The organism is Allonocardiopsis opalescens (assembly GCF_003002095.1).
Lineage (GTDB): Bacteria > Actinomycetota > Actinomycetes > Streptosporangiales > Streptosporangiaceae > Allonocardiopsis > Allonocardiopsis opalescens.
Map to the genome: position 1 here is coordinate 341,794 of NZ_PVZC01000008.1, position 102,628 is coordinate 444,421.

The 102,628-nt window shown below is 74.8% G+C and carries 94 protein-coding genes, 2 tRNA genes and 1 pseudogene (1 of these 97 cut by a window edge); 49 read left to right on the forward strand and 48 right to left on the reverse strand.

Features of this window, described 5'->3' with window-relative positions; translation table 11 throughout:
* On the reverse strand, positions 1-222 hold the start of the coding sequence (locus CLV72_RS25230) for a Gfo/Idh/MocA family protein (protein WP_106251105.1). The gene continues 777 nt to the left of window position 1, outside the view; the window shows 222 of its 999 coding nt (coding positions 1-222); its start codon is at positions 220-222; the stop codon falls past the left edge of the window.
* A 413-nt stretch (positions 223-635) separates the two neighbouring features.
* Between CLV72_RS25230 and CLV72_RS25235 the strand changes: the two genes are divergently transcribed.
* The 3 genes from CLV72_RS25235 to CLV72_RS25245 all read left to right on the forward strand — a co-directional run bounded on the left by CLV72_RS25235 (position 636) and on the right by CLV72_RS25245 (position 3,092).
* Positions 636-1,598, forward strand: a complete 963-nt coding sequence (locus CLV72_RS25235; RefSeq protein WP_170141105.1) for a 3'-5' exonuclease — start codon at positions 636-638, stop codon at positions 1,596-1,598.
* A 118-nt stretch (positions 1,599-1,716) separates the two neighbouring features.
* The gene (locus tag CLV72_RS25240) at positions 1,717-2,727 is read left to right on the forward strand and encodes a DUF559 domain-containing protein (protein WP_106251110.1); all 1,011 of its coding nucleotides are present in this window, start codon (positions 1,717-1,719) and stop codon (positions 2,725-2,727) included.
* Positions 2,728-2,783: 56 nt separating this feature from the next.
* Positions 2,784-3,092, forward strand: a complete 309-nt coding sequence (locus CLV72_RS25245) for a hypothetical protein (protein WP_106251112.1) — start codon at positions 2,784-2,786, stop codon at positions 3,090-3,092.
* Here the strand turns inward: CLV72_RS25245 and CLV72_RS25250 are convergent.
* On the reverse strand, positions 3,089-3,505 hold the full coding sequence (locus tag CLV72_RS25250) for an SRPBCC family protein (RefSeq protein WP_106251114.1): 417 nt from the start codon (positions 3,503-3,505) through the stop codon (positions 3,089-3,091). The genes CLV72_RS25245 and CLV72_RS25250 overlap by 4 nt on opposite strands.
* 133 nt (positions 3,506-3,638) lie before the next feature.
* Here CLV72_RS25250 and CLV72_RS25255 point away from each other — a divergent pair, with 133 nt between their 5' ends.
* The 3 genes from CLV72_RS25255 (at position 3,639) to CLV72_RS25265 (ending at position 6,850) form a co-directional block, all read left to right on the forward strand.
* Positions 3,639-4,244 carry a CGNR zinc finger domain-containing protein gene (locus CLV72_RS25255; RefSeq protein ID WP_106251116.1) on the forward strand — a complete coding sequence of 202 codons (606 nt, stop codon included), beginning with the start codon at positions 3,639-3,641 and terminating at the stop codon, positions 4,242-4,244.
* 139 nt (positions 4,245-4,383) lie between these two features.
* Positions 4,384-5,361, forward strand: a complete 978-nt coding sequence (locus tag CLV72_RS25260) for a type IV toxin-antitoxin system AbiEi family antitoxin domain-containing protein (protein WP_106251118.1) — start codon at positions 4,384-4,386, stop codon at positions 5,359-5,361.
* Between the two features lie 202 nt (positions 5,362-5,563).
* A complete protein-coding gene (locus CLV72_RS25265) occupies positions 5,564-6,850 on the forward strand; it encodes an endonuclease/exonuclease/phosphatase family protein (RefSeq protein ID WP_106251120.1) in 1,287 nt (428 codons plus the stop codon).
* Between the two features lie 24 nt (positions 6,851-6,874).
* Here the strand turns inward: CLV72_RS25265 and CLV72_RS25270 are convergent, their stop codons facing one another.
* On the reverse strand, positions 6,875-7,834 hold the full coding sequence (locus CLV72_RS25270) for a bile acid:sodium symporter family protein (RefSeq protein WP_106251122.1): 960 nt from the start codon (positions 7,832-7,834) through the stop codon (positions 6,875-6,877).
* A 206-nt stretch (positions 7,835-8,040) separates the two neighbouring features.
* On the opposite strand from CLV72_RS25270, the gene CLV72_RS25275 reads away from it, so the two are divergent.
* The 9 genes from CLV72_RS25275 (at position 8,041) to CLV72_RS25315 (ending at position 19,767) form a co-directional block, all read left to right on the forward strand.
* Positions 8,041-9,387 (forward strand): SWIM zinc finger family protein, encoded by a 1,347-nt coding sequence (locus CLV72_RS25275; protein ID WP_106251124.1) that lies wholly within the window; start codon positions 8,041-8,043, stop codon positions 9,385-9,387.
* 363 nt (positions 9,388-9,750) lie between these two features.
* Positions 9,751-11,319, forward strand: coding sequence for a DUF5691 domain-containing protein (locus CLV72_RS25280; RefSeq protein WP_106251127.1), 1,569 nt, complete (start codon positions 9,751-9,753; stop codon positions 11,317-11,319).
* Positions 11,316-12,446, forward strand: a complete 1,131-nt coding sequence (locus tag CLV72_RS25285) for an ATP-binding protein (protein WP_106251129.1) — start codon at positions 11,316-11,318, stop codon at positions 12,444-12,446. The genes CLV72_RS25280 and CLV72_RS25285 overlap by 4 nt, the downstream gene beginning before the upstream one ends.
* Positions 12,447-12,483: 37 nt before the next feature.
* A complete protein-coding gene (locus tag CLV72_RS25290; RefSeq protein WP_106251131.1) occupies positions 12,484-14,895 on the forward strand; it encodes a DUF5682 family protein in 2,412 nt (803 codons plus the stop codon).
* On the forward strand, positions 14,892-16,070 hold the full coding sequence (locus tag CLV72_RS25295; RefSeq protein WP_245930431.1) for a VWA domain-containing protein: 1,179 nt from the start codon (positions 14,892-14,894) through the stop codon (positions 16,068-16,070). Before CLV72_RS25290 ends, CLV72_RS25295 begins: the two co-directional genes overlap by 4 nt.
* A 194-nt stretch (positions 16,071-16,264) precedes the next feature.
* Positions 16,265-16,792, forward strand: coding sequence for a TrmH family RNA methyltransferase (locus CLV72_RS25300; RefSeq protein ID WP_106251133.1), 528 nt, complete (start codon positions 16,265-16,267; stop codon positions 16,790-16,792).
* Positions 16,785-17,264, forward strand: a complete 480-nt coding sequence (locus CLV72_RS25305) for a hypothetical protein (RefSeq protein WP_106251135.1) — start codon at positions 16,785-16,787, stop codon at positions 17,262-17,264. The genes CLV72_RS25300 and CLV72_RS25305 overlap by 8 nt, the downstream gene beginning before the upstream one ends.
* Positions 17,265-17,517: 253 nt before the next feature.
* Positions 17,518-18,474, forward strand: coding sequence for a DMT family transporter (locus tag CLV72_RS32410; protein WP_106251138.1), 957 nt, complete (start codon positions 17,518-17,520; stop codon positions 18,472-18,474).
* Positions 18,475-18,543: 69 nt separating this feature from the next.
* A complete protein-coding gene (locus CLV72_RS25315) occupies positions 18,544-19,767 on the forward strand; it encodes a glycosyltransferase (protein ID WP_106251140.1) in 1,224 nt (407 codons plus the stop codon).
* Positions 19,768-19,795: 28 nt separating this feature from the next.
* On the opposite strand, the gene CLV72_RS25320 is transcribed toward CLV72_RS25315, so the two are convergent.
* Positions 19,796-22,690 carry a helix-turn-helix transcriptional regulator gene (locus CLV72_RS25320; RefSeq protein WP_106251377.1) on the reverse strand — a complete coding sequence of 965 codons (2,895 nt, stop codon included), beginning with the start codon at positions 22,688-22,690 and terminating at the stop codon, positions 19,796-19,798.
* Between the two features lie 47 nt (positions 22,691-22,737).
* Positions 22,738-22,887 carry a hypothetical protein gene (locus CLV72_RS32415; RefSeq protein WP_170141106.1) on the reverse strand — a complete coding sequence of 50 codons (150 nt, stop codon included), beginning with the start codon at positions 22,885-22,887 and terminating at the stop codon, positions 22,738-22,740.
* Positions 22,888-23,207: 320 nt separating this feature from the next.
* Between CLV72_RS32415 and CLV72_RS34000 the strand changes: the two are divergent.
* Positions 23,208-23,630 (forward strand): annotated as a pseudogene (locus CLV72_RS34000) (LLM class flavin-dependent oxidoreductase); the annotation flags it as partial.
* A gap of 75 nt (positions 23,631-23,705) precedes the next feature.
* Here CLV72_RS34000 and CLV72_RS25330 read toward each other — a convergent pair.
* From CLV72_RS25330 to CLV72_RS25345, 4 genes are read right to left on the reverse strand one after another with little or no spacing between them, the layout of a single operon-like run.
* Positions 23,706-25,316 carry a PH domain-containing protein gene (locus CLV72_RS25330; protein WP_106251144.1) on the reverse strand — a complete coding sequence of 537 codons (1,611 nt, stop codon included), beginning with the start codon at positions 25,314-25,316 and terminating at the stop codon, positions 23,706-23,708.
* Positions 25,313-25,834 (reverse strand): PH domain-containing protein, encoded by a 522-nt coding sequence (locus tag CLV72_RS25335; RefSeq protein WP_245930432.1) that lies wholly within the window; start codon positions 25,832-25,834, stop codon positions 25,313-25,315. The genes CLV72_RS25330 and CLV72_RS25335 overlap by 4 nt, the downstream gene beginning before the upstream one ends.
* Entirely contained in the window at positions 25,827-26,060 is a 234-nt protein-coding gene (locus CLV72_RS25340) for a hypothetical protein (RefSeq protein ID WP_106251149.1), read from the reverse strand. Before CLV72_RS25340 ends, CLV72_RS25335 begins: the two co-directional genes overlap by 8 nt.
* Positions 26,057-27,313 carry a DUF418 domain-containing protein gene (locus tag CLV72_RS25345; protein WP_245930433.1) on the reverse strand — a complete coding sequence of 419 codons (1,257 nt, stop codon included), beginning with the start codon at positions 27,311-27,313 and terminating at the stop codon, positions 26,057-26,059. The genes CLV72_RS25340 and CLV72_RS25345 overlap by 4 nt, the downstream gene beginning before the upstream one ends.
* Positions 27,314-27,580: 267 nt before the next feature.
* Here CLV72_RS25345 and CLV72_RS25350 point away from each other — a divergent pair, with 267 nt between their 5' ends.
* From CLV72_RS25350 to CLV72_RS25365, 4 genes are all read left to right on the forward strand, one after another.
* Complete coding sequence (locus tag CLV72_RS25350) at positions 27,581-28,831, forward strand: sensor histidine kinase (RefSeq protein WP_211303110.1); 1,251 nt, start codon at positions 27,581-27,583, stop codon at positions 28,829-28,831.
* The gene (locus CLV72_RS25355) at positions 28,821-29,498 is read left to right on the forward strand and encodes a response regulator (protein ID WP_106251154.1); all 678 of its coding nucleotides are present in this window, start codon (positions 28,821-28,823) and stop codon (positions 29,496-29,498) included. Before CLV72_RS25350 ends, CLV72_RS25355 begins: the two co-directional genes overlap by 11 nt.
* Positions 29,495-30,988: an MFS transporter gene (locus CLV72_RS25360; RefSeq protein WP_245930434.1), complete on the forward strand. Its 1,494-nt coding sequence runs from the start codon at positions 29,495-29,497 to the stop codon at positions 30,986-30,988. The genes CLV72_RS25355 and CLV72_RS25360 overlap by 4 nt, the downstream gene beginning before the upstream one ends.
* A gap of 114 nt (positions 30,989-31,102) precedes the next feature.
* On the forward strand, positions 31,103-32,758 hold the full coding sequence (locus CLV72_RS25365) for a catalase (protein ID WP_106251157.1): 1,656 nt from the start codon (positions 31,103-31,105) through the stop codon (positions 32,756-32,758).
* A gap of 142 nt (positions 32,759-32,900) precedes the next feature.
* Here the strand turns inward: CLV72_RS25365 and CLV72_RS25370 are convergent, their stop codons facing one another.
* A complete protein-coding gene (locus CLV72_RS25370) occupies positions 32,901-33,980 on the reverse strand; it encodes a GNAT family N-acetyltransferase (protein ID WP_106251160.1) in 1,080 nt (359 codons plus the stop codon).
* A 461-nt stretch (positions 33,981-34,441) separates the two neighbouring features.
* Here CLV72_RS25370 and CLV72_RS25375 point away from each other — a divergent pair, with 461 nt between their 5' ends.
* The 4 genes from CLV72_RS25375 (at position 34,442) to CLV72_RS25390 (ending at position 37,640) form a co-directional block, all read left to right on the forward strand.
* The gene (locus tag CLV72_RS25375) at positions 34,442-35,437 is read left to right on the forward strand and encodes a universal stress protein (RefSeq protein WP_170141107.1); all 996 of its coding nucleotides are present in this window, start codon (positions 34,442-34,444) and stop codon (positions 35,435-35,437) included.
* A 99-nt stretch (positions 35,438-35,536) separates the two neighbouring features.
* Positions 35,537-36,460 (forward strand): proline dehydrogenase family protein, encoded by a 924-nt coding sequence (locus tag CLV72_RS25380; protein WP_106251165.1) that lies wholly within the window; start codon positions 35,537-35,539, stop codon positions 36,458-36,460.
* A 53-nt stretch (positions 36,461-36,513) separates the two neighbouring features.
* Positions 36,514-37,176: a TetR/AcrR family transcriptional regulator gene (locus CLV72_RS25385; RefSeq protein ID WP_106251167.1), complete on the forward strand. Its 663-nt coding sequence runs from the start codon at positions 36,514-36,516 to the stop codon at positions 37,174-37,176.
* On the forward strand, positions 37,173-37,640 hold the full coding sequence (locus CLV72_RS25390; RefSeq protein WP_106251170.1) for an acyl-CoA thioesterase: 468 nt from the start codon (positions 37,173-37,175) through the stop codon (positions 37,638-37,640). Before CLV72_RS25385 ends, CLV72_RS25390 begins: the two co-directional genes overlap by 4 nt.
* 13 nt (positions 37,641-37,653) lie before the next feature.
* Here the strand turns inward: CLV72_RS25390 and CLV72_RS25395 are convergent, their stop codons facing one another.
* Positions 37,654-38,814 (reverse strand): DUF1266 domain-containing protein, encoded by a 1,161-nt coding sequence (locus CLV72_RS25395; RefSeq protein WP_146159558.1) that lies wholly within the window; start codon positions 38,812-38,814, stop codon positions 37,654-37,656.
* A 194-nt stretch (positions 38,815-39,008) separates the two neighbouring features.
* Here CLV72_RS25395 and CLV72_RS25400 point away from each other — a divergent pair, with 194 nt between their 5' ends.
* Positions 39,009-39,371, forward strand: a complete 363-nt coding sequence (locus CLV72_RS25400) for a YciI family protein (RefSeq protein WP_106251175.1) — start codon at positions 39,009-39,011, stop codon at positions 39,369-39,371.
* Positions 39,368-40,588, forward strand: a complete 1,221-nt coding sequence (locus tag CLV72_RS25405; RefSeq protein ID WP_245930435.1) for an RNA polymerase sigma factor — start codon at positions 39,368-39,370, stop codon at positions 40,586-40,588. Before CLV72_RS25400 ends, CLV72_RS25405 begins: the two co-directional genes overlap by 4 nt.
* Positions 40,589-40,626: 38 nt before the next feature.
* Here CLV72_RS25405 and CLV72_RS25410 read toward each other — a convergent pair whose 3' ends face one another.
* From CLV72_RS25410 to CLV72_RS25420, 3 genes are all read right to left on the reverse strand, one after another.
* On the reverse strand, positions 40,627-41,139 hold the full coding sequence (locus tag CLV72_RS25410; protein WP_106251179.1) for a flavoprotein: 513 nt from the start codon (positions 41,137-41,139) through the stop codon (positions 40,627-40,629).
* Positions 41,140-41,164: 25 nt separating this feature from the next.
* Positions 41,165-42,319, reverse strand: coding sequence for a helix-turn-helix domain-containing protein (locus tag CLV72_RS25415; protein WP_245930436.1), 1,155 nt, complete (start codon positions 42,317-42,319; stop codon positions 41,165-41,167).
* 230 nt (positions 42,320-42,549) lie between these two features.
* Positions 42,550-43,113 carry a TetR/AcrR family transcriptional regulator gene (locus tag CLV72_RS25420; RefSeq protein WP_106251184.1) on the reverse strand — a complete coding sequence of 188 codons (564 nt, stop codon included), beginning with the start codon at positions 43,111-43,113 and terminating at the stop codon, positions 42,550-42,552.
* A gap of 49 nt (positions 43,114-43,162) precedes the next feature.
* Here CLV72_RS25420 and CLV72_RS25425 point away from each other — a divergent pair, with 49 nt between their 5' ends.
* Positions 43,163-44,413: a flavin monoamine oxidase family protein gene (locus CLV72_RS25425; protein ID WP_211303111.1), complete on the forward strand. Its 1,251-nt coding sequence runs from the start codon at positions 43,163-43,165 to the stop codon at positions 44,411-44,413.
* 42 nt (positions 44,414-44,455) lie between these two features.
* Here the strand turns inward: CLV72_RS25425 and CLV72_RS25430 are convergent, their stop codons facing one another.
* Positions 44,456-44,674, reverse strand: coding sequence for a hypervirulence associated TUDOR domain-containing protein (locus CLV72_RS25430; RefSeq protein WP_106251189.1), 219 nt, complete (start codon positions 44,672-44,674; stop codon positions 44,456-44,458).
* Between the two features lie 368 nt (positions 44,675-45,042).
* On the opposite strand from CLV72_RS25430, the gene CLV72_RS25435 reads away from it, so the two are divergent.
* Together CLV72_RS25435 and CLV72_RS25440 are read left to right on the forward strand one after the other, a co-directional pair.
* Positions 45,043-45,819 carry a DNA-formamidopyrimidine glycosylase family protein gene (locus CLV72_RS25435; RefSeq protein ID WP_106251192.1) on the forward strand — a complete coding sequence of 259 codons (777 nt, stop codon included), beginning with the start codon at positions 45,043-45,045 and terminating at the stop codon, positions 45,817-45,819.
* A 198-nt stretch (positions 45,820-46,017) separates the two neighbouring features.
* Positions 46,018-46,503, forward strand: a complete 486-nt coding sequence (locus CLV72_RS25440) for an MSMEG_6728 family protein (protein ID WP_106251194.1) — start codon at positions 46,018-46,020, stop codon at positions 46,501-46,503.
* Positions 46,504-46,694: 191 nt separating this feature from the next.
* On the opposite strand, the gene CLV72_RS25445 is transcribed toward CLV72_RS25440, so the two are convergent.
* The 4 genes from CLV72_RS25445 to CLV72_RS25460 form a co-directional block, all read right to left on the reverse strand.
* Complete coding sequence (locus tag CLV72_RS25445; RefSeq protein WP_342755691.1) at positions 46,695-48,272, reverse strand: ABC-F family ATP-binding cassette domain-containing protein; 1,578 nt, start codon at positions 48,270-48,272, stop codon at positions 46,695-46,697.
* A 757-nt stretch (positions 48,273-49,029) separates the two neighbouring features.
* A tRNA-Ala gene (locus CLV72_RS25450) sits at positions 49,030-49,102 on the reverse strand.
* Between the two features lie 83 nt (positions 49,103-49,185).
* A complete protein-coding gene (locus CLV72_RS25455) occupies positions 49,186-50,133 on the reverse strand; it encodes a S1 family peptidase (RefSeq protein ID WP_211303112.1) in 948 nt (315 codons plus the stop codon).
* A 221-nt stretch (positions 50,134-50,354) separates the two neighbouring features.
* Positions 50,355-51,062 carry an SDR family oxidoreductase gene (locus CLV72_RS25460; protein WP_106251202.1) on the reverse strand — a complete coding sequence of 236 codons (708 nt, stop codon included), beginning with the start codon at positions 51,060-51,062 and terminating at the stop codon, positions 50,355-50,357.
* 160 nt (positions 51,063-51,222) lie between these two features.
* On the opposite strand from CLV72_RS25460, the gene CLV72_RS25465 reads away from it, so the two are divergent.
* The gene (locus CLV72_RS25465; protein WP_106251204.1) at positions 51,223-51,450 is read left to right on the forward strand and encodes a cation:proton antiporter regulatory subunit; all 228 of its coding nucleotides are present in this window, start codon (positions 51,223-51,225) and stop codon (positions 51,448-51,450) included.
* 74 nt (positions 51,451-51,524) lie between these two features.
* On the forward strand, positions 51,525-53,018 hold the full coding sequence (locus tag CLV72_RS25470) for a cation:proton antiporter domain-containing protein (RefSeq protein WP_106251206.1): 1,494 nt from the start codon (positions 51,525-51,527) through the stop codon (positions 53,016-53,018).
* Positions 53,019-53,027: 9 nt separating this feature from the next.
* Here the strand turns inward: CLV72_RS25470 and CLV72_RS25475 are convergent, their stop codons facing one another.
* Positions 53,028-53,621, reverse strand: coding sequence for a TetR/AcrR family transcriptional regulator (locus tag CLV72_RS25475; protein ID WP_170141108.1), 594 nt, complete (start codon positions 53,619-53,621; stop codon positions 53,028-53,030).
* A gap of 42 nt (positions 53,622-53,663) precedes the next feature.
* Between CLV72_RS25475 and CLV72_RS25480 the strand changes: the two genes are divergently transcribed.
* Complete coding sequence (locus tag CLV72_RS25480; RefSeq protein WP_106251212.1) at positions 53,664-55,430, forward strand: MFS transporter; 1,767 nt, start codon at positions 53,664-53,666, stop codon at positions 55,428-55,430.
* Between the two features lie 255 nt (positions 55,431-55,685).
* Here CLV72_RS25480 and CLV72_RS25485 read toward each other — a convergent pair whose 3' ends face one another.
* The 7 genes from CLV72_RS25485 to nadD form a co-directional block, all read right to left on the reverse strand.
* On the reverse strand, positions 55,686-56,522 hold the full coding sequence (locus tag CLV72_RS25485) for an imine reductase family protein (RefSeq protein ID WP_106251215.1): 837 nt from the start codon (positions 56,520-56,522) through the stop codon (positions 55,686-55,688).
* A gap of 488 nt (positions 56,523-57,010) precedes the next feature.
* Positions 57,011-57,604, reverse strand: a complete 594-nt coding sequence (locus CLV72_RS25490) for a TetR/AcrR family transcriptional regulator (RefSeq protein ID WP_211303113.1) — start codon at positions 57,602-57,604, stop codon at positions 57,011-57,013.
* Between the two features lie 82 nt (positions 57,605-57,686).
* On the reverse strand, positions 57,687-58,292 hold the full coding sequence (locus tag CLV72_RS25495; protein WP_106251218.1) for a dihydrofolate reductase family protein: 606 nt from the start codon (positions 58,290-58,292) through the stop codon (positions 57,687-57,689).
* Between the two features lie 860 nt (positions 58,293-59,152).
* A tRNA-Ala gene (locus tag CLV72_RS25500) sits at positions 59,153-59,225 on the reverse strand.
* A gap of 104 nt (positions 59,226-59,329) precedes the next feature.
* On the reverse strand, positions 59,330-59,959 hold the full coding sequence (locus tag CLV72_RS25505) for a histidine phosphatase family protein (protein WP_106251220.1): 630 nt from the start codon (positions 59,957-59,959) through the stop codon (positions 59,330-59,332).
* On the reverse strand, positions 59,952-60,368 hold the full coding sequence (gene rsfS / locus CLV72_RS25510; protein ID WP_106251223.1) for a ribosome silencing factor: 417 nt from the start codon (positions 60,366-60,368) through the stop codon (positions 59,952-59,954). Before rsfS ends, CLV72_RS25505 begins: the two co-directional genes overlap by 8 nt.
* The gene (nadD, locus tag CLV72_RS25515; protein ID WP_106251226.1) at positions 60,365-61,018 is read right to left on the reverse strand and encodes a nicotinate-nucleotide adenylyltransferase; all 654 of its coding nucleotides are present in this window, start codon (positions 61,016-61,018) and stop codon (positions 60,365-60,367) included. Before nadD ends, rsfS begins: the two co-directional genes overlap by 4 nt.
* A 79-nt stretch (positions 61,019-61,097) precedes the next feature.
* Here nadD and CLV72_RS25520 point away from each other — a divergent pair, with 79 nt between their 5' ends.
* The 4 genes from CLV72_RS25520 (at position 61,098) to CLV72_RS25535 (ending at position 64,705) form a co-directional block, all read left to right on the forward strand.
* The gene (locus tag CLV72_RS25520) at positions 61,098-62,156 is read left to right on the forward strand and encodes a M48 family metallopeptidase (protein WP_106251387.1); all 1,059 of its coding nucleotides are present in this window, start codon (positions 61,098-61,100) and stop codon (positions 62,154-62,156) included.
* Between the two features lie 99 nt (positions 62,157-62,255).
* Entirely contained in the window at positions 62,256-62,933 is a 678-nt protein-coding gene (locus CLV72_RS25525) for a cyclase family protein (RefSeq protein ID WP_106251229.1), read from the forward strand.
* Positions 62,934-62,993: 60 nt separating this feature from the next.
* Positions 62,994-63,698, forward strand: a complete 705-nt coding sequence (locus CLV72_RS25530; protein ID WP_106251231.1) for a thiamine pyrophosphate-dependent enzyme — start codon at positions 62,994-62,996, stop codon at positions 63,696-63,698.
* Positions 63,699-63,808: 110 nt separating this feature from the next.
* Entirely contained in the window at positions 63,809-64,705 is an 897-nt protein-coding gene (locus CLV72_RS25535) for a transketolase family protein (RefSeq protein ID WP_106251389.1), read from the forward strand.
* A gap of 77 nt (positions 64,706-64,782) precedes the next feature.
* Here the strand turns inward: CLV72_RS25535 and CLV72_RS25540 are convergent, their stop codons facing one another.
* Entirely contained in the window at positions 64,783-65,394 is a 612-nt protein-coding gene (locus CLV72_RS25540) for a TetR/AcrR family transcriptional regulator (protein WP_106251233.1), read from the reverse strand.
* A gap of 117 nt (positions 65,395-65,511) precedes the next feature.
* Here CLV72_RS25540 and CLV72_RS25545 point away from each other — a divergent pair, with 117 nt between their 5' ends.
* Positions 65,512-66,087, forward strand: coding sequence for a GNAT family N-acetyltransferase (locus CLV72_RS25545; RefSeq protein ID WP_106251236.1), 576 nt, complete (start codon positions 65,512-65,514; stop codon positions 66,085-66,087).
* Here CLV72_RS25545 and CLV72_RS25550 read toward each other — a convergent pair.
* Positions 66,081-66,686: a TetR/AcrR family transcriptional regulator gene (locus CLV72_RS25550; protein WP_106251239.1), complete on the reverse strand. Its 606-nt coding sequence runs from the start codon at positions 66,684-66,686 to the stop codon at positions 66,081-66,083. The genes CLV72_RS25545 and CLV72_RS25550 overlap by 7 nt on opposite strands.
* 62 nt (positions 66,687-66,748) lie before the next feature.
* Here CLV72_RS25550 and CLV72_RS25555 point away from each other — a divergent pair, with 62 nt between their 5' ends.
* From CLV72_RS25555 to CLV72_RS25570, 4 genes are all read left to right on the forward strand, one after another.
* On the forward strand, positions 66,749-67,639 hold the full coding sequence (locus tag CLV72_RS25555; protein WP_106251242.1) for an SDR family oxidoreductase: 891 nt from the start codon (positions 66,749-66,751) through the stop codon (positions 67,637-67,639).
* A 45-nt stretch (positions 67,640-67,684) separates the two neighbouring features.
* A complete protein-coding gene (locus tag CLV72_RS25560; protein ID WP_106251245.1) occupies positions 67,685-68,611 on the forward strand; it encodes a ribonuclease Z in 927 nt (308 codons plus the stop codon).
* Between the two features lie 76 nt (positions 68,612-68,687).
* Entirely contained in the window at positions 68,688-69,260 is a 573-nt protein-coding gene (locus CLV72_RS25565; protein ID WP_106251248.1) for a TetR/AcrR family transcriptional regulator, read from the forward strand.
* Between the two features lie 78 nt (positions 69,261-69,338).
* A complete protein-coding gene (locus tag CLV72_RS25570; protein WP_106251250.1) occupies positions 69,339-70,556 on the forward strand; it encodes a Cmx/CmrA family chloramphenicol efflux MFS transporter in 1,218 nt (405 codons plus the stop codon).
* Positions 70,557-70,598: 42 nt separating this feature from the next.
* On the opposite strand, the gene CLV72_RS25575 is transcribed toward CLV72_RS25570, so the two are convergent.
* The 7 genes from CLV72_RS25575 to CLV72_RS25605 form a co-directional block, all read right to left on the reverse strand.
* The gene (locus tag CLV72_RS25575; protein ID WP_106251253.1) at positions 70,599-71,870 is read right to left on the reverse strand and encodes a glutamate-5-semialdehyde dehydrogenase; all 1,272 of its coding nucleotides are present in this window, start codon (positions 71,868-71,870) and stop codon (positions 70,599-70,601) included.
* Between the two features lie 59 nt (positions 71,871-71,929).
* Positions 71,930-73,060 carry a glutamate 5-kinase gene (gene proB, locus CLV72_RS25580; protein WP_245930437.1) on the reverse strand — a complete coding sequence of 377 codons (1,131 nt, stop codon included), beginning with the start codon at positions 73,058-73,060 and terminating at the stop codon, positions 71,930-71,932.
* A 98-nt stretch (positions 73,061-73,158) separates the two neighbouring features.
* Complete coding sequence (gene obgE, locus CLV72_RS25585; protein WP_106251255.1) at positions 73,159-74,523, reverse strand: GTPase ObgE; 1,365 nt, start codon at positions 74,521-74,523, stop codon at positions 73,159-73,161.
* Between the two features lie 89 nt (positions 74,524-74,612).
* Complete coding sequence (gene rpmA / locus CLV72_RS25590) at positions 74,613-74,870, reverse strand: 50S ribosomal protein L27 (RefSeq protein WP_106251258.1); 258 nt, start codon at positions 74,868-74,870, stop codon at positions 74,613-74,615.
* Positions 74,871-74,911: 41 nt separating this feature from the next.
* On the reverse strand, positions 74,912-75,232 hold the full coding sequence (gene rplU / locus CLV72_RS25595) for a 50S ribosomal protein L21 (protein ID WP_106251261.1): 321 nt from the start codon (positions 75,230-75,232) through the stop codon (positions 74,912-74,914).
* Between the two features lie 253 nt (positions 75,233-75,485).
* The gene (locus CLV72_RS25600; RefSeq protein WP_245930438.1) at positions 75,486-78,032 is read right to left on the reverse strand and encodes an Rne/Rng family ribonuclease; all 2,547 of its coding nucleotides are present in this window, start codon (positions 78,030-78,032) and stop codon (positions 75,486-75,488) included.
* Positions 78,033-78,290: 258 nt separating this feature from the next.
* Positions 78,291-78,965 carry a TIGR03936 family radical SAM-associated protein gene (locus tag CLV72_RS25605; protein ID WP_106251263.1) on the reverse strand — a complete coding sequence of 225 codons (675 nt, stop codon included), beginning with the start codon at positions 78,963-78,965 and terminating at the stop codon, positions 78,291-78,293.
* 624 nt (positions 78,966-79,589) lie between these two features.
* Between CLV72_RS25605 and CLV72_RS25610 the strand changes: the two genes are divergently transcribed.
* Positions 79,590-81,050, forward strand: a complete 1,461-nt coding sequence (locus tag CLV72_RS25610; RefSeq protein WP_146159560.1) for an RNA polymerase sigma factor — start codon at positions 79,590-79,592, stop codon at positions 81,048-81,050.
* Between the two features lie 97 nt (positions 81,051-81,147).
* Complete coding sequence (locus tag CLV72_RS25615) at positions 81,148-82,404, forward strand: RNA polymerase sigma factor (protein ID WP_106251268.1); 1,257 nt, start codon at positions 81,148-81,150, stop codon at positions 82,402-82,404.
* Positions 82,405-82,443: 39 nt separating this feature from the next.
* Here the strand turns inward: CLV72_RS25615 and CLV72_RS25620 are convergent, their stop codons facing one another.
* From CLV72_RS25620 to CLV72_RS25660, 9 genes are all read right to left on the reverse strand, one after another.
* Positions 82,444-84,384: a TIGR03960 family B12-binding radical SAM protein gene (locus tag CLV72_RS25620; RefSeq protein WP_106251270.1), complete on the reverse strand. Its 1,941-nt coding sequence runs from the start codon at positions 84,382-84,384 to the stop codon at positions 82,444-82,446.
* A gap of 101 nt (positions 84,385-84,485) precedes the next feature.
* Complete coding sequence (rodA, locus tag CLV72_RS25625; protein WP_106251273.1) at positions 84,486-85,619, reverse strand: rod shape-determining protein RodA; 1,134 nt, start codon at positions 85,617-85,619, stop codon at positions 84,486-84,488.
* Entirely contained in the window at positions 85,616-87,829 is a 2,214-nt protein-coding gene (gene mrdA, locus CLV72_RS25630) for a penicillin-binding protein 2 (protein WP_106251275.1), read from the reverse strand. Before mrdA ends, rodA begins: the two co-directional genes overlap by 4 nt.
* Before the next feature lie 2 nt (positions 87,830-87,831).
* Positions 87,832-88,353, reverse strand: a complete 522-nt coding sequence (gene mreD, locus CLV72_RS25635; protein WP_106251278.1) for a rod shape-determining protein MreD — start codon at positions 88,351-88,353, stop codon at positions 87,832-87,834.
* Positions 88,350-89,438, reverse strand: a complete 1,089-nt coding sequence (gene mreC, locus CLV72_RS25640; protein WP_106251280.1) for a rod shape-determining protein MreC — start codon at positions 89,436-89,438, stop codon at positions 88,350-88,352. Before mreC ends, mreD begins: the two co-directional genes overlap by 4 nt.
* Before the next feature lie 54 nt (positions 89,439-89,492).
* Entirely contained in the window at positions 89,493-90,524 is a 1,032-nt protein-coding gene (locus CLV72_RS25645; protein WP_106251283.1) for a rod shape-determining protein, read from the reverse strand.
* A gap of 294 nt (positions 90,525-90,818) precedes the next feature.
* Positions 90,819-91,229, reverse strand: coding sequence for a nucleoside-diphosphate kinase (gene ndk / locus CLV72_RS25650; protein WP_106251286.1), 411 nt, complete (start codon positions 91,227-91,229; stop codon positions 90,819-90,821).
* Between the two features lie 153 nt (positions 91,230-91,382).
* Positions 91,383-91,751, reverse strand: coding sequence for a DUF4233 domain-containing protein (locus tag CLV72_RS25655; RefSeq protein ID WP_106251393.1), 369 nt, complete (start codon positions 91,749-91,751; stop codon positions 91,383-91,385).
* A 5-nt stretch (positions 91,752-91,756) separates the two neighbouring features.
* Positions 91,757-93,103: a bifunctional folylpolyglutamate synthase/dihydrofolate synthase gene (locus CLV72_RS25660; RefSeq protein WP_106251289.1), complete on the reverse strand. Its 1,347-nt coding sequence runs from the start codon at positions 93,101-93,103 to the stop codon at positions 91,757-91,759.
* Positions 93,104-93,324: 221 nt separating this feature from the next.
* Between CLV72_RS25660 and CLV72_RS25665 the strand changes: the two genes are divergently transcribed.
* A complete protein-coding gene (locus CLV72_RS25665) occupies positions 93,325-94,566 on the forward strand; it encodes a folylpolyglutamate synthase/dihydrofolate synthase family protein (RefSeq protein WP_106251291.1) in 1,242 nt (413 codons plus the stop codon).
* Between the two features lie 122 nt (positions 94,567-94,688).
* Positions 94,689-95,420: a hypothetical protein gene (locus tag CLV72_RS25670; protein ID WP_106251293.1), complete on the forward strand. Its 732-nt coding sequence runs from the start codon at positions 94,689-94,691 to the stop codon at positions 95,418-95,420.
* 322 nt (positions 95,421-95,742) lie between these two features.
* On the opposite strand, the gene CLV72_RS25675 is transcribed toward CLV72_RS25670, so the two are convergent.
* Positions 95,743-96,258 carry a hypothetical protein gene (locus CLV72_RS25675; protein WP_106251295.1) on the reverse strand — a complete coding sequence of 172 codons (516 nt, stop codon included), beginning with the start codon at positions 96,256-96,258 and terminating at the stop codon, positions 95,743-95,745.
* Between the two features lie 394 nt (positions 96,259-96,652).
* Between CLV72_RS25675 and CLV72_RS25680 the strand changes: the two genes are divergently transcribed.
* The 4 genes from CLV72_RS25680 (at position 96,653) to CLV72_RS25695 (ending at position 101,103) form a co-directional block, all read left to right on the forward strand.
* Positions 96,653-97,336: a response regulator transcription factor gene (locus CLV72_RS25680; protein WP_106251396.1), complete on the forward strand. Its 684-nt coding sequence runs from the start codon at positions 96,653-96,655 to the stop codon at positions 97,334-97,336.
* Between the two features lie 265 nt (positions 97,337-97,601).
* Complete coding sequence (locus CLV72_RS25685) at positions 97,602-98,879, forward strand: sensor histidine kinase (protein WP_106251298.1); 1,278 nt, start codon at positions 97,602-97,604, stop codon at positions 98,877-98,879.
* 88 nt (positions 98,880-98,967) lie between these two features.
* A complete protein-coding gene (locus CLV72_RS25690; RefSeq protein ID WP_245930439.1) occupies positions 98,968-99,777 on the forward strand; it encodes an ArsR/SmtB family transcription factor in 810 nt (269 codons plus the stop codon).
* Positions 99,778-99,906: 129 nt separating this feature from the next.
* Positions 99,907-101,103, forward strand: a complete 1,197-nt coding sequence (locus CLV72_RS25695; protein ID WP_106251301.1) for an MFS transporter — start codon at positions 99,907-99,909, stop codon at positions 101,101-101,103.
* 16 nt (positions 101,104-101,119) lie between these two features.
* On the opposite strand, the gene CLV72_RS25700 is transcribed toward CLV72_RS25695, so the two are convergent.
* The gene (locus CLV72_RS25700) at positions 101,120-101,836 is read right to left on the reverse strand and encodes a hypothetical protein (protein ID WP_146159561.1); all 717 of its coding nucleotides are present in this window, start codon (positions 101,834-101,836) and stop codon (positions 101,120-101,122) included.
* A 183-nt stretch (positions 101,837-102,019) separates the two neighbouring features.
* A partial coding sequence (locus CLV72_RS25705; protein WP_170141109.1) for an AAA family ATPase occupies positions 102,020-102,628 on the reverse strand: 609 nt, incomplete at its 5' end.

Below are 102,628 nucleotides of genomic sequence, written 5' to 3' on the forward strand. Positions count from 1 at the left end.
GGGCAGCGGGTTGTAGACGGCGGTGACGGCGGGGTCCTCGAGGAGTTCGGCGTAGGTGTCGTGCACGACGGGGATGCCGTGCCGCGCCGCGAAGGCCTCGGCCCTGGAGCGGTCGCGGGCGGCCACCGCGTGCACCTCCACCCGCTCGGTACGGGCGGCGGGCCGCAGCACCGCGAGGGGGGTGATCCTGGCGGCGCCCAGGACACCGATCCGAACGACCATGTGGCTTCCTTCCTCGTCACGCGATTCGTGCTCTCGCCCGTCCGACGCGGAGGGGGCGCGGGCCGCTCCCGTCCGGCGCCGGCGGCGCACGGCGCGGCCCGGGCCGGTCGGCCGGGACGGCGCCCGGCCCCGGGCGCCAGCATCTCACGCACCCCTGGCGCCCGCCGGGGCAGGCCGGGGCCGTTTCGCGAAGCCCGATTCGCACGAGTCCGTTCCCATGCCAACGAAAACCGAATCGGGTGCCGAATTGGCTCGTCTTTCACATAATGGATACTTTTCTCCTTTTCCGTCCGCCGCTCGTGCGCTAAGATCCACTTCTGGTGATCAGTGCTTCTCGCGGGCAAGGGGCGGGCCCGGTCGGTACTGATGTGCACAGGGGTGGGATGCCGATGTCGGGATATGCCGTCGTTGCCGTGGAGACCACGGGGATATCGCCGGCAGGTGAGCACGGCGTCACCGAGATCGCCGTGATCCACGTGAACGCGTACGGACAGCCCGGCGACGAGTGGTCCACCCTCGTCGAACCGGCCGGCCCCTCCGCCCGGATGCCCGTCGCGTCCCCGGCCGGGCCGCACCGGACGCCTCCCCCGTTCGCCGCGATCGCCGGCGACCTCGCCGGACTGCTGGCCGACCGCGTGGTCGTCGCGCACAACCTCGACTTCTGCGTGCGCTTCCTGGTCGCCGAGTACGACCGGCTCGGGATCGACGTACCGCTGGAGACCGGTACGGGCCTGTGCACGCTGCGGATGGCGCGCGAGTTCCTGCCCGAGGCCGGGCGCTCGCTGCGCGCGTGCTGCGCCGCGGCGGGCATCGAGCACCACGGCGTGCACCACGCCCTGGCCACCGCCAGGGCCACCTCGGGCCTGCTCAGGCACTACCTGGAGCTGGCGCCCGCGCCGCCGCCGTGGGCGCAGCTGCTGCGCACCAGCAGGCTGCTGCGCTGGCCGCGGCTGCGGCGCAACGGCACCCCGCCGGTGCACCGCGGGGAGGTCCGCGCCGAGGCGGCGCACGCGCTGAGCCGACTCGTGGACCGCCTGCCGCGCGGCGAGGAGCCGCCGGACCTGGACCCCTACCTCGACCTGGTCGACCACGCGCTCGTCGACCCGCACATCAGCGCGGACGCCGACGCCCTGGACGACACGGCGCGCTACCTGCGGGTGAGCGGCACGGCGCTGGCGACCGCGCACCGCCACTACCTGTCCGCGCTGGTCAGGCAGGCGTCGGCCGACGGAGTGCTCGCCGACGCCGGGCGCGAGGACCTGGTGCGCGTCACCGAGCTGCTGCGGATCGACCGCGCCGCGCTCACCGACGCCGTGGCGCGGGCCCGGTCCGGCGCCGGCGGCGAGCCCGTCGGACCGGGCGGCACCCGCCCGTAGCCCTCGCTCCGGCACCGCGCAAGCCCCACCGGGCGCTTGTGGACGGAGGCGCACCGCCGCCCGCCGCCTGTGGACGGCCGGTGTCGGTGCGCGCCGTGGTGGCGGCACGCTGGTCCGCATGCGATCGCAGCCGCCCGGTGTCCCGGGCTCCCTTGCCGCCCTCCCGCCCGGCGTCCCCGCGCAGCTGGCCGCCGGCCCGTTCCGGGGCACCGACGCCGTGCGCGCCGGGCTGCTCACCCGCGCCCGGCTGAACGGGCGCACCTGGCGCCGCCTGCACCGCGACGTGTACGTGCTCGCGTCGATCCCCGACGACCTCCGGCTGCGCTTACGAGCGCTCGCGCTGGTCCTGCCGCCCGACGCCGTCTTCGGCGGGCGCACCGCCGCGGCGCTGCACGGCGTCGACCTCGGCGGCCCCGCGGAGCCCGTCGACGTCCTCGCGCCGCACCGCCGCGGCCGCGACGGCCCGGGCTACCGGCTGCGCCGCGCCGAACTCGGCGACGTCGACGTGGTGGAGGTCCACGGTGTGCGGGCCACCTCGCCGCTGCGCACGGCCTTCGACCTCGGCCGGCGCGCGGGCGCCGGGCGGCGCGAGCTGATCGAGGCGGTCGTCGCCCTCGACGGCCTCGCCCGCCGGGGCGTCACCCCCGGCCGCCTGCTCGCCTACGGCGAGCGGCCCGCCCACCGGGGCCGCCGGGGCCTGCGCGGGCTGCGCGCGGTCGCCGGATACGGCGAACCGAGAAGCGAGTCGGCGGGCGAGACCCGGCTGCGCATGGTCCTCGTGCTGGCCGGGCTGCCACGGCCGCACGCCCAGGTGCCCGTGTACGGGCCCGACGACCGCATCGTCGCCCGCGTCGACCTCGCCTACCCCGACGAGCGGCTGGCGGTGGAGTACGACGGGCGCCAGCACCGCGACACCTGGGTCAGCGACGCGCGCCGGCGCAATCTGCTCATCACCGCCGGCTGGCGGCTGCTCACCTACACCGCGAGCGACGTGTTCGACGCCCCCGACCGGATCGCCCGCCAGGTGCGGGCCGCGCTGGCGAGCGTTTCCGGTTCCGGGACCGCGCACCCGCTACCGGGCGTAACCTGGACAGTCGGTGGGCTCGATCGCGGCGGTGTCCGTGCGTGACGGGCCCCGCGCGCTGTCCCTGTCGGCGCGTCCGTACCCGAAAGAGGCGTTGCTCCATGGACCTGATGCCGATCCTGACGATTGCCATCCCGGTGGCCGCCGTGCTGCTGGTGATCGGCGGCGTGATCGCCTTCGTGCTCGACCGGAGGCAGCGCGCCGAGTTCGACAGCGAGGGCTGGGGCGAGGAGCGCTACAACGACGAGCACGAAGACGAGCCGGAGCCGCACGAGGGCATGACCCACATCCGCAGCCAGATGGAGGCGTCGCGGCAGGGCGGCCGGCGGCGTCGCGGCTCCCGTCGGCGCGACCGCGCCGAGGAGGAGTACGACGACGAGTACGACGACGAGGAGGACCCCCGCCGCTAGGCGCGATCGGCCTCCAGAGCCGCGGCCAGCCGGTCCACGACGCCCTTCCAGTGCTCGCGCTGGCGGGTGCGCTCGGCCGCGTCGGCGAGCCATTCCTGGTGGAAGTGCACCGCCGTCCGCTCGCCTGCGCCGCTCAGCGCCACTTGCAGGGTGGTGTCGTGCGACCAGCCGGGCGGCCGCCAGGTGAGGCGGATGCGGTCGTTCTCCCGGTAGCTGCGCACCTCTCCCCGGGTGCCGTCCGCGGTGGTGTAGGGCGCGCCGCGTTCGGGGGTCAGCCGGGCGCCGTCGCCCAGCCAGAGGGCCAGTCCGCCGGGGCTGGTGAGCAGCCGCCACACTCGCTCGGCCGGGTGCGGCACCGTACGCGAGACCCCGATCTGGTAGCCCACGTCCCTGGTGCGGCCTACTTCTCTCATCGCCGTCCTCCTCGGTCGTGCCGTCCCACTGCCCGTGCGGCCGTCCACCGCACGCCTGATGCTCCGCGCTCTTCTTGCTTCCGCCGCATCCCGGGCGTCGGCCCGGGTTCATGTAACCGTTTATACTAGTTACATGATCGGCTCCGCGAACTCCCTGCTGATGCACAAGCCGGAAGAGGGCGTCACCTGGCGCTTCGACCCCGGTGCGCTGCCGCTGGAGCTGATGGTCACCGGCGGCCCCGGCGCCCTGGAGCGCTTCGAGATGCTGCACGAGCCCGCCGACCTCGCGTCGTGGGCCGCGCTGTCGCGGCTGCGGCTCGACCCGGCGGGTGTCGAGGTCACCGCCGGCCAGCTCGACGCCGTCCGCGCGCTGCGCGCCGCGCTGTGGCGGCTGGCCCCCGACCTCGCGCACGGAAGGCCGGCCGACCCGGAGGCGACGGCCGTGCTGAACCGCGCCGCCGAGGGGGCGCCGCTGGTACCTCAGATCGGACCCGACGGCGGCGCGCGGTGGGCGCGTCCGGCCGACGGCGGGCAGATCCTGTCGACCATGGCCCGCGACGCCGTGGAGCTCTTCACCGGTCCGCTGGCCGGGCGGGTCAGGGAGTGCGCGGCGCACGACTGCCCGCTCGTGTTCGTCGACGCCTCCCGGCCGGGCCGGCGGCGCTGGTGCGCGATGGAGCGGTGCGGCAACCGCGCGAAGGTCCGCGCGTTGCGCGCGCGCCGCGGCGACCAGGACTGACCTCCGCCCGCCGGTACACGGGGAGCACCGGCGCACTCTGTCAAGTCGCAGCCGCGGCTCCCTGTGGACGGAGGCCGCTTATCCACAGACGGCGCCGCGGCCGTGGCGGCGCGGCGGGGCGCTGAGCAGAGTGGACGCCATGAGCGAGCACACCGTTCCCCCTCTCCGTCCTGTTCCCGATCTCAGCCCGGCGGCCCGCGGGCAGGCCTCACCGCTGGACCGGGCCCGCGCCCACGCGCAGCAGCAGCACGGCGTCCTCAGCCACCAGCAGGCGCGCGCCGACGGCGTACCGGCCGCACTCATCCGCTCCCTGGTCCGGCGCGGCGTCTGGCAGCGGCTGTACCGGGGCGTGTACCTGCTGAGCGCCCAACGGCGCCAGGGCGTGTCCCCGCAGGCGCGGGCCATGGCCGTCGTGCTGGCGCTCGGCGACCGCGCCGCCGTGGTGGGCCCCACCGCCGCACGGCTGTGGGACCTGCCCGTGCCGCCGGAGCCCGAGGGCACCGTCCACGTCGCCACCGCGTCGGGCACACCCACGGCACGGTTCGGCTGCGGCATCGTCCGCCACTTCTGGCGGCTCCCCGAGCCCGAGGTCACCCGGCTCGGCGGCATCAGGCTCTCCACCCCCGAGCGCACGATCCGCGACACGGTGCTGCTGACCGACCGCGGCGGCGCGATCGCGCTCGTGGACGCCGCCCTGCACCGGCGCCTCGTCGACCGCCGCGCGCTCGCGGAAATGCGCGCGGCCAACGCCGGACGACCCGGAGCGCGGCAGTGCCAGGACTGGTGGGCGCTGGCCGACGGCCGCGCGAGCAGCCCAGCCGCCACCGCCCTGCGGCTGATCTGCGCCGACGCCGGCATACCCGCGGACACCCTCGCCGTCCCCGTACAGGACCGCGCGGGGACCGTGCTCGGTGTGGCCGACCTCGGCTGGCGGCAGGCGGGCCTGCTCGCCGCGGTGTCCGATACACCGCCGGCCTGGCTTGACCGGCCGCCCGCTCCGTGGCGGCACGCGCTGCACTTCTCCGCGCACGCCCTCACCCGTCCGACGGAGGTCGCGAGCCGGGTGGCGCGGGCGTGCGGCGCCCGAGGCCGCCCCGTCCTCCGGATCGCGGCATGACGGCCCGCGGCGTGACGGACGGCCCCACCGCGTCCGGTCCCCGCACGTCGGAGCCGCCGGGCCCAGGGGCACGGGCCGGGCCGCGCTCCGGGCCGGCGCCGCCGCCGCTGCCGAGTTCACCCTCCGGCGGTCCGCAGGACGGCTGCGGTTACCGATTCTGCGCTAGATAATGATCGCCACCCCTCCCCCGCCCCGGAAGTCGATGATGTCCTCTCCCCGCCGTTCCCGCCTGCTCATGCTGACCGCCGGAGTGCTCCTCGGCGCGCTGGCCCTGGGCGCCGCCCCCGCCACCGCCCAAGGCGGCGACCGCCCTGGCGACCCCGCCGCCCCCGAGTCGGTCGGCGCCTCCGACGTCCGCTTCGCCACCTTCAACGCCTCGCTGAACCGCGCCGCGGAGGGCGAACTCGTCGCCGACCTGTCCGGGCGCGACGACCAGCAGGCCCGCACGGTCGCCGAGATCATCCAGCGCGCCCGGCCCGACGTGCTGCTGGTGAACGAGTTCGACTACGACGCCCGCGGCGAGGCGGCCCGCCTCTTCCAGCGCAACTACCTGTCCGTCGGCCAGGGCGGCGCCCGGCCGATCACCTACCCGTTCCGCTACGTCGCGCCGAGCAACACCGGTGTGCCCTCGGGATTCGACCTCAACAACGACGGCCGCACCGTCACGGAGCCGGGCGCCGCCGGCTACGGCGACGACGCGCTCGGCTTCGGCGCCTTCCCCGGCCAGTACGGCATGGTCGTCTACTCGCGGTACCCCATCGACCACGACGACGTCCGCACCTTCCAGCGGTTCCGCTGGGCCGACATGCCGGGCGCGCTGCTGCCCACCGATCCCGCGACCGGCGAGGACTGGTACTCCGCCGAGGAGCTGGCGGCGCTGCGGCTGTCGTCCAAGAGCCACTGGGACGTGCCGATCCGCATCGGCCGCCGCACCGTGCACTTCCTGGTCAGCCACCCGACTCCGCCGACCTTCGACGGGCCCGAGCGCCGCAACGTCGCACGCAACCACGACGAGATCCGGCTCTGGTCCGACTACGTCCGGCCGAGCCTGAGCGATTACATCTACGACGACGAGGGCCGCTACGGCGGGCTGCGCGCCGGAGCCGACTTCGTGATCGCCGGCGACCTCAACGCCGACCCCGCCGACGGCGACGGCCACCCCGAGGGGATCAGCCGGCTGCTGACCAACCCGCGGGTGAACGACCACCGGCCGCCGAGCAGCGAGGGCGGCGCGGAGGCCGCCCGGCTGCAGGACGGCGCGAACCTGCTGCACGAGGGCGACCCCGCCCGCGACACCGCCGACTTCGCCGACGAACCGGGCCCCGGCAACCTGCGGGTCGACTACGTGCTGCCGTCGTGGGGGCTGCGGATCACCGGCAACGGCGTGTTCTGGCCGGTCTCCAGCAGTCCGCTGTCCAGACTGACCGGCGTGTACCCGTTCCCCAGCTCCGACCACCGGCTGGTCTGGACCGACGTGCGGGCGCGCTGAGCCGGTGGGCGCGGGCGGCCGGGGTCAGCGCTCCTCGGCCGCCGCGGCCGGCTCGTCCATGGCGGGCCGCCGCGCCCACCACGACGCCACCGCCGCGCCCGAGAGGTTGTGCCAGACGGAGAAGATCGCGGCGGGCAGCGCGGCCAGCGGGGTGAAGTGCACGGCCGCGAGGCTGGCGGCCAGCCCGGAGTTCTGCATGCCGACCTCCACACTGATGGCGCGCCGCCCGGCCTCGCCGATCCCGGTGAGCCGCGCCGCCAGGTAGCCGAGCACCATGCCGAAGCCGTTGTGCAGCGCGACGGCCGCGATCAGCACGATGCCGCTGGTGCGCACCGCGTCGGCGTTGGCGCCCACCACGGCGGCGACCACCACCACGATGCCGACCACGGACACGATCGGCAGCAGCGGCAGCACCCGGTCGACCAGCCGCGTCGCGATGGCGCGCACCACCACACCGGCGACCACCGGCACCAGCACGACCTGGAGGATGGAGACCAGCAGCCCGGACGCGTCCACCGGCAGCGTCGAGCCCGCCAGCCAGAGCACCAGCAGCGGGGTGAGGACCGGGGCGAGCAGGGTCGACAGCGAGGTCATGGCCACCGACAGCGCGACATCGCCCTTGGCCAGGTAGACCACCACGTTGGAGGCGGTGCCGCCCGGCGACGAGCCGACCAGCACCATGCCCACCAGCAGTGCCGCCGAGAAACCGAAGGCGGTGCCGATGCCCCAGCCGAGAAGCGGCATGAAGGCGTACTGGGAGACCAGCCCGACCAGGACGGCGAGGGGGTGCCTGGCCACCACCGCGAAGTCCGCGGCGCGCAGGGTCAGGCCCATGCCGAACATGATCACCCCGAGCAGCAGCGGCACCTGGGGTGCGAGCAGGGCCGCCGGCCCGGGGACGAGTAGTCCGACGACCCCGCCGAGCAGCACCAGCAGGGCGAACCAGCGGGCGACGAAGTCGGCGACACGGCGCAGGGCGGTCACGGTGCCTCTTCTCGGTTCGGGCCCGCGCCGCCTGAACCGGACGGCCGGGACACTCGGGGCCTATCGACCCCACGATGATCGCTCCCGGACCTCCGCGACACAAACGGGATGCCGCGCGACACTGCCGAACACCCAGGTGGAGGCCGGTTTCGGCCGAATGTCCGGACCGCCGCGAAATGTCAGTGGCCGCCGCTACTGTCACGCTTGTGACCGAGCGATGGAAGACCGACGACGTGCTCGCACTGGCCCCTGACGCCCCCTCCCGCAAAGCGGCCGAGAAGGTCGCCCGCCCGGCCGGCTGGCCGCGGACCGGCGCGGTGGTCGCGTCCGGTGGCGCGTCGACGCTGGCGCTGTGGGGCGAGTGCAAGGGCAGCGGGGCCAAGCCCTACCAGACCGCCGTCGACCTGGCCGGACCCGACGCCCCGGCCTACCGGTGCAGCTGTCCGAGCCGCAAGTTCCCGTGCAAGCACGCCATCGGCCTGCTGCTGATCTGGTCGCGCGACGGCCTGCCCGAGGTGGCGGAGGCGGCGGACTGGGCCCAGGAGTGGCTGGCCAAGCGCGGCGCCAAGGCCGAGCAGAGCGCCGCTCAGGCGCCAGCGTCCAAGGCGTCGGCGCCCGCGGACCCCGAGGCCGCCGCCCGCCGCGCCCGCCAGCGGGCCGAACGCGTCGAGGCCGGCCTGCGCGAACTCGACCTCTGGCTGCGCGACCAGGTCACCGAGGGGCTGGCCGGGCTGCGCCGGGCCGGCTACGGCCACTGGAACGGCATGGCCGCGCGGCTGGTGGACGCCCAGGCGCCCGGCGCGGCCGAGCGGGTGCGGTCGCTGGGCGAGGTCATGGCCGAGCCCGAATGGCCCGGGCGGCTGCTGGCGGAGTACGCGCTGCTGCACCTCCTGGTCCGCGCCCACGGCGCCGGGGACACCGTCGAGCAGCCGCTGCGCGACACCGTGCGCAGCCGGGTCGGCTTCCCGACCTCGCGCGAGGAGGTGCTGGCCGACGGACCCAGGGAGCGGGACCGCTGGCACGTGCTCGGCTGGGCCGACGCGCTCGCCGACCAGCTCGCCACCCGCAGGGTGTGGCTGCGCGGTGCCGCGAGCGGCCGCGGCGCGGTCGTCGTCTCCTTCGCGCCCGCCGGGCAGTCGCTCGACGGCTCGCTGCGGGTCGGCACCGTCGTCGACGCCGAGCTGGCCTTCTACCCGGGGTCGGGCGAGCGGCGCGCACTGGTCGCGCACCAGTACGGGGCCGAGCCGGGCGGGCCGCCGCCGGGCGGCCCGGTGCGCGAGGCGCTCGGCGGCTACGCCGAGGCGCTGGCCGCCGACCCCTGGCTGGAGCGCTGGCCGGTGGTGCTCACCGACGCCGTGCCCGCCCGCGACGGCGGCTGGTGGCTGGCCGATCCGAGCGGCGACGCGCTTCCGCTGCATCCGTCGGCGTCGCCGTGGGCGCTGCTCGCCGTGTCGGGGGGCATCGGGGTGACCGTCGCCGGGGAGTGGACGCCGCAGGGCCTGCACCCGCTCACGGTCTGGCCGCGCTCCGGCGCGCGGGTGCGACTCGGATGACGGCCCCCGCGCCCGGCGGCGCGCCCACGGCCTCCCTCCCCGCCCCTCCGGCCACCCCGAGGTGTCGCCGCCCGGCGGGCCAAAGCATCACCCGGTCCGCGAGCTTCAGTCGTGTCCTTCCCCCGCCCACCCTGGGGGCCTCCCCGACACCCATCCTTCCGTCCTGGGTTGTGCGGGAGAAGGGGTTACCGGGCGGTTGTGGATAAGTCGGCGGTGGTGGGCGGGGCTGTGGACAACGGCGGAGGCCGGCGGCCGGGATTCGGTTGAATCGCTGTGCGGGAACGCGCCGCCCGCGCTGAGGGCGGTGCGTGGTGGGCCCGGGTGGACCGGGTCGGTGGTGCTGAGCGGAGAGAGGTGGGTGCGGTGACGGACGAGGGAGAGGCGCCGCCCGGCGGCGTGGCGGCGGTGGAGGCCGGTGCCGGGGGCGGTTGGGAGGAGCTGGTGTCCAGCGCGCTGCTCGGCACCGACCGGCGGCCGGTGCCGCCGGCGGGCGAGCCGGCGGAGGAGGCGCCGGTCGACGATCCGGCGGCGGTGCTGCTGGAGCGGGCGGCGCCGGCGGTGGTGCGGCTGCGGGCCGGGCGGATGCCGGGGCGCGCGGCGCCGGTGGAGCCGGCGCCGCACGACGCGGGGCCGTTCGCGTCCGATGCGGCGGCCGCGCGGCTGGGCCGGATCCTCGGCGGAGAGCAGGCGGCCCTGCTGCCCGAATGGCTGGGGCTCGCCGCCGACCGCGGGCTCACCGTGCCGCCGCACCTGCTGCCCGACCTACTCGACCACGGCGCCCGCGACACCGGACTGCGGCCCGCCGTCGCGGCGGTCGCCGGCGCGCGGGGGCGCTGGCTGGCCGCGCTGAACCCGGCGTGGTCCTACTTCGCCTCGGTGGAGGTCACGGCCGGCGAACCCGGCGAGGTGTGGGAGTACGGCGCGCCCGGGCAGCGCGTCGCCTACCTCTCCGCACTGCGCGGGCGCGAACCCGCCCGGGCCAGGGAGCTGCTGGCCGAGGTGTGGGACAAGGAGCCCGCCGACCGCAGGAAGCGGCTGCTCCAGGCGCTGGAGATCCGCCTGTCCGCCGACGACGAGCCCTTCCTCGAAGAGCTGCTCAACGACCGCAGCTCCCTCATCCGCGCCCTCGCCCTCACCTTCCTGTCCCGCCTCCCCGACTCCGCGCTCGGCCGGCGCCTCATCCCGCACGCGCTGCGCGCGGTGCGTATCGACGGCGGCCGGTCGGCCGACCGGCGGGCGCGGCCCATCGTGGTGGTCGACCCCCCGCAGCGCCTCGACGACGGCCTCCGCCGCGACCTCAACCTCGGCCGCTCGGCCGGGCGCGGCACCGCCTCAGCCGAGCACCGGCGCGAGTGGCTGCACACCCTGATCACCTACACCCCGCTGAGCGCCTGGCTCGGCCACCTCGGCGACGACCCCGCGAGCGTCATGCACGCCCTGGTGAACGGCGCCGCCGAGCAGATGGACGTCATCGACGCGCTCGGCAACGCCGCCCTGGTCCAGCACAACGCCGACTGGGCGCGCGGCATGATCCCGTACCTGCTCGGCCCGCTCGGCGGCAATCCCGCTCTGCGCTCGCGGGGCGACTCACTGGTGCGGATCCTGCCCGCCGAGGAGCAGCGCGCCCGCACCGCCCAGCAGCTCGCGGCGGCCCCCGACACTACCCACGTGCTGAGCGCCGTGCAGGACCTCCGGGTGCCCTGGGGCACCGAGGTGGGCGCTCTCGTGCTCGAGAGGCTGCTCGCCGACCGCGCCAACACGGGCGAGTCCGCCTCCCTCGAACTCCACTCCCTGTGCCGGCTGGCGGCCCAGCGGCTCGACCCCGCCCTGCACAGCCGGATGCCGCCGCCGAACGCGGCCGCCGCAGACGTGATCCACCAGTTCGGAGCCACGCTCCGATTCCGCCTCGACATGCACCAGGAGCTTTCGTGACCTCTCCGGCCCCCTCCCCCACCGCCAACGGCTCGGCGCCCGGCGCCGACGCGGCGCTGCGGCCGCACGCGGAGCAGGCCTACGCCGCCGAACTCGCCGCCCTCGCCGCCGAGGACGACCGCCCGCGCCCGCCGGGATGGCGCCTGTCGCCGTGGGCCGTCACCCGCTACCTGCTCGGCGGCACCCTCGGCGACGGCACCGAGATCACCCCGAAGTACGTCGGCGCCCGCCGGGTGGTGGAGGTCGCGGTCGCCACCCTGGTCACCGACCGCGCGCTGCTGCTGCTCGGAGTGCCGGGCACCGCAAAGACCTGGCTGTCGGAGCACCTCGCCGCCGCCGTCAGCGGCGACTCCACCCTGCTGGTCCAGGGCACCGCGGGCACCGCCGAGGAGGCCATCCGCTACGGCTGGAACTACGCGCGGCTGCTGGCCGAGGGCCCCTCGGCCCAGGCGCTGGTGCCCAGCCCGATTTTCACCGCAATGGCCGAGGGGCGGCTGGCCCGCGTCGAGGAGCTGACCCGGATGCCCTCCGACGTCCAGGACGCGCTCATCACGGTCCTGTCGGAGAAGACCCTCCCGGTCCCCGAACTCGGCATCGAGGTGCAGGCCCAGCGCGGCTTCAACCTGATCGCCACCGCCAACGACCGCGACCGGGGGGTGAACGACCTCTCCAGCGCGCTGCGCCGCCGCTTCAACACGGTCGTGCTGCCGGTGCCGCAGTCCATGGAGGACGAGGTCGAGATCGTCAGCAGCCGGGTCGAGCAGCTCGGCCGCTCGCTGCAGCTGCCCGAGGTCCCGGCCGGGCTCACCGAGATCCAGCGGGTCGTCACCGTCTTCCGCGAACTGCGCGCCGGGGTCACCGCCGACGGCCGCACCAAGGTGAAGTCGCCCAGCGGCACGCTGAGCACCGCCGAGGCGATCTCGGTCGTCACCGGCGGTATCGCGCTCGCCGCCCACTTCGGCGACGGGGTGCTGCGGCCGGCCGACATCGCGGCCGGAATCCGCGGCGCCGTCGTGCAGGACCCGGTCTCCGACGGGGTGGTCTGGCGGGAGTACCTGGAGACGGTGGTGCGCGGCCGCGAAGGCTGGAGCGACTTCTACCGCGCCTGCCGCGAGGTGGCGAACTGATGCGCCCGGTCCCGGCGGCCCGTCGCGGAGGCGGCTGATGGCGGCGCGCGGCGGAGCCGACGACCGCGTCCACGTGCTCGGGGTGCGCCACCACGGCCCGGGCTCGGCGCGCGCGGTGCACGCCGCCCTGGTCCGGCTGCGGCCCGACGCGGTGCTGATCGAGGGGCCGCCGGAGGCCGACGCGCTGGTGGAGCTGGCCGCCGACCCCGACATGGTCCCGCCCGTCGCCCTGCTCGGCTACCGCGACGACGACCCCTCGCGTGCGGCCTTCTGGCCCTTCGCCGAGTTCTCGCCCGAGTGGCAGGCGCTGCGCTACGCCGTCACCCGCGATGTGCCGGTGCGCTTCTGCGACCTGCCCGCGGCGCACACCCTGGCCTGGGAGGCCGAGGCCGCGCCGGTCCCGGCCGCGGTGGACGCACCGGACGACCCGGAGGCCGAGGCGCCCGACGGCGCCGAGGACGACGGCGGCGCGGCGGAGGCCCGGGCCGCCCGAACCGACCCGATCGCGGTGCTGGCCCGCACGGCCGGCTACGACGACCCGGAGCGGTGGTGGGAGGACGTCGTCGAGCACCGCGACGACGGCGAGTCGCCCTTCCCCGCCATCGCCGCCGCCATGGAGGTGCTGCGCGAGACCGCCGAATCGGCGGGGCCGGGGCCCGACGACGCCCGGGAGGCGGCGCGCGAGGCGCACATGCGCAAGGTGCTGCGGGCCGCGCTGCGCGAGGGCTTCCAGCGGATCGCGGTGGTCTGCGGAGCCTGGCACGCCCCGGCGCTGCGCACGCTCCCGTCCGCGGCCGCCGACGCCGCGGCCCTGCGCGGCCTGCCCAAGGCCAAGGTCTCCGTCACCTGGGTGCCGTGGACCCACGGCAGGCTCGCCGCCGCGTCGGGCTACGGCGCCGGAGTCACCGCGCCCGGCTGGTACCACCACCTGTTCACCGCCGCCGACCGGCCGGTGCTGCGCTGGCTGACCGAGGCGGCGCGGCTGCTGCGCGAGGAGGACCAGCCGGTCTCGTCGGCGCACGTGATCGAGGCGGTCCGGCTCGCCGAGAGCCTGGCGGTGCTGCGCGGCCGTCCGCTGGCGGGGCTCAGCGAGGTGGCCGAGGCGACCACCGCCGTGCTCTGCGAGGGCGCGGAGGCGCGCGCCGCGCTGGTGCACCGGCGCATGGTGGTGGGCGAGCGCCTGGGCGAGGTCCCGGCCGCCACCCCCGCGCTGCCGATCCAGCGCGACCTGCGCGAGGCGCAGCGCCGGCTGCGGCTGCGCCCCGAGGCGACCGTCCGCGATATCGAGCTGGATCTGCGCAAAGACCTCGACCTCCAGCGCAGCAGGCTGCTGAACCGGCTGCTGCTGCTCGGGGTGCGCTGGGGCGCGCCCCGGCGCGGCGATCGGCGCAGGCGCGGCACCTTCGCCGAGACCTGGTCGCTCGCCTGGCAGCCGGAGTTCGACGTCGCGCTGGTGGAGGCCGGGCGCTGGGGCACCACGGTGGCCTCCGCGGCGGCCGCCCGGGTGCGGGAGCTGGCGGCCGAGGCCGCGCTGCCCGCGCTGACCCGGCTCACCGAGGAGTGCCTGCGGGCCGGGCTGGACGGCGCGCTGGGCGAGGTGGTGGCGGCGGTGAGCCGCCGCGCCGCGGTCGACACCGACATCACCCACCTGATGGCGGCGCTGCCGCCGCTGGCCCGGGCGCAGCGCTACGGCGGGGTGCGCCGGCACGACGCGTCGTCGCTGCGCGCCGTCACCGACGAGCTGCTCACCCGCGTCTGCGTCGGCCTGGGGCCGGCGCTGGCGGCGGCCGCCCCGGCCGGGTCCTCGGCGCGGCGCCCCGCGTCGGGCGGCGGCGCGACCGCCAAGGAGGCGGCCCGCACCGTCGAACTGGTCGACGGGGTGCACGCCGCCACCGGCCTGCTCGGCGAGGCCGACCGCTCCCGCTGGCTGGACACCCTGGCCGAGTGCGCCGCCAGGTCGGGGGTCGAGGGCCTGGTCGCCGGGCGGCTGCACCGGCTGCTGCACGATGCCTGCCGGCTGGGCGGCGACGAGCTGGTGGTGCGCTTCGGCCACGCCACCGCGGCGGCGGAGCCGCCGGCCCGCGCCGCCGCGTGGATCGAGGGCTTCGTCGGCGGTGCGGGGGCGGGCGGCGGGCTGCTGCTGGTGCACGACACCGAGCTGCTCGGCCTGGTCGACCGCTGGCTGAGCGGTCTGGGCGCCGACGCCTTCGGCGAGGTGCTGCCGCTGCTGCGGCGCGCCTTCGGCGCCTTCGCGCCGCCGGAGCGCCGCGCCATCGGCGAGCAGGCGCGGCGGCTGGGCGGCGGCCCGGCGGGGCGGACGGAGTCCGTCTCCGGCGGCCATCCGGTCGACGACGAGCGGGCCGCCCCGGCGGTGGCCACCGTGCTGCGGCTGCTGGCCCCGGCCGCCGCCTCCCCCGTGCCGAGTCCGAGCCTTCAGGAGAGTCGATGACCGTCACCGAGGACGAGCGGATGCGCCGCTGGCGGCTGGTGCTGGGCGGCGGCGCCGCCGACGGCACGGGCTGCGGCCTGGCGGGCGCGGACGCGCAGATGGACGCCGCGCTGGGCGCGCTCTACGACAGCGGCGGCGACGGGGCCGGCGGATCGGGCGCCCGCTCCGCCGGGCTCGGCACCTCCGCGCCCCGGGTGGCGCGCTGGCTGGGCGACATCCGCAGCTACTTCCCCACCTCCGTCGTCCAGGTGATGCAGGCCGACGCGATGGACCGCCTCGGCCTGTCCCAGCTGCTGCTCGAACCGGAGATGCTGGAGGCGGTGCAGCCCGACATCCACCTCGTCGGCACCCTGCTGTCGCTGAACAAGGTGATGCCGAACGCCGTCAAGGAGTCGGCGCGGTCGGTGGTGCGCACCGTCGTCGCCGACCTGGAGCGGCGGCTCTCCCAGCGCACCCGCTCGCTGGTGGGCGGCGCACTGGACCGCGCCGCGCGCACCAGCAGGCCGCGCCGGGCCGCCGACATCGACTGGGACCGCACCATCCGGCTCAACCTCCGCCACTACCTGCCCGACCGGGGCACGATCGTGCCGGAGCGGCTGGTCGGCTACGCGCGGCGCGGCCAGGGTGTGCAGCGCGATGTGGTGCTGGCCATCGACCAGAGCGGTTCGATGGCGTCCTCGGTCGTGTACGCGAGCGTGTTCGGCGCGGTGCTGGCCTCGCTGCGGACGCTGCGCACCTCGCTGGTGGTGTTCGACACCTCGGTGGTCGACCTCACCGACCAGCTCAGCGACCCGGTGGAGGTGCTGTTCGGCACCCAGCTGGGCGGCGGCACCGACATCAACCGGGCGATCGCCTACTGCCAGGGGCTGATCCGCCGCCCGTCGGAGTCGATCTTCGTGTTGATCAGCGACCTCTACGAGGGCGGCGTCCGCCAGGAGATGCTGCGCCGCATCTCGGCGATGACGGCGGCGGGCGTGCAAGTGGTGGTGCTGCTCGCGCTGTCCGACGAGGGCGCCTCGTCCTGGGACCGCGAGAACGCCGCCGCGCTGGCGCGGCTGGGCGTACCGGCCTTCGCCTGCACGCCCGACGCCTTCCCCGAGGTGATGGCGGCCGCGATCCAGCGCCGCTCCCTGGCGGAGTGGGTGGAGCGCGAGCGCGCCGCCGCCGACGCCTGACCGGCGGCCGGGACCGCCCTCGCCGGGGGCGGTCCCGGCCGCTACGCTGGAGGCGGTCCTGTCACCGGCGATGGCACGGGCGCGCCGCGAAGCGCCCCACGCATGACGGCATCCGCACGAATTGTGTCCGCATCCGCAGGGCGGCCGCCCGCCGCCGCTGCCCTCAGCCGCTCGGAGGCCGCCTCCGCCGCCCGATGAGCGGCGCCCGGCCCGCCGCCCGGGTCCGCAGCCGCCGCGAGCTGGCCGCCGCCCGCAGGCGCCGCGCGCACTCCTGCTGGGACCACCTCTACGCCGCCCCGCTGTGGCCGATGCACGGCGCCAACCTCGGTACGCTGCTGCGCACCTGCGACGCCGTCGGCGCCTGCCTGGCCGTGCCCCGCCTGCCGTGGGTGCCCGAGGCGGTGGCGCGCGGCAACACCCTGCGGCGCCGCTCGTGCGTGCACTGGACCGGCGACCAGCTTGACTGGCTGCGGGCCCGCCGCGAGCAGGGGGCGCGGGTGGTGGCGGTGGAGCTGGCCGACGAGGCGGTCCGGCTCGCCGAGCTGCCGCCCGCGCGGCGGCCCACGGTCGTCGTGCTCGGCCATGAGCGCACCGGTGTGCCGCCCGAGGCGCTGGAACTGGTGGACGAGGTGGTGGAGATCCCGATGGTCGGCACCGGGCACAGCCTGAACGTCGCGGTGGCCGGTTCGCTGGTCCTGTACAAGCTGGCCGGCCTTGTCTAGCCGCGCTCCGCTCCAGCGCGCCGCGGCGGCGGAGCGGTCCGCCCCCGCTCGGAAGGCGGATCGCGAGCCCGGCGGCTGGCTGTGCGGCCTCCAGGCGCTGGCGGCGTCGGCCGGGGGCCTGGGCGCCGCCGCGGCGCTCGCCCGGGCGGCCGGCCTGCTCGCCCCGCTGGCCGGTTCCGAGATGGCGGCCGTCACCCTGGTGATGGCCGGGCACGTGCTCGCCTTCGTGCTGGCGGCGCCCGCGGCCACCTGGCTGCTGCTGCGGCTGCTGCGCGCCCCCTCGCCCGGCACCACCCTGGGCCTGGCCGCCCTGCTGGAGGGGGCGATGGTCAGCTGGCTGTCCGCCTTCGGCCACGACCCGCTGGCGCTGTTCGAGGTGGCCGACCACGGGCTGCTGCTGGCCGGCTGGTTGGTCAGCGCGGTCTGCGCCGCGCTGCTGGCCCACTTCGCGCGCTCCCTGGCGGCGGGGTAGTGCTGGCCCCACCCGCAGGTGTCACGCCCGCACCATGTCGCCGCCGGCCCGTCACCCGGGAGACTGCCGGTATGCGAGACGATGACTCCGGACGACGGCACTTTGGTGGTGCCGAGGGCTACGACTTCAGGCGTAGGCCCGTGCCGCCGAACTCCCACCGGGGCGCGACGCGGGACCTTCCGGACACGCGTAGCGTTTCGACGCGGCGGCACGGAGCGGCCGACGGACACGGGGGAGCGGAAAGGGGCGCGCGGTGACCTTGCTCGCGATCGCACTCGCCGTCGTCGGGGCCGGCGGATGCGCGCTGGGCGCGTACCTCCAGCACGGCGCCGTGACCCGCGAGAGCGGTGGTGGCACGCTGGCCGCAGGGGGGATGCTGCGGCTGCTGCGCACCCCGCGCTGGCTGGCCGGCCTGGTCATGTTCGGGGCCGGCACCGGCCTGCACGTCATCGCCGTGCTGTTCGCGCCGCTGACCGTGGTGCAGCCGGTGGGCGTGCTGGCGCTGGCGATCACCGCCGCGCTCGCCGCCCGCGCTGCGGGGGCCCGGCTGCGCCCCGGCCAGATCGGCGCCATCGCCGCCTGCATGGCGGGGGTCGGCCTGTTCGTGACCATCGCGGCGGGCGGCGCCCACGGCGCCGCCTTCGCGCCGGGTGTGGAGTGGCGGGCCGGCCTGCTGGTCGCCGCGGGTGTGCTGCTGGGCGGCGCCACCGCCACGATCGGCCGCGGCCGGCTGCGCTGCCTGGGCTACACCGTCGCGGCGGGTTCGGCCTTCGGCTACGTGCCGGTGCTGCTGAAGGTGACCGCCTTCCACCTGGCCGCCGAGGGCCTGTCCGTCGCCACCCTGCTGCCCGCGGGCGCCATCGTGCTGGCCGCGCTGAGCGGCGGCTGGTTCATCCAGCAGGCCTACGCGAGCGGTCCGCCCGACGTCGTGGTGGCCGGGCTGACCGTCGCCGACCCGATCGTGGCCGTCGGCGTGGGGCTGCTGTTCCTGGGCGAGGGCGCCGCCCTCGATCCCGCGTCCGCGCTGGCGCTGCTCGCGGCGGCCGGACTCGCCGTGGCCGGAGTCGCGGCGCTGGCCCGCCAGCGCTCGGCCACCCTGCCGCCCGGGTCCGACCCCGGCGCCCCGGCCGAGCGGCCCGCGCCGCCGGAGCCGGCGGCGCGCCCGGCGCGCGAGCTGGCGCTCTCGGGCGGTCCCGCTGGTAGGACATGACCATGACCACCCCCGTGCCCGCCGGAGCGGCCCCCGGCCCCAGGCCGGGCAGAAGGAGAGCCTGAGACCGTGACCGACACCGATCCCGCCCGGCGGCTGCGCATCGTCGTCGGCGCCGACACCTACCCGCCCGACGTGAACGGCGCGGCGCGCTACTCGCAGCGGCTCGCCTCGGGCCTGGCCGAGCGCGGGCACGAGGTGCACATGATCTGCCCGGTGGCGCCCCCCGAGCACGCCGACCGGATGCCCGACGGCAAGGACGCGGTGAGGGTGCACCGCGTCCGCTCGCACCGCACTCCGGTGCACCCCACCTTCCGGGTGAGCCTGCCGTGGCAGGCGACCGCCGACGTCCGCGCGCTGCTGACCGAGATCCGCCCCGACGTCGTGCACGTCCAGTCCCACTTCGTGGTGGGCCGGGCGCTGGCCAAGGTCTCCGCCGACCGGCGGCTGCCGCTGGTGGCCACCAACCACTTCATGCCCGACAACCTGGTCGGCTACGTGAACCTGCCCGGCTGGGTGTCGCGGCCGCTGATGCGCTGGGGCTGGCGCGACCTGATCCGGGTCTTCGACCGCGCCCACCTGGTCACCGCGCCCACCGCGAGCGCCACCGCGCTGCTGCACGAGCACGGGCTGGGCCAGCGGGCCGTCCCCGTCTCCAACGGCATCGACATCGACCGCTTCCGGCTGGCCGAGCCCGCGTTCGAGCCCGAGGGCCCCACGATCCTGTTCGTGGGGCGGCTGGACGCCGAGAAGTACGTCGAGGAGCTGATCGAGGCGCTGAGCCTGCTCCCGGCCGAGCTGGGCGCCCGCTTGGAGATCGTCGGCGACGGCGTGGTGCGCGACCGGCTCACCGCGCTGGCCGAACGGCTCGGCCTCGCCGACCGGGTGGTCTTCCGCGGCGTGGTGACCGACGACGAGCTGGCCGAGGCGTACGCCCGGGCGTCGGTGTTCGGCATGCCGGGCCGCGCCGAGTTGCAGAGCCTGGCCACCATGGAGGCGATGGCGGCGGGCCTGCCCGTCGTCGCGGCCGACGCGGTGGCGCTGCCGCACCTGGTGCGGCCGGGCCGCAACGGCTGGCTTTACGAGCCGGGCGACGTGCCCGAGCTGGCCCGCCGCCTCACCCAGGTGCTGTCCGATCCCGAGCTGGCCGCACGCATGAGCGCGGCCGGCCAGGAGATCATCTCCTCCCACGGCACCGGCGCCATGCTGGACACCTTCGAGTCGATCTACCGCTACGTCATCGACCCCGAGGGCCGCCCCTCCCCCGCCGACCTCCTGGCCGCCGCCGGCTGATCCGGGCCGGGCGGCCGCGCCCCGGCCGTCAGCCCAGGCCCAGGTCGCGGGCGCGCACCGCGGCGGCGTGGCGGTTGGAGACCCCCAGCTTGGCCAGCACCTTGGACACGTGCACGCTCACGGTCTTCGCCGAGATCACCAGCCGCTCGGCGATCTCGCGGTTGGTGCGCCCCTGGGCGACCAGGCCCAGCACCTCCGCCTCGCGGGCGGTGAGCCCGGCGGGCGGGGCGGGCGGGCCGCCGGTCCGCGCGCGCACGGCGGCCACCTCGCGGGCCAGCAGGCCGGCGCCGCACGCCTGGGCCAGCTCCGCCGCCTCGGCGAGGTTCCGCTCGGCCTCGGCCGCGGCGCCCAGGGCGTGCCGGGCGGCGCCGAGGGCGGTGAGTGCGCGGATCAGGTCCAGCCGCGCCCCGATCCGGCGGGCCACCGCGACGGCGTCGGCCCAGTGCGGCACCGCGTCGGCGGGGTCCTCGGCGAGCGCGGCGCGCACGGCGTGCGCGCGCAGCAGGCCCATGACGGCGGCGGGCGGCTCGCGCTCGGCCATCTTCCGCACGGCGGCGGCGACCCGGTCGGCCATCGTGCCCAGCCCGGGGTGCGCCGCCGACTCCGCGCGCAGGCGTACCGCCAGTTCGGCGTGCTCGCGCAGCATCCCCCACAGCGGCATGCCGGTCAGCCAGCGCGGCGGCCGCTCCACCACCTCCAGCGAGAGCGCCGCCGCGAGTTCGGGGCGTCCCTCGGCCAGGGCGAGCCGCATCCGGTCGTCGCGGGCCGGCAGGATCTCCAGCGGCGAGGAGGAGCCCTCGGGCAGCAGCCGCAGGTAGGCGTCGACGGACTCGCGCGCCGCGGCCAGCTCGCCCGCGACCAGGTCGAGTTCGGCGGCGCGCTCCAGCAGCCAGGCGCGGGCCAGCGGGCTGTCGGGCTCGGGCACCTCGCGCACCGCGGCGCGCGCCTCCGCCAGGTGTCCGCGCTCCATCAGCGCCACCGACAGCACGCTGCTGAGCATCGCGGCGTGGGTGCGCGCCAGGCCCAGCTCGCGGGCGCGGGCCAGCCCCTCGCGGGCGGTCGCCGCCTGGTCGTCGAAGCGCCCGGCCCGCCACAGCACCGAACCGGTGTTCACGTAGGCGCGCATCTCCACCTGCGGACGGCCAGCCGCCCTGGCCAGCCGCAGCGCCTCTCGCAGCATCCCCAGCGCCGGCTCGGGGTCGGCCCCCTCGTCCAGGGTGGCGAGGGTGATCAGCGCGTCGGCCTCGGTGCGGCCGTCACCGGTGGCGCGGGCCAGCTCCAGCGCCCGCCTGGCGGGCAGGGCGGCCGAGGCGGAGTGGCCGCGCACCATCATGCTGGCGGCCATCGCGGCGTGCACCGCCGCACGCGAGGGGTGCCGGGCGGGCAGGACCTGCCCGGCGGCGGCGAGGTCCTCCAGGGAGCCGTCGCGGCCGCTCTCCTTCAGCGCCTCGCCGCGTGCGTGCAGCAGCCGGCCGATCATGGCGGCGCGGCCGTCGTCGGGCAGCGCGCCCCGGGTGAGCGTGCGCGGGTCCCCGTCGTAGAGCTCTTCCAGTCCCTCGGTCGCGTAGCGGGCCGCGCGGACGGGGTGGCCGGCCGCCAGGGCGGTGCGCGCGGTGCGGTACACCACCTCGGGGCGGCCGTGCCCGACGCGCTCAGGGGCGTCGGGCACCTGGTCCCACAGCTCCAGCACCCGCTCCAGCATCCGCAGCCGCTCCGGGTGGGCCAGCGCGGATGAGGCCGCTTCGGCGGAGCGCCACGCCGCGGACAGCGCCTTGGGCAGGTCGTGGACGGCGTAGGCGTGGTGGGCCAGCTGCGCCGCCGCCTCTGCCTCGGGCACACCGGGCAGCCCCTCGGCCAGCACCTCGGCGTAGCGGCGGTGCGTGCGGGCGCACTCCCCCGGCAGCAGGTCCTGGTAGACGGCCTCGCGGAGCAGGGTGTGCCGGAAGGCGTAGCCGTCGCGCACGACGGTCAGCACATTGGCGTCCACGGCGGCGCGCAGCGCGGCGTCCAGCTCCTCCTCGGGCAGGCCGGCCACGGCGGCCAGCAGGGCGTGCCGCACCGGTTCGCCGCCGGCCGAGACCGCGCCGACCACGCGCCGGGCGGTGCCGTCGAGCCCGCTGGTGCGGCCGAGCAGCAGTTCGCGCGGCCCGTCGGGCACGGGTGTGCGCCCGGTGCCCTGCTCGGCGAGCAGCGACTCCACGAACAGCGGGTTGCCGCCGCTGCGCTCGTACACCAGGTCCAGGGTGCGCGGGTCGAGTCCGCGGCCGCGGATGCCGGCGGCGAGGTCGGCCACCTCGGCGCGCGACAGCGGCGCCAGCTCCAGCCGGCGCACCGGGGGCAGCCGCTCCAGCTCCGGCAGCAGCCGGCGCAGCGGGTGGGTGCGGTGCAGGTCGTCGGCGCGGTAGCTGGCGATCAGCTGGACGGGGGCCCGGCCCAGGTTGCGCAGCAGGAAGACCAGCAGCTCGCGGCTTGAGGCGTCCGCCCAGTGCAGGTCCTCGACGATCACGGTGAGCCCGCCGGGTTCGGCGGCGTGCTCCAGCGCGGTGAGCACCGCCTCGAACAGCCGTGCCCGCCCCTCGGCGGCGCCATCGGGCTGCGGTCCCGGCTCGGGCAGCAGCCGGGCCAGCTCGTGGCGGTCGCCACCGGGCCCGGCCGGGCCGCGCGACAGCTCGCGCAGCACCGCGACGAAGGGCGCGAAGGGCATCCCGTCGGCGCCCAGTTCCAGGCAGCCGCCGGTGACGACCCGGCCCATCGGCGTGCGCGCGGTGTACTCGCGCAGCAGCCGGGACTTGCCGACGCCCGCCTCCCCGGCCACCAGCACGCCGGTGGCGCCGCCACGCCGCGCGTCGTCGCCGTCGTCGAGCAGGGACCGCAGCTCCCGCCCGCGGCCCACGAACACCGTGCTCTGCTCGCGCGCTTCCATGTCCGCCAGCATGCCAGCGCCGACGGCGGCGGTTCCATCCGCGCCGGTCACCGCCGCCGCGCGGCGGGGCGCACATCCCCGTCCGCGCCGGCTCGCCCGCGCCGCTCGGCCTCGCGGACGGCGCGTTCGCGCTCGGCCCGCTTCCTGGCGTCCTGCTGGTAGACGCGGGTGAGCGCGTCCGCCTGCTCCGGCTGCATGGGTCCTCCCCGTGTCGCGGCGGACCGGAGCGGCCCGCCGCAGCCCACGCTGGCGCTAAGGCGGGCGGCGCGGCCATCGGGAGGAAGCCCTAATCACCGCCGCGCCGCCCGGCCCGGCCGGCGCGACCGCCCTAGGGATCGGCCGCGACGCCTCCGTCCGAGCCGCCGCATGCCGTGGGCCGCCGACGGGTGCCGACGCTCTGCGGCTCTGACCGGAGGCTCGGTCTCAGCGCTCCCGGATAGCCTTCGAACGGAAGCGGGATGTCCCACTTGTCCGAGGAGCGGCCGTATGAGGCTCGGCATCGGCGTCAACAGCGGCGGTGGAAGCGTGGACTCCCTGGTCGCCCAGGTGCGCGAGGCCGGGAGGCGGGCTTTGCCAGACGACCTCATGGGACTCGATCATGGTGGCCGCGCCGGCCGCCCGGGAGGTGCCCGGGATCGAGGTCGGCACGGCCGTGGTGCCGACGTACCCCAGGCACCCGCTGGCGCTGGCCGGACAGGTGCTCACCGCGCGGGCCGTCAGTGGGAACGCCTTCACGCTCGGCGTCGGGCCGAGTCACCGCGAGATCGTCGAAGCGGCCTTCGGCCTGTGCTACGAGCGTCCGGCCCGCCATGTGCGCGAGTACCTCAGCGCGCTGGTCCCGCTGCTCAGGGGCGAGGAGGTCGAGTACCGCGGTGAGACGCTCGCGGCCGCCGGCGCGACGGATCTCGTGGTGAGCCCGATCGGAGACGAGCAACCCTGGACCTCCTCCGCCGCTGACGATGCCCGGGACGGCCGTCGGCCCCGGTCGGCGCCGCACCGCGGGGCCGACCGCGGGCTAGCCGGAGCCCTCGGCGCGCCCGGCCGGCCGGGCGTCGGCCAGGAACGGGGCGAGCAGCCCCGGCACCGCCGTGTCGGCGAAGGCCAGGCCCTCGCCGAGGGCGGCGTCGCGGACGCGGTAGGCGCCCTTGCCCGCCGCCGTCGTCGCGGTGACGGTGACCAGGCCGAGCCGGCGTTGCAGCGGTGAGCGCCTGATGGTCCAGCCGATGACGCCGTCGCGGCGGAGCGCGACCGTGCGGCGGGTGTAGGCGCCCGACCTGGTCATCAGGTGCCGCTCGCCCATGCCGTGGCCGAGGCTGCGGTAGGCGCGGCCGGCCAGCGGGACCGCCGCCGCGGCGAACAGCACGGCCAGTGCGGCGGGCAGCCAGCCGGGCACCCAGCCGAGCAGTGCGGCGGCACCCGCCGGGACGGCGCCGAGCAGGATGCCGCCAGCAATCCCCCAGATGCGCCGGTACCGCAGCGCCGCGCGCGGGTGCGGGCGCAGCGGGACGGAGGCCGTCGGCGCGACCGGCAGCTCCAGTACGTCGGCGGCCAGCGCCTGGGCGCGGTCCACCGGGAGCGGCGGGCCGAGCGCGTCGCGCTCGGTCTCGTTGCCGTCCTCGGTCTTGCGCTTGAGCCCGGTGGCCACCGCCTTGAGCTGGGCTCCGCCGCCCCAGCTCAGCGGCAGCGGCTCGGCCAGCTCCACGCCGCGCAGCCGCCGCTCGTCCAGGGTGATCGACCGGGTGGTCAGCAGGCCGTGGCGAGCGCGCAGGGTGCCGCCCGGCTCGCGGGTGAGCCGGTACCCCCACGAGTACTCCACGGCCAGCACGGTGGTCGCCAGCGCGCCGAGCGCCAGCAGCACCAGCGCGACCAGCGGGAGGCCGACCCACGGCGATCCCACCGCCCAGCCGAAGGCGGCGCGCACCGGCCCGACGCCCATCAGCACCTCGACGGGGTTGCCGCCGAACTCGGAGGCGATCCGGAAGACGCCGCCCACGGCGGCGGCGGGCAGGCCCACGGTCCAGGCGGTCAGCGGCGCGAGCCGCAGCCAGCCCCAGTCCATCCGCAGCAGGGTGGTCTCGGCGGGCGGCGGGGCGGCCGGGTCGGCGGCGCCGTCCCCGGGCGCGGTGCGGCGCAGCAGCAGCGCGCGCAGCCGCTCGGCCTCGGCGGCGGGCACCGAGTCCAGCTTCAGCTCGTCGCTCGCGTCGCCCTGCTGCCCGGTGCCGACGACGACCATGGTGACGCCGAAAACGCGCGAGACCAGGTCGGCCGTCAGGTCGACGCTGCGGACCCGCTCGCGGGCGATGGAGCGGTGGCTGCGCACCAGGACGCCCGAGCGCAGCTCCAGCCGCTCCCCGGTGACCCGGTAGCGGGTGGCCCGGCAGCGCAGCGCCTCGAAACCGGACACGGCGCCGGTGATCAGGACGACTCCGCCGATGACCAGCGCCGCGAGGGCCCAGGTCGGCAGGGCGGTGAACGAGAGGCCGTACCACAGGCCCGCGCCGCCGCCCGCGGTCGCACCGCCGACCCAGACCACGGTCACCCCGACCGTCCCCGCGTTGGCCAGCGGCAGCCACCGCGCGCCGTTCGTCTCCGCCCGCTTGGGCGCGGCGGGCCGCGCGGCGGTCATGTCGCGTCCCCGGGAGCCGCCTGGGCGGTCTCGGTCAGCCGCCGCACCAGCTCGCGGGCGAGCGCGTGGTCGAGCCCGTCGATGCGGACGGCGCCCGCCGCCGAGGCGGTGGTGACGGTCACACTGGACAGCCCGAACCGCCGCTGCACCGGCCCCCGCACGGTGTCGACGGTCTGGACCCGCGACATCGGCGCGATCCGCCACTCCTGCCACAGCCAGCCCGTCGCCGTGTACACCGCCTCGTCGGTGACCTCCCAGCGGTGCACGCGGTGCCGCCAGACCGGCATCACGGCCGCGTAGACCGCGCCGAGCACGGCCAGCACGGCGGCCGCGGCCAGCGCCCAGGTGCCCCACGCGCCGGGCAGCAGCCATCCCCCGACCGCGGGCACCGCGGCCGCCGGGACGGCGATGAGCAGCGCCTGCGTCCGCCACCAGCCGACCGCCCGCGGGTCCGACGGGTGGCGCGGCGGCCGCAGCCGCGGCTCGGCGGCCGGGCCCGGCATCGTCGTCTCACTCATGGCCTTCCTCCTCCTTGCGACCGCCCCGCCCGCTGACGGTGGCGGTTCCCGCGAGCACCAGACCGAGCACGGCCAGTACAACACCGGCGGGGATCTCGTAGCCGCGCAGGAACTCGACATGGTTGACCAGGAACCAGCTCGGCCCGTCGCCCGCCAGCCGGTTGACGACACCCCCGACGCCCTGGGCCACCAGCAGCACACCGACCAGTCCGACGATCTCCTTCATCGCGCCACTCCCATCTGCTCGGTCTCGGTCCCCGCGCCCGGCCCGGACGGCGGCCGCGCTCGGCCGCGCCGCTGGGGCGCCAGGTAGGCCCAGTGCCAGGCCAGTTCGAGCGGGCCCCGCTCGAAGCGCCGCAGCCACCAGCTCGCCAGCAGCAGCTGCAGCACGCAGATCGCCGCCCAGGCCGCGAGCACCCACCAGGGCCGCCAGTCGGCCAGCGTCGCGGCCAGGCCGAGGCCCCAGCCGTAGCAGAGCACCGAGGCGATCACGTTCTGGCCCACGTAGGAGCTGAGCGCGGTGCGCCCGACGGCGCCGAGCGCCCGGCGGACCGGACCCGGGCCGCGGCGGCTCCGCAGCACCAGCGCGGGCACCAGGCCGAGCAGGCCGAGCGCCACCAGCGGCGCGCACAGGTAGCGGTCGGCCAGGAACCAGTCCGGGCCGAGCAGGCTGGTGGCCAGGTTGGCCGGGACGCCGATGCCGAGCCCGAGCGCCATCAGCCGGCGGCGCAGCCGTGCCCCGCCCACGGTGTCGGCCAGCACGCCCGCGCGGTGCAGCCGGGAGCCGGCCAGGAAGAGCACGATGCCGAGCGGCACGATGAAGACGCTCTCGGACCGGTACACCAGCACCTCGCTCAGCCGCACCGCGACCTGCTCCGGGTAGCCGCCGTGGGCGTACAGCCCCACCAGCGGCTCCGGCGTCTCCCGGACGCTGTCGGGCAGCACGACCAGGGCGGCGGTGAGCAGCGAGATCGAGGCCAGGTGCAGCACCGCCGCCACGCCCGCCCAGGCGCCCACCACCAGGGCCCGCCGCCCGATCAGGTAGGCGACCAGCATCGACACGACCGCGTAGCCCATCAGCACGTCGAACTCGAAGACGAGCACGAAGTGCAGCACGCCCTCGGTGAACAGCAGCGCGGCCCGCCACAGGTACCAGCCCGGCCAGCGCCGGCCCCGGCGCAGCGCCGACCGGTACTGGAGCTCCAGGCCGATGCCGAACAGCAGGGTGAGCAGGGCCAGGAACTTGCCGTTGGCGAGGAACCGCAGCACGGTCTCGGCGGTGCCCGCCACGGAGTCGGGGGCGGGCAGCCCCGCCAGGAAGCCGGCCGGTCCGTCCGGGTCGGTGAAGATCCAGATATTGGTGCCCAGCGTGCCCAGGATGGCCACGCCGCGCAGTACGTCCAGCGCGTCGATGCGCCGCCCGCCGCCCTGCTCCGCCGCTCGCGGTCGCCCGGTCGGGGCGGTGCCGTCGTTCGGCACGGTGGCCGCCTCCTCGCTGTGCCCGGCGGGGGATCCCGTCCGCTGTGGCGCGGCGGGTCCGGGTCGGCCCGCCGGCCGCCGCGGACCGGTCGTCCGCGACGGCTCCATTCCAGCCGGACGGGCCCGGGGCGCGGCAGGGCGCTTGGTCGGTGATCGGGGCGCCGGGCCGGGCGGAACAGCGGTGCGCCGTGCGACTTTCGTAGGGTGCCCGGTGGCGAAGGGATGGTGATCGGCGCCTTCGCCGGTCCGGCTGGGTAGCGTGGAGCCGTGCAGCGCCCGTCCTGGCGGTGGAACCGGTCGACCGCGACCGACCTCGTCCTCACGCTCGTCATCGTCACGGCAGAGCTGGTGTTCAGCGTGACGGGCATCCTGTGGCGCCCCGACCCCACCAGCGACCCGGTCGCCCCCACCTTCGTCAACCTGACCATGGTCGCCTCCGCCGCGCTGCTGCTCGTCCGGCGCACCCGGCCGCTGCTGGTCTGCCTGGCGGCGGTCGCGTCGACCTCGGCGCTGGCGGCGCTGCTGACGGCCCTGCCCGCGTCGCTGTGGCTGCCCGGCACCGATATGGCCGACCAGCTGTGGACCCCGCTGGCGGTGCCCTTCGCGTGCTACGCCGCGATCCGCTACTCCCGCGACCGGTGGGCGGCCTGGGCGCTGGTCGCGGTGCTGACGCTCCTGCTGGTCCGCCCCTGGAACTTCTATCCCACCGTGTCGATCAGCGCGCTGATGTTCACCGCCTTCCCCGCGCTGCTGGGCATGTACGTGGGGGCGCGGCGCCGCCTGGTGGACGCGCTGACGGAGCGGGCCGAGCGCGCCGAGCGCGAGCAGCACCTGCTGGCCGAGCAGGCCAGGGCCGACGAGCGGGCCCGGCTGGCCGGCGAGATGCACGACATCGTCAGCCACCGGATCAGCCTGATGGTGCTCCAGGCCGGGGCGCTGCGGATGAGCGCCGGCGACCCCGGCATCCGGCAGGCCGCCGAGGACCTGCGCGCCTCAGGCGCGGAGGCGCTGCACGAGCTGCGGGAGCTGGTGGGTGTGCTGCGGGCGCCGGAGCGGACCGGCGGGGACGAGGCCGCCGCGGCCGATCCCGACGGGCCCGCCGTGCCCGACCTGTCGGCGCTGGTCGCCGAGTCGGAGTCGGTGGGGGTGCCGGTGGAGCTGGTCGAGGAGGGCGATCCCTCGCGGGCGTCGGGCGTGGTCGGCAGGACCGCGTACCGCATCGTGCAGGAGTCGCTGACCAATGTCCGCAAGCACGCCCCCGGTGCCCGGGTGCGGGTCGGCGTGCGGCACATGGGCGACCGGGTCCGGCTGACCGTCCGCAACGCCCCGCCCACCGCCGCCGCCGACCCGGCGCTGACCGCCAGCGGTTCGGGCAGCGGCCTGCTCGGGCTGCGCCAGCGCGTGGAGCTGGTCGGCGGCACCCTGCGGGCCGGCCCGGCCGACGACGGCGGCTTCGAGGTCGACGTGACCCTGCCCGCCTACGTCCCGACCGCGGAAGACCCCGCCCATGCCCGCTGACCCGCGCACCGGCCCGATCAGGGTCGTCATCGTCGACGACGAGCCGATGGTCTGCGCCCACCTGCGCACCATCCTCGGCTCGGCCGGCGACATCGAGGTGGCCGCCGTCGCCAATGACGGCGCCGAGGGCGTCGAGGCGGTGGTCCGCCACCAGCCCGACGTGGTGCTGATGGACCTGCGCATGCCGGTGGTCGACGGCCTCACCGCGATCGACCGGATCAAGCGGCTGCCCGGCGCCCGCCCGGCCGTGGTGGTGCTCACCACCTTCGACGCCGACGCCTACGTGGTGCGGGCGCTGCGCGCCGGAGCGGCGGGCTTCCTGATCAAGTCCACCCCGCCCGAGGACCTGATCGGCCTGGTGCGGGTGGCGGCCGACGGCCACACTGTGCTGTCGGCCGAGGCGACCCGGCGGCTGGTCGCCGCCTCCGCGCACGAGCAGGCGGCCAGGGATCGGGCCAGGGCGCTGGTGGCGGAGCTGACCGAGCGCGAGGTGGAGGTGCTGACCTGCCTCGGCGAGGGGCTGAGCAACGCGCGAATCGCCGCGCGGCTGCACCTGAGCGAGGCCACCGTGAAGGGATATGTTTCCCGCATGCTCATCAAGCTCGACTGCGCCAACCGCACCCAGGCGGGCCTGGTCGCCTACGACGCCGGCCTGGTGTCGCGGTGATCGCCTGGGGGACCCCGGCGGCCCGCTGGGTGCTGCTGGCCACCATCACCGGTTCCGGGCTGGCCTTCATGGACGCCAGCGCCGTCAACGTGGCGTTGGAGCCCATCGGCGAGGACCTGCACAGCGAGATCGACGGCCTGCAGTGGACGCTCAACGCCTACACGCTGATGCTGGCCGCGCTGATCCCGCTGGCCGGCTCGCTGGCCGACCACTTCGGCCGGCGGCGCATCTTCGTCTTCGGCGTGGTGTGGTTCGCGGCGGCGTCGGCGATGTGCGGTTTCGCGCCGTCCATCGAGGCGCTGATCGCCTTCCGGGCGCTGCAGGGCGTCGGCGGGGCGCTGCTCACCCCGGGCAGCCTGGCCATCCTGCAGTCGTCCTTCGAGCCGCGCGACCGGGCGCGGGCCATCGGCGCCTGGTCGGGCCTGTCGGGCATCGCCGCCGCGGCCGGGCCGCTGATCGGCGGCCTGCTCATCGACGCGCTGAGCTGGCAGTGGATCTTCTTCGTCAACCTGCCGCTGGCCGCGCTGGTGGTGTACGCGGCGCGGCACGTGCCCGAGACGCGCGACCGCGACGCCGTGCCCGGTTTCGACGTGGCCGGCGCCGTGCTGCTCGCGCTCGGGCTGGCCGCCACCACCTGGGCGCTGACCACCGCGGGCGAGCAGCGGCTGTCGGCCGAGGTGCTGGTGGTGCTGGCGGCGGGCGTGGTGCTGCTGGTCGTCTTCACCCTCGTGGAGGCGCGCAGCCCGCATCCGATGCTGCCGCTGCGGCTGTTCCGGGCCCGGCAGTTCACCGGCGCGAACCTGGTCACCGTGGCGGTGTACGCGGCGCTGAGCGGCATGATGTTCCTGACCGCCGTCTACCTGCAGCAGATCGCCGGCTTCTCGGCGGTGGCGGCCGGCGCCGCGATGCTGCCGGTCACCGTGCTGATGTTGGTGCTGTCGTCGCGGGCCGGGGCGCTGGCCGAGCGGATCGGGCCGCGGCTGCCGATGACGCTGGGGCCGGTCGTGATGGCCTGCGGCTTCCTGCTGCTGCTGCGGGTCGGCCCGGACCTGTCCTATCTGACCGTGGTGCTCCCCGCCATGATCGTCTTCGGGCTCGGCCTGTCCCTGACGGTCGCGCCGCTCACCGCCACCGCGCTGGCCGCCGTCGAGGACCGCTACAGCGGGATCGCGTCGGGGGTGAACAACGCCGTGTCGCGCGGCGCCGGGCTGCTGGCCGTGGCGGTGCTGCCGGCCGCGTCCGGCCTGGGCGGCGACGCCTTCCGCGACCCGGCCGCGTTCACGGCCGGCTTCCACGCCGCGATGGCGGTCTGCGCGGGGCTGCTGGTGCTCGGCGGGGTGCTGGCCTTCGTCACGATCCGCGACCGGCTGGCCCCGCCGGAGCCGCCGGCCGCGGCCCGCCGCCCGCAGCGCACCGTGCACTGCGCCGTCGACGGTCCGCCGCTGGAGCGCCCGCGCGGCGCCGAGCCGGCCGCACCTCCCACCGACTGACCAGGCCACAGGCGGTCCGACCGCCGTTTACCGGTCCCTTAACGCGGGGTAGCGGTGGCCACCGCGGCCGCCCCGGCCGCGACCCGACGCAGCCAGGAGAGGGACGCCACCGCCATGACCCATGCGCCGAGCCCGGGACCGGGCGCCGGGGACCGCCCGACGCTGACCAACCGGCAGGGCCACCCCGTGCACGACAACCAGAACCAGCGGACGGTGGGGCCGCGCGGGCCCGCCACCCTGGAGAACTACCAGTTCCTGGAGAAGATCAGCCACTTCGACCGCGAACGGATCCCCGAGCGGGTGGTGCACGCCAGGGGCGCCACCGCGTTCGGCTACTTCGAGTCCTACGGTGCCTGGGGCGAGGAGCCCATCGAGCGCTACACCCGCGCCCGCCTGTTCAGCGGCCGCGGCAAGCGCACCGAGATCGCGCTGCGCTTCTCGACCGTCATCGGCGGGCGCGACTCCGCCGAGACGGCCCGCGACCCGCGCGGCTTCGCGGTCAAGTTCTACACCGAGGACGGCAACTGGGACCTGGTCGGCAACAACCTGGCCGTGTTCTTCATCCGGGACGCGATCAAGTTCCCCGACGTCATCCACGCGCTCAAGCCCGACCCGGTGACCTTCCGGCAGGAGCCCAACCGCATCTTCGACTTCATGTCGCAGACGCCCGAGAGCATGCACATGCTGGTCAACCTGTTCAGCCCGCGCGGCATCCCGGCCGACTACCGGCACATGCAGGGCTTCGGCGTCAACACCTACAAGTGGGTGAACGAGCGCGGCGAGACCCACCTGGTCAAGTACACCTGGATGCCCAAGGCGGGCGTGCGCAGCATGACGGAGGCCGACGCAGCCGCGATCCAGGCCGAAGAGCTCGGCCACGCCACCCGCGACCTGCGCGAGGCCATCGACCGCGGCGACTTCCCCGAGTGGGAGCTGCTGGTGCAGATGATGTCCGACGACGAGCACCCGGAGCTGGACTTCGACCCGCTGGACGACACCAAGACCTGGCCGGAGCAGGACTTCCCGCCCAGGCCGGTGGGCCGGATCGTGCTCGACCGCAATGTGCGCGACAACTTCGCCGAGAACGAGCAGATCGCCTTCGGCACCGGCGTGCTGGTGGACGGGCTGGACTTCTCCGACGACAAGATGCTGGTCGGCCGCACCTTCTCCTACAGCGACACCCAGCGGCACCGCGTCGGCCCCAACTACCTCCAGCTGCCGGTGAACCAGGCCAGGGCGGCGCGGGTGCGCACCAACCAGCGCGACGGCCAGATGACGTACTACGTGGACGAGGGCGGCGAGAACCCGCACGTCAACTACGAGCCGTCCATCACCGGCGGGCTGTACGAGGACGGCGGCCCGGGCCACGACGAGCAGGGTCCGCTGCTGAGCGGCCGGCTCACCCGGGCCCGGATCCCGCGCACCAACGACTACCTGCAGGCGGGGCAGCGCTACTGCCTGATGGAGCCGTGGGAGCGCGACGACCTGGTGCACAACTTCGTCTCGCAGCTGGGCCGGTGCGACCGGCCGATCCAGCGGCGGATGGTGTGGCACCTGCTGCTGGTCGACGACGACCTCGGGCTGCGCGTGGGCGACGGCCTGGGCATCGGCCCCGAGGACGTGTCCGACCTGGAGCCGCTGCCGAACCAGCGGCTGACCGACGAGGACCGAGCCCGCCTGGCCCGGCTGGGCAAGAACGGCTCGCGCGACGTCACCGGCCTGACCATGACGCACTGCGTGCCCAACGAGCGCGCCCGGACCCGTCCGTGAGCCGCCGCGGAGCGGACTGAGCGGGGCGGGCGGGGCCGGAGTGGCCCCGCCCGCCGCCGCTTCCGCACGGCCCCGGGGAGCCGGCCCGTCCGTCCCGCCTGCGGACGGCCGCGCCTCCGGGGCCGGTCTGCGCGCCCGGCCGCTACACCATCTGGCGCAGGTCGGTGACCGAGGGCGTGTCGGCGGTGCCGGTGACCGGGAAGCGCACCTCCAGGGCGAGGTCGGGCAGCTCGGTGACGGTGCCGCCCATCCGGGCGGCCGCGCGCTGGGTCTCGCGGTCGTCGGCGGCCACGGTCATCCGCACCTCGGCCAGCCCCCAGCTCCTGGCGATCTCCAGCGCCAGCTGGACCAGGCGGGTCGCCACGCCCAGCCGCCGCCAGCGCTCCTCCATCATCACGGCGACCTCGCCGATCCCGGAGTCGGAGGTGTACATCAGGTGGGCGAGGCCGATGAGCACGGACTCGTCGGCCGACCACACCGCCAGGCTGGTGCCGCGGCTGCGGTCGCACAGCACCTCCAGCAGCCGCGGGCTGAGCCGCTCCAGTGCGGCGAAGCCGGGCAGGGTGCGCCCGTCGGCCGCGCAGCGCTGGTGCAGCTCCTGCACCTCGGCGAGGTCGGTGACGTCCACCTGCCGCACCACCAGGTTGGTGCTGCGGTTCAGCTTCAGCTGCCGCTCGCTCAGCGAGGAGGTGGTCGGCGGCAGGATGGAGCGGACCAGGGCGTCGGCCCTGGCCGCCTCGGTGAAGGTGAACGGGAGCCCGAGGCGGCGCAGCCGCACCGCGCGCAGGTGGCCCACCGGCACCACCAGCACGGTGCGGTCGGCCTCCTTGGCCGCTCCGGCGGCGCTCACGCTCACCTCGTCGGGCTGGGTCCACGACGCCTCGTCGGCGTGCAGCAGCTCGGCGAGGACGTCGGGCAGGGTCGCCGGGGCGCTGCGCACGCGGGCGGCGAGCAGCAGGGCGCGGGTCGGCTCGTCGACCAGTTCGCCGAGTCCCGCCGACACGGCCACGGCGGACCAGTCGTCGGGTGCCGCACGGACCGCGTCGACCAGCTCCTCCTGGCCGTGCGGTGTGGACACCAGGATCTCGTCGACGACGCCGTCGGCGTCGACCTGGACGGACATGCCGAGGATGTTGCCCTCGGCCGCGGCCACCGCCTCGCTCAGCCGGGCCAGCTGGCCCGGCCGGTCCTCAACGTGTACCCGCAACCGCCACAGCGACATGGGTCTCCCTCCGTAGGGTCCGCCGCGGACGTGCGGCGGACCACCCGAACCGGCTCACGCGTGCGTCGGGCGTCCGGGGTGCGTCCCCGGGGCTGAGGCGACCTGGCGGTCCGCTGACGCGGGCCGCCGCAGGCGCGTCGGCTCGCATCGTCCGCCACGGCGCTGTGACGGGCGGCGGCCCGACATCGGCGACGACACTCTCACCTTGTCGTGCGGCCGTTTCGGTCCTGGGTCCCTTGTGTCACGGCGAGGTTAAGCCGCTTGACCAGGCGTTATTCCGCACAGAGATCATTCGGTCACCTACCGTTCGCAGGCCGGCCGGCGGTGTCCGGCCCCGGGCGCCCCACGCGCCGCCGCGGCACATGGCCGCCGCGGCGCCGGGTATGCGCGCAGGTGGAGGGCCCGTGGCGCCTGGGGGCAGGCGGACGCGGGCGGAGCGGAGCGACTCGGGGGGCGAGGTCATGGAGGGGACGCGGAGCGGTGGGGAGGCCGAGGGCGGACCGACCGCGGGCGCGGTCACCGTCGGGGTGGACGGCTCGCCCGCGAGCGGGCACGCGCTGGACTGGGCGGCCGAGGAGGCGCGGCTGCGGGGGGCGCGGCTGCACGTCGTCCACGCGCTGGCGCTGCCGCTGCTGGCCGCGGCGCCGTTCGCCGGGCCCAGGACACTGCCGCCGACGGAGCGGATGGCCGAGCACGCCGCCGAGGTGGTCGACGGCGCGCTGCGGCGGGCCGCCGCCGTGGCCCCCGGCGTGGTGACCGAGAGCTCGGTCTCGCCGCAGTCGGCCTCGGCGGCGCTGCTGGAGCTGGCCGAGCACAGCGCGCTGGTGGTGGTGGGCAGCCGAGGGCTGGGCGCCTTCGCCTCGATGCTGGTCGGCTCGGTCAGCATCCGGATGGCGGCGCACTCCCCCTGCCCGGTGGTGGTCGTGCCGCCGCCGCCCGAGGGGGAGCCGCCGCGGGAGCGCCGGGGCCGGGTGGTGGCCGGGGTGCACGGCGGCGAGCACGACGCCGACCTGCTGCGCTTCGCCTACGCCGAGTCGCGGCGGCGCGGGGCCGAGTTGGTGCTGCTGCACGCCTGGCGGCTGCCGGTGGCGGTGGATCCGATGATGCTCGCCGTGCCGAGCATCGACATGGACCCCGAGGTGCTGACGGCGCGGGTGCGCGAGTACGTCGAGGAGGGCATGGAGCCGTTCCGCGCGGAGTTCGCCGACGTGCCCACCGAGATCCGGGTCGAGCAGGCCGAGGCGTCGCGCGCGCTGGTCGAGGCGGCCGAGCAGGCCGACCTGCTGGTGGTGGGCTCGCGGGCCCGGGGCAATCTGCGCGGATTGGTGCTGGGCTCGGTGAGCCAGTTCGCGTTGCGGCACGCGCCGTGCCCGGTGGCGGTGCTCCGGCGCCACGGCGACGGGCCTCCCCCGGGCCCGCAGCGGCTCGGCGGCGCGGGGGCGCGCCCGGCAGGCTGAGCGCTGCGGCGGCCGCGCCGCGCGCACCGGCCCCGCCCGGGCCTACCATCCTGGTCACGGGCGCGATCCGCCCCATCCGAGGACCAGGAGGACCCACCCATGCTCCGCACCGCTCTGCTGGCCGCGGGCCAGTCCGCCGCGATCCGGCGCGCCGTCGAGACCCTGCCGCTGAGCCGTTCCGTGGTGAACAGGTTCGTGGCCGGCTCCCACCTGGACGACGCGGTCCGCGTCAGCTCCGCGCTGGCCGCCGACGGCCGACACGTCACCCTCGACTACCTGGGCGAGGACACCCTCGACGCCGACCAGGCCGAGGCGACCGTCGCCGCATACGAGGCGCTGCTGGCCGCGCTGGGCGAGCGCGGGCTGGGCGAGCGCGCCGAGGTGTCGGTGAAGCTGTCGGCCGTCGGCCAGCGACTGCCCTACGACGGCGAGAAGATCGCCCTGGACAACGCCCGCCGCATCTGCGCCGCGGCCGAGGCGGCCGGCACCACGGTCACCCTGGACATGGAGGACCACACCACCACGGACTCCACCCTGGACATCCTGCGCGCGCTGCGCGAGGACCACCCGGGCACGGGCGCGGTCCTCCAGGCGTACCTGCGGCGCACGGAGGACGACTGCCGGGCGCTGGCCGCGGCCGGCTCGCGGGTGCGGCTGTGCAAGGGCGCCTACGCCGAGCCGGCCCGCGTCGCCTTCACCACCCGCGCCGAGGTGGACCGCTCCTATGTGCGCTGCCTGCGGGTGCTGCTGGCCGGCGAGGGCTACCCGATGATCGCCACCCACGACCCCCGGCTGGTCGCGATCGCCGCGAGCCTGGTCCGCCGGTACGGCCGCTCCCCCGGCGACCACGAGTTCCAGATGCTGTACGGCATCCGCGACGACGAGCAGCGGCGGCTGGCCGCGGCCGGCTCGACGGTGCGGGTCTACGTGCCCTACGGCGAGGAGTGGTACGGCTACTTCATGCGCCGGCTGGCCGAGCGCCCCGCCAACCTGGCCTTCTTCCTGCGGGCCCTGGTGCGCTGAGCGTCACAGTAATTCAATACGACCGGTCGGTCGTATTGTGCTAGCGTCGTGCCGTGACCGAGGAACCGACCACCGCGCACCGCCCCGACGGCCGCCGGCTGCGCGGCGAGCGCACCCGCGCCGCCGCGCTGGACGCGGTGGTCGCGCTCGCCTCCGTCGACGGCCTCAGCGGCGTCTCACTGGCGCGGCTCGCCGACGAGCTGGGGGTGAGCAAGTCCGGCCTGTTCGCGCACTGGCGCGACAAGGAGCAGCTCCAGCTGGACGCGGTCGAGCGGGCCCGGCGGATGTGGATCGACGAGGTGTGCCGCCCGGCGCTGGCCGAGCCGCGCGGCGTGCGCCGCCTGTGGGCCGCGCACCAGGCCCGGATGGACTTCTACCTGGCCGAACGGCTGCCCGGCGGCTGCTTCTTCGCCGCCGTGCTGGCGGAGTTCGGCGACCGGCCCGGGCCGGTGCGCGACCGGATCACCGAGGCGATCGCCGCCTGGCTCGCCTTCCTGGCCCGGCTGGCCGCCGAAGCCGTGGCCGAGGGCCAGCTGCGTCCCGGCACCGACGTCGAGCAGCTGGCCTTCGAGATCGACGCCCTCGGCCTCGCGGCCGTCACCAACTCGCGCGTCATGGACCGCAGCGTCCTGACCGTGCGCTGCCGGCGCGCCGTGCTGGACCGGCTGCGCGCCCACTGCACCGATCCGTCACTACTCCAGGAGGAACCCGCATGACGCTCCCCACCGCGGCGCCCGAGGCGTCCGGCGCCGGGCTGCAGGGCTGGACCGAGCCGGTCCAGGTCCACTTCGACGACCTCGACGCCATGGGCATGGTGCACAACGCGCGCTACCCGCTGCTCCTGGAGCGGGCGCTGATGACGTACTGGACCGCTCACGGCTGGTCCAGCGACCCGGGCCGCTCCGCCTTCGAGGACGTGTTCCTGGCCGTGCGCGAGTTCACCATCACCTACCACGTGCCGATCGCGGCGGCCGGCACGATCGGGGTGCGCTTCTGGATCGACCGCCTGGGCAACACCAGCGTGGTCTACGGCTTCCAGGTGCTGTCGGCCGACGGCGCCACGGTGCACGCGGAGGGGCGCCGCGCCCAGGTCAGGATCGACCCGGCGACGCTGCGGCCGCAGCCGCTCAGCGAGCGGCTGCGCGAGCTGGCGCGGCCGCTGGTGCGCACCGCGGCCTGAGCGGCCCCGGCCGCTAGTAGGCGATGTGCCGCCAGGGGCTCTCGGCCTCGTCGACCAGCAGCCGGTGCGCGAGGAGCGAGTCGGTGTAGCGCTCGCCGAACTCGCCGTTGTCGAAGTGCAGCATCCGGCCGAGCACGTACCCGGCCGAGAAGTCCAGCCACGAGGTGTAGCGGGCGTGGCAGAGCGCGCCCGCCCGCAGCACCAGCTGCTCGGCGGTGGCGCGGTCGCACAGCTGCGCGGCCAGCCCCCACCGCGCGACGCTCACCGCCCGGCCGTAGTCCCAGCCGTGCACGCTGCGCACGTAGGCGTTCGGCAGAAGCAGGCCGTCGGCGCGGAAGCGCTCCTCGTACCGCAGGATCAGGTCGGCGACCACCAGGTACTGCTGCTTGCGCTCATACGGCAGCCGCTCGGCGCGGCACCACTCCACCAGCGCGTCGCGCAGGGTGCGCTCGTCGACCGGGCGGCCCCACTGCCGGACCAGCCCGTCGCGCAGGTCCAGCACGGCGCTCGCCCCCGGCACGCCCGCCTTGTCGTCCAGCAGCGAGGCCATCACGGCCTGCCACTCCTCGCGGCTGCTCACGCCCCAGTCGTCGCGCAGCACGGTCACATCGGTGACGTAGCTGGTGAAGGTGGTGCGCAGCACGTTCCACGGCGCCTCGTTGAGCACGGCCAGCGGCGCGCCGAAGGCGAGGGCGTGCGCCATCGGGCCGTAGAGGTGGCCGGTGCGCACCGTGACCAGGCGGTTGCCGTGGTCGGCCAGTGGGCGGACGCGGTGGGCGTTGGCGCGCACCCAAGCGGCCAGCTCCACGGAGCGGAAGCGGGTCTCCACCGGGGTGCCGGGGTTCACCACCAGCCACCACTCGTACTCCGGCCAGCCCTCCCCCACCCACTTCACCGTGCACATGTCGTACACGAGGGCGTTGGGGCCGTAGGTCGCCTCGGGCAGGTAGCCGCGGGTGTAGACGTCCATCACGGTGTAGGGGCCCTCGGCGCGGGTGACCCTGTTGTAGCCGGTGCGGTGGCCGGACACCACCTGGTCGGCCTCGTCCTTGCGGATCGGCATGTACAGCTCCGCACCGGCCAGCACGGAGAGGTATCCGCCGAGGTCGCCCCGGGCCCGGGCGTGGTAGAGCTGCTCTTCGACCACGGTCGGCGCCTGCCACCCTGCTGCCACGATCTCCGGACACCTCCGCACTCGCTCCGTCGCTGTGCAGAATAGACCGCCGCCGGGCGGCCCCGTCCGGTCCCTCCGCGAACCCGGGGCGGTGAGAATTTTTTTCCGCCCCGATGTCGAATCGGGCCGCGGCCGTTCGTGTAGGGGGTGCGAGGCGGGCACAGGGCCGCCGACGATCCGACGAGGAGACGACGATGACGCAGCACTACCTGCTCAGCATCTACCAGCCCGGGCTGGCCGGGGAGGCGCCGCCGCCGGAGGTGCTGGAGCCGATCATGCGCGATGTGGAGGCGGTGAACCAGGAGATCCGCGCCGCGGGCGCCTGGGTGTTCTCCGGCGGCCTGCACCCGCCGACCAGCGCCACCGTCGTGAAGGCCCAGGGCTCCGACGTCCTCACCACCGACGGGCCGTACCTGGAGGGCAAGGAGCACATCGGCGGCTTCACCGTGATCACGGCCGACGACCTGGACGCCGCGCTCGAATGGGGCCGCAGGCTCGCCAGGGCGACCACGCTGCCGATCGAGGTCCGGCCCATGCAGGAGGGCAGCTGCGGGTGAGCCCGGACGTCGCACGCGTGTTCCGCGAGGAGCACGGCCGGGCGGTCGCCGTCCTGGTCCGCCTCCTCGGCGATATCGACCTCGCCGAGGACGCGGTGCAGGATGCCTTCGTCGAAGCCCTCCGGCGCTGGCCGGAGTCGGGCGTCCCGCCCTCCCCGGCCGGGTGGATCATCACCACCGCCCGCAACCGGGCGATCGACCGCCACCGCCGCGAGGCGGCGCGCACGGACAAGCACGCCGAGGCCGCCCTGCTGCACGAGCCGGCCGAACCGGTCGAGGAGGGGCCCGTGCACGACGACCGCCTCCGGCTGATCTTCACCTGCTGCCATCCGGCGCTGAACACCGCGGCGCAGGTCGCGCTGACCCTGAAGCTGCTGGGCGGCCTGTCCACGGCGGAGATCGCCCGCGCCTTCCTGGTCCCCGAGGCGACCATGGCGCAGCGGCTGGTCCGGGCCAAGGCCAAGATCCGCGACGCACGCGTCCCCTACCGGGTGCCCAGGGAGTCCGACCTGCCCGACCGGCTGCGCGCCGTGCTCGCGGTGGTCTACCTGATCTTCAACGAGGGCTACACGGCCGGCTCGGGCGAGTCCCTGGTCCGCGAGGACCTGTGCGCCGAGGCGGTGCGGCTTGGCCGGCTGCTCGCCGGGCTCATGCCGGACGAGCCGGAGGTCATCGGCCTGCTCGCGCTCATGCTGCTCGCCGAGGCGCGCCGCCCCGCCCGCACCGCCCCCGACGGCTCGCTGGTGCGGCTGGCCGACCAGGACCGCACCCGCTGGGACCGCGGGCTCATCGTCGAAGGCCAGGACCTGGTGCGCGCCTGCCTGCGCCGCGACCGCCCCGGCCCGTACCAGATCCAGGCCGCCATCAACGCCGTGCACAGTGACGCCGCCACGACCGCCAGCACCGACTGGCACCAGATCGTCCGCCTCTACGACCAGCTGCTCGCGTTCGAACCCACCCCGGTCGTCGCCCTGCACCGCGCCGTCGCAGTCGCCGAGACCGACGGCCCCGCCCCCTCCCTGGCCCTGGTCGATGCCCTCGACCTGGACGGACACCACCTCTTCCACGCCGTCCGCGCCGAGCTGCTGCGCCGCCTCGGCCGCACCGCCGAGGCGTCCGCCGCCTTCGCCCGGGCCGCCGACCTCACCGCCAACGCGGCCGAACGCGCCTTCCTACTGCGGCAGAGCGCGGCGGCCTGCGCGGACTCGGCGGACTGACGGCCACCGCCGCGGCGGCCTCCAGGGCGGAGACCGTCTCAACCGCCTGCCGGGAACGCCGCGGCGAGGGCGTCGGCGACCTGACGCCACCGGGGGAGCCTGTGGTCCGGGGCGCGCAGGAGGGTGACGTGGGGGACCTCCTCCAGGAGCCGGAGACTGCGGCCCCAGGCAGGGTGGCCGCTGAGCCCGTCCCCGGCCTTGGGCACGAGGAACGTGGGAACGCCCCGCCCGATCATTTCGCAGACGAGCGCGACGGCGAAGGTGTCCGTGATGCCGAGCGCGGTCTTGTTCGTGCTGTTGAATGACCAGGGGCAGGCCAGAACGGCGTCTGAGGGCGGCAGGCTCCGGCCGGCGCCGGGGCGGCGGAAGTCCACCCGCACCGGCTCCCCGGTCAGCGCCTCCAGCGCGTCGCCGTCGTGGAAGCGGACGCCCGTCGGCGTGCACAGGACGGTGACCTTCCACCCCTCGTTCTGAAGCAGGCGGACCAGGTCGGGGGCGGTCTCCTCCGGCGTGGCGGACGCGCCGGAGAGCGCGAGGTAGAGAGTTCCCATGCCGCCAGTCTGTCCGATGCCCGGTTCAGAGGTGCATGCGCGCTACGAGGCCCCGCAGACCCTCGGAGTAGACCCGCTGGCGGTCTTGCAGGTGGGTCGCGACGGTACGCGCGGACGGGTGGTACCGGGTCATCTGGGGAGCGATCCGCTCCGCCTCCAGGAGCCGGGCGAGCGCCGGTCCATTCCGGCCCTGCTCCGCGTGGACGCGCGACATGTCGATGAGGTGGTGTGATCGGCGCTCCCGGACCAAGCTGTTCAGGACGTGCGGTGGGATGGCCGCGTCGCGCCGGACCGCCTCGTCGTAGTCGCCCAACTCGGTCGCCACCGCCGCTCCGTGGATGAGGATGTTCCCGGGAGAGAAGTACGTGCTGTACTCATCCAGGTGCGGGCGTCCTGCCCTGGCGCTGATCTCGGCCGCCCGCTCGAAGTGGTCCCAGGCGCTTCCGGAGTCGCCCAGGCGCCCAGCGATGACGGCCGCCCGGAGATGGAGCGCCCCCGACACCTCCACGTCTCCCGGCCGTCCCTCCTCGATCATCGTCGTGCACCGGTCCAAGAGCCGGACGGCCGCTGCGAGGGCGCCGTGGTTGATGAGCACAAGAGAACGTCGCCAGGTGATGATGAGGGGCAGATGGGGGTCGCGCGCGAGCACCGCGAAGCGAGCCGCTTCCCTGAACATGGAGTCCGCCAGATCGCTGTACCCCAAGCGGCGGGACAGCTCACCGGCCGCGCAGGAAGCGTCAGACAACAGTCGCCACGCCCGTTGGGCGTTCGTGTCATGCGCGTGGAAGCTGAGTTCTTCCATGACCGCCGGGAGGAGCGTCCCAAGCCGGACGTGCTGCGCCAGTCGGCGGAGCCGCTTCGCCTCCTCCACCTCGGCCGCCAGGGTTCCCAGAGAGCGTGGAGGGCCCTCCAACTCGGGTGGCAGATCCGACCACGCCAGGGCGCGGCGCAGGTCGGGGATGGACCTGTGGACGCGGTCCGTCGACGGTGTATCGCCCCGGTAGGGCTGCCCGTACAGCTCGCCCATGTCCGCCTTGAGCGCGTCCGAGACCGCCGCGATGAACGCGGGAGTGGCGGCCTTGTGCCCGGCCTCGACCTGGGCGATGTGCGACCGGGAGTATCTGGTGCGTTGCGCGAGGCCCTGCTGGGTGAGGCCACGCCGCTTCCTGGCGCGGGCCACTCGCGCTCCGACGCCGCCCGACGGCCGTTGAGACCCTTGCTCGGTCACATGCCCGCCCTCCACTGTGGGGATGGAGGATTCCAGCGTAGGCCGTGGGGGGTATTCGCATCGGTCGTCTCGGGCAGCGAGCGTCGGATGCGGCGGTCTCCCGCACGGGCGCCGCACGCTCGGCTCCGGCTCCGGTCGGGACTCCCGCGCGGGGTCCGCCGTCCGGCCGCGTCCCGAGGCGCCTAGAGCCCGAGCGCCGCCCAGACGCGATCGAGCACCTGGTCGCGCCGGGCCGTGTCCACCGGTCCCTCCTCCTCGAACCTCGCGACGATCATGCCGTTGACGACCACGTCCACGGTGTCGGCGACGGCCTCGGGGGCCGGTACTCCGGACTCGGCCACGAATCCGCGCATGAGCGTGTCCCACCAGGCGTTGAACGCGTCCAGTTCCGCCCGCACCACCGGCTCGACCGGGGCGGCCAGTAGCAGGGCCAGCCAGAAGCGGTGCGCCTGGTCGTCCAGGTCCACGGTCGCCCAGCGCACCAGGGCCCGCAGGCCCGCCGCGCCGGACCGGCCGGCGATGGCCGCCTCCGCCTGGGACCTGCGCCCGGCGATCTCCCGGCGCACGGCATGGCGGAGCAGCTCGTCACGGCTGGAGACGTAGTGGGTGACCGCCGAGGTGGACGCGCCCACCTGTTCGGCGACGGCGCGGATGGTCACGGAGGTGAAGCCGCGGTCGGCGGCGATGGCGATGACCGCGTCACTCAGGGAGTCACGTCGGGACGCATGGTCGACCTGGCGGGGCATGCGACCAGCATAGCTTTTAATGCATCAGGCGTTGTGCAACACTTGTTGCATGGACGTGGTGGTCATCGGCGCGGGCTTCGCCGGTCTCGCGGCGGCCCGGGAGCTGCGCCGTAGCGGAGTCGACGTGACGGTGCTGGAAGCGGCGGAGCGGGTGGGTGGGCGCGCGCTGACCGTCCGGTCCGCCGGCGGTTCGGCGGTGGACCTGGGCGGCATGTGGATCGGCCCGGACCACACCCGGATGGCGCGACTCGCCGCCGATCACGGCGTGTCCACCTTCCCCACACCCACGCGGGGGAAGCCCGTGCTGCTGGACCGCGGCCGGGTCACCAGGTCCTTGCCGGCCCGCATCGTCGCCGGCGTCGCCCTGCTGCGCCTCCTCAAGCGGGCGCCCCAGGACGACCGGACGACGGTCGCCGACTGGCTGAAGGGGATCCCGCACCGGAGGGCGCGATCCCTGCTGGAGGTGATCGTCACGGGAAGCCTCGCGGCCGACGTCGACGAGGTGTCCCTGCACGCGTTCACCACCGGGGTCCACACGTCAGGAGGGCTCAGGTCGATGCTCGGCGTGGAGGGCGGCGCACAGGAGTCGCTGCTCACCGCGGGTGCCGGCGGACTCGCCGAGAGGATGGCCGCCGGACTCGACGTCCGGCTGGCCCGCCCGGTGACCGCGATCACCCGCACGCCCGACCACGTCGTGGTCGACACCCCGGGCGGCCCGATCCGCGCGGACCACGCCATCGTGGCCGTGCCGCCCCCGGTCGCCGCGGACATCCGGCACACCCCGCCGCTCCCCGCGGACCGCGCGGCGCTGGAGCGCGGTACCTTCATGGGCACCGTCTACAAGGCGATCGCCGTCTACGACACCCCGTTCTGGCGCGCGGCCGGCCTCAGCGGCGAGGTCACCGCCATCGATTCACCGGTCCCGGCGATCACCGACGTCTCACCGCCCGGCGGCCCCGGCCACCTCGCCGTACTCGTCCCCGGCCGGCGCGCCCGCGCCCTCGCCGCGATGACCCCGGGCGAACGCCGGAGCGCCGTGCTGCACGCCGCCGCCCGGGCGCTGGGCCCCGCCGCACACCACCCCGTGGAGTGGCACGAGAAGGCATGGCACGAGGACCCGCACGTACGCGGCGGCTACTCGGCCCTTCCCCGGGTGGGCGCCCTCGCCGCCTTCACCGCGCCGCCGGTGCCCGCGGGCCGGGTCCACTGGGCGGGCACGGAGACGGCCCGGACCTGGACCGGATACCTGGAGGGCGCCGTCGAGTCCGGGCTGAGAGCGGCGGGCGAAGTGCCGGTCTGACCGGCCCTGCCGTCCGGCCGCGCACCGGGGGACCGGCGCCCGTCAGTCGCCCCGCCGGCGCAGCGCGGACCGCTTGTGGACGGCCTCGCCACCGCTCTTGTCGCTGCGCACCAGGTACTGCGGTTCGTCTGCTGAGGCCCGGACGGTGCGGCCGGCGAGCTCCGTGTCCTGAGTGATCTTTCTCAGTACCTCGCCCTCGGCGGTTCCGCCGTGGCTGCTCCACTCCACCCGGTCACCCTTGCGCAGTTCGTCCTTCGGCATCGGTCCCCCACCGGTATCGCCTCGCGGCCGGGCATGGGCGGCGAGCCGCCCGCTCCCGGGAACGCCGCTCCGTCATGCGCCGCAGTTACCCGCCCTCGCGCGGGCCACGCGCGGCCGGCCGGACGAGCTCGCAGGTCGCCGGGGGGTTCGCCCCAGGCGCCGGGGGTAGCCCGCGTCGCATGACGACTGCGCGCCCACGGGCCGACACGTCCGTCGCCCGGCCGATCGAGTACCGCGCGGGGACTGTCTCCCGGCCTCCGACGGTCAGAGCCGGGTCAGCGGCTTCGTCGCGTACGTCGACACAGCGGCCTTCCTGAGGTCTGAGACCTCGGCCGGATGACCACGGGAACGGGGCAGGAGGCGACGCGGTGCCCGAAGGACACATCGTGCACCGGCTGGCACGTGAGCTGGCGGCCGACCTCGGCGGCCGGCGGCTGTCGGCGGCTTCGCCGCAGGGCCGGTTCGCCGCGGAGGCCGAACGGGTGGACGGCACGGTGCTGCGGCGCACCGAGGCGTACGGCAAGCACCTCTTCGTCGAGCTGTCGTCCGGCGATCGCATCCATGTCCATCTCGGCCGACTGGGCAAGTGGCTCCGCTCGGCGGAGGCGGGGCGGGCGCTCCCCCAGGTGCGGCTGCGCCTGGCGAGCGGCGGCGTGGCCTGGGACCTGATCGCGCCGGCCCGGTGCGAACTGGTGGACGCCGCCGCGGTGGCGGCCGTCGTGGACACGCTGGGTCCGGACCCGCTGCGCGCCGACGCGGACGCCGATGCCGCCGTAGCGGCGCTGGCGGCGGCACCGGGCGCCATCGGCGCGGCCCTGCTCGACCAGTCCGTCGTCTCCGGTGCCGGCAACGTGTTCCGCAGCGAGGTGCTGCACGCCGTCGGCATCGCGCCGAACCGGCCGTCCCGGGCGCTCAGCGCCGCCGAGGCCCGCGCGATCTGGACGACGCTGCACGGAATGATGGCGCGGGCGGTCGAAGACGGGCGGATCATCACGGTCGACGCCGCCGACCGGGCGGCGGTGCCCGAGGACGAGGCGCGCAAGGTCTACAAGCAGACCCGTTGCCGGGACTGCGGCGCCCCGGTCGTGACCGGCACGGTGGGCGGGCGCACGGCGTACCACTGCCCGCGCGAGCAGCCCGGGTGAGGACCGCGCCCGGCGCGCGGGCTCACAGAGCCGCGCCGGCGGCCGTTCCGACGACCCCACCGCCGTGCCGGCGGCGGGACGATCGATCCCAGGCCCACCACCGGCGCATTCGGGTCATACCGACGCGGGACGATCGCTCTCACGCCCGCCACCAGGGCTTTCGGGTTATGCCGACGCGGCCCGGGTACCCGCTGGAGCGTGCAGACCTTTCTGCCGTACCCCGACTTCGCGGAGACGGCCGCGGTGCTCGACGCGCGCCGGCTGGGCAAGCAGCGGGTGGAGGCGCTGCAGATCCTGCGGGGTCTGACGGTGCCCGGGTACGGCTGGCGGCACCATCCCGCGGTCAAGATGTGGGCCGGGTACGAGGAGGCCCTGGTCCGGTACGGGCTGGAGATCTGCCGGGTGTGGAGCGCCCAGGGCCGCGCCGACACCTGCGCCACCTCGCTCACCACCGAACTGGCGAGCCGGTGCGGTGTGTCCCCGGTGCGGCCGCAGCCAGAGCTGGCGGCGGCCCGCGAGCTGCCGCCCTGGCTGGGCGATCCGGCACTCCACGTCAGCCACCAGGCGGCGCTGCTGCGCAAGGACCCGGGCCACTACGGTCCGCGGTTCGACGCGGTCCCCGACGACCTGCCGTACGTCTGGCCGCCCTCGGACCGCCCTCCGGCCTGCCGGCCCTCGGAGTAGCGCGGGAGTCCGAGACCGTCCGGGCGGGTGACGGCGCCGGTTCCGTCCGCGAGCGGCGTGGCCGGGCGGACGTGCCGGCGCCGCTCCGCCGGCGTCCTCCGGGACACGAGGGTCCCCGAGGACGCGGGCCACGGCCATGGGCGAGCACGCCGCCGGTGCAATGGCGGCACGCTCGGCCCCGGTCGTCGCGGTCAGCGGGCGTCGGGCGCGGCGGCCTCGGTCAGCCGCCCGTCGTCGAGCCGCAGCAGCCGCCCGACGTTGATCTCGGCCAGGAAGCGCTCGTCGTGGCTGACCACCACGAACGCGCCCCGGTAGGCGTTGAGCGCGCTCTCCAGCTGCGCGATGCTCACCAGGTCGAGATTGTTGGTCGGCTCGTCCAGCAGCAGCAGCTGCGGGGCCAGCTCGGCGTACAGGACGCAGGCGAGGGTGGCGCGCAGCCGCTCCCCACCGGACAGCGCGCCGACGGGGAGCTGGACGCGCGGGCCGCGGAATAGGAAGCGGGCCAGCAGGTTCATCCGCTCCGCCCGGGGCATCGCGGGTGCGAACTCGGCCAGGTTGTCGGCCACCCCGCGGTCGAGGTCGAGCAGGTCGAGCCGCTGGGACAGATAGGCGGCCCGCCCCGCGCGCCGCAGCTCCGCCGCGCCGTCCGGCTCCAGATCGCCGTTGACGATCCGCAGCAGGGTCGACTTCCCGGCCCCGTTGGGCCCGGTCAGCGCGATGCGCTCCGGCCCCCGGACCGCCAGGTCGAGACCGTCGCCGGCGTAGAGGTCGCGGCCGCCGCGCCGGACCTGGAGCCCTTCGCCGAGGAACACCGTGCGCCCGGCGGGCACGTCGGTGCCGGGCAGTTCGAGCGAGATCCGCTGATCGTCACGGCGGGCCCGCTCGGCCTCGTCCAGCCGGGCCTGGGCGGCGCTCACCCGCGCGGAGTGCATCTCGTTCGCCTTCCCCGCGGAGTTCTGCGCGTCGCGCTTCATCGTGCCGGCGAAGATCTTGGGCAGCCCGGCGCTGCCCAGATTGCGGGCCGCGTTGCCCGCCCGGCGCGCCGCGCGCTCCCTGGCCTGCTGGAGTTCGCGCTTCTCCCGCTTCAGCTCCTGCTCGGCGTGGCGGACGTTCTTCTCGGCCGCCTCGCGCTCGGCCTGGACGGCCTCTTCGTAGTCGGTGTAGTTCCCGCCGAAGAAGCGGACGTCGCCGCGGTGCAGTTCGGCGATGCGGTCCATCCGGTCCAGCAGCGCCCGGTCGTGCCCGACCAGCAGCAGGCACCCGTTCCAGTCGTCCAGCACCGCGTAGAGCCGGCGGCGCGCCTGCGGGTCGAGGTTGTTCGTCGGCTCGTCCAGCAGCAGGACGTCGGGCCGCGCCAGCAGCCGCGCCGCCAGCCCGAGCGAGACGATCTGCCCCCCGCTGAGCGTGTCCAGCCGCCGCCCGTACTCCAGCCCGCCGAGCCCCAGCCGGTCCAGCTGCGCACGGGTCCGCTCGTCGATGTCCCAGTCGGTGCCGATCGTCGTGAAGTGCTCCTCGCTCACATCGCCGGCCTCGACCGCGTCGATCGCCGCCAGCACCGGCGCGATCCCCAGCACCTCGGCCACCGTCATCTCGGCCGCCAGCGGCAGCGTCTGCGGCAGATACCCCAGCGTCCCCTCCACGGTGACGCTCCCCGCGCGGGGCCGCAGCTCCCCGGCGATCAACCTCAACAGCGTGCTCTTCCCCGCCCCGTTGGGCGCCACCAGGCCGGTCCGCCCACCGGGCACGCTGAACGACAGCCCTTCGAACACCGGCGAATCGTCCGGCCAGGAAAAAGACAGATTCGAGCACACGACAAAAGCACGAGACATCGAAACAGACCTCAAAGAGTGGAAGCGCGCGCACCAGGCGCCAACGCGGCAACAGGGACCAGAAAACGACAAAAAGACCGCCCGGCGAACCAGCGGCGGCCCCAGGGCCTGTCACCCTGAGATGTCGTCGTCCCCTACCACGTCAGTCCTCCAAACCGAGATCACCAGCCTGCACCCTACCCGACTCCCGTCCCCCAAGCCCGGACCTCACCCCCGATCCGACGTCACCGGCCTCCACCCCCACAACGCGAGGCCAGACCTCAACCCACCCCGGTGGCAAAGGACGCAGCCCCACACGCGAACAACGGTGCCCCGCCCACCAGGTTGAGTCCGCCCCACACCGTGGAGGCGAGACCTCAACGACACGCGCCGGGGGCAAGGGGCACAGCCCCACACCCGCGAACAACGGCCCATCACCCACCCGATTCGATCCACCCCACATCGCCGAGATGAGACCTCAAGAATGTGCGGGGGCAAGGGGCACAGCCCCACACCCGCGAACGACGACCGGTCGCCCACCAGATACAACGAACCCCACATCGTTGCGGTGAGCCCGAACGATGTGGGGTGGCGGGGGTCCAGGGGGGCGGCAGCCCCCCTGGTGTGGGGGGCTCCGGGGGGCCATGCCCCCCGGACCAACACAAACAGACGACCCCGCGAGTTGGCCAACGGCCAACGAGCAGGGTCGCCCAGAGGATGGAGCTACGGGGATTCGAACCCCGGACCTCTTGCATGCCATGCAAGCGCTCTACCAACTGAGCTATAGCCCCTTGCGGTGGTCCAAGCGTACCGGAGGTTGGGGGGCGTCTGGACCGGGTGGCCCGCCCGGCCCCGCGGCCGGGCGGGCTTGGGGTCAGCGCTGGTCGGCGGGGGTGTTGATCTGTTCGGCGATGTCGTCGGCGTAGGTGGTCACCCGGGTGTAGGCGCCGGGGAGGCCGGGCCTGGCGCAGCCGGCGCCCCAGGAGACGACGCCGGCGAGGGTGTTGTCGATGATGAGAGGGCCGCCGCTGTCGCCCTGGCAGCTGTCGACGCCGCCCTCGTCGTAGCCGACGCAGAAGTAGGACTCGATGTCGTACAGGAAGCCGGCTTCGGCCAGGGCGTCGGTGCACTGCTGGTCGTCGACGGTGGGGGCCTGGGCCTGGCGGAGTATCGGGGAGCCCTCGCCGGAGCCTTCCCGGGTGTCGCCCCAGCCGAGGACGCGGCTCATGGTGCCGGGCTCGTAGAGGTCGGTCTGGTCGGGGGCGGCGTAGGCGATGGGCCGGTAGGGCATCTCGCGGTCCAGGGTGAGGACGGCGATGTCGGCGGGCGCCTGGACGTAGGGTTCGTCGGCGTGCGGTTCGTCGCGGCGGGGGGCGGGCGGGGCCGGCTCTTCCGTGGTGGTGGCGTCGGTCTGGGCGGCGGCCTCGAGGTAGTCGGGGTGCACCCAGATGTCGACGACGTCGCGCACGGTGCCGGCGTTGGTGCGCAGGTCGGTGCGGCCGCCGATGACCTGGACGTCGGAGGGGGTCACGAAGTCGGCGCAGTGCGCGGCGGTGACGACCTTGTCGGACGCGACGAGGGTGCCGCCGCAGGCCTGCGCGGACGGGCTGTCGGGATAGAGGTCGGGGTAGCTGATCGCGACGACCCACGGGTAGTCGTCGGTGCTGGCGGGGCCGCCGCCGACGATCATCGGTTCGTGGGTGGGCCCGGCGTCGGGGCTGTCGGCCGCGGCGGCCGCGACCGGTGCCGCGGCGCCCGCGGCCAGTACCGCGAGCAGGCCGACGCCGGCGAGGAGCAGGCGGCGCGGGGATGTCGTTCGCATGGGGGCGGCCCTCATTTCCTGATGTTCCGTCACAAGAACCCGGCGAGGACCGCCGTTCGATGATTACCGAGCGGAGCGATCCGGTCACCGACGACAACTTTGCCAGTTCGGAGCCGTCTTCGCCCGCCCGCCGCACAGACAAAGCCGAACTTTCCTGACCGACAGTGGTCATCGCGTCACGGACAGCGCGGGCCGCTGCGCCGCCGCGCCTGTCACGGCGCTCAGAGCTGCGGCGCCTGCCCCACCGGACGGATCAGGATCTCGTTCACGTCGACCGCGGGCGGCTGCCCGACCGCGTACAGCACGGCCCGCGCCACGTCGGCCGGGTCGAGCTTGGGGTCGCCGGCCCGGTCGGCCGGGATGCCGCCCGTGTCCACCAGGCCCGGCAGGACCAGGCTCACCCGCACGCCGGTGCCGACGCACTCGGCGCGGATGGACTGCGCCAGGCCGGTCACGGCCCACTTCGTCGCCGCGTAGAGGTTCCCCGGCCGCACACCGCGGCCCGCCGCAGACCCGGAGATGACGAAGTGCCCGCGACTTCGCACCAGCTCGGGCAGCGCGGCGCGCGCCGCGATCGCCGGGCCGTAGACATTGGTGAGCACCATCTCCCGCCACTCCGGCGGCGGCGCGCCCCGGGTGCCCAGGAACGAGGTGTCGACGCTGACGCCCGCGTTGGCGAAGGCGACGTCGAGCCGGCCCCAGGTCCGCACCACCAGCCCCACGGCCTCGCGCACGGAGTCCCAGTCGGCGGCGTCGCAGGGCACGGCCAGCACCCGGTCGGGCGCCGCGATCTCCTCCGCCAGCCGGTGCAGTCCGGCCGCGTCGCGGGCCAGCAGCGCGACGCGGTGCCCGGCGCCGGCGGCGAGCCGCGCGGTGGCCGCGCCGATGCCGCGCGAGGCGCCCGTGATCAGGAAGGTTCCGCCGTCCACCGGGGCAGCGTAGCGCCGGGTGGAAGGCCGGTGGCAACGGTGCTCCGAACGCGTAAGGTGTGGGTGTCGAGGGCCGTCGAGAGATCCCCGTCACTCGGGGAATTGCGCCGCCGTCCTTCGCGGCTGTAGATCGCGGACCCAGGAATTCGGGAGTAGTGCCATGGGGCAGGGCGTCCACGTACAGGAACTGATGGGCATCGGCAAGCGCTACGACATCGACACCGGCGACCGCTCCACCCGCGTCTCGGTCGTCGTCCGGCGCGACGGCACCCGCGACCTCTACGTGTTCACCTCTGACTCCGAGGAGCCCACCGCGGTGCTCGAGCTGGACGAGGAGCACGCCCGCAAGATCGGTGCCGTGCTGGCCGGTACCTTCTTCGAGGCGTGAGCCAGATCCCACCGCCGGCGGGCAAGGTGTCCGCTCCCCTCGTTCCTTCCCTGATGACGTGAGGACGGACGACCATGCACGGTGAGCTGCTGAGCCTCGGTGCACTGATCCTGATCGCCGCGCTGATCGCCCGGCTCGGCCGCCGCTTCGGCCTGCCCACGGTGCCGTGCTACATGATCGCCGGCATCGTCTTTGGACCCGGCACCCCCGGGCCCACCCTGATCGAGCACCCCGAGGACCTGAGCCTGCTGGCCTCCCTCGGCCTGGTGCTGCTGCTGTTCCACCTCGGCGTGGAGTTCCCGGTCGAGCAGGTGCTCGGCAGCGGGCGGCGGCTGTTCGTGGCGGCCGGCTGCTACATCGGCCTGAACGTCACGGCCGGCCTGGTGTTCGGGCTGGCGCTGGGCTGGGGCGTGCCCGAGGCGCTGGTGCTCGCCGGCGCGCTCGGCATCTCCTCGTCCGCGATCGCCACCAAGCTGCTGATCGAGATGCGCCGGCTGACGAACGCGGAGACGCCGGTCATCCTGGGCGTGATCGTCATCGAGGACCTGTTCCTCGCCTTCTACCTCGCCCTGCTGCAGCCGGTGCTCTCCGGCGCCGAGTCGCCGCTCCTACTGGCCAGGGACATCGGCATCAGCTTCGGTTTCCTGGTGCTGCTGTTCGCGGTGGCCCGCTACGGCGCGCGGCTGATCGGCGCGCTGATCCACAGCCACGAGGACGAACTGCTCGCCATCGGCATGGTGGGCCTGGTGGCGCTGGTGGCGGGACTGTCGGCCGACGTCGGGCTCTCCGACGCGATCGGCGCGCTGATGATCGGGCTGGTGGTCTCGCGCACCTCGGTGCGCGACCGGGTGGAGCGGCTGGTGCTGCCGCTGCGCGACGTGTTCGCCGCGGTCTTCTTCGTCGCCTTCGGCCTGAGCATCAACATCGCCGACCTCGGCCCCGTCGTGGTGCCGGTGCTGATCGCGGTGGTGCTGACCGTGCTCACGAACGTCACCTCGGGCTTCATCGCGGCCCGCCTGTACGGCTTCAACCAGCGCGCGGCCGCCAACATCGGGCTGACGGTGCTGGGCAGGGGCGAGTTCTCCCTGATCCTGGCCACCCTCGCGCTCGCCGCCGGGCTGGACGAGCGCGTCGGCCCCTTCGTGGCGCTGTACGTGCTGATCCTGGCCGTGCTCAGCCCGCTGCTGGCCTCGCAGTCGCGCTACCTGGCGCGGGTGATGCCCGACCGGCTGCTCAACCCGAACTGGCGCTACGTGCGCGAGGAGACGATCAGCACCGCCTGCACCCATCTCGACCAGATCCGGATCGAGAACACCGACATCGACTACTGCCAGGCGTGCGGGGAGGACGGCGAGTGGGTGGAGCTGCGGCTCTGCACCAGCTGCGGCTTCGTCGGCTGCTGCAACGACTCCCCCAACCGGCACTCCGAGGCCCACTTCCGGGAGACCGAGCACCCCATCATCGAGTCACTGCAGCCGGGCCAGGGCTGGGAGTACTGCTACGTGGACGAGACCCTGGTCCGCGAGCCGATGGGCAGCAACCGCTCGGAGAGCCGCTCCGAGAACTGAGCGCCGCGGCTACCCGGCCGCGAGCCCGTCGAGCCAGCCGCGCACGACGGCGCGCAGCCGCTCGGGCGGCATGCGGTCGGGGAAGCTCACGGCCTGGAGGGTGACGCCGTCGAGCAGCGCGCTCAGCTCGGCGGCGGCGGCCTCGGCGTCGGTGTCCGGCACCGCCTCGCCCGCCTGGACCAGGCGGTCGACCGCCTGCCTGCACAGGGCGAGGGCCTCGTCGTACATCGCGGTCACCGTGTGCCGGTACTCCGGTACGGCGCGGGCCTGCACCATGTAGGCGAGGACGACGCGGTGCTCCTCGCGGCTGGCGTCGTCGAGCGGGAGCAGCGCCCACATCATGTCCTCGATGACCTGGCGCGGCGGCCGGCCGCGGTCGACCTTGGCCAGCCGCGCCTCCATCCGCTGGTCGATCAGCTCCAGCGCGTAGGCGCGCAGCGCGCTCTGGGAGCTGAAGTAGTGGCGCAGCGAGCCGGCCGAGAGCCCCGCCTCGACGGCGACGGCCCGCACCGAGGCCGCGCCGAAGCCGTCTCGCACGATGACCCGCCAGACGGCCTCGGCGACCGCCTGCCGCCGCTGCTCGGCGTCGACCTTCCGTGGCACAGCCCCTACTATATGGCACACTCGTACTAGTACACTCGTACCATGACCGAGGCTCCTCCGCGCACCGAGCGGCCCGCACGCGAGCGGCGCGCTCTGCTGAGCGCCACCCTCACCGCCGGAGCCGCCGAGGTCGTCGACTTCATGCTGCCGCTCTTCGCGGGGGTCGGGCTCGGCGCGTCGGCCACCGAGATCGGCGTGCTGCTCGCGGTGGAGCTGGTGCTGTCGGTGCTGGTGCGCCCGCTCGCCGGCGTGCTCGCCGACCGCCACGAACGGAGCACGGTCGCGGCGGTCGGTGCGGCGCTGTACGCCCTCGCCTGCGCCGGCTACGCCCTGGCGCCCGGCTTCGGCGCGGCCCTGGGCGCGGCCGCGCTGAGCGGCGTGGGCGGCGCGCTGCTGTGGGTGGCGCTGCGCGCCCTCGCCGGCGAGCGGCTGGGCGAGGACTCCGGCGTGTTCGCCCGGCTCGCCGCCGCCGAGTCCACCGGCGGCTGGGTCGTCTTCGTCCCCGCCCTGTTCGTCCAGTCCGCGGTGGGCTACCAGGGCATGTTCCTCGGCCTGGCGGTCTGCTGCGCCTGGGCGGCGGCCGCGCTGCTGAGCGCCCCGCGCCGTGCCGCCGGCCCCGAGGAGGCCGAGCCGCCCGGCGACGCCGCCGACCCCCGCGCCGCCGCCGCGCTCGGCTTCGGCCCGCTGGGCCGCCGGCTCGGCCCGATGCTGGCCGCCGTGGCCGCCACCATGGCGGCGGAGGCGGCGATCGGCCTGCTGCTCCTGCTGCACCTCCAGCGCGGCTTCGGCCTGGAGCCGATGCAGGTCGCCTACGTCTTCCTGCCCGGCGCGATCGCGATGAGCGTGCTGCCCGAGTACCTGCACGTCCTCGTCCGCCGCTTCGGGCGGCGGACGATGCTGGCCGCGTCATCGGTGGCCAGCGCCCTGTTCGCGGCCGGCCTCGCCATCGCCCCGAACCCGGTGGTCATCGCGGTGCTGTGGGTGCTGTCCGGGGTGGCCTGGGCGGTGGTCATCCCGGTGCAGCAGGCGGTGATCGCGGAGGCGGCCGGGCCGCGCCGCCTCGGGCGCGGTCTGGGCCTGTACGAGTCCGCCTGCCTTGTCGGCGCGCTCTTCGGCTCGCTCGGCGCCGGGGCGCTCTACGACTTCGGCTCGTGGGCCTGGGCCGCCGTCGTCTGCGCCGCCGTCATCCTGGCCGGCGCGGTCATCGTGCCGCGAGCCGTGCGCGCCCTCGGCGTCCCCGACATCCCGTCCGAGCCACCGCCCGTTGAGGAGCCGGCGGACGGTCCGGAGGAGGCGGAGCCGGCGGCACGGCCGGCCGGCGGGACGGGCACGGACGCGGCCACCGCTCCGGAACCGGTAGGCGCCCGCCCGCCGCAGCAGGCCGGCACGGCCGACCCGCCGCTCGGCGGCGCCGCTCCGCCGCAGCGGGCCGGGTCGGCCGACACGCCGCCCGGCGGCGGCCCTCCGGCCGACACCCAGGCATCGCCCACCGACTCCGAGCAGGCCCCGACCGCCACCCCCACCCGGCTCCTGCTCGTCCTCGGCGCGCACACGGCGGTATTCGCCGCGGCCATCGCCCTGGCCCTGCTTCTGGTCCCCGGCATGACCGCCAACGCCCTGTTCGGCGTCAACACCGGCGGCCTCGACGTCCTGCTGCGCGACCTGCTCACCGGCCAGGGCAACCTGTCCGACCTCGTCGCCCTGCTCACCCGCGTCTGGATGGTCGCCTACGCCATCGACCTGGTGAGCACCCTCTGGAAGGCGGGCGCCGCCCTGGCGCGCCGCCGCCGAGAGCATGGCCGGCGTTGACCCGCCTTCGCCGATCCCGGCGACGCCGCCCGACCGCCGGACCGACCGGGGCGTCCGCGGATCCCGTTCCGGTCGAGAAGCTTGCGCAGCGCTCGCCGGTCAGGCCGGCGCCGGATCACCTTCACCGATCCGGCACGGCCGTCCTGCCCGAAGAGCCCATGCGACGCGCGTCCGTCCGTCAGCCTCGAGCGCTTTCACCACCCCGGCACGACTGTCCCGACCGGGACACCGACGCGGCGCAGGCCGACCCGGCGGTCAGCGCCGGATGACCTCCACCAGGCCGGCGAAGCTCTCCCGGCCGCGTCCGGCCGCGATTCCGCGCGCCGTCAGCGACTGCACCAGCCTCGGCAGCGCGGAGTCGACGCCCCGCTGCTCGCTGGTCCTGACCAGGTGCTCCATCAGCGGAGCGTCCAGTTCCAGCCACTCCTGGTCGCCCGGATAGGCCCGGTCGTCGATCTGCCCGGCGTAGCCCTCGATCACGTCGGCGACCGTCGTCCGCAGCCAGTGCGTGAGCAGCGGCGTCAGCGTGCGCGCGCCCACACCGTCGGTGCCGAGCAGCGCCGCCGTGTGCAGGTATCCCGTCAGCGTCGCCCAGGCCAGGTTCAGCATCGCGAGATCGTAAAGGGACGCCGTACCGGGGTCCGCCCCCAGGTAGGTGGCGCCGCCCAAGCGGGCCAGCACGGTTTCCCGGTCGCGGAACACCTCGGCGGCACCGCTGTAGACCAGCACCGTCTCGGGCTCACCGACGTGTTCGGGATGGCCCATCAGCGCGCCGCGCAGGTACCGGCCGCCATGGTCGGCCACCCGTTCAGCCGCCTCGCGCGCCTCATCACCGGTCCCCGAGGTGAGGTCGACCACGTCGCGCCCGGCGAGCCGCCGTCCGGCCCGGTCGAGCAGACCGAGCAGCGCGCCGTGGTCCTCGGCGCATACCACCACGAGCCGCGCACCGGGCGGCAGCTCGACCGCCCCCGCCGCCACCGGCAGGGCGACCGCGCCGCCCGCTTCCGCCAGCACCCGGCCCACCGCCGCGCCCCGCGCGTTGTCGCCGCCGACCACCGCCACCGCACCGGATCCGTCCGTCCCCGTGTCCATCCGCCGCCTCCTTCTCGCCGGTCCGCGCACCGCGGACCGATCCATCAACCTACGAAATGTAACTTACGTTATGTAGGTTAGCGGCACGACAAGCGGCCTCGGAACGGGGTCGCCCGACCTCCGAAGCGCAGGCACACGCCGCCCGCGGCTTCAGGACACCGTCGCAACGATGAGGCCGCGCTAACGGAGGCGAGCACAGGGGATGATCGCGTCCCGCTTCGACCAGCAGCCGGAACGGACGGCCGGACCTGCAGAGCGGAGCGACCACCGCGCTCCGCCCCGTACCAACAGTCCGCCGGGTAGGACACGGTGAGGATGCGGCGCCGGACGCAAGCGGGACGGAGCGCATGCGGCGCGGGACGCGAGCCGGACGGGGCGGCTGCGGCACGGGACGGAAGCCGCATGGGAAGCGGCGCGGAACGGAAGCGAGGAGGGAAACTCGGGGGAACGCGGCGCGAGAGAACGCGAACAGACAGAGAGCAGCCGGATCAGCGCCTCCGGGCGCCGTCCGGCGCGGTGAGGGCGCCGACGATGATCTCGGTGGACGCCGCCACCGCCTGGTCGCGGCTGACCCGCCCCGAGGCCGCCGCCCTGGCCAGCCCGTCCACCGTGCTGAAGACCCCGATCAGCAGGGCCAGATCAGCATCCCGCGACAGCGGCCGGTACGGCGCGAGCGCCGCCCGGAACTCCTCGATGTAGAACTCCTGCGAGCGCGACCTGACCTCGCGCGTCCGCGGGTTCCCCGACAGCGCCGCCAGCACGTCCTCGCACTCAGGCCCCGCGTCGAGCACCCCGTCGACGTACGCCCCCGCCAGCACCGCCGCCACGTCCTCCAGCGACCGCCCTCCGGTGCGCAGCGCCGCCCGGATCGTCCGCCCGATCCCTTCGTCATAAGCCGCGTACAAGGCCGTCAAGAGCCCTTCCCGCGTACCGAAGTGGTCGTACACCACCGGCCGCGACACCCCGGCCCGCTCGGCCAGCCGAACCAGGGTCAGCGCGTCGGTCCCCTCCCCGCGCACCACGTCCAAGGCCACCCGCAGCAGCTGCTCCCGCCGCTCTCCCCGCGGCAACCTCGCCCCCACGGCACCTCCCCGTCCCGACCGGCCACCCGAACCCTACGCCGCCGCACCGGACGGGAGGCGCAGGCCGGTCCCCCTCACGGGGTCACGCGCCCCCGGAGCGCACCAGCCGGTAGCGGGCGTGGGTCACCAGTTCGGTACCGCGAACCTCCACCGGCTCGAAGGTCAGTTCGCCCACCCCGTCGAACAGCCGCTCACCGGCTCCCAGCGTGAACGGCACCGTGTGCAGCCACAACTCGTCGATGTGCCCGGCCGCGAGGTACTGGTTGATCGTCGCCGCCCCGCCCGCGATCGCCACGTCCGCATCCCCGGCCGCCTCCCGCGCCCGCTCCAGCGCCGCCTCGATCCCGTCCGTCACGAAGGTATAGGTGGTCCCGCCCTCCATCACCAGCGGCTCCCGCGGATAGTGCGTCAGCACGAACACCGGCGCCCGGAACGGCGGCTCCTCCCCCCACCAGCCCTTCCAGTCCGGATCCCACTCCCCCCGCCCCGAAGCGAACATGTTCCGCCCCATCACATACGCCCCGGCCCCCAACTGCCCCGCGACCTCCGCCGCGTTCTCCTCCCCCCGCTCGAACATCCACGCATGCAAGCGCTCCCCCACCCCGACCCCGAACGGCTCCTCCAGACTCTGCCCGACCCCCGCCACAAACCCATCCAAGGAAACAGTGACCCCGCACCGAACCACCATCAATCCCTCACCCGTCCCTAGCCACCGACATCATCCGCCCAACCAAACCACCAAGCCCTCACCCACCGCCACCGATCACCCAAACCCCAACCCCCAAGAACCAAGACACAAAGCCCCCACCCACAATCCACACAGCCTCATCAGCCCCGACCCACCCCACACCCCAGGCACACCCTCAACGGCCCCCACCCCACACCGCCCAGCCCGAACCTCAACACCCAGCCGACAAGAGCCCCAAGCCCACACCCGACAACAACGGCCCAGCCCCCACCAGACCCGATCCACCCACAACGCCGAAGCCCAAGCTCAACGCCCAGGGGACGAAGGACCAAGCCCCACAGCCGCGAACAACGGCCCAGCACCGACCAGATCCCATCCTCCGCACACAACGCAAGGCCGGACCTCAACACGCGGAGGCGAGGGGCGGAGCCCCACAGCCGCGAACAACGGCCCAGCCCCCACCAGATCCAATCCACCCCACACCGCCGAGGCCCGACCTCAACACGCGGGGGGCGAGGGGCGGAGCCCCACAGCCGTCAACGACGGCCCGGCACCCACCCAGATCCAATCGACCCCACACCGCCGAAGCCGAACCGCAAGGCTTAGGGGGCGAGGGGCGGAGCCCCACAGCCGCGAACGACGGCCCGGCACCCACCAGTTTCAATTCCCCCCACATCGTCGAGGCCCGGGCTCAACGATCCTCCCCCCTCATCGCTGAGGTGGGCCCGCACGGTGGGGGGTCCAGGGGGGCGGCAGCCCCCCTGGTGTGGGGGGCTCCGGGGGGCCATGCCCCCCGGACCAACACAAACAGACGACCCCGCGAGTTGGCCAACGGCCAACGAGCAGGGTCGCCCAGAGGATGGAGCTACGGGGATTCGAACCCCGGACCTCTTGCATGCCATGCAAGCGCTCTACCAACTGAGCTATAGCCCCCTGCGGTTCAGCGGCTGTCACCGCTGAACGCGTTGTCGACTATAGCGGACGGCGGGGTGCGGGGCGAAACGGTTTGGGCCCTGCGGCCGTGGGGGTGGTGCTGGTCAGCGGTCGTCGCTGAGGAGGGGTTCTTCGGGGAGGGTTCCGGCGTTGTGCTCCAGGAGGCGCCAGCCGCCGCCGTCGCGGCGTTCGCCGAGGACGGACCAGTTGCAGTTGGACAGGGGGCCGAGGACGGCCCACAGGTCGGGGGGGAGGCCGATGAGGCGGGCGATGGCCTGCCTCAGGGCGGCGCCGTGGCTGGCGACGACGAGGAGGCCGTCGGGCGGGAGGGCCGCGGCGGCGCGTTCGATGGCGGCGCTGGTGCGGTCGGCGACGTCGGTGAGGGGTTCGCCGCCGGGGGGTTCCCAGCGGGCGTTCTCCTCGGGCCAGCGTTCGCGGATCTCCTGCCCGGTGCGTCCTTCCCAGAGTCCGCCGTAGCGTTCGCGCAGGCCCTTGTCGTAGTCGACGGTGTGGCCGGTGTGCTGGACGAGCGCGGCGGCGGTGTCGGCGGCGCGGCGGAGGTCGGAGGAGACCACGGCGTCGGGTCTGAGGGCGGCGAGGAGCCGCCCGGCGCGTTCGGCCTGGGCGCGGCCGGTGTCGTCGAGGGGGATGTCGGTCTGGCCCTGGAAGCGGTTCTCGGCGTTCCAGGTGGTCTGGCCGTGCCGCCAGCAGACGATGCGCCGGCCTTTAGACATCGGCCTCTCCCGCCATGCGGAGCCGCTGCCGGTGCTCGTTGTGCTGGGCGACGCCGCTGGGCAGCTGGAGTTCGGGGCAGTCCTTCCAGAGCCGTTCGAGGCCGTAGAAGCCGCGCTCCTCTTCGTGCTGGATGTGGATGACGATGTCGACGTAGTCGAGCAGCACCCAGCGGCCCTCGCGTTCGCCTTCGCGGCGGACGGGCTTGGCGCCGGCGTCGCGGAGGCGGTCTTCGACCTCTTCGACGATCGAGCGGACCTGGCGGTCGTTGGCGGCGGAGCAGAGCATGAACGCGTCGGTGATGACGAGTTGTTCGCTGACGTCGTAGGCGATGATGGCGTCGGCGAGCTTCTCCGCGGCCGCCTCCGCCGCGATGTTCACGAGCTCGATGGCCCGGTCGGTTGCGGTCACGATGGGTGTGCTGCCCTCCTGGCTGGTTCCTGGCCGTCCGGGTCACGGTACAGCCCGGTCTTGTTGATGTACTGCACGATGCCGTCGGGTACCAGGTACCAGATCGGTTCGCCGGCGCGCACGCGTTCGCGGCATTCGCTGGACGAGATGGACAGCGCGGGGATCTCCACCAGGCTGACTCCGCCCTGGGGGAGGCCGCGGTCCGACAACTGGTGCCCGGGGCGGTTACAGCCTACGAAATGCGCGAGCTTGAACAGGTCGTCGGCGTTGCGCCAGCTGAGGATGGCGGCCAGCGCGTCGGCGCCGGTGATGAAGAACAGGTCGACGTCGTCGCCGTGGTGGTCGCGGAGCTGGCGCAGGGTCTCGACGGTGTAGGTGGGTCCGCCGCGGTCGACCTCGATGCGGCTGACGGTGAACCGGGGGTTGGACGCGGTGGCGATGACGGTCATCAGGTAGCGGTCCTCGGCCGGGGAGACCGAGGTCTTGTCCTTCTGCCAGGGTTCGCCGGTGGGAACGAAGACGACCTCGTCGAGGTCGAAGAGGTGCGCGACCTCGCTGCCCGCGACCAGGTGGCCGTGGTGGATGGGGTCGAAGGTGCCGCCCATGATCCCGATGCGGCGCCGTCCGGGCGCTCCGCTGCTGCTTCGCATGCTGCCGACTGTAGCCGGAGGCCGGATCGGGACCGGGAACGCATACCCGACTCGGATCGTCGTAAGTAGCATGGCGAACATGGCGACAACACCTGACCGCAGCCGCGTCCGATTTCCCGGGATCAGCTCTCGGGCCTATGAGCACCCGGCGGATCGCGGCGCCCTGGTGGCGCTGCGCTCGCTCAGCGGGTTCGACACGATCTTCCGCCGCCTCTCGGGGCTGTTCAGCGAGCGCAGTCTGCGCCTGCTCTTCCTCAGCAATGCGGTGCGGGTGGACGAGAACCAGTTCCGCGACCTCTACGACTACGTGCGCGACGCCGCGTACATCCTGGACCTGCCCCGGGTCCCCGAGCTGTATGTCACGCAGAACCCCATCCCGAACGCGATGGCGATCGGCAGCGACCGCCCGTTCATCGTGATCAACACGGGTCTGTTCGACCTGCTCGACGCCGAGGAGCAGCGCTTCGTCGTCGGCCACGAGGTGGGCCACATCCTGTCGGGCCACGCGGTGTACCGCACGATGCTGCTGGCGCTGACGGCGCTGGCGCTGCGGGTGGCGTGGATCCCGCTGGGCTACATCGGGCTGCGCGCGATCGTGATGGCGCTGGAGGAGTGGTACCGCAAGTCGGAGCTGTCGTGCGACCGCGCGGGCGTGCTGGCGGGGCAGGACCCCGAGGCGGGCAAGCGCGCGCTGATGAAGCTGGCGGGCGGTTCGCGGCTGGCCCAGATGAACACCGAGGCCTTCCTGGAGCAGGCACGCGAGTACGACTCCGGCGGCGACGCCCGCGACGGCCTGCTGAAGCTGCTGAACCTGATGGGCCGCACCCACCCGTTCGCGGTGATCCGCTTCGCGGAGCTGGACCGCTGGACCCGCGAGGGCGAGTACTCCGCGATCCTGAACGGCAACTACCCCCGCCGCGAGGACGACAAGAACGCCAAGATCGGCGAGGAGGTCAAGAACGCGGCGAACTCCTACCGCGAGGCCTGGAACCGTACGGCCGACCCCTTCGTGGGCACGCTGCGCGATGTCGCGGGCAGCGCGGCCGAGGGCGCGGGCAAGCTGTTCGACGCGGTGGCGAGCCGGGCGCGCCGGGCCGGGAACGGCGAGGGCTCCGACCGCTCCAGCAACGGCACCTGATCCCGGGGGCGGTGTTCTGCCGGGAACCGCCGGACGGTGCGGCCGCGGGTGCGGCCGGACCGTCCGGCGGTTTCCTTTTGCACGGTGGGAGGTGGCGGGGTGCGGGTCACACGGGTGGTGGATCTGAGCCGCACGGTGGGGCCGCGGACGCAGGTGTACCCGGGCGACCCGGTGCCGTCGTCGCGTCCGCTGGCCACGGTGGAGCGCGACGGCTTCGCGCTGCACGAGGTGGTGCTGGGCTCGCAGAGCGGCACCCATCTGGACGCCCCGGCGCACTTCCGCGCCGACGGGGCGCCGGTGGACCGGGTGGATCCGGCCGACTGCGTGGGTCCCGGCGTGGTGGCCGACCTGACCGGCCGGGCGCCCCGGCATCCGGTGGACTGGCCGGAGCTGGCGCCGTACGCGCCGCTGCTCGGCCGGGGCACGGTGCTGCTGCTGCACACGGGCTGGGCGGCGCGGTACGGCACACCGGAGTACTTCGACCACCCGTATCTGACCGGCGCGGCGGCGCGGGGCCTGCTGGCGGCGGGGGTGCGGGCGGTGGGCGTGGACGCGCCGAGCGTGGACGAGACGCCGGGCCCGGGCGGCCCGGACGGCGGTGCCGCGGACTTCCCGGCGCACCGGGCGATCGCCGCGGCGGGCGGGGTGATCGTGGAGAACCTGTGCCGCCTGGAGCAGATCGACTTCCCCGACCCGCTGGTGAGCGTGCTGCCGATCCGGCTGGCCGGGCTGGACGGTGCGCCGGTGCGGGCGGTGGCCATGCGGATCGAGCCCTGAGGAAGCGGATCCGCCGCAGCAGTTGACCTCAACTTAGGTTGAGGTCACAGAATCGTGTGCATGGCGCTCACCGACACAGCGGCCCGTCGCGGCTACCGCGACCTGCCGTACCTGATCAGTCTGATGACCGGGGACGAGAAGCACACGGCGGCGGCCGAGTCGACACTCGACGTGCTCTGGGTGCTCTACGACCGCGTGCTGCGGGTCTCGCCCGGCACCGCCGAGGACCCCGACCGCGACCGCTTCCTGCTCTCCAAGGGCCACGGCCCGATGGCCTTCTACGCGGTGCTCGCCGCCAAGGGCTTCATCGGCGAGGACGAGCTGCCCGGCTGGGCCGGGGCCGGCTCGCGGCTCGGCCACCACCCCGACGGGCGGCTCGTCCCCGGCGCCGAGATCGGCAGCGGCTCGCTCGGCCACGGCCTGCCGCTCGCCGTGGGCACCGCGCTGGGCCTGCGCGCCCAGGGCCGCACCGCCCGCACGGTGGTGCTGGTCGGCGACGGAGAGCTGGACGAGGGCAGCAACCACGAGGCGATCGCGCTGGCCGGGCGGCTCGGCCTGGGCCGGCTGACGGCCGTGGCCGTGGACAACGCCTCCAGCAGGCACGGCTGGCCGGGCGGCATCGCCGAGCGCTTCGCGGTCGAGGGCTGGTCCACCGCCACCGTCGACGGACGCGACCACGGCGCGCTGTACCGAGCCTTCACCGACCACCCCGGCGACCGCCCGCACGCGGTGGTGGCCCGCATCCGCCCGGGAGGCGCGCGATGACGCACACGATCGATACGGCGGCACCCGGCCTGGCGCTCAGGCCCCGGCTCGGCGCGCACGAGCGCCCCGGCCCGGCCGTCCCGGCCGGCGCCGAAGCGCCCTTCGCGAGCATGCGGGACGCGTTCACGCACACCGTCTCGGCCGCGCTGGACCGCCGCGAGGACCTGGCGGTCGTACTGGCCGAGATCTCCGCCGACGCCTTCGCCGCGGCGGCCGCCGCCCACCCCGACCGCGTCGTCAACACCGGCATCAGGGAGCAGGCGATGGTCGGCGTGGCCGGCGGGCTCGCCCTCGCCGGGATGCGCCCGGTGCTGCACAGCTACGCGCCCTTCGTGGTGGAGCGCCCCTTCGAGCAGCTGAAGCTGGACCTGGGCCACCAGGGCGTGGGCGCGGTGGTGGTCAGCATCGGCGCCTCCTACGACTGGACCGAGGGCGGGCGCACCCATCAGGCGCCGGGCGACGTGGCGCTGATCAACACGCTGCCCGGCTGGACGGTGCACGTGCCCGGGCACCCGGTCGAGGCGGCCGAGCTGGTCGCCGACGCGCTGGCCGGAACCGGCCGGGTCTACGTCCGGCTGTCCAACCGCGCCAACGCGCTGGCCTGGCCCACCGGCGCGGGCTTCCAGCGGCTGCGGGAGGGGCGCGAGGGGGTGGTGCTGGCGGTGGGCCCCGCGCTGGACGCGGTCCTGGCGGGCACCGCCGGCCTGGACGTGACCGTGCTGTACGCCGCCACCGTGCGCCCCTTCGACGACGCGGGGCTGCGCGCGGCCGTCGCCGCCACCGGGGCGGACGGCGCCCGGATCGTGCTGGTGGAGCCCTACCTGCGCGGCACCTCGTCGCCGTTCGTGCACGCCGCCCTGGAGGACTCACCGCACCGGCTGCGCGCCCTGGGGGTGGACCGCGACGCCGAGCTGCGCCGCTACGGCACCCCGGCCGACCACGACGCCGCGCACGGCCTGGACGCGGCGGGCGTCCGGCGGTCGGTGCGCGACTTCCTCGGCGGCTGAGCGCCGTCCGCAGACCGGCGGCACCGGGACGTCCATGGTCCCCGTTCCGGTGCCGCCGACCCGCCCGCCGCGGCCCGTCAGCCGCCGGCCGGCGCGGCTCCCCCGGCGGCCAGCCCGGCGAGGAAGCGGTCGAGCAGCCGCAGCTGGCGCTCGGCCGGGATGTGCCCGGGGGCGAACAGCGCCTGCACGACCAGGCCGTGCGCGAAGGAGGCGGCCACCAGGGTGAGGTCGCCGGGGTCGGCGTCGGCGGGCAGCTCGCCGAGGCGCTGCGCCGCCTCGACATGGGCCCGCAGGCCCGTCCGCCACCGGGCGTAGCGCTCGGTCTCGCGCCCGCCCAGTTCGGGGTCGCTCAGGGCGGCGTCCCAGGAGCTCACCCAGACGCGGTTCATCGCGGTGGCCTCGGCGGTCAGCGGCAGCACGTCGAGCAGGGCGGCGCGCAGCGCGGCCAGCCCGGGGCCGCGCGGCGCCGTGCGCTCGCGTGCGGAGGTGTGCTCGTCGGCGACGTCCAGGGCATGGCGGAGCAGCTCGCGCTTGGACGGGAAGTAGTGGGTGAGCAGGCCGGTGCTGGCGCCCATCTCCGCCGCCACCGCGCGCAGGGTGAGCCCGCCGAAGCCCCGGGCGGCCAGCACCCGCCACACGGCGGCGGAGACGTCTCTGCGCCGGGCGTCGTGGTCGCCCCGAGCGGGCATGCGGGTCCCCCTGACCGTGGTCGGCTCCGATACGGCTATCATACGTACCGAACGTTTGTTACGTATCGGATCGGACGAGGTGCCCGCTCCTCGTCCCAGGCACGGCCGGAGGCCGCCATGCTCACCCTCCCCCTCGGCGACGGTGCCGAGCTGCGCGCGCTCGAACCCTGGAACGCCGAGGAGTTCGCCGCCTTCATCGAGCGCGAGCGCCCGGCCCTGGCGCCGTGGCTGGTGTGGGGCTCCACCATCGTCGACGCCGAGGGCGCCCGGGCGATGCTGCAGCGCTACGCCGACGAGCAGGCGGCGGGCCGGGGCCGCATCTACGGCATCTGGCGCGGCGGCACGCTGGTCGGCGGCACCCTCTTCCGGGTCTTCGACACCGAAGCGGGCGTGTGCGAGCTGGGCGTGTGGCTGGCGGCGGGCGAACGCGGCCGCGGCCTGATCACCAAGGCGTCGCGGCTGATGATCGACTGGGCCGTCCACCACCGCGGCATGGCCCGGGTGGAGTGGCGCACCATCCCGTCCAACGCCGCCAGCCTGGCGGTGGCCGAGCGCCTGGGCATGCGCCGCGACGGCCTGCTCCGCGGCGGCTACCCCTTCAACGGCGAGCGCCACGACGTGGAGGTCTGGGCGCTACTGGCCGAGGAGTGGCGCGCGGCCGGGCCGGCCGGCGCCGATTCGCCGGCTCACTGAAGGTCCGCGCGCCCCAGCGCCACCGCGACCGCGCGCCGCACCAGCTCGGGCAGCGGGCGGGCCGGCTCGCCGCCGCTGAGCGCGCCGCCCGCCACGGCCAGTACCGCGCCCACCACCGCGCCGGTGAGCGCGTCGGCGTCGGTCGCGTCCAGCCGGTCGGGGAAGGCGGCCAGCAGCAGTCCGCTCCACTCCCGCTGCAGCTCGGCGATGTCGCGAACCGCGCGGGCCCGCAGCTCGGGCACGGTCGCCATCAGCCGGGCGCGCACCGCCACCAGCTCGCCGTCCGCGTCGAGGCTGCCCGACGGGGCGGCGAGCAGGGCCTCCACCGCCTGGACCACCGCCTCCCCCGGCGTGGCCGCCGCCGTGCCGGCGAGCGCGTCGGCCAGCAGCTCGACGCGTAGCGCCCGGTCGGCGAAGACCACGTCCTCCTTGCTCGGGAAGTAGTTGAAGAAGGTGGCCCGCGACACCCCCGCCGCCGCCGCGATCTCGGGGACCGTGGTCGCCTCGTACCCCTTCGCCTCGAACAGCCGCAGCGCGGCGGCGACGATGGCGCGGCGGGTCTCCCGCTTCTTCCGCTCCCGCAGGCCCGATTCGGTCACCAGGAGATCTTAGCCCACATCCAAATTTAGACTGCGTCTAGATTTCTTGCTATAACGGTCCCATGGACACGCTCAAGGGGACCACCGCCTTCATCACTGGCGCCGCGCGGGGCGTCGGCCTCGGCATCGCCCGGAGTCTGGCCCGGCGGGGCTGCGCCCTCGCCCTCACCGACCTGGACGCCGAAGCGCTCGACACCGCGGCGGCCGAACTGGCCGCCACCGCCCGGGTGCGGGTCTTCCGGCTCGACGTGCGCGACCGGGCCGGCTTCGCCCGGGTCGCCGACGAGGCCGAGGAGGCGCTGGGCCCCGTCTCCGTACTGTGCAACAACGCCGGCATCGCCTTCCCCGAGACCGCCGAGGACATGGCCTACGAGCTGTGGGACCTGGCCCTGGACATCAATCTCGGCGGCGTCGTCAACGGCGTGCAGACCTTCCTGCCCCGGATGCTGGCGCGCGGCGGGCCCGGTCACATCGTGAACACCGCGTCGGCGGCCGGGCTGGTCGCGCGGACCGGGCCTATGTACACCGCGTCGAAGTTCGCCGTGGTCGGACTCTCGGAATCGCTGCGCGGGCAGCTGGAGGCGGCGGGGCACCCCGTCGGCGTCACCGTGCTGTGCCCGGGCGGCGTCGCCTCCGCCATCGGTGCCAGCACCCGGGCGGTCCTCGACGCGGCGCACGGCGGTCCGGCCTTCGAGCGCGCCCGCACCCGGCTGCGGCGGGCCGCGCCCGCCATCGACTCCACGCTGGCCGAGATGGGCGTGGCCCCGGACCGCGTCGGCGAGCAGGTCGCCGACGCCGTCCTCGCCGACCGCTCGCACGTGCTGACCGACCGCGCCGGGATCGACCTCATCCGGGCCAGGACCGCGACGCTGCTGGCGTCGATGCCCGCCGCGGACACCACCGACGCCACCTTCGAGCGGTTCCGATCGGCTGTGGGCGAGGACGGTCGCTGACCGCGCCGGTCGGTGTGCCCGCGCCGGCCTGGGAGGATGGCGGGCATGTCCGTCCGTGAACTCGTGGTCCTCGGCACATCGAGCGCGGTGCCGACCCGGCGGCGCAACCACAACGGCTACTTCCTGCGCTGGGACCGGCACGGTGTGGTGTTCGACCCGGGCGAGGGCACCCAGCGGCAACTGCGGCTGGCCGGGCTGTCCGCGCACGACATCACCCGCATCTGCGTCACCCACATGCACGGCGACCACGCGCTCGGGGTGCCGGGGCTGGTGCAGCGCATCGCCCGCGACCAGGTCGCGCACCCGGTCCTGGCCGCCTTCCCCGCCTCCGGCCGCCGCTACTGGGACCGGCTGCGGCACGCCACCGCCTTCGGCGACACCGACGTCATCGTGGAGCAGCCGGTCAGCGGGGCGCGGGCGCTGCTGGAGGGTGAGGACGACCTCGTGGTGACGGCGCTGCCGCTGCGGCACCGCATCGACACCTACGGCTACCGGCTGGCCGAGCCCGACGGCTGGCGGATGCTGCCCGAACGGCTGGCCGAGCGCGGCGTCACCGGTCCGGCGGTGGGGGTGCTGCAGCGCGAGGGCGAGGTCCGCAACGCGGCCGGGGAGCGGGTGCTGCTGGCCGACTGCGCCGAGCCGCGCCCCGGCCAGGTCTTCGCCTTCGTGATGGACACCGCGCCGTGCGCGAACGCGGTCCGGCTGGCCGAGGGGGCGGACCTGCTGGTGGCGGAGTCCACCTACCTGGAGGCCGAGGCGGCGCTGGCCGCCGACTACCTGCACCTCACCGCCGGCCAGGCCGGCCGGATCGCGGCCCGCGCCGGGGTGCGCACCCTGGTGCTCACCCACATCTCCGAGCGCTACGAGGCAGGCGACGACGCGCGCTTCGTGGCGGAGGCGGCCGCGGAGTTCGGCGGCGAGGTGGTGCTCGCCGCCGACCTCGACCGCATCCCGGTCCCCCGGCGCCGCTGACGGCCGCCGCCGGCCGGTGCGGTGGTGGCGCAGCCCATATTGAACCGACCTGTACAGAACCTGTTATGGTCTCCCCATGGCACGACCGAGGACCTTCGACGAGGAGCGCGCCGTCGACGCGGCGATGCGCACCTTCTGGCGCTCGGGCTACGAGGCGACCTCGACCCAGGACCTCTGCGAGGCGACCGGCCTCGGGCGCAGCAGCGTGTACAACGCCTTCAGCAGCAAGCGGGAGCTGTTCGGCACGGCGCTGCACCGGTACATGGAGCTGCGCACCGCCCGCACAGTCGACCTGCTGGCCGGCGAGGCGCCGATCCGCGAGAAGCTCCGCACGCTGCTGTGGTGGATCGTCGACGGCGACGCCGAAGAGCCGACCGGCTGCCTGGTGGTGAACTCCACCGTCGAACTGGCCCCGCGCGACCCCGAGGTCGCCGACGCGCTCCGCCGCGACCGCGAGCGGCGCTTCGAGGCGCTGCGCAGCGCCCTGGACGCCGCCCGGCGCGCCGGGGAGATCGCGCCCGACCGCGAGCCCGCCGCCCTCGCCCACTTCTTCATCGCCGCCATCAGCGGGATGAACGTCGCCGCCTGCGGCGGCGCCGACCGCCAGACGCTGGCCGCCATCGCCGAGACCGCGCTCAGGAGCCTGTGAGCCGGCCACGCCCCGGCGCGCGGGGACCGCCGCACGCCCCGATTCTGAACCAAGCTGTCCAAAACAAGGAGATCCGCGATGCCCCCTGCCGTCTACGTGCTGGGCCTGGCGATATTCGCCCAGGGCACCTCCGAGCTGATGCTGGCCGGCCTGCTCCCGGAGATGTCCGCCGACCTCGGCGTCTCCATCCCGGCGGCCGGGATGCTGATCTCCGCCTTCGCCCTCGGCATGCTGGTGGGCGCGCCGGTGCTCGCGGTGGCGACCCTGCGCTGGTCGCGCCGGACCGCGCTGCTCGCCTTCATGGCCGTCTTCGCGCTCACCCATGTCGCGGGCGCGCTGGCCCCCGACTACGGGCTGCTGCTCGCCACCCGGGTAGTCAGCGCCTTCGTCTACGCGGGCTTCTGGGCACTGGCCGCCACCACCGCGACCAGCCTGGTCCCGGCCGACCGGCGCGCCCGCGCGATCGGCGTGGTGACCAGCGGCCTGACCGTCGCCAGCATCATCGGCCTGCCGCTGGGCACCGTGATCGGCCAGCAGCTCGGCTGGCAGAGCGCCTTCTGGGCCGTGGCCGCCATGTCGCTGCTCGCCCTGGCCGGAGTCGCGGCCACCATCCCGGGCGGCCGCCCGGCCGCGGCGCAGGCGCCGAGCATCCGCGCCGAGCTGCGGGTGCTGGCCGACCCCTGGGTCTGGCTCGCCTACGGCACCACGATCCTGTCCATCTCCGCGCTGATGGGCACCTTCAGCTACCTGTCGCCGCTGCTCACCGAGGTGACCGGGCTGGCCGCCGCCTGGGTGCCCGCCGTGCTCGCCCTCTACGGGCTCGGCGCGTTCATCGGCATCAGCGTCAGCGGCCGCATCGCCGACCGGCGGCCCTTCGGGACCCTCTACACCGGCGTGATCGGGCTGATCGCCGCCTCGGTGGCGCTGGGCCTGGCGGCCGGATCACCGCTGCTCGCGGTACCGCTGGTGCTGCTGCTCGGCGGCTTCGGCTTCGGCCTGAACCCCGCGCTCAACGTCCGGGTCTTCACCCTCGCCGGCCAGGCCCCCACGCTGGCCAACGCGGTGCACGTCTCCGCCTTCAACGCCGGCATCACCCTGGGCCCGCTGCTGGGCGGGCTGGCCATCGACGCGGGCGCCGGCTTCACCTCGCCCACCTGGATCGGCGCGGGCCTCGGCGTGCTGGCCCTGGGCGCGGTCGCCCTGGCCGCCCGCGGGGCGCCGCGCACCGCGGCCGTGCCCGCCGTCCCGGCGGCCGAGCGGCCGGCACCGGTCCCGCAGGCCGAGCCGCCTGCCTGAGCACGGCGGCGCCCCCGGCACGGGGCCGGGGGCGCCGCACCGCTACCGGGTCTGACCGTCGCCGGTGACGATGTACTTGGTGGAGGTCATCTCGGTCAGCCCCATCGGCCCGCGCGCGTGCAGCTTCTGGGTGGAGATGCCGATCTCGGCGCCGAAGCCGAACTCGCCCCCGTCGGTGAACCGGGTGGAGGCGTTCACCAGCACGGCGGCGGAGTCCACCCGCGCGGTGAAGTAGCGCGCGGTCGGCTGCGAGCGGGTCACGATCGCCTCGGTGTGCTGCGAGGAGTACCGGCGGATGTGCGCGATCGCCGCGTCGACCGAGGGCACCACGGCGGCCGCGATGTCGTAGGAGAGGTACTCCTCCGCCCAGTCCTGCTCGGTCGCCTCGGCCACCGGCACCCCCGCCGCCTCGCCGTGGCCGCGCACCGCGTCGTCGCCGTGCACCGTGACGCCCGCCTCGTGCAGCTCCTTGAGCGCGCGCGGCAGGAACTCGGCGGCGATGCCGGCGTGCACCAGCACGGTCTCGGCCGCGTTGCAGACCGACACCCGCTGGGCCTTGGAGTTCAGCAGCAGCGAGACGGCCATGTCCAGGTCGGCGTCGGCGTCGACGTAGACGTGGCAGTTGCCGACGCCGGTCTCGATCACCGGCACCGTCGACTCGGTCACCACCGTGTTGATCAGCGAGGCGCCGCCGCGCGGGATCAGCACGTCGACCAGGCCCCGGGCCCGCATCAGCTGGTGCACGGACTCGCGCCCGGTGCCCGGCACCAGCTGGACCGCGTCCACCGGCACCCCGCCGTCGAGCCCGGCCAGCGCGTCGCGCAGCACGGAGACGATCGCGGAGTTGGAGTCATAAGCCGAGGAGGAGCCGCGCAGCAGCGCCGCGTTGCCGCTCTTGAGGCAGAGCGCGGCGGCGTCGGCCGTGACATTGGGCCGCCCCTCGTAGATGATGCCGATCACGCCGAAGGGCACCCTGAGCTGGCGCAGCTCCAGCCCGTTGGGCAGGGTCGAGCCGCGCACCACCTCGCCCACCGGGTCGGGCAGGTCGGCGACGTGCCGCACGGCGTCGGCGATGGCCGCGACGCGCTCCGCGGTCAGGGTCAGCCGGTCGACCATCGCCTCCGAGGTCCCGGCCGCCACGGCCCGGGCGACGTCGGTCAGATTGGCCGCGATGATCTCGTCGGAGCGGGCCACCAGGGCGTCGGCCATCGCGCGCAGCGCGGCGTCCTTGGCCGCGCGGGTCAGCGGCGTCAACTCGGCCGCCGCCTCGCGGGCGCGCAGCGCCACTGCGTGGACCTGCTGCTCGTCCCCCATGTCGGTTCTCCTCGTCTCTGCGTGTCTCGTCGTGGAGTTCGGTCGGCTCCCGGCGCGGCTCAGCTCGCGGCCAGGATCACCATGTCGTCGCGGTGCACGATCTCGCGCTCGTACTCGGGGCCCAGCTCGCGGGCCAGCCAGCGGGTGGACCGGCCCATCAGCTCGGGCAGCTCGGCGGCGTCGTAGTTCACCAGCCCGCGGGCGACCGGCACACCGCGGGCGTCGCACAGGTCCACCGGGTCCCCGGCGTGGAACTCGCCCTCGGCCCTGACCACGCCGGCCGGCAGCAGCGAGGCGCCCCGGCGGACCACGGCGTCGACCGCGCCGTCGTCCAGCCACACCCGGCCCCGGCCGGTGGTGGCGTGCGCCAGCCACAGCTGGCGGGTGGAGGGGCGGCGGTCCTGCGGGTGGAAGTAGGTGCCGACGGCCTCGCCGGCCAGCGCGGCCCCGGCGTTGGCGGCGGAGGTGAGCAGGGTGGGCACGCCCGCGCCGGTGGCGATCCTGGCCGCCTCCACCTTGGTGACCATGCCGCCGGTGCCCACACCGCGGGCACCGGGGCGGCCCAGCTCGACGCCGTCGAGGTCGGCGGGGTCGCGCACGTCGGTGATCGGCAGCGCGCCCGGCCTGCGCGGGTCGCCGTCGTAGAGCGCGGCCACGTCGGACAGCAGCAGCAGCGCGTCGGCCCGCACCAGGTGCGCCACCAGCGCGGCCAGCCGATCGTTGTCGCCGAAGCGGATCTCATGGGTGGCCACGGTGTCGTTCTCGTTCACGATCGGCACCGCGCCGACGGCCAGCAGCCGCAGCAGGGTGCGCTGCGCGTTGCGGTGCTGCACCCTGCGGATCATGTCCTCGACGGTGAGCAGCACCTGGCCGACGGTGAGGCCGTGCCGGGCGAAGGCGGCGGTGTAGCGGGCCACCAGCAGGCCCTGGCCCACACTGGCCGCCGCCTGCTGGGTGGCGAGGTCGCGCGGCCGGCTGGCCAGGCCGAGCGGGCCGATCCCGGCCGCGATCGCGCCGGAGGAGACCAGCAGCAGCTCGGTTCCCGCCAGTCTGCGCGCCGCCAGCACCTCCGACAGCCGGGTGACCCGGTCGGTGTCGATGTGACCGTCGGGGGTGGTCAGCGACGAGGAGCCGACCTTGACCACGATCCTGCGGGCCGCGGCCACGGGCGCTCGCGTGTCGGCGTGCACGGTTTCCGTCCTGGGGTTCGGGTGGTGGATGCGGACTGCCCGGCCCGGTGCCCCGCCCGCGTGCGGGCGGGGCACCGCTTCGCTCTCCCCCGGGGCGGTCAGCCGAGTCGCAGGTCGGTGCCCCGGGGGCCGAGCGGGAGGTCGTCGCCGGCGACGGTGGGGTCCCAGTCGAAGACGACGGGGTCGTCCTCGTCGCCGATGTACACCTCGGCGCCCTCGGTGGCGCCCGCCTTGGCCAGCGCCTCCTCGATGCCGAGCCGGGCCAGCCGGTCGGCCAGGTAGCCGACGGCCTCGTCATTGCTGAAGTCGGTCTGGTTCACCCAGCGGCGCGGCTTGTCGCCCTTGATCAGGAAGGCGTTCTCGCCCTTTCTGACCACCTCGAAGGGCACCTCGCGCATCGGGGTGGGCCGCAGCACGATCCGGGTGGGCTCCTCGGGCGGGCGCTGCGCGCGGGCGCCGGCCACCAGCCGGCCCATCTCGAAGGCGAGCTCGCGCAGCCCCTCGCGGGTGGCGGCCGAGACCCGCAGCACCCGCAGGCCGCGCTCGGCCAGCATCGGCTCGACCATCTCGGCCAGTTCGCGCCCCTCGGGCACGTCGACCTTGTTCAGCACCACGATCCGGGGCCGGTCGGCGAGGTCGAGCCCCTGCGCCGCGGAGTAGGCGCTCAGCTCCGCCTCCAGCGCCTCGAAGTCCGAGACCGGGTCGCGGCCGGACTCGTAGGTGGCGCAGTCGAGCACGTGCACCAGGGTCGAGCAGCGCTCGATGTGGCGGAGGAAGTCCAGGCCCAGCCCGCGGCCCTCGCTCGCGCCGGGGATCAGCCCGGGCACGTCGGCCACCACGAACTGCACCTCGCCCGCCTCGACCACGCCGAGGTTGGGCACCAGGGTGGTGAACGGATAGTCGGCGATCTTGGGCCGCGCCGCGGACAGCGCCGCGATCAGCGAGGACTTGCCCGCGCTGGGGAAGCCGACCAGGCCGACATCGGCGACGGTCTTCATCTCCAGCCGGACGTCGAGCCGCTCGCCCTCCTCGCCCTTGAGGGCGAAGCCCGGCGCCTTGCGCTTGGTGGAGGCCAGCGCGGCATTGCCCAGGCCGCCGCGGCCGCCCTGCGCCACGACCAGCCGGGTGCCCTCGCCGACCAGGTCGCCCAGCACCTCGCCGTCCAGGCGGGTGACCACGGTGCCGTCGGGCACCTTCAGCACCAGTTCGGCGCCGTTGGCCCCGGCGCGGTGGCCGCCCTGGCCGGGGCGGCCGTTGCCGGCCCTGCGGTGCGGGCGGCGCTGGTAGTCCAGCAGGGTGGTGGTGTCGCGGTCGACCTCGAGCACGACGTCGCCGCCCCCGCCGCCGTTGCCGCCGTCGGGGCCGCCGAGCGGCTTGAACTTCTCGCGGTGGATGGAGGCGCAGCCGTGCCCGCCGTCGCCTGCGGTGATGTGCAGGACGGCTTCGTCCACGAAGTCGGGCATCGCGCCCCTCCTGGTAGGTCGGCAGAGACAAAAACGCAGGGCGGACCCGTTACCGGTCCGCCCTGCTCACAACGTTTCGCCGGCGGAACTTACTCCGCCGCCGGGATGATGCTGACGGCCTTGCGGCCGCGCTTGGTCCCGAACTGAACCGTGCCCGCGGTGAGCGCGAACAGGGTGTCGTCACCGCCGCGGCCGACGTTGTCGCCCGGGTGGAAGTGGGTGCCGCGCTGGCGGACCAGGATCTCGCCCGCCTTGACGACGTGGCCGCCGAAGCGCTTGACCCCGAGCCGCTGGGCGTTGGAGTCGCGGCCGTTCCGGCTCGACGACGCGCCCTTCTTGTGTGCCATGACGCCTACCTCCCGTGGTCAGCCCCGTGGGAAGGGGGAACCTACTTGCCCTTGCCCTTGTCGATACCGGTGATCTTGACCTGGGTGTACTTCTGGCGGTGACCCTGGCGCTTCTTGTAACCGGTCTTGTTCTTGTACTTCAGGATGTTGATCTTGGGTCCGGAGGCGTCGCCCACCACCTCCGCGGTGACGCGGTAGGCGCCCAGCTCCGACCGGTCGCTGATGACCTCGCCGTCGTTGACCACCAGCAGCGGCGACCAGGTCACCGTCGAACCGACCTCGGCGGCCACCTTGTCGATGGTGACGATGTCGTCGACCGCCACCTTCTCCTGCCTGCCGCCCGCTCGCACGATCGCGTACACCGGGAAACTCACTTCCTACGAATTCGCCCCGCGATACCGCGGGGAAGTCTCACTGGCGCCGGGGCTCTCGGCCCGCCACACGCGGACCGGCCGAGACCACCCGAGCAGGGATGGCCGCCTGGACGCGGTCTGATGTGGGAACGCGGGGAGCGCACACCGATGAGCGCACTCCATGCACCGATAGCCCACTTTAGCACCCGCGGCGGGTGGTCGGTCCCGGTCGGCGGGGCGCCCGCCGACCGGGACCGGCGGGTCAGTCGCCGTCGTCGGCGGCGGAGTTCTCCGGCCCGGAGTCGGCCGGGGCGGCCGCCTCCTCGGGCTCGGGCGGCGGTCCGGCCGGGCGGCGCGAGCGGCGCCGCTTGGGCCGCTCCACCACCTCGGGCTCCGGCTCCGACAGGTCCAGCGGCTCGATCGGCTCGGCCGGCTGCAGGGGGTCGACCGGTTCGTCGGCATCGACCTCGGCGGTGTCGGCGTCGGCCGCCGACACCGTGGTGTCGGCCTCGGCCTCCGCCTCGGCGGCCTGCGCCTGGGCGGCCTTGCGGCCCTTGCGGCGGCCGTTGCCGCCGCCGTTGCCGTTGCCGCCGCCCGACGGCTGGTCGACCAGCTCGCCGGAGACGATCAGGCCGCGCCCGTTGCAGCAGTCGCACGGCTGCGAGAAGGCCTCGAGCAGGCCCTGGCCGACCCGCTTGCGGGTCATCTGCACCAGGCCCAGCGAGGTGACCTCGGCGACCTGGTGCTTGGTGCGGTCCCTGGCCAGGCACTCCAGCATCCGCCGCAGTACCAGGTCGCGGTTGCTCTCCAGCACCATGTCGATGAAGTCGACGACGATGATGCCGCCGATGTCGCGCAGCCGCAGCTGCCGCACGATCTCCTCGGCCGCCTCCAGGTTGTTCTTGGTGACGGTCTCCTCCAGGTTGCCGCCCTGGCCGGTGAACTTGCCGGTGTTGACGTCGATGACCGTCATGGCCTCGGTGCGGTCGATCACCAGCGAGCCGCCGCTGGGCAGCCACACCTTGCGGTCCAGCGCCTTGGCGATCTGCTCGTCGATCCGGTAGGCGGTGAAGACGTCGCGGTCCTCGTCCCAGTTGCGCAGCCGCTCGGTGAGGTGCGGGGCGACGTGCTCGACGTAGTCCTCGACGGTCTGCCAGGCGCCGTCGCCGGAGACGACCAGGCTGGCGAAGTCCTCGTTGAAGATGTCGCGCACCACGCGCACGGTGAGGTCGGGCTCGCTGTTGAGCAGCGCGGGCGCGGTGGCGGTCTTGGCCTTGCGCTTGATGGTCTGCCACTGGCCGGCCAGCCGGTTGATGTCGCGCTCCAGCTCCTCCTCGCTGGCGCCCTCGGCGGCGGTGCGCACGATCACCCCGGCGTTCTCCGGCATGACCCTCTTCAGGATCTGCTTGAGCCGGGTGCGCTCCTTGTCGGGGAGCTTGCGGCTGATCCCGGTCATCGAGCCGTCGGGCACGTACACCAGGTAGCGGCCGGGCAGGCTGACCTGGCTGGTCAGCCGGGCGCCCTTGTGGCCGACGGGGTCCTTGGTGACCTGCACCAGCACCGACTGCCCGGACTTCAGCGCCGACTCGATCCGCTTCGGCTGCCCCTCCAGGCCGGGGGCGTCCCAGTTCACCTCGCCCGCGTACAGCACGGCGTTGCGGCCCTTGCCGATGTCGACGAAGGCGGCCTCCATCGACGGCAGCACGTTCTGGACCCGGCCCAGGTAGACGTTGCCCACGTAGGACTGGTGGGTGGAGCGGTCGACGTAGTGCTCGACCAGCACGCCGTCCTCCAGCACCGCGATCTGGGTGCGGTCCTCGATCCTGCGGATCACCAGGTCGCGCTTGACCGACTCGCGGCGGGCCAGGAACTCCGACTCGGTGACCACCGGCGGACGGCGGCGGCCCTGCTCGCGGCCCTCGCGGCGCCGCTGCTTCTTGGCCTCCAGCCGGGTGGAGCCCTTGACGGACTGCACCTCGTCCTCGATGGAGCCCGCGGCTCGCGGCTCGCGCAGCTCGCGGACCCGCACCACCGTGTTCGGCGGGTCGTCGGGGCGCGGTGCGGCGGCGTCGCCGTCGGTGCCGGCCGAGCGGCGCCTGCGGCGGCGTCGGCGGCTGGAGCCGCCCGACGCGTCGGCATCGTCATCGCCGGCGGTGTCGGCCTCGGCGTCCTGAGCGGCGGCGGTGTCGGCCGGCTCGGCCTCGGCCTCGGCGGCGGCGCCGCGGCGGCGGGTGCGCCGGCGGCGGCCGCCCTCGGCGGGCTCGGCCGGGGTCTCGGCAGCTGGCTCCTCGGCCTGCTGCTGGTCCTCGAGCTGCTCATCCTCGCCCTTGCCGCGGCCGCGGCCCCGGCCGCCGCGGCGGCGCCGCCGGCGCGAGCCGCGCCCGGCGCCCTCGCCGTCGTCGTCGGCGTCGTCGTCGGAGTCGTCGGTGACGACGGAGTCGCGGGCGTCCTCGGAGCCGCCGTCGCGGTCGTCGTCGGCGGTGTCGGCGTCGAGCCCGCTGTCGTCGGTGTCGTCGCCGTCGTCGGCCTCGTCGTCGGCGTGGGCGGCGACGCCGTTCACCCGCCGGCCCGGCGCGGGCACCGGCGGCTGGAACACCACGACCGGCGGCTGGAAGGTCAGTGCGGGCCCGGCGGTGAGCCGGGTCTGCGGCGCCTGCTCCTCGTCGTCGGCGCCCTCGGCCGTGGCGAAGGGGTCGGGCGGCGGCCCGGCGGGACGGGTGACGGCGCGGCGGCGGGGCGCCTGCACGCGGCCCACCGCCGAAGCGGTGTCGTCGGCCTCGGCCCGCCGCTGACGCTCTTCGGTTGTCATCACTTCTTCTGCTTCTGGTCCTTCGGCGCTGCTGTCAGCATCGCCGGTCGGCTCGTTCTCGAGCATCCGGGTGGTCTCCCGTCAGGTCCCCGGGCGCCTCAGCGGTCAATGGGCCTCATGGCGGCGTGAGCGGCCATGCGGCCATTGCTTCCGTCTGACGCGCCGCGCGGGGACGCACGTTGTTTTCACACACGCCGACGCCATCGGGGCGCCGACGCGAAGTCGGTTGACAGTTCCCCGCCCTCGGGGCGGCCGGACTCATCGGTCCTGGCCTTCCCTGGCGAGGGGGTTGGCGATCACGCCGCTGGCCTCATCGAGCGGCCCCTGCGCCAGCCGGGTCACCAGAGGCGGTGACGGCGGCGCCAGGCCAGCCACCTGATGGAGGCCGGTCAGTACGTCGTCAGGTCGTACGGCAGGTGTCGTATGCCGGACAACCATGCGAATTATCGCATACGCGGACTGCGCTTCCCGCGTGCCCGCCGGCTCCACCCGCAGGTGGGCGACGGCGGCCCGTGTGTCGAAGCGCCTGCGGCCCTTCTTCGTCAGGCGCTCGACCTCGACGGTGTCGGCGGCAAGGAAGGCCGCGGCCGCGGTTCCGGCCCGCTCCGCGTCCACTCCCGGCAGTTCGATCCGCCAGTCGGAGGCGGTGAGCCGGTCGGCCAGGCTCCCCTCTCCGGCGAACACCGCGTCCAGCACATCGATTCCCTCGGGCATCGAGTCGTCGAGCGCGGCGCGGACCGTCTCGGGCGGCAGGTCCGCGCTGAGCGTCAACTCGAAGTACTCCGCCTCGCTGGCCACCCCGGTGGGCGCGGCGCCCGCATAGGAGATCTTGGGGTGCGGGCTGAACCCGGCCGAGTAAGCCACCGGCAGGCCGGCCCGGCGCAGCGCGCGCTCAAGAGCGCGCGCGATGTCGCGGTGGCTCGCGAATCTCATCCGGCCGCGCTTGGCGTACCGGACGCGGACGCGCTGAGCGGTCGGGGAGACGGCTGGTCCCTCGGGTGCGGGGGGCAGTGCTCTTCCGTCCTTTCTGTCCGGGCCCGGCGGGCCGTTGCGGCCGACCGATAGGTAATGGGTCGGTTACCAGGGTACGGCGCGTCCGGACGGGCCGGGGCCGGTGGCCGCCGACGGCCGGACCGCCGCTGCGGTCCGGTGCGGCGCCGGGTGGGCGTCCCGGCCGCGCCGAACATCATCGATCTTCCCGCGCCGCACGGAGTTCAAAAGTTCGGACGCGCACCGATAAGCGGCGGTTCTCGCAGGCAGTGCGCGCACGGAGCGCCGCCGCGGCGCGCGTCCGGTCCGGCCACGAAGAAAATCGCAGATTTCTCCGCAAAGTTGTCAACCCTCGCGGCAACCGGCTCGTCCTATCTACGTGCGGCCCGATGCGAGCGGGGCATCGGGCCGCACACCTTTCTCCACGGCCCTGCGCCGCGGCACTCCCCCGGGCCCGCCTCGGGAGTGGCCGGAATCGGCATGGAATACCCCCTTTCGACCAGCTCGCGCCGGTATTCTGCCACCGCCGCCCCTTTTGCGGCCTCTGTCCGCCGGACCCCCTAGGGGTTGAGAACACTGGTTGACGCCCAGCGGCCGCCCGTGCGCCCGCACTCCCTCACCCCGTGGCCCTCCGTCGACGGCGCCCGCGACGCCGCCGCGGTCAAGGAGCTGCGCGGCGGCGACAAGTCCGCGCTGTCCCGGATGTACGACGCCTACGCCGCGCGCCTGCACGACTACGCCGCCGCGCTGCTCGGCGACTACGCCGAGGCCCACGAGGTGGTCGCCGACACCTTCACCATCGCCAAGATCCACATCCACCGGCTGGCCGAGCCGGCGCGGCTGGGCCCGTGGCTGTACGCGCTGGCGCGCGCCGAGTGCCTGCACCGCGACGCCGACGGCTTCACCCGCGCCCCCGGGCTCCCCGTCCCCTCCCCCGTGCGTGCCACGCCGCCCGACGGCGTCCCGCTCCCGGCCGGACTGGCCGACCTCATGTCGATGGCGACCCCGTCCGCGTCCGAGGGCGCCGAGGGCGCCGCCGACGACCTGCGCACCGCGATGGCGGCCGCCACGCCCGCCGAGCAGGAGGCGGTCCGCCTCACCGAGGTGCACGAGCTCGGCGTCGCCGAGCTGGCCGCGGTGCTGGGCGTGCGCGAGCAGCTCGCCGAGCAGCTGGTCGACGGCGGCAATGTCGCCTTCTCCGAGGTCGCCACCGCGCTGCTGCTGGCCCGCGCCCACCCGGGCGGCTGCCCGGAGCTGCGCGAGCTGACCGATCCCGACGCACCCGGCGAGGACTGGCTGAGCCCCGAGCACCGCAAGGCGCTCGCCCGCCACCTGGACCAGTGCGTGCGCTGCTGGCAGCGGCGCGCCGAGCGGCGGCTGAACGCCGACATCCGGCAGGCACAGCCGCCTCCGGTGGCGGTCCCCGACGACCTGCGCGAACTGGTGAGCACCACCGCCTTCGGCACCGGCCGGGTCCGCTACCGCGCCGAACTGGGCAAGCGCACCGGCCCCACCCTGGGCCCCGACGGCTTCCCCAGGCCGCGCACCGCCCGCCGCCGACTGCCCTTCGCGCTGGCCGGCGGCGCCGTGGCGGCGGCGGTCGCCGGCACCGTGATCGCGGTGCAGCTGGCCCAGGGCGCCTCGGTGGCACCGGTCTCCGAGGGCGCGTCGCCGCAGGACCAGGTCGAGCAGGTCAGCACGGCGCCGAGCCCGAGCCCCAGCCCCTCGCCGTCGGCCTCCGAGCCGTCCGCGGCGCCCTCCGTCCAGGTGCCCGCGCCCTCGGAGTCCGCGCCCGAGATCCCGGTGTACGTGCCGCCGGTGGTGGAGGAGGAGCCCGACACCACCCCGACCAGCGAGCCGCCGCCCGACCCGGATCCGGAGCCCGAACCCGAGCCCGAGGTGCCGGAAGATCCGAGCGGTGGGCCTACGACGGGTCCCGAGCCCTCCGGAGAACCCTCGGCCGGAGGAGTGGCCGCGCCCCGTTTCACCGCCGTGGACCGCCTCGTCACGGTTCTTCCCGTCTTGTGATGATGCGGTAGTGAACCAAACGCGCCGTGTTGTATGCGAACATGCAGGGGTTCTGTGAGAGACCCCAGACCTGCTCTGGGCGAGAAGGCGGCGGCTGATGGATCCGGAACGCGACACTGACGACGGGGGCACCACCGGAGGCGGCTCCGGTCTGCCCCCGCTGGACCGCGCACGCGACCGCGCGATCGTGGCGGCGCTGCGCCGCAACGACCGCTCGGCCCTCACCCGGCTCTGCGACGCCTACGCGGCCCGGCTCTACGACTACTGCGCCATCCTGCTGGGCGACCAGCACAAGGCGACCGAGGCCGTCGCCGACACGATCACCACCGTGTGGATCCACGTCGACGGCATCAGGGAGCCCGGCGAGCTGGGCCGCGTACTGTACGCGGCCGCCCGCGCCGAGTGCGCCTTCCGGCTCGACGCGGCGGCCGACGAGATCCCCGAGGCGCTGACCGAGCTGCTGTCACTCGCGTCGCCCTCCGACAACCAGCGCAAGTCCTCCCGGCGCGGCGGCCGCCGGTACGCCGTCAGCCGCGAGCAGGAGGCCGTCCAGCTCGCCGACGTGCACGAGCTGTGGCCCGCCGACATCGCCGCCGTGCTCGGCGTGCGCCAGTCCACCGTCAGCCACCTCATCGACGACGATCAGAGCGACGGCGCCGAGCGTTTCCCGCCGCTCACCCCGCCGGCCGACCTCACCCCGATCGTCCTGAACAACGCCTTCGGCGCCCACCTCGCCGACCACCGCCGGGCGCTGGCCCGCCGCACCGGCTCCGCCGGCGACGGGGGCGGCGGACCCTCCGCGTCCACGGCGGCCGCCGCGTCGGCCGGCGACGGCTTCGACGGCGAGGGCGAGGAGCCGCCGCGCAAGCGCCGCTCCATGGCCATGGTGCTGGTCGCCACCGGTCTGGTCGCGGGCCTGCTGGTCGGCTTCACCCTGGTCGGCAACCTGTGGCTCAACTCCGAGCCGCAGTCGGACTCTCCGCCCGCCCCCGCCCCGGACGCCGGCGAACTCGCGCCGCTGCCCTCGGCCTCGCCCAGCGACGCCTCGCCCTCGCCGTCGCCGTCGGAGCCCTCGCCCTCGCCTTCGGTCTCCCCCTCGGCGGTGAACTCGCCGCCGCCCGCGGTCGAGCAGCCGCCGGCCGAGAACCCCCAGGAGCCCGAGCCGCGGCCGACCACCTCCAGCCAGCGCCCGCCCGACCCGCCGGACGACGACGAGACCGAGGACCCGGACCCGACGGATCCGCCGGACCCCGACCCGTCCTCGCCGGACCCCGACCCGAGTCCGACCGGCGACCCGGAGCCCACGGCCTCCGGCCCGTCGCCCGGCGCCGTGTCGCCGAGCACCACGGCCTAGCCGCCGCGGGGCCGCCCTGAGCGGGCGGCCCGGGCGGGCTCAGCCCTTGCCGACGACGCTGAGCGGCAGCAGCTTCCTGCCGGTGGGGCCGATCTGGATCTCGGTGCCCATGCTCGGGCAGACGCCGCAGTCGTAGCACGGCGTCCAGCGGCAGTCGTCGACCTCGACGGCGTCCTCGCCGTGCAGGGCGTCCTGCCAGTCCTGCCAGAGCCAGTCGCGGTCGAGCCCGGCGTCGAGGTGGTCCCAGGGCAGCACCTCGTCGCGCTCGCGCTCGCGCGTGGTGAACCAGTCCAGGTCCACACCGTGGGGCGCCAGCGCCCGTTCGGCGCAGTCGTGCCAGCGCTGGTAGGAGAAGTGCTCGCTCCAGCCGTCGAAGCGGCCGCCGTCGGCCCACACCGCCTCGATCACCGCGCCGACCCGGCGGTCGCCGCGCGAGAGCAGGCCCTCGATGGTGGACGGCTCGCCGTCGTGGTAGCGGAAGCCGATCGCGCGGCCGTACTGCTTGTCGGCGCGCAGGGTGTCGCGCAGCTTGCGCAGCCGGGCGTCGACCACGGTGTGGTGGGTCTGGCCGACCCACTGGAACGGCGTCTGCGGCTTGGGCACGAAGCCGCCGATGGAGACCGTGCAGCGGATGTCGCGGCGGCCGGTGACCTCGCGGCCGGCCCGGATCACCTCGGTGGCCAGCCGGCCGATCTGCAGCACGTCGTCGTCGGTCTCGGTGGGCAGCCCGCACATGAAGTACAGCTTCACCTGCCGCCAGCCCGCCGCGTAGGCGGCGGTGACCGTGCGGATGAGGTCGTCCTCGGTGACCATCTTGTTGATGACGCGCCGCATCCGCTCGCTGCCCCCCTCGGGCGCGAAGGTGAGCCCGGACCGGCGGCCGTTGCGGGTCAACTCGTTGGCGAGGTCGATGTTGAAGGCGTCCACCCGGGTGGAGGGCAGCGACAGTCCGGTGTTGGTGCCCTCGTAGCGGTCGGCCAGCCCCTTGGCGATGTCGCCGATCTCGCTGTGGTCGGCGCTGGACAGCGAGAGCAGCCCGACCTCCTGGAAGCCCGACGCCTTCAGGCCCTGCTCGACCATGTCGCCGACGGTGGTCAGGCTCCGCTCGCGCACCGGGCGGGTGATCATGCCCGCCTGGCAGAAGCGGCAGCCCCGGGTGCAGCCGCGGAAGATCTCCACGCTGTAGCGCTCGTGCACCGACTCCGCCAGCGGCACCAGCGGCCGCTTGGGGTACGGCCAGGCGTCGAGGTCCATCACGGTGTGCTTGGCGACCCGCCACGGCACCCCGGGCCGGTTCGGCGTGTAGGCGGCGATCCGGCCGTCGGGGTGGTAGGAGACGTCGTAGAACTTGGGGACGTAGACCCCGCCGGTGGCGGCCAGCCGCTCGAGCAGGCCGTCGCGGCCGCCCGGACGCCCCTCGCGCTTCCACTCCCGGATCAGCTCCGTGACGGCCAGCGCGATCTCCTCGCCGTCGCCGAGCACGGTGGCGTCCAGGAAGTCGGCGACCGGCTCGGGGTTGAAGGCGGAGTGGCCGCCGGCCAGCACCACCGGGTGCTCGTCGGTGCGGTCGGCCGCGTGCAGGGGCACACCGGCCAGGTCGAGCGCGGTGAGCAGGTTGGTGTAGCCCATCTCGGTGGCGAAGCTGACGCCGAGCACGTCGAAGGCGCCGACCGGGCGGTGCGCGTCGACGGTGAACTGCGGCACGCCGTGCTCGCGCATCAGCGCCTCGAGGTCGGGCCAGACCGCGTAGGTGCGCTCCGCGAGTACGCCCTCGCGCTCGTTGAGCACCTCGTAGAGGATCTGGATCCCCTGGTTGGGCACGCCGACCTCGTAGGCGTCGGGGTACATCAGCGCCCAGCGCACCTCGGCGGCGTCCCACTCCTTGACGACGGAGTTCAGCTCACCGCCCACGTACTGGATGGGCTTGGCCACCCGAGGCAGCAGCTCCTCCAGCCGACCGAAGATCGACTCCACGGGCATCGAACCCCTCCGAACGAACGCATGGCGCATGGCACTGACGTACCGGCCAGGCTACCGGCGCGGCCTGCCGCCCGGAGCCGATCCGCCCGGCGCCCGGGGGCTCACTCGAAGGTGCGCACCCTCGACTGCACGCCCAGGACGAGGCCGAGGGCGAGCAGCCCGGCCAGGGTCGCGGTGCCGCCGTAGGAGACGAAGGGCAGCGGGACGCCGGTGACGGGCATCATGCCCATGGTCATGCCGATGCAGACGACGCCCTGGACCGTCATCCAGCAGGCGACGCCCGCGGCGATGAGCCGGCCGTAGGGGTCGGCGCACTGGGCGCCGATGGTGAGCATCCGCCAGATGACCAGGCCGAGCAGCACGATCACGGCGGCGGCGCCGAACAGGCCCAGTTCCTCGCCGGCCACGGTGAAGATGAAGTCGGTGTGCTGCTCGGGGACGAACTGGCCCGAGGTCTGCTCGCCGTTGAACAGGCCCTTGCCGCCCACCCCGCCGGAGCCCACCGCGATCATGGACTGGTTCACGTTGTAGCCCGCGCCGCGCGGATCCAGCGACGGGTCGGCGAAGGCGGCGAACCGCGCCACCTGGTAGTCCTCCAGGATGCCCACCTGCCAGACGGTGAAGGCGCCGGCGATGCCCGCCCCGACCAGCCCGCCGACCCAGGCCAGCGGCGCTCCGGAGAGCATCAGCACGCCGAGGAACATCGCCCCGATCACCAGCGTGGTGCCCAGGTCGGGCTGGAGCATGATCAGCACGGTGGGCAGTGCGAGCACGGCGAGGGAGACCAGCACGTCGCGGGTCATCGGCGCGCCCGCGTCGCGGTGCGGCTCACCGAGCAGCCAGGCCAGCATCAGCACCAGCGCGACCTTGGCCAGCTCCGAGGGCTGGAGCTGGAGGCCGGGGCCGAAGACCACCCAGGAGTGCGAGCCGTTGATGGTGGCGCCCAGCGGCGTGAAGATCAGCAGCAGCGCGACGATGGCCAGCGCGTAGGCGTACAGCGCATAGGCCTTCAGCACCCGGTAGTCGATCATGGCGACCGCCGCGCACAGCACCGCGCCGATGGCCACGTTCACCAGGTGCCGCCACAGGTACTCCTGCGGGGAGGCGCCCAGCTGGAGCTGTTCGGCGTGGGTCGCCGACCACACCAGCAGCGTCCCGATCAGGGTCAGCCCGCCGACGGCGCCGATGAGCACCCAGTCGAGTCGCCCGGCCTGCGCGGGCAGCCGCGGCCTCACCGCTCACCGACCCGCGCGATGCTGCCGTCGGGACGGATCGCCGGCAGCTCCTCGGGCGGGCGGCCGCCGGGCAGCAGCGGGCTCGTCGGGATCTCGGCCCGGTCCTCCTGGCCCTCCTGCTGCTCGGTGCTCGGGGGCTGCCCGCCCTGGCTCGTGTCGCCGAGCCCGTAGATCCCCTCGTAGATGCGGCGGGCCACCGGGGCGGCGGCCGAGCCGCCGCCGCCGGCGTGGTCGACCATAATCACCACGGCGAACTGGGGATCGTCGGCGGGCGCGTAGGAGGCGAACCAGGCGGTGCCGTCCTCACTGCCGGTGATGGTGGCGGTACCGGTCTTGCCCGCGACGGGGATCTCGTCCAGCGGGAAGCCGGCGAAGGCTCCCCGGGCGGTGCCCTCGACGGGTACGTCGGCCAGCGCGTCGCGCATGTAGGCCAGCACCTCGTCGTCGACCGGCAGCTCGCCGGCGACGATGGGCTCGATCTCGCGCACCTGGCTGCCGTCCGCCGAGATCAGCGCGCGGCCGACCCGGGGCTCGTAGCGGGTGCCGCCATTGGCGATGGCCGCGTAGGCGACGGCGAGCTGCAGCGGTGTGACCAGCACGTCGCCCTGCCCGATGGCGAAGTTGGCGCTGTCGCCGGCCCGCACCAGGTAGCCGTCGACGCAGTTCTCCTGGGCCATCTGCTGCAGCAACGTTGCCCGCGCGGGGTCGGTCTCGGCCACGTCGGGGTAGCCGTTCTCGGCGCGGGCGCAGGTCGCCTCGCGGTTCATCTCCCAGTACTCGCGCTTCCAGCTGCGGTCGGGGACGCGGCCCTCCGCCTCGCTGGGCAGGTCGACGCCGGTCACCGAGCCGAAGCCGAAGGCGTGCGCCATGGCGGCCACCGGCTCCTGCGCCTGGCCCTCCTCGGGGTGCAGCCCGCCGTCGCGCAGCCACAGCTCGTGGCCGAAGCGGTAGAAGATCGTGTTGCACGACACGACCAGGGCGCGGTGCAGGTCGATGGTGCCGTGCGCGCCGCCCTCGTAGTTCTCGAAGGAGCGGTCGCCCACCTGGTAGGAGCCGGGGCAGCCGTAGCTGCCGCGCAGCGGGTAGCCCGCCTGCACCGCCGCCGCCATGGTCGACACCTTGAAGGTGGAGCCGGGCGGCACCAGCCCCTGGGTGGCGCGCGAGATCAGCGGTTCCCCGGCCTCCTCGGAGAGCAGGTTCTGGTAGGTGTCGGTGGTGATGCCGCCGTCCCACACCTCGGGGTCGTAGGTGGGCAGGCTGGCCAGCGCGACCAGCCGCCCGGTGCGCACGTCCATCACCACGCCCGCCGCCGACTCCGAGGGCAGGTTCTGGTTGCGCGCGGTCTGGATCGCGGTGGCCAGCTCGTCCTCCAGCAGGTCCTGCACACCCGCGTCGATGCTGGTCACCAGGTGCGCTCCCGCCTGCGACGGCTGCTCGGAGACGGTTCCGGTCACATTGCCCCGGGCGTCGACGGCCAGGGTGCGCACCCCGGAGACGCCGCGCAGCCACTCGTCGTAGACGGCCTCGACGCCGTCCCGGCCGACCAGGTCGAGTCCGCTGAACTGGTCGCGCAGCCCCTCCCTGGACTCCAGCTCCTCGGCGGTGGCCGGCGACAGGTAGCCCAGCGCCTGCACCGCGCGCTCACCGCCGGTGTACTCGCGCACCGCCTGCTGCTGGGCGATGACGCCGGGGAAGTCCTCGGGGCGCTCCAGGATCTGCAGCGCCCGGCGCGGGTCGGCGTCGGTGTCCAGCGGGATGGGCTGGTACGGCGAGCCCTGCCAGCAGGGCTGACCCACCTCCGGGCCGCACAGCCGGGTGCGCAGCCGCAGCTGCTCGTAGGGCTGCTCCAGCACCTCGGCGAGAGCGCGCAGCACCGCCTCGCCGCCGTCGTCCTGGCGGGCCAGCGCGTGGTAGTCGACCGAGACGACCAGGTCGGTGCGGTTGCGCACCAGCGGTCTGCCGGTGGCGTCCAGGATCTGGCCGCGCACGGCGGGCACCATCAGGTCGCGGGTGCGGTTCTCCGCCGCGACCTGCTGGAAGTGCTCCGTCGCCGGCACCTGGAGGAACCACAGCCGGCCGAGCAGGCTGGCGAAGAGCACCAGCACCATCACCTGCACCACCGCGAAGCGCAGGCGGGTGTGCTCCGCGGTCTCCCAGCCCAGCCGGGGATTGCGGGGATCGCGGGCGCGCCGACGCCGTCTGGTGCCCATCGCTACCACCCCATCGCGGTGTCGCCGCCGGTCACCCGGCGGTATCCGGTGAAGATCAGGAAGAGCGCGAACGGGCTCAGCAGCAGCGTGCACAGCCAGGTCCACGGCACCACGTGCAGCACGGAGCCGAAGCCGATCCGCGGATCGCCCAGCAGCGCGCCGAGCAGCGCGTACAGCACCCCCGCGGCCAGCGTCGCGGCGGCCGTGACCGCGAAGGGCATCACCGGGGAGCGGACCGCCAGCGCACCGACCCGGCCGGTGGCGTACCCGACCAGGCACAGCACCAGCGCCGACAGCCCGAGCGGCCCGGCCGCGGCCGGCATCAGGTCGGCGGCCAGCCCGGCCGCGAAGCCGAGCACCGCGCCCGAGCGGGCCCCGGTCAGCAGGGCCAGCGCCACCACGACCAGCAGCGCCAGGTCGGGCACCACCCCGAAGGGCAGCCCGAGCCGGTTCACCACCGCCACCTGCGCGACCACCGCGAGCAGCAGGACGACGGCGCAGAAGACCACCGGCACCCGCCTCATCCGACACCTCCGGGGCCCTGCACCGGCTGGCCGGCCGGCTGCTGCTGGGTGACCACGTCGGCCGGGTCGGCCGGCGCGGACGGGTCCGCCGGCACGGCGGGGTCGGCGGGCACGGACGGATCGACCGGGACGGCGGAGGGCGCCGGGGCGGCCGGATCGACCGGCAAGGAGGGGTCGACCGGGACGGCCGCGCCGCCCGTACCGGCCACCTCGGCCGCGTCGGGCGCGTCGGGGTCCCGCGGCAGCACGGAGTCGCGCGGGTCCTCCTCGGGCGGGCGCACCACGATCCCGACGACCTCCAGCCGGCTGAGGTCGACGGCGGGGCGGATCAGCGCGGTGCGGGTGAGCGCGCCCGGCGTCTCGACCAACTCCTCCACCGTGCCGATCGGCACCCCGGGCACGAACGGGGCGTTGCCCACCGAGCCGAGGGTGACCGCCCGCTCCCCCACCTCGATGCGCGCGTCGGGGTCGAGCATCTCGAAACGGAGCAGCTGGTCGCTGTCGTTGCGGCCGTGCACGGCGCCGATCTCGCGGGAGCCGGCCAGCCGCGCCCCCGACGCGAAGGTCGCGTCGCTGACCAGCTGGACGGTGGCGCTGTCGGCGGTCACCGAGGTGACCCGGCCGACCAGCCCCTCGGCGGCCAGCACCGTCATCTCCGGCGCGACCCCGTCATCGGAGCCGGCGTCCACGGTGAGCACGTCGGCGTAGGCGGGCCCGGCCCGCAGCGACAGCGGCTCGGCGGCGACGACCTCGTAGCCGCCGAGGCCGGCCAGGCCGAGCATCCGGTCGAGCTGGGCCGCGCGCTCCTGGTCGATCAGCCCGGTCTCCACCTGGGCGCGCAGCTCGGCGTTCTCCCGCTCCAGCGCGGCGATCCGGTCGGCGGCGGCCGGCGCACCGGCGAGCATGGTGGTGACGTCGTGGACGGGGCGCAGCACCGCGGCGCCGGCCCGCTCCAGCGGCCCGTAGGCCGCCGCCGCGGCCGAGCGCAGCACCGTGCCGCCGCCCCGCTGGTCCAGTACGACCAGCGCCACCGCGGCGATCAGCAGCACGCCCAGCACGATCCTGGTTCCGCGGGTGTCCCGCACCTGGCCTCCCTGTCCCGATGTCCCGGCCGGTCGGTACCGGCCCTGCGGTGCGGCTCAGTGGCGCCGTTCGGGGATGAGCACCTGCTGCAGCCGCTCGAAGTCCTCCACGCAGGTGCCCGAGCCGAGCACGACGGAGTCGAGGGGGTTGTCGGCGACGTGGATCGGCATGCCGGTCTCCTCGCGCAGCCGCTCCGACAGGCCGCCGAGCATGGCGCCGCCGCCGGTCAGCGCGATGCCGCGGTCCATGATGTCGCCGGACAGCTCCGGCGGGCACTTGTCGAGGGTGATCCGAACCGCGTCGATGATGGCCGAGACCGGCTCCTCCAGCGCCTCGCGGATCTCGTCCGGGGAGACCACCACGGTCTTGGGCAGGCCGGTGACCAGGTCGCGGCCGCGGATCTCGGCGTGGGCGTCGTCGCCGGTCGGGTAGGCCGAGCCGATCGCGATCTTCATCTCCTCCGCGGTGCGCTCGCCCAGCATCAGCGAGAACTCCTTCTTGACGAAGGTGATGATCGCCTGGTCGAGTTCGTCGCCGCCGACGCGGATGGACTGGGACGTGACGATGCCGCCCAGCGAGATGACCGCGACCTCGGTGGTGCCGCCGCCGATGTCGACCACCATGTTGCCGGTGGGCTCGTTCACCGGCAGGCCGGCGCCGATGGCGGCGGCCATCGGCTCCTCGATGATGTACACGCGCCTGGCCCCGGCCTGGTAGCCGGCCTCCTTCACGGCCCGCTGCTCCACCCCGGTGATCCCGCTGGGCACCGCCACGATGATGCGCGGCTTGGCGAAGTGCCGCCGCTTGTGGATCTTCTGGATGAAGTAGCGCAGCATCCGCTCGGTCACGTCGAAGTCGGCGATCACGCCGTCCTTGAGCGGGCGGACCGCGACGATGTTGCCGGGCGTGCGGCCGATCATCCGCTTCGCCTCGCTGCCGACCGCGACGATGCGGCCGGTCGAGGTGTTCAGCGCCACCACCGAGGGCTCGTTCAGCGTGATGCCGCGTCCGCGCACGTAGACCAGGGTGTTGGCGGTGCCAAGGTCGACCGCCATGTCGCGGCCGAGAAAAGCGAGGTTGTTGATCATCATTAGTCCTCGACAGCCCACGGCGGCGCAGCTGTCACGTCAGCGTCCGGAAACGGGCACGGCCCTGTTCCGGACTGGGCCGCTGATTGCCCTCGCATCGTAACGCGCTGTGCTTGATCCGCTACGGAAAAACGCCACAGACTTGCCGAAAGGACCAAGGGATCACCGTGCCGGGGCCGGATCCGTTCGCGGCGGCCCTCGGGCGTGTCATCGGGGCCGCAGACGACGGCGGGCCGCCGGTGGCGCGCCACGGGCGCGCCACCGGCGGCCCGTCGAAGGGTCCGCCCGGCCTGCTCAGGCCAGATCGGGGAAGAACAGCTTGATCTCGCGCTCGGCGGAGTAGGTGGAGTCGGAGCCGTGCACGATGTTGGCCTGCACCTCCAGGCCGAGGTCCCCGCGGATGGTGCCGGGCGCCGCGTTCACCGGGTCGGTGGCGCCGGCCAGCGCGCGGAAGCTCTCGATGGCGCGGTGCCCCTCGACCACGGCGGCCACCAGCGGTCCCGAGGTGATGAACTCGACCAGCGAGTCGAAGAACGGGCGCTGGGCGTGCTCCTCGTAGTGGGACTTCGCGGTGTCGGCGTCCAGAGTGCGCAGGTCGAGTGCGACGATGCGCAGGCCCTTGCGCTCGACGCGCGTCAGGACCTCGCCGACGAGGCCGCGGCTCACGCCGTCGGGCTTGATCAGGATGAGGGTGCGCTCCGACACGGGTGTTCGCTCCTTGCTTCGGGGGTCCCCGACCGCTGGCCGATCGGCGCGGACGGGGAGCGAGGTCCGGTAAGGCCCCGGGGGCGCGTTCGCCCGGCCGGAGCCGTCACGGCGCAGCTTACTGCTTCCGGGCGCGGCGGCGTCCGGACCGGCTCAGTGCGGCCGGGACGGGCCGGGCTCGCCGTCGGTCTCGCCGCCGAGCACGGACGGGGTGCGCCCCGCCTCGACCCGGGCGCCCAGCCACAGGGTGGCGGCCCACAGCAGGGTGAAGGCGATGCCGAGCAGCAGCAGGTCGGGCAGGATCAGGGCGCTGGCCAGGTAGCCGACCTGGAGGGCCCAGCCGAGGTAGGGGCCGGCGGCGAAGCGCTGCACCCCCGCGATGACCAGCGCGGCCACGGCCAGCCCGCCCCACAGCGGCCCGGCGGTGGCGGCCGGGATCCCGGCGACCTGGATCGCCACCGGAAGCGAGAGCCCGATGGTGATCGCCTGCAGGACCAGCACCATCGCGCAGATGCGCCGCACGCCGGTCACCTCCCACCCAGTAGCAGCCGGGCGTCGCCGGCGGTGACGACGGAACCGGTGATGAGCACGCCGGTGCCGGAGAACTCCCCGGTCTCCTCGGCGAGGGTGACCGCGGCGTCGATGGCGTCGTCGAGCTGCGGCGCGGGGTGCACCCGCTCGGCGCCGAAGACCTGCACGGCCAGTTCGGCGAGCTCCTCCACCGGCATTGAGCGCGGCGAGGAGTTGCGGGTGACCACCAGCTCGGTGAGCAGCGGCTCCAGCGGCTCCAGCAGCCCCACCACGTCCTTGTCGGCCATCGCGGCGACCACCCCGACCAGCCGGGTGAAGGTGAAGGCGTCCTCGACGGCGGCGGCGGTGGCCGCCATCCCGGCCGGGTTGTGCGCGGCGTCGACCATGACGGTGGGGCTGCGGCGCATCACCTCCAGCCGGCCCGGGGAGTCCACCCCGGCCAGCGCGTTGCGCACCAGGTCGTCATCGAGCCGGACGTCGCCTTCGCCGGGGGCGGCGAAGGCCTCCACGGCCGCGATCGCGCAGGCGGCGTTGGCGGCCTGGTGCGCGCCGTGCAGCGGCAGGAACAGGTCCTCGTAGCCGCCGCGCAGCCCCTTGACCGAGATCTGCTGGCCGCCCAGCGCCACCTCGCGGTTCACCACGCCGAACTCCAGGCCCTCGCGCGCCACGGTGGCGCCGGTGTCGGCGATCCGCCGCAACAGCACCTCGGCGGCGGCCGGCTGCTGGGCGGCCATCACCACCACGCTGCCCGGTTTGATGATCCCGGCCTTCTCCGCCGCGATCTGCTCGATCTCGGTGCCGAGGTAGTCGGTGTGGTCGAAGGCGATCGGGGTGATCACCGCGACCTGTCCGTCGGCGACGTTGGTGGCGTCCCAGGTGCCGCCCATCCCGGTCTCGACCACGGCGACGTCGACGGGGGTGTCGGCGAAGGCCGCGTAGGCCATCGCCGTCAGCACCTCGAAGAACGACAGCCGCTGGTCCTGCCCGGCGTCGACCAGCTCCAGGTAGGGCTCGACATCGCGGTAGGTGGCGGCGAAGCGCTCCTCGGAGATCGGCTCCCCGTCGACGCTGATCCGCTCGCGCATCGTGGCCAGGTGCGGACTGGTGTAGCGCCCCACCCGCAGCCCGCGCTCGCGCAGCAGCGCGTCGGTCATCCGCGCCACCGAGGACTTGCCGTTCGTACCGGCGATGTGGATCACCGGATAGGCCCGCTGCGGCTGCCCCAGCACGTCGAGCAGGGCGGCGATGCGGTCGAGTGCCGGATCGAAGTCCCACTCGACGGGCCGCGCCCTGATCGCGGCGACGACGGAGCCGTACTCGCCGCTGTCGTCCTGCCGGGTCATGCCGCGCCGCCCGCGGCCTGCTGGGTCCTCGTGCTCACGTCTAGCAGCCTACTAAGCCCGCCGAGCACTCCACCGGCACCCGCCCGCACCCCGCCGCGGCGGCCGCCCTCGCCGCTGGACGTGCGGCTGAACCCGGCCGCCCCGGTCGTCGCTATCCTCGTGCCCGTGGTGCTGCTCTGCCTGTCGGTCCGGCTGCGCGGGAACCCGCGCGGGCGGGTGCCGTGAGCGCCGACGGCGCCTTCTTCGCGGAGTGGTCGCGCCGCGGCCCCGGTGAGCGCCGCAGCCTCGACCGGGCCCGTGCGCTGGCCGAACGGCTCGGCATCGACCCGGCTGGGCGGCCGGTGCTCACGGTGGTGGGCTCCAAGGGCAAGGGCACCGCCGCCGCCTACGCTTCGGCGCGGCTGGCAGCGGCCGGGCTGCGCACCGTCACCGTCACCAGCCCGGCCTACCGCGACAACCGGGAGCGGATCAGGCTCGACGGCGCCGCGGTCTCCGCCGAGCGGCTGGCCGCGCTGGCGGCCCGGCTCGACGCGGCGTGCCGCGGGCTGCCGCCGCGCCGCCGGCACGGCGGCTACCTGTCCCCCGCCGGCCTGTTCACCCTGGCGGGCGCGCTGTTCGCGCAGCTCGAACAGGCGGATGTGCTGGTCGCCGAGGCGGGCATGGGCGGCCGGTCCGACGAGGTGAGCCTGCTGCCGCCGGCGGTCGTCGCGATCGGCCCGGTGTTCGCCGAGCACATCGGGGTGCTGGGCGACAGCACTGTGGAGATCGCCCGCGAGAAGGCGGCGGTGGCCGCGCCCTCGACCCGCGCGGTGCTGACCGTGCCGCAGCCGCCCGAGATCGCGCGGGCCGTGCGCGAGACCGTCGCCGAGCGCACCGGCGGCGCGGTGGTGCCGGCCGAGGTGGGTCCGGGGTCGAGCGGGCTCGCGCCCGAGCTGCTGCCGGCCGGGCTCGCGGCCGCCTCGGCCGAGCTCGGCACGGCCGCGGCGGCGCGGCTGCCGGCCGCCGAAGGCCGGCCGCCGGTGCGGGAGGCGCGGCTGCGCGCCGTGCTGGCCACCCTGCGGCTGCCGGGGCGGCTGTCCTGGCACCGGGTCCCCGGCGGCTCGACCGAGCTGCTGGCCGACTCCGCGATCGACCGGCGCGGGGCGGCCTCGGCGCTGGCGGCGGCGCTCGACCGCTGGTCGTCGATCGACCACGTCCTGCTCTGCCTGCCCGACCACAAGGACCTCGACGGCGTCGCGGCCGAGCTGGCCGGCCTGCCCGTCACCTTCGTCCGCCTCCCCTACCGGCACCTGCGCTTCACCCGCGCCCTCCCGCCCGGCTGGCGGGTGGTGGACGCCGACGACCTGGGCCCGGAGTCGCTGGCCGCACTGGGCCAACGGGTCGTCGCGCTCGGCACCGTCTACTTCGTCGGGCGGATGCTGGACCTGGTCGGGGCGGCCACGGACCCGTTGTTCCGTCCGTAGTACCGGCGTCTGACGATCGTTCTGGTTGCCATCGGCCCCGATCGGGGCACCACTACGGTGACGACCGGGCCGCGTCGGCCGAGGCGGCGCGCCCGGATGGTGGACGGGGAGGGGAGCCGCTCATGTCGTGGGCGCTCGCCTGGGCCATCGGGGCCCTCGCGCTGTTCGGGGTGGCGGTGTGCTGCGCGGTGGCCGCCGGGCAGCGCGTGCTGGCGGCGGAGCGGAGCCGGTCCGCGGCGCGCCCGGACGAGGGCACCGGCGGGGACGCGGCGCGCATCCTGCGGCCGAGGGGCGTCGGTCGGCAGCTGTGGGGCGGCGCTCTGGTCTCCGGCGGACTGGGCGCGGTGCTGCTGCTCGGGCTGGTGTCGGTGCTGCTGGTCAACTCGGTGTGGCCGGCCGTGCGGGTCGAGACCCCCGAGCGGGCGGCCGGGCTGGTCCTCGATGACGACCCCCGGCTCGCCGACCAGCTGGCCGCGGCGGAGGAGGACCTGCGGGTGCTCGGCGTGCCGAACCCGGTGGCGGCGAACTACCGGCACCCGGTCAGCGGCCAGCTGGTCGCCTTCGGCGGCGGCTTCGGCGAGCTGCCCGACCCCGAGCGGGTCCTCGAGGACCTGCTGTACACCCTGGCCGAGCCCTTCAATCCGGCCCCGCGCTTCGAGTCGCACGGCGCGGGCCCGCTCGGCGGCGTCGTGACCTGCCTGGATCCCAGCCGCTCCCTGGAGCGCGGCGTCGGCCTGTGCGGCTGGGCCGACCGGGGCACCATCGGCACCATCCTGGTCTTCGGCCACTCCCCCGGCCACTCCGCCGAACTCCTCAACGAGATGCGCACGGACATGGTCACCGTCCAGCGCTGAGCGGCGTTCAAGCAGCCCTCGGCCGGGCCGCGGTCGCCGAGAGGCGGCGCACGGCGCGGGTGACGGCCACCGCGCGCCGACCGGCACTCGACCGGCCATCCGAGCTGCATGGAACGCCGGCCTGACGTCTGCGGCGGCTCGCCGGATCTGGCGGCGGGTCCCCCGGCCGGTCGCGGCCACGCCGACCGAGCGGACCCGGGTTTCCGCCCTGTACCGCCCGTCCTCCGTCGAGAGATCCGCCGCAGCCGCCGCAGGGCGCACAAGGCGGCGCCCCGGCGGACGCGTTCCGCCGGGGCAGCGTGGGTCGCCGGTGCGGGGGCGGTCAGTCGTCGCCGTCGTCGTCATCGCCGGCGGGACCGGCGCTGATCCGCTCCGGGGTGTCGCCGGAGCAGCCGACCACGATGAGCATCTCGTCGTCGTCACCGTCGAACTCGACGGAGACCTGTTCGGCGGGGCCGTCCTGGCGGCTCTCGATCTCGTAGCCCTGGGCGGGCGCCAGCCAGTCGATCGCGGCCATCCCGCCCGAGCAGCTGACCTCCACGGTGCCGGCCCGCTCCTCGAACACCCTGATGTTGGAGGGCGGCGTCGCGGCGCCGGCGCTCGGGGAGCCGGACGGGGCCGGCGAGGACTCGGCCGGCGCGCTCGGCGCGGCCGACGGCGGCGGGCTGGATGCGTTGGCCACGGCGAGCTCCCGCTCGACGTCGGTCTCGCTCATCGGCTGGACGGCGGTGTCGGTGATGCCGCTGCCGAGCAGGTTCACGGCACCCACCCCGACCGCGACGGCGAGTACGGCGCAGGCGAACCATCCGGCGACGACCAGTGTGCTGTGTCGTTTCATGTCCCTCACTGTGCCCGGCGCGGGTCTAAGGCGACGTTAAGGGGAAGCTGTGCCCGTCCTATTCCGGGCCGCCCCGCGCGGACGGCCGTCCGCCGCCCGCACCACGATCCTGCCGCACGCCCGCACGTCACCGCGGGGCGGCCCCTCGCCAGGCGCACGCATGACGCGCCGTGCGCGGCGTGGCAGGCGGAGGGCAAGAGGGCGGCGGACTCCCGATCGCGCCGCGGCTTCCGAGCGTGTCGTCCCGTCCGTCCACGCACGCGCACGGGGACTCCCGAATCCGGTACCGGCGCATCTGGGAGACGGTGCAGATCGCACGCTCGCGCACACCGGTCCCGTGCCCGGGCGCGACACCGCCGCCATGGGCCGCCGCCGCATTGGCTACCGTTCCCTCGTGGCCCAACTGTTGCTCATCGAAGACGACGCGACCATCCGGACCTCCCTGACCCGGGCGCTCGGCGAGCGCGGCCACGCGGTGGCCTCGGCGCCGACCGCCATGGCCGGGCTGCGCGACGCCGTGGACGGCAGACCCGATCTCGTCGTGCTCGACCTGGGCCTGCCGGATCTGGACGGCCTGGAGATGCTGCGGATGCTGCGCGCGGTGAGCCGGGTGCCGGTGATCGTGGCGACCGCCCGCGACGACGAGCGCGAGATCGTGCGGGCCCTGGACGCGGGTGCCGACGACTACGTGGTGAAGCCCTTCAGCGCCGCCCAGCTCGACGCGCGGGTGCGCGCGGTGCTGCGGCGCATCGGCGCGGACGCGCCCGAGGACGCCGCGATCACCGTGGGCGATCTGACCGTGGACGCGTCGGCACGTGAGGCCCGGCTGAGCGGGACGGTGCTGGAGCTGAGCCCCAAGGAGTTCGACCTGCTGCACTATCTGGCGAGTCGCCCGGGCCAGGTGGTGAGCAAGCGGGAGCTGCTGACGGAGGTGTGGCAGGTGCCCTACGGTGGCGCGGACAAGTCGGTGGACGTGCATCTGTCCTGGCTGCGCCGGAAGCTCGGCGAGACCGCGCAGGCGCCGCGCTTCATCCAGACGGTCCGCGGTGTCGGCGTCAAGCTGGTGGTGCCGTCGTGACCGCCACCCCCCGCACGCCCGCGTCGGCACCCCCGCCCGCCCCCAGGCCCCCGTCCCACCGGACCCGGCTCGCGAAGGTTGTATCGGGTGCTCCTTCCCCCGCCCACCCAGGGGGCTCCCCTTACACCCATTCTCTCGCGTTTCCGCCCGCCCGCGCAGCCGCCCGGCGACGCCTGTGGACAGTGCGGGCGCGGACGGCGGGGCTGTGGACGGCCGGGTTGACGGCCGGGCCGGAGAGCGTCTATGGCGGGAAGGGCGGCGGCCGATGAGGCGGCGGTTGATCGTGCTGGTGGCGGCGACCACGTCCGTCGTGCTGATGGCCTTCCTGGTGCCGCTGGCCATGCTGGTGCAGAGCTTCGCCGAGGACCGCGCCCTCGGCACCGCCACGATCCGGGCCCAGTCCATCGCGCCCATGGTCGCCACCGGCGATGAGCAGATGGTCTCCACCGGAATCGACCGCGCCAATACCGGCAGCCGGTTCCCCATCACGCTCTTCCGCGCCGACGGGAGCACGGTCGGCGCCCCGGCGGAGCGCTCCAGCGCCGTCGAACTGGCCTTCACCGGCCGGAGCCTCACCGCCGACGCGGCCGAGGGCGGCCGCGAGGTGCTGGTCTTCGTCAGCACGCCCCAGCGGGACCCCTCGGTGATCCGCGCGCACGTCCCCACCGAGGAGCTGTGGGCGGGCGTGGTCCGCGCCTGGCTCTTCCTGGCCGGGCTCGGCGTGACACTGTTCGTGCTGAGCCTGGTGCTGGCCGACCGGCTCGGCCGCGCGCTGGTGGGCTCGGTCAGCGACCTGGCCCGCGTCTCGGAGAGCCTGGCCGCCGGCGACCTGGAGGCCCGCGCGGACCCCTCGGGCCCGCCCGAGGTCGCCGCGGTGGCCGGCACCCTCAACGTGCTGGCGCGGCGCATCAGCGAACTCCTGGTCGCCGAGCGCGAACGCGTCGCCGACCTCTCCCACCGCGTCCGCACCCCCCTCACCGCCCTGCGCCTGGACGCCGAGTCGGTGCGCGACCCCGCCGAGCGCGAGCGCATCGAGAGCGGCGTGGCGGCGGTCGAGCGCGCCGTCACCCACACCATCAACGAGGCCCGCCGCCCCGACCCGGTGTCCAGCGGCTGCGACGCCACCAAGGTCATCGGCGACCGCGTCTCGTTCTGGTCCGTGCTGGCCGAGGACCAGGACCGCCACGTCAGCGTCACGCTCGCCCGACAGCCGCTCCCGGTCCGCCTGTCGGAGAGCGACCTCGCCTCAGCGGTGGACGCGCTGCTGGGCAATGTGTTCGCGCACACCGACGAGGGCACCGCCTTCGCCCTCGGCCTGTGGCCCGGCCCCGACGGCGCGGGCGCGATCCTGGTGGTCGAGGACGAGGGCCCGGGCATCCCCGCGGACGCCACCGAGCGCGGCAGCAGCGGCGCGGGCTCCTCCGGCCTCGGCCTGGACATCGCCCGCCGCGCCGCCGAACTCTCGGGCGGCGGCTTCGACGTCGGCACGGGCCTGCGCGGTGGCGCCCGGATCACCCTCACCTTCGGCGGCGTGTCGGGCTGACCGACCCGCCCACCAGGCATGCTCCGAACCATCCTTGACAGGCAACCATTTGGATGCCTATTGTCGAGCAAGCGAAAGGTTGCCTTTGATGACGGAGATGGACGCGGTCTTCAAGGCGCTGGCCGACCCCAGTCGGCGGCGGCTGCTCGACCGCCTCAACCAGCGCAACGGCCAGAGCCTGCGGGAGCTGACCGCCGGCCTGGACATGACCCGCCAGGCCGTCACCAAGCACCTGTCCGTACTGGAGGAGGCGCGCCTGGTCACCACCAGGCGGCAGGGGCGGGAGAAGCTGCACTACCTCAACGCCGCGCCCATCGACGACATCGCCGAGCGCTGGATCGGCCGCTACCACCGCGAGCGCGCCCGCGCGCTCGCCGACCTGAAGAGAGCCCTGGAGGACCCCGCCATGGAGCAGTCCGCGTTCGTCTACGTCAGCTACATCCGCACCACCCCGCAGCGCCTCTGGCAGGCGCTGACCGACCCCGCCTTCACCCGCCGCTACTTCGATGACACCGGCCCCGACTCCGACTGGGCCGTCGGATCGCCGGTGCGCTGGCGGATGAGCCCCGGCGATGAGCCGCGCGACCTCGGGCAGGTGGTGCTGGAGTCCGACCCGCCGCGGCGGCTCTCCTACACCTGGCACACGATGCAGCCCGAGCACCAGGAGATGCTCGGACTCTCCGACGAGGAGTTCGCCAAGGCGGCCGCCGAGGAGCGCTCCCGCGTCACCTTCGAACTGGAGCCCTCGGGCGACGCGGTGAAGCTGACCGTCACCCACGACGGGTTCGCCCCCGGCAGCGTGATGCGGTCCGCCATCAGCCAGGGCTGGCCCGCCATCCTGTCCAATCTCAAGACGCTGGTGGAGACCGGCGAGACCCTGGCCTCCCCGTCCGAGTAGGCGGCGCGCCGCAAGCCGGCGCCGTGCCGTGCCCGCCGGCGGGCACGGCACGATCCGGCCGGGATCGCGCCGCGGACCGCACACCGAAAACCTGTTCGAAATCAGCCTGAAACCTGGCAGAATGCTCCGGTGCTGCGCCCCTACCGCGACCTGGTCACCGTCCCCCACCTGCCGATGCTGCTGGTCTGGTCCCTCCTCGGCCGCCTGCACATCCCCGCGGTGCCGATCGCGCTCACCACCCTCGCCGCCGACTGGACCGGCTCCTACGCCATCGCCGGACTGATCGTGGGCGCCGGCACCCTCGGAACCGCGATCTCCGGCCCGCTGCGCGGCCGGATGGCCGACCGCGCCTCGGCGCCCCGGCAGCTGCTGCTGGCGGCCGTCGGCTACGGCACCGCGATGCTCGCCCTGGCCGCGCTCCCCGACGCGCTGTGGCCGCTGGCGACCCTGATCGCGCTGGGCGGCGGCCTCTGCTCGCCCCCGGTCGCCCAGATCGCCCGGGCCTGCTGGCCGCGGATCACCACCGGCACCGTCCGCGAGTCCGTCTACACGGTCGAGGCCACCCTGCAGGAGCTCACCTTCGTGGTGACCCCGCTGGTCGCCGCGAGCACGGTCGCCCTGCTCAGCCCGCGGGCCGCGCTGATCGGCGCCGGCGTGGTCGCCCTCATCGGGGCGGTCGGCTTCGGCGGCACGCTCAGCCGCGCCGGCCTCGGCGAGCCCGAGCCGCGCCCGGCCGCCACGTCGGCCCGCCCCGGCCACGTCCTCGCCGCGCCCGGCCTGCTGGCCGCCATCGCGGTGCTGACGCTCACGGTCGCCGGGCTCGTCTCCGTCGACCTCGTCATGGTGGCCTGGACCCGCGACGCCGGGGTGCCCGCCGCCGCGGGGCCGCTGATGGCGTGCTTCGCACTCGGCTCGCTGATCGGCGGGCTCGTCTCCGGCGGCTTCACCAAGCCGCCGCGGCTCATCCGGCGCATGGTGCTGATGACGGCGGGGATCTTCCTGCTGGTGCCTACCCTGCCCCCGGTGCTGGAGCCGGGCTCGATGTGGCTGACGGGCGCCGCCCTGCTGGTGACGGGCGTGTTCATCGCGCCCGCGCTCGCCGCCTCCACCTCTCGGGTGGGCGAACTGGCCCCGTCCGACCGGCGCGCCGAGGCCTTCGGCTGGCTCGCCGCCGGAATGACCACCGGCACCGCGATCGCCGCGCCGCTCTCCGGCGCCCTGATGGACACCTGGGGGCCCGCCGCGGCCGTCGGCGGCGCGGCGCTGCTCTGCGCGCTCGGCGTGGCGCTGTCCTTCTGGGTGGCGGCCGCCTCCCGCCGGGGCTGAGGCCGGGCCGCGGGCGTCAGTGGCCCGCCATCCGCACGTTGTCCATCAGCTCGGGGTGCCGCTCGACGGCGGCGCACAGCTCCCGCTCGGGCACGCCCTCGGCCACGGCCTCGCGGCCGTAGAGCAGCGAGTACGCGGCCAGCAGCAGCGACAGCCGGCCGCGCCGCAGCACGGTGCCGCCGGTGCGCAGCTGCCAGACCAGGGCGGAGAAGTGCGACCAGCCCGCCGACAGCACGATCGCGGCGATCACCCCGAAGAAGATGCCGACCATCACCGGCCCCTCGGCGAGGTGGTAGTCGGTGACCACGAAGTACTCCAGCACCGCCAGCACGCCCATCGCCACCACCAGCAGGCACAGCACCGCGCCCGCCCGCAGGTCGCGGCGGGCGGCGGCGGCCGGGTCGCGGATGCGGGCGCGCAGCCGGTCCAGCGCGGTGGCGTCGCCGATCAGCACCAGCCGGCCGTTGCGCAGCCGCCCGGCGTAGGCGATACCGAACCTCAGGTACCGGCGGGCCGGCCAGAGCGCGGCCAGGAAGCCCGGGATCGCCACCGCCGCCGCGAGGTCGGCCGCCTCACCGTAGAGCAGGCCGACGCTGTACTTGAGCAGCAGCGCGACCGCGACGGACAGGATCACCACGGCCAGCAGCCAGCGCGACAGGTGCAAGCGCTCGTACAGACCCGGCGACTGTCTGTGACCACCGTTGCGGTCGATCGACCGATGATGTACGTCCACGCCGCAGCCCCTCCCCCGATGCAGCATGGTCGGCCCCGGTTCCCTCCTCGACCAGGGCTTTAACCTGCACAGATTCGAGTATTAACGATGCGCGCGGAGAAGAAAAGCCCAGGTCGCAGCATGTTTTCGGCACTTCGGGGCAGCAGGGCGCGCCGTCGGCGCGCGGGGGTGCGAAACGCCGGACTAGGCGCTCTTCTCCTCGGGCTCGATACGCGGGCGCGCCTTGCGCGGCACGAGGGTGGGGTTGACGTGCTCCAGCACCGCGTCGCGGGTGATGACCACCTGGGCGACGTCCTCGCGGCTCGGCACCTCGTACATGGCCGAGAGCAGCACCTCTTCGATGATGGCGCGCAGCCCGCGGGCGCCGGTGCCGCGCATGATCGCCTGCTCGGCGACGGCGGCGAGGGCGTCGTCGGTGAACTCCAGCTCGACCTGGTCGAGCTCGAAGAGGCGGTGGTACTGCTTGATCAGCGCGTTGCGCGGCTGGGTGAGGATCGCGATCAGCGCGGCGCGGTCGAGGTTGTGCACGCTGGTGATCACGGGCAGCCGGCCGACGAACTCCGGGATCATCCCGAACTTCAGCAGGTCTTCCGGCATGACGTCGGCGAAGACGTCAGAGCGGTCGCGCTCGTCCTTGGAGCGGAGGATGGCGTTGAAGCCGATGCCCTGCTTGCCGACGCGGGCGTCGATGATGCGTTCCAGCCCGGCGAAGGCGCCGCCGCAGATGAACAGCACATTGGTCGTGTCGATCTGGATGAACTCCTGATGCGGATGCTTGCGGCCCCCCTGCGG

What these genes read in the sequence shown, in the direction of transcription:
- CLV72_RS25365 (WP_106251157.1), top strand. Translation starts at nt 31,103, where the DNA reads ATGACCCATGCGCCGAGCCCGGGACCGGGCGCCGGGGACCGCCCGACG.
- CLV72_RS25375 (WP_170141107.1), top strand. Translation starts at nt 34,442, where the DNA reads ATGGAGGGGACGCGGAGCGGTGGGGAGGCCGAGGGCGGACCGACCGCG.
- CLV72_RS25250 (WP_106251114.1), bottom strand. Translation starts at nt 3,505, where the DNA reads ATGAGAGAAGTAGGCCGCACCAGGGACGTGGGCTACCAGATCGGGGTC.
- CLV72_RS25425 (WP_211303111.1), top strand. Translation starts at nt 43,163, where the DNA reads ATGGACGTGGTGGTCATCGGCGCGGGCTTCGCCGGTCTCGCGGCGGCC.
- mreD (WP_106251278.1), bottom strand. Translation starts at nt 88,353, where the DNA reads ATGAGGCGGGTGCCGGTGGTCTTCTGCGCCGTCGTCCTGCTGCTCGCG.
- CLV72_RS25465 (WP_106251204.1), top strand. Translation starts at nt 51,223, where the DNA reads ATGGGGCAGGGCGTCCACGTACAGGAACTGATGGGCATCGGCAAGCGC.
- CLV72_RS25355 (WP_106251154.1), top strand. Translation starts at nt 28,821, where the DNA reads ATGCCCGCTGACCCGCGCACCGGCCCGATCAGGGTCGTCATCGTCGAC.
- CLV72_RS25555 (WP_106251242.1), top strand. Translation starts at nt 66,749, where the DNA reads ATGGACACGCTCAAGGGGACCACCGCCTTCATCACTGGCGCCGCGCGG.
- CLV72_RS25685 (WP_106251298.1), top strand. Translation starts at nt 97,602, where the DNA reads ATGAGGCGGCGGTTGATCGTGCTGGTGGCGGCGACCACGTCCGTCGTG.
- CLV72_RS25600 (WP_245930438.1), bottom strand. Translation starts at nt 78,032, where the DNA reads ATGACAACCGAAGAGCGTCAGCGGCGGGCCGAGGCCGACGACACCGCT.
- CLV72_RS25260 (WP_106251118.1), top strand. Translation starts at nt 4,384, where the DNA reads ATGAGCGAGCACACCGTTCCCCCTCTCCGTCCTGTTCCCGATCTCAGC.
- CLV72_RS25340 (WP_106251149.1), bottom strand. Translation starts at nt 26,060, where the DNA reads ATGAAGGAGATCGTCGGACTGGTCGGTGTGCTGCTGGTGGCCCAGGGC.
- CLV72_RS25520 (WP_106251387.1), top strand. Translation starts at nt 61,098, where the DNA reads ATGGCGACAACACCTGACCGCAGCCGCGTCCGATTTCCCGGGATCAGC.
- CLV72_RS25565 (WP_106251248.1), top strand. Translation starts at nt 68,688, where the DNA reads ATGGCACGACCGAGGACCTTCGACGAGGAGCGCGCCGTCGACGCGGCG.
- CLV72_RS25540 (WP_106251233.1), bottom strand. Translation starts at nt 65,394, where the DNA reads ATGCCCGCTCGGGGCGACCACGACGCCCGGCGCAGAGACGTCTCCGCC.
- CLV72_RS25485 (WP_106251215.1), bottom strand. Translation starts at nt 56,522, where the DNA reads ATGGACACGGGGACGGACGGATCCGGTGCGGTGGCGGTGGTCGGCGGC.
- CLV72_RS25265 (WP_106251120.1), top strand. Translation starts at nt 5,564, where the DNA reads ATGATGTCCTCTCCCCGCCGTTCCCGCCTGCTCATGCTGACCGCCGGA.
- CLV72_RS25335 (WP_245930432.1), bottom strand. Translation starts at nt 25,834, where the DNA reads ATGAGTGAGACGACGATGCCGGGCCCGGCCGCCGAGCCGCGGCTGCGG.
- rpmA (WP_106251258.1), bottom strand. Translation starts at nt 74,870, where the DNA reads ATGGCACACAAGAAGGGCGCGTCGTCGAGCCGGAACGGCCGCGACTCC.
- CLV72_RS25470 (WP_106251206.1), top strand. Translation starts at nt 51,525, where the DNA reads ATGCACGGTGAGCTGCTGAGCCTCGGTGCACTGATCCTGATCGCCGCG.
- CLV72_RS25240 (WP_106251110.1), top strand. Translation starts at nt 1,717, where the DNA reads ATGCGATCGCAGCCGCCCGGTGTCCCGGGCTCCCTTGCCGCCCTCCCG.
- CLV72_RS25430 (WP_106251189.1), bottom strand. Translation starts at nt 44,674, where the DNA reads ATGCCGAAGGACGAACTGCGCAAGGGTGACCGGGTGGAGTGGAGCAGC.
- CLV72_RS25245 (WP_106251112.1), top strand. Translation starts at nt 2,784, where the DNA reads ATGGACCTGATGCCGATCCTGACGATTGCCATCCCGGTGGCCGCCGTG.
- CLV72_RS25570 (WP_106251250.1), top strand. Translation starts at nt 69,339, where the DNA reads ATGCCCCCTGCCGTCTACGTGCTGGGCCTGGCGATATTCGCCCAGGGC.
- CLV72_RS25505 (WP_106251220.1), bottom strand. Translation starts at nt 59,959, where the DNA reads ATGTCTAAAGGCCGGCGCATCGTCTGCTGGCGGCACGGCCAGACCACC.
- CLV72_RS25495 (WP_106251218.1), bottom strand. Translation starts at nt 58,292, where the DNA reads ATGGTGGTTCGGTGCGGGGTCACTGTTTCCTTGGATGGGTTTGTGGCG.
- obgE (WP_106251255.1), bottom strand. Translation starts at nt 74,523, where the DNA reads ATGCCCGACTTCGTGGACGAAGCCGTCCTGCACATCACCGCAGGCGAC.
- CLV72_RS25390 (WP_106251170.1), top strand. Translation starts at nt 37,173, where the DNA reads ATGACGCTCCCCACCGCGGCGCCCGAGGCGTCCGGCGCCGGGCTGCAG.
- CLV72_RS25330 (WP_106251144.1), bottom strand. Translation starts at nt 25,316, where the DNA reads ATGACCGCCGCGCGGCCCGCCGCGCCCAAGCGGGCGGAGACGAACGGC.
- CLV72_RS25300 (WP_106251133.1), top strand. Translation starts at nt 16,265, where the DNA reads ATGAGCGGCGCCCGGCCCGCCGCCCGGGTCCGCAGCCGCCGCGAGCTG.
- CLV72_RS25255 (WP_106251116.1), top strand. Translation starts at nt 3,639, where the DNA reads ATGATCGGCTCCGCGAACTCCCTGCTGATGCACAAGCCGGAAGAGGGC.
- CLV72_RS25455 (WP_211303112.1), bottom strand. Translation starts at nt 50,133, where the DNA reads ATGCGAACGACATCCCCGCGCCGCCTGCTCCTCGCCGGCGTCGGCCTG.
- CLV72_RS25530 (WP_106251231.1), top strand. Translation starts at nt 62,994, where the DNA reads ATGGCGCTCACCGACACAGCGGCCCGTCGCGGCTACCGCGACCTGCCG.
- CLV72_RS25675 (WP_106251295.1), bottom strand. Translation starts at nt 96,258, where the DNA reads ATGAAACGACACAGCACACTGGTCGTCGCCGGATGGTTCGCCTGCGCC.
- CLV72_RS25670 (WP_106251293.1), top strand. Translation starts at nt 94,689, where the DNA reads ATGTCGTGGGCGCTCGCCTGGGCCATCGGGGCCCTCGCGCTGTTCGGG.
- CLV72_RS25290 (WP_106251131.1), top strand. Translation starts at nt 12,484, where the DNA reads ATGGCGGCGCGCGGCGGAGCCGACGACCGCGTCCACGTGCTCGGGGTG.
- CLV72_RS25575 (WP_106251253.1), bottom strand. Translation starts at nt 71,870, where the DNA reads ATGGGGGACGAGCAGCAGGTCCACGCAGTGGCGCTGCGCGCCCGCGAG.
- CLV72_RS25410 (WP_106251179.1), bottom strand. Translation starts at nt 41,139, where the DNA reads ATGGGAACTCTCTACCTCGCGCTCTCCGGCGCGTCCGCCACGCCGGAG.
- CLV72_RS25480 (WP_106251212.1), top strand. Translation starts at nt 53,664, where the DNA reads ATGACCGAGGCTCCTCCGCGCACCGAGCGGCCCGCACGCGAGCGGCGC.
- CLV72_RS25295 (WP_245930431.1), top strand. Translation starts at nt 14,892, where the DNA reads ATGACCGTCACCGAGGACGAGCGGATGCGCCGCTGGCGGCTGGTGCTG.
- CLV72_RS25690 (WP_245930439.1), top strand. Translation starts at nt 98,968, where the DNA reads ATGACGGAGATGGACGCGGTCTTCAAGGCGCTGGCCGACCCCAGTCGG.
- CLV72_RS25615 (WP_106251268.1), top strand. Translation starts at nt 81,148, where the DNA reads ATGGATCCGGAACGCGACACTGACGACGGGGGCACCACCGGAGGCGGC.
- CLV72_RS25645 (WP_106251283.1), bottom strand. Translation starts at nt 90,524, where the DNA reads ATGATCAACAACCTCGCTTTTCTCGGCCGCGACATGGCGGTCGACCTT.
- nadD (WP_106251226.1), bottom strand. Translation starts at nt 61,018, where the DNA reads ATGCGAAGCAGCAGCGGAGCGCCCGGACGGCGCCGCATCGGGATCATG.
- CLV72_RS25605 (WP_106251263.1), bottom strand. Translation starts at nt 78,965, where the DNA reads ATGAGATTCGCGAGCCACCGCGACATCGCGCGCGCTCTTGAGCGCGCG.
- CLV72_RS25400 (WP_106251175.1), top strand. Translation starts at nt 39,009, where the DNA reads ATGACGCAGCACTACCTGCTCAGCATCTACCAGCCCGGGCTGGCCGGG.
- CLV72_RS32415 (WP_170141106.1), bottom strand. Translation starts at nt 22,887, where the DNA reads ATGCAGCCGGAGCAGGCGGACGCGCTCACCCGCGTCTACCAGCAGGAC.
- CLV72_RS25370 (WP_106251160.1), bottom strand. Translation starts at nt 33,980, where the DNA reads ATGTCGCTGTGGCGGTTGCGGGTACACGTTGAGGACCGGCCGGGCCAG.
- CLV72_RS25620 (WP_106251270.1), bottom strand. Translation starts at nt 84,384, where the DNA reads ATGCCCGTGGAGTCGATCTTCGGTCGGCTGGAGGAGCTGCTGCCTCGG.
- CLV72_RS25380 (WP_106251165.1), top strand. Translation starts at nt 35,537, where the DNA reads ATGCTCCGCACCGCTCTGCTGGCCGCGGGCCAGTCCGCCGCGATCCGG.
- CLV72_RS25560 (WP_106251245.1), top strand. Translation starts at nt 67,685, where the DNA reads ATGTCCGTCCGTGAACTCGTGGTCCTCGGCACATCGAGCGCGGTGCCG.
- CLV72_RS25660 (WP_106251289.1), bottom strand. Translation starts at nt 93,103, where the DNA reads ATGACCCGGCAGGACGACAGCGGCGAGTACGGCTCCGTCGTCGCCGCG.
- CLV72_RS25545 (WP_106251236.1), top strand. Translation starts at nt 65,512, where the DNA reads ATGCTCACCCTCCCCCTCGGCGACGGTGCCGAGCTGCGCGCGCTCGAA.
- CLV72_RS25420 (WP_106251184.1), bottom strand. Translation starts at nt 43,113, where the DNA reads ATGCCCCGCCAGGTCGACCATGCGTCCCGACGTGACTCCCTGAGTGAC.
- mrdA (WP_106251275.1), bottom strand. Translation starts at nt 87,829, where the DNA reads ATGGGCACCAGACGGCGTCGGCGCGCCCGCGATCCCCGCAATCCCCGG.
- CLV72_RS25320 (WP_106251377.1), bottom strand. Translation starts at nt 22,690, where the DNA reads ATGGAAGCGCGCGAGCAGAGCACGGTGTTCGTGGGCCGCGGGCGGGAG.
- CLV72_RS25535 (WP_106251389.1), top strand. Translation starts at nt 63,809, where the DNA reads ATGCGGGACGCGTTCACGCACACCGTCTCGGCCGCGCTGGACCGCCGC.